The organism is Rugosimonospora africana, assembly GCF_016862975.1.
In the GTDB taxonomy this organism is placed as follows: Bacteria; Actinomycetota; Actinomycetes; order Mycobacteriales; family Micromonosporaceae; genus Rugosimonospora; species Rugosimonospora africana.
Map to the genome: position 1 here is coordinate 402,126 of NZ_BONZ01000013.1, position 96,339 is coordinate 498,464.

The window sequence follows — 96,339 nt, forward strand, 5'->3', positions numbered from 1 at the left end:
GGGCCGTCCAGCCGGGCGATGACCGCATCGATCTCCTGGTCGGAGCACGCGGTCGGCGTGGTCACCGTCGCGCCCTCGGCTGCCAGCGCGTCGGCGCACGCCTTGACCTGAGCGCGGGGCTGCGCACCGGTACCGCAGGCGCACTCGCCCCCGCCGCAGCCCGTGCCGTCGGAGAGTGACAGCACAATCACGTCGTACACCCGGATCGGCCTCCTGTCGTTGACTCTGTGCTGCCCGTCGTCGCCCGCTTGTTAGCCTGACACCCCGGGGGTTTCGAGATGCCGCGGCAACCTGCCCGGTCCATCCCCGTCAGGCGAGAGGCCAAGATGCCAGCGATCGTGCTGATCGGTGCCCAGTGGGGCGACGAGGGCAAGGGAAAGGTTACCGACCTGCTCGGCGGGCAGGTCGGGTACGTGGTGCGCTACCAGGGCGGCAACAACGCCGGACACACCGTGATCACGCCCGACGGCGAGAAGTACGCACTGCATCTGCTGCCTTCCGGGGTGCTGACTCCGGGCTGCACCCCCGTGATCGGCAACGGCGTGGTCATCGACCCGAAGGTCTTGATCGAGGAGATCGACGGGCTGGCCGAGCGCGGAGTCTCCTGTGACCTGCTGCTCATTTCCGCCGACGCGCACCTGATCATGCCCCACCACCGGGCGCTGGACCGGGTGGTCGAGCGGTACCTCGGCTCGTCTCGAATCGGTACGACCGGCCGGGGCATCGGGCCGACGTATGGCGACAAGGTGGCCCGGACCGGGATCCGGGTGCAGGATCTGCTCGACCCGGGCATCCTCCAGGAGAAGCTGGAACTGGTGCTGCGGGAGAAAAACCAGATCCTGGTCAAGGTCTACAACCGCAAGGCGATCGACGTGGCCGCGGTCGTCGAGGAGTACCTGGGGTATGCCGAGCGGCTGCGCCCGTACATCGCGGACACCCGCCTGGTGCTTGCCGAAGCCCTGGAGTCCGGGGAGACGGTCCTGCTGGAGGGCGCCCAGGCCACGCTGCTCGATGTGGATCACGGCACCTACCCGTTCGTGACCTCGTCGAACCCGACCTCGGGTGGCGCGTGCGTGGGATCGGGCATTCCGCCCACCCGGATCTCCCAAGTGATCGGCGTGATCAAGGCGTACACGACCCGGGTCGGCGCCGGCCCGTTCCCGACCGAGCTGTTCGACGAGAACGGCCAGCACCTGCTCAAGGTCGGCGGCGAGTACGGCACCACCACTGGCCGGGAGCGCCGGTGCGGCTGGTTCGACGCGGTGGTCGGCCGGTACGCGGTACGGGTCAACGGCATCACCGACCTGGTGGTCACGAAGCTGGACGTGCTGTCCGGCATGGAGAAGGTGCCGATCTGCGTCGGGTACGAGGTGGATGGCCACCGGGTGGACCAGATGCCCATGACGCAGACCGCGTTCCACCACGCCAAGCCGGTATATGAGGAGCTGCCCGGCTGGTGGGAGGACATCTCCAAGGCTCGTACGTTCGACGAGCTGCCGGTCAACGCCCAGCGGTACGTGGAGCGGATCGAGGAGCTGTGCGGCACCCGGGTCAGTGTGATCGGGGTCGGGCCCGGGCGTGAGGAGAACGTGATCCGCCACTCACTCTTCTGAGTGGGCATTGGCCAGTTCTTCCGAGCGGTCATTGGCGAGGACCGATCTGATCTGAAACCGGCCGCTGTGGCGAGCTCGCTCGGGATCGGTTCCGGCCTGGCGTTTCGGTAGCATCTGGACCCGTGCTCGTACTTCTGCTCGGCTCCGGTGGTCGTGAGCACGCGCTCGCCACCGCGCTGGCCGCCGATCCGGCCGTCACGGCGCTGCACTGCGCCCCCGGCAATCCCGGCATCGGCCGGCTGGCGCAACTGCACCCGGTCGATCTTGCCGACCCCGACGCGATCGCCGGTCTGGCTGTGGAGCTGGCTGCCGACCTGGTGGTGATCGGGCCGGAGGCACCGCTGGTGGCCGGCGCCGCCGACGCCATCCGGGCGAAGGGGATCGCCTGCTTCGGCCCGTCCCGGGCGGCGGCCCGGCTGGAGGGTTCCAAGGACTTCGCCAAGTCGGTCATGGTGGCGGCCGGGGTGCCGACCGCCCGCTCGCGCACCTGCGAGAAGCCGGACGAGGTGGTCGCCGCTCTGGACGAGTTCGGCGCGCCGTACGTGGTGAAGGACGACGGCCTGGCGGCCGGCAAGGGCGTCATCGTGACCGATGACCGGGAGGCCGCGCTCGCCCACGCCCAGGCGTGCGGCCGGGTGGTGATCGAGGAATATCTGGCCGGTCCCGAGGTCTCGCTGTTCGTGCTCACCGACGGGATCACCGCGCGAGCGCTCGTACCCGCGCAGGACTTCAAGCGCATCGGCGACGGCGACACCGGACCGAACACCGGCGGCATGGGGGCCTACGCACCGCTGTCATGGGCGCCACCGACCCTGGTGGACGACGTCCTGCGGACCGTGGTCGAGCCGACGCTGGTCCAGATGCGCGAGCGCGGCGTCCCGTTCGCCGGTCTGCTGTACGTCGGCCTCGCGCTGACCGCCGACGGGCCGAAGGTGATCGAGTTCAACTGCCGGTTCGGCGACCCGGAGACCCAGGTCGTGCTCGCGCTGCTGGCCAGCCCGCTCGCCGGGCTGTTGCACGCCGCCGCGGTGGGCAGGCTGGCCGGGCAGCCGCCGCTGCGTTGGCATCCCGGCTCGGCGGTCACCGTCGTGATGGCGGCGGCGAATTATCCGGGTACCCCGAAGGTCGGCGACGTGATCACCGGGGCGGAGGTACCGGGCGTGATCCACGCGGGTACCGCCCGGCGGTCGGATGGCGCACTGGTCAGCTCGGGCGGCCGGGTGCTGTCCTGCACCGGCGTCGGGCCGACTCTCGCGACCGCGCGTGACGCGGCGTACGCGCTGGTGACCGGCGTGTCACTGGACGGCTCACAGCACCGGACCGACATCGCCGCCGCGGCGATCGAGGGCCGCGTCACGATTCCGGGCGCCGCCCGCCCCTGACGGGCAACCTCCCGCCGCACTCGCTCCGTTGGAGAGGCGAGGAGGTGGGCTGTGACGGACGCCGATGCGTACCGGGATTTCGTGTCCGCCAGGCTGGACCGGCTGCGCCGTACCGGGTATCTGCTATGCGGGGACTGGCACACCGCGGACGACTTGGTCTCCGCGGCACTGATCAAGCTGTACCGGCACTGGCGACGAGTGTCCACGATGGACAATCTCGACGGTTACCTGCACCGGGTACTGGTCAGGGTCTGGCTGGACGAGCGACGGCGACCGTGGCGGCGGGAGCTGCCGTACGCGGTGCCGCCCGACGCGGCAGCCGCCGGGGTCGCCACGGATGAGCGGCTGGCCCTCCTCGCGCACCTCGCCGAGCTACCGCCGCGCCGGCGGGCGGTGCTGGTCCTGAGGTTCTTCCTGGACCTCTCCGTGGAGCAGACCGCCGAGGCCATGGGGTGCAGCACAGGAACCGTGAAGAGCCAGACCGCCCGGGCCCTGGACGCGATGCGCGCCCGGCTGATCCCGGCGGGGGAGCCCGAGGAGGCCCGATGGACCAGCTGAGTCACGCACTGCACGCGGCGGCCGCCGATCCGCCGCCCACCGCCATCGACCTGGACCAGCTCATCGCCGGCGAACGCCGGCGAACCCACAACCGGTACCGGTTCGGCGCGGCGACCGGGGCGGCGGTGCTGGTGGCCGGTGCGGTGGCGGTGCCATTCGCGCTCGGCGGCGGATCCGGCCACATCGCCGGTACGCCGCCCGGCTGTCGGACCGTGTACTACGAGCCCGGGACGGTGTTCCCGCCGACCCCCGAGTCGACGCCGTCCACGCCGCCGGTGAACCACGGCACGTCGGCGCCGCACTCGGCGCTGCCGATCGACCACAGCACCTCGGCGCCGCACTCGCCGTCGCCCGGCGTGTCGACCGCCGCCGTTCAGCCGCAGGAGCCCATCGGACCGAGCCCGACGTTCGGCACCCCGCCGACGGACTGCGACGTCCTGGAGGAGTTGCTGGACGCGGCGCTGACCGACGCGGTGCACCGGTGGCTGCCGGACGCCGACATGGTGAACGCCTCCGTGTATGACCGGCCCGGCCTGTTCCACCTGGACGTCGACCGGAGCTACCTGGCCTACGTGCAGCTCGGCGAGGCTGTGCTGCAGGTGCAGGTCGGGGCCAGCGACGCGTACACCCGCGGGCTCTGCGCGTACCCGTGGCAGTCCCCGTCCTGCGAGGAACGGCTCGTACCGGGCGCCAAGCTGGTGAAGGGCGGACTTCCCGGCAAGTACGGCACGACGATCGAGGCCGTGACGGCGGCGAAGCAGGACGGCACCGAGGTACGGCTGATGCTGTACCCCGACATTCAGAACTACTACCCCGGGCCGTACGCGCCGCTCCCGCTCACCGTCGACCAGCTCACCGCGATCGCCATGGACCCCGGGCTGACCCTGTTCCCGTGACCGCTCATCAAACCCGCGGCCTGCCTTACCAGGGCAGGTCGCGGGGAACCACCTTGCCGGTGGCGTTGCGCGGCAGGGCACGGACGAAGCGCACGTCCCGCGGTACCGCGAACCGGGCCAGATGCCGCCGGACGTACTCCCGTACCGCCGTCGGGTCGAGGATCTCGCCGGGTTGCAGCGCGATCCACGCGGCCAGGCGTTGCCCGAACTCCGAGTCGGGTACGCCGACCACCGCCACCTCGCGTACCTGCGGCAACGCGGCCAGTACGTTTTCGACCTCGGACGGGAACACGTTTTCGCCGCCCGAGACGATCATGTCGTCCTCGCGACCGTCGACGAACAGCAGCCCGTCGGAGTCCACGTGGCCCAGGTCGCCGGTCGCCAGCAGCCCGTCGAGCGTCTCCCGGCCGGCTCCGTTCGTGTATCCCTCGAACACCATGTCGTTGGCCACGAAGATGCGGCCGGTCTGCCCGGGTGCCATCTCCCGGCCGGCCTGGGACACGATCGCGATCCGGGTGCCGTGCGGCGGCCGGCCCGCTGTGTTCGAGTCCTTGCGCAGGTCCTGCGGGGTGGCGATGCTCGCCCAGGACGCCTCGGTCGAGCCGTACAGGTTGTAGAGCACGTCGCCGTGCACGTCCATGAACCGGGTGGCCAGGCCGCCGGGCAGCGCCGAACCGCTGACCGCCACGACCTTGAGCGGGGTCGGCCGGGGCGGTACCTCCAGGAGCCGCTGAAGCATCACCGGTACCGCGAACAGCGAGGTGCAGTCGTGCTCGATGGCGCCGGCCAGTGCCTCGGCCGGGTCGAACCGGCGCTGGAGCACGATCGTCGCGCGCAGGGCCAGGCCCATCTGCAACGCGGCCAGCCCCCAGGTGTGGAAGACCGGCGCGGCGATCAGCATCCGTGACCGCGCGTTGAGCGGGATCCGGGAGATGATGCTGGCCAGCGGCGCGAACCCGCCCGGGGTACGGCGCCGGGCGCCCTTGGGCGCACCCGTGGTACCCGAGGTGAGGACGATGAGGCGGCCCTCGCGCTGAGGTCGCCGTATCCCGCCCGGCGGGGCCGTGGCCATCACCTCCTCCACTCCGGTCTCGTCCAGCCGTTCCACCTTGCGCGGCAGCGCGACCGCGTGCTCGGTGAACTCCGAGTCGTGGATGAGGATCCGCAGCCGCTGCTCCTCGGCGACGACGGCCAACTGCGCCGGGGACAGTCCGGTGTTGACCAGGACCGCGTCGGCGCCGAGCAGGCTGGCCGCGACCATGCCCTCGATGAGGCCACCGTGGTTGCGGCAGAGCAGACCGATCTTGTCGGTTGGCTGTACCCCGCATGCGCCGTGCAGCGCCGTGGCCAGCCGCTCGGCACGGGACAGCAGCTCACCGTAGGTCAGCCGGCCGGGCTGCGGGCCGGTCGACTCCCCGGGCGCACCGGGCAGCTTGCGGTCGTCGATGATCGCGATGCCGTCAGGGTCGCGGGCAGCCGCCGAGCGCAGCTCGCCACCGAGCCCGAATCCCCACCGGCGCAGCTCCGCCAGTTGGCGCAGGACCTTTGCCGGCGAACCCGGCGCGAGCAGTCCACGACGTGCGAGGGTGGCGATGGTGAATGACATGTCCACCATGGATCTCGACCTCCGATGCTGCCGCTGAGGGGTCAGCGGATCTGCATGCCGGAGATCGCCCGGGATACGACAAGCCGTTGGATCTCCGACGTACCCTCGAAGATCGTATATATCTTCGCGTCTCGGTACCAGCGCTCAACTGGGTGTTCACGCAGATACCCTGCGCCACCGAGGATCTGTACCGCCTTCTCGGCCACCGCCACGGCGACCTCGCCGGCCTTCAACTTGCTCATCGAACCCTCGCCCGCCTCGAACCGGCGGTTGTTGCGGCCCATCCACGCAGCCCGCCAGACCAGCAGCCGGGCGGCGTCGATCTCCATCCGCATGTCGGCCAGCGCGAACGCGATGGCCTGGTTCTCTATGATCGGCCGGCCGAACTGCACCCGGCCCTTCGCATACTCCAGCGAGTACTCGTAGGCCGCCCGCGCGATGCCCAGCGCCTGGGCACCGACCGTGGGGCGGGACAGCTCGAACGTGCGCATCGCGGCTTGACCGGCGGCACGCGTGCCCTCGCGCGCCCGGGCCAGCCGTTCCTCCAAAGCGTCCCGCCCGCCGAGCAGGCAACGGCCGGGGACCCGGACCTCGTCCAGGAACACGTCGGCGGTGTGCGAGGCGCGCAGCCCGAGCTTCTTGAGCTTCTTCGTGCCGACCAGCCCGGCGGTGTCCGGTGGGACGACGAACGCGGCTTGCCCGCGGGACCCCAGCGCCGGGTCGATGCTGGCCGTCACGACGTGCACGTTCGCGATGCCGCCGTTGGTCGCGTACGCCTTCTGCCCGGACAGGATCCACTCGTCGCTGGCCTCGTCGTACCAGGCCCGGGTGCGCATCGCGCCCACATCCGAGCCGGCCTCGGGCTCCGTGGTGCAGAACGCGGCCACCTTGGGATCGTCCACGTCACCGAAGCACTGCGGCACCCATTCGAGCATCTGCTCGGGGGTGCCGGTGCCGTAGATGGCGGCGACCGCCAGGCCGGTGCCCATCAGGGCCATCCCGATCCCGGCGTCGCCCCAGAACAACTCCTCGCTGGCCAGGCACAGCGACAGACCGGTCGGGTCGGACCAGCAGTTGGCGAGGAACTCGAAGCCGTACAGCCCGATCTTCGCGGCCTGCTTGATGACCGGCCAGGGAGTCTCCTCCCGGGCGTCCCACTCGGCGGCCGCGGGACGCACGACCTCGTCGGCGAAGCCGTGCACCCAGTCCCGCAGGTCCCGCTGCTCTTCGTTTAGATCGAGCGAGAATTCCGGCATCGTCGGTCCCCTCCGCTCCGCTCCGGTGCGTTGGCCTGACAGGTATCGCGCGATCAGGCTTTCGGGATGTCGAACAGGTTGGCGATGTTGGCGGCGAGGCCGAGGTCGCCCTTCGCCTTGAGCTTGCCGGTCATGAACATCATCACCGGGTTGCCGGTGCCGGAGACGACCTTGAGGAAGTCGGCGGCGCCCATGGTCAGGGTCAGCTTCGGGTCGTTGGCCGGTTCGGGCGACAGCGTGCACTTGCCGTCGGCGATGACAAGCTCGTAGGTGTCGACGCCGCCGTCGGGCCGGTCGCCGACGTTCCAGTGGATGACGGCGTTGGTCGATCCGGCGCGGTCCGCGCGGAACAGCGTGGGCATCCGACCGAAGATGGCGTCGAGCACCTTGCCGCGCTGCTCGCTGCCCATGATTGCCTTGATCTGATCGGCCGACGTCGACTTGACGATCTGGGCGAACTGCTTCGGATCGACCGAGTCGAGGTTCGAAAGATCGAAGTCTGTCATGCTGTCCTCCATGCGGATAGCTAAGCTACTGGCGCGTAACATTACGCGCGGGTAGGTATCATCGCAACCGTGCAGGAGGTATCGAAGAAGCGCCTCCCCCGGGCGATACGTGAGCAGCAGATGCTCGACGCGGCGGTGGCCGTCTTCTCGAAGTCCGGGTTTCACGACGCGTCCATGGACGAGATCGCGGCCCGGGCCGGCATCTCCAAACCCATGGTCTACGCCTACCTGGGTAGCAAGGAGGAGCTGTTCATCGCGTGCCTGCACCGCGAGGGCACCCGGTTGATGGAGGCGATTGTCTCGGCGGTGGTGCCGCGGGCTCCGCTTGCGGCGGTGGGCTCCGCGGCCGCGATCGGGGATGGAGTGCTGCCGCCCGACGAGCAGCTGTGGCGTGGGCTGCGCGCGTTCTTCACGTTTGTCGGCGACCACCGGGACGGCTGGTCGGTCCTCTACCGTCAGGCGCGCGGCCAGGCGCCGTTCGCGACCGAGTTGGCGGCGATGCGATCGCGCATGGTCGACGTGGTCGCCGGGCTGCTGGCCCGGGTCATCGCGGCCGGCAGCCGGCAGCCCCGCCCGGCGGACGTGATGGCGATGGCGTACGCGCTGGTGGGCGCGGGTGAGTCGCTCGCCGACTGGGTGGTCGACCACGTCGAGGAGTCGCCCGAGGCGACGGCGACGCGGCTGATGAACTTCGTCTGGCTCGGCGCGGGCGAGTTGCTGCGTGGTGCGACCTGGCACCCGTCCTCGACGGAGAGGACGGGCGAGACCGTCGGCTGAGTCAGCCGGTGATGCGGCCGCGCAGGTGCGGCCGGCCCGACTTGGCGTCGTGCAGCCCGATCACCCAGTCGTCAACGTCCCGACTGGTGCTTTCCCCGAGGGCGGCGCTTTCCCCGAGGGCGGCGCTTTGCTCGAGGGCGGCGCTTTGCTCGAGGGCGGCGCTTTGCTCGCGCTCGGCGCTTTGCTCGCGCTCGGCGCTTTGCTCGCGGGCGGCGCTGAAGCCGACCGACGCCGGCAGCAGGATCGGCAGCTTGAACGCGACGTCCACGGTGTACGAGTCGGGCAGCCGGCCCTCCAGCGCGGCCAGGCAACGGGCCTTGCTCCACATCCCGTGCGCGATCGTCCGCGGGAAGCCGAACGCGCGGGCGCCCAGCCGGGACGTGTGGATCGGGTTGTGGTCGCCGGAGACCTCGGCGTAGCGCGGGCCGACCTCCCGGCCGACCCGCCAGACCGCGGTGGGCTGGGGTGCCGGGGCGCGATCGGTGGTTCCGCCGCGTTCCTCGCGGGGGCCGGACGGCTTCTCCTTGTGCAGGTACGTGGAGACTCCGCGCCACACCACCTCGTCGCCGACCGAGGCCGTCGCCCGTACGTCGAACTGCCGGCCGCGCTCGTGTGGGCGCAGGTCCGTCGCCCGTACCGTGAGCTCCAGCCGCTCACCGGCGTCGACCGGCCGCCGTACCTCGATCCGGTTGGCGAGGTGCACCACACCGACGACCCGTACCGGAAAGTCCACAGTGGACATCAGCTGCATGGCGAGCGGGAACGCCAGGACGTGCGGGTACGTCGGCGACAACTGGTCGGTCAGCCGGTACCCGCACACTCGGTTGTACGCCGCCAGGTGCGCCCGGTCCACGGCGAGGCCGCGCAGCACCAGGGTGGTGTCGGGCAGTTCGGTCGCGGACCGGCGGCGGAACTGGCCGAGGGCGGCCCGGCGGTAGATGGCGCCGGTGCCGGGTGCGACGGCCAGCTCGATGACCTCGGTCATCTCACGCTCCCAGCAGTGACTGGCCGCAGACCCGTACCACGTTGCCGGTCACCCCGGCCGACCCCGGGCTCGCCAGCCAGGCGATCGTCTCGGCCACGTCGATGGGCAGGCCACCCTGGTTCATGCTGTTCAGCCGGCGGCCCGCCTCGCGGACGAACATCGGCATCTTCGCGGTCATCGCGGTCTCGATGAAGCCGGGCGCGACCGCGTTGACGGTGATGCCCGCCCCCGACAGGGCCGGCGCGGTGGCCTGGACCAGACCGATGACGCCGGCCTTCGACGTGGCGTAGTTGGTCTGGCCGCGGTTGCCCGCGATGCCGGCGATCGAGGCCACTCCGATCAGCCGTCCGCCCGGCGGTATCAGATCGTCGGCCAGCAGCGCCTCGTTGACCCGCTGCTGGCAGGCCAGGTTGACGTCGAGCACCTGATCCCACTGGTCAGAGCTCATCCGGGCGATCGTCTTGTCCCGGGTGATGCCGGCGTTGTGCACGACGATGTCCACGCCGCCGTGCCTGGCCTGAAGGTGCTCGGCGAGCCGGGCGGGCGCGTCGGGTGCGGTGAGGTCGAGTTGGAACGCGGTGCCGGACAGCTCATTGGCCACTGTGGACAGTGCCTCACCGGCGGCCGGGACGTCGAGGCAGACGACGTGCGCGCCCTCCCGGGTCAGGATCTGGGCGATCGCCGTACCGATGCCGCGCGCCGCGCCGGTCACCAGCGCCACCTTGTCCGCCAGCGGCTTGTCCCAGTTGGCCGTCGTGGTGGCCGTGCCGGGGCCGACCCGGATCACCTGGCCGGACACGTACGCGGAGCGGGCGGAGAGCAGGAAGCGCAGCGTCGACTCCAGGTCGGCGTCGGGCGAGGCGTAGACCAGGTTCGCGGTCGTGCCCCGACCGAACTCCTTGCCCACCGAGCGCACGAAGCCCTCCAAGGCGCGCTGGGACATCGCCTCCACAGCCGTGCCGCACTGTTCCGGTGCGGTGCCTACCACCACGACCCGGCCGCACGGGTACAGCGCGCGGGCGTACGGGTGGAAGAAGTCGTACAGGGCGCGCAGCCCGGTGGACGTGGTGATGCCGGTCGCGTCGAACACCAGGGCGGCGTTCAACGGGATGCGCTCGTCGGCCGGAGTCCCGATCGTGGCCGGCGCCGGCTGTTCCTGCGACGCGGCCGGATCGCGCACCTCGACACCCATGGCGCCGAGGACCTTGACGATCGCGCCGGACAGTCGCCCGTCCCCGCCGACCAGGACGGGCCCGGGGACCACCGGGTCGCCGGCCCGCTGCCGGCGCAGGCGTGGTGGTTGGGGCAGCCCGAACCGCTTGACCAGCGCTCGTCCCGGCCCGGAGGCGGCGAAGCTGGCGTATCTGTCGTTCATCGACTCATCCCGCTGTAACCACTCATGTCGTCTCATCCCCAGGACTCTCGCGCGGTAAGCCTACCGATGAGTAAGTTGAGTGCAAGCATTCTCTACCGGGAGGCGTGATGACGTCCAGTGATGCTTCGGTAACCAGCGTGGCCGGTGTACGCCGGGTTGCCATCCTCGGCGGCAACCGCATCCCGTTCGCCCGGTCCAACGGCCCGTACGCCACCGCGTCCAATCAGGACATGCTCACCGCCGCGCTGGACGGGCTGGTCGCCCGGTTCGGCCTGGTCGGCACGCGGGTCGGCGAGGTCGCCGCGGGCGCGGTTCTGAAGCACAGCCGCGACTTCAACCTCACCCGGGAATGCGTGCTGGGCTCCCGCCTCGACCCGCACACGCCCGCCTACGACGTGCAGCAGGCGTGCGGCACCGGACTGGAGACCACGATCCTGGTGGCGAACAAGATTGCCCTGGGCCAGATCGAGGTCGGCATCGCCGGTGGCGTCGACACCACGAGCGACGCGCCGCTCGGCGTCAACGAGCAGATGCGCAGCGCGATGCTCGAACTCAACCGAGCGCGTTCGCTGGGCGGCCGGCTCCGCGCGGTGACGAAGCTGCGTCCGACACAGGCGTTCCGGCCGGAGATCCCGCGCAACGCGGAGCCGCGCACTGGCCTGTCCATGGGCGAGCACGCGGCGATCACCGCGAAGGAGTGGGGCATCGGCCGCGAGGAGCAGGACGAATTGGCACTGGCCAGCCACCAGCACCTCGCCGAGGCATACCGCACAGGTTTCTTCGACGACCTGGTCACCCCGTACCAGGGGCTCACCAGAGACCAGAACCTGCGGGCCGACACCACGCTGGAGAAGCTCGCCGGGTTGCGCCCGGTGTACGGCGACACGATGACCGCTGGAAACTCCTCGGCGCTGTCGGACGGCGCGTCCACTGTCCTGCTGGCGAGCGAGGAGTGGGCGACCGCGCGCCGGCTGCCCGTACAGGCGTGGCTGACCTGGTCGCAGACCGGAGCCGTCGACTTCGTGCACGGCGGCGAGGGGCTGCTGATGGCACCGGCGTACGCGGTACCGCAGATGCTCGCCCGGGCCGGACTCAGCCTGCGGGACTTCGACTTCTACGAGATCCACGAGGCGTTCGCGTCGCAGGTACTGGCGACCTTGAAAGCCTGGCAGGACCCGGATTTCTGCAAGCAGCGGCTGGGTCTGGACGCGCCGCTGGGCGCGATCGACCGGAGCCGGCTCAACGTGAACGGGTCGTCACTGGCCATCGGGCACCCCTTCGCCGCGACCGGCGGCCGGATCGTGGCCACGCTGGCGAAGCTGCTGACCCAGCGCGGCGGCGGGCGCGGGCTGATCTCGATCTGCGCGGCCGGCGGCCAGGGGGTCACCGCGATCGTGGAGCGCTGAGGGCTCCGGCGCCCCGGCCGGAGTCCGGGATCCCGATGCCGGAGAATGAGCAGGTGATCCCGAACGTTCTCGCCGCCCGCTACGCCTCCGCCGATCTCGTCGCCATCTGGTCTCCCGAGGAGAAGGTGCGGGCCGAGCGCCGGCTCTGGCTCGCCGTGCTCGAGGCCCAGCGGGATCTTGGGGTACCGGTACCCGACGGCGCCGTCGACGCGTACCGACGGGTCCTCGACCAGGTCGACCTGGGCAGCATCGCGGCGCGGGAGCGGGTCACCCGGCACGACGTGAAGGCGCGCATCGAGGAGTTCTCCGCGCTGGCCGGCTTTGAGGCGATCCACCAGGGCATGACCTCCCGCGACCTGACCGAGAATGTCGAGCAGCTCCAGATCCGCTCGTCCCTGCTGCTGATCCGCGACCGGATCGTGGCAGCCCTGGCGCGCCTGGTGGCCCGGGCGGTCGAGTACGACGCCACGGTGATGGTCGGCCGGTCGCACAACGTTCCGGCGCAGGCGACCACGCTCGGCAAGCGCTTCGCCAGCGCGGCCGAGGAACTGTTCATCGCCTACGAACGGCTGGACGAGCTGATCTCCCGGTACCCGCTGCGCGGCCTCAAGGGCCCGGTCGGTACCGCCGCCGACCAGTTGGACCTGCTCGGCGGCGATCCGGGCAGGGTCGCGGACCTGGAGCGGGCGGTCGCGCGGCACCTGGGTTTCGACCGGGTGCTGGCCAGCGTCGGCCAGGTGTACCCGCGCTCGCTGGACTTCGACGTGCTCTCCGCCCTGGCGCAGGCCGCGGCGGGCCCGTCGTCGCTGGCCACCACGATCCGGCTGATGGCCGGGCAGGAACTGGTCACCGAGGGCTTCAAGGCTGGCCAGGTGGGCTCCAGCGCCATGCCGCACAAGATGAACACCCGCTCCTGCGAGCGGATCAACGGGCTTGCCGTGATCGTGCGCGGGTACCTGTCGATGGTCAGCGAGCTGGCCGGCGACCAGTGGAACGAGGGCGACGTGTCCTGCTCGGTGGTACGTCGGGTGGCTCTGCCGGACGCGTTCTTCGCGCTGGACGGGCTGTTCCAGACGTTCCTGACGGTACTGGAGGAGTTCGGCGCGTACCCGGCGGTGATCGCCCGCGAGCTGGACCGGTACCTGCCGTTCCTGGCGACCACGAAAGTGCTGGTCGCGGCCCTGCGCCGGGGCGTGGGCCGGGAGGTCGCGCACGAGGCGATCAAGGAGCACGCCGTGGCGGTGGCGCTGGCCATGCGGGAGAAGGGCGCGACCGACAACGACCTGTTCGACCGGCTGGCGGCCGACTCCCGGCTGGGCCTGAGCCGGGCCGAGATCGATGACCTGGTCACCGACCGGGGCGCGTTCGTCGGCATGGCGTCCGCGCAGGTCGAGGCGGTAACGGAAGCGGTGTCCCGGGTGCTCGCCACCCACCCCGAAGCCGCCGCCTACCGTCCGGCCCCGATCCTCTGAGATCGATACCGCGGGGCGCTGCGGCCGGCTGGGTGCCCGGCGCCTACCAGGGCTTGCCGGTCAGACGCTCGTAGATCTCGACGTACCGGGCCCGGACCCGCTCGACCATCTCGTCCGGTACCTCCGGCCCCGGCGCCCGCTTGTCCCAGCCCGTACCGGCGGCCCAGTCCCGAAGGAACTGCTTGTCGAACGAGTACGCGGGCCGGCCCGGCTGCCACGAGTCGGCCGGCCAGAACCGGGACGAGTCCGGGGTCAGCACCTCATCGGCCAGCACCAGGTCGCCGTCCGGCGCCCAGCCCAGTTCGATCTTCGTGTCCGCGATGATGATGCCCCGCTCGGCGGCGAGGGAGGCACCCCGCGCGTACACGTCGAGGGTGACCTGGCGCAGCCGCTCGGCGGTGTCGGCGCCCACGGCCTCGACCACGGCGGAGAACGGGATCGGCTCGTCGTGCTGTCCGACCGGCGCCTTCGTGGACGGGGTGAAGATCGGCTCCGGCAGCCGGGACGCCTCTCCCAGCCCGGTCGGCAGCGATACGCCCGACACCGAGCCGACGGCCTGGTACTCGGTCAGCCCACCGCCGGTCAGGTACCCGCGCGCCACGCACTCGATCGGCACCATGCGCAGCCGCCGGCAGCGGATCGCCCGGCCGGCGAACTCGGCCGGCACCTCGGTCGCGGAGATGACATGGTTCGGCAGCAGGTCCGCCAACTGTTCGAACCACCAGAGGGACAGCTGGGTGAGGATCCGGCCCTTGTCGGGGATCGGGGTCGGGAGAATCACGTCATAGACCGACACCCGATCCGAGGCGACCAGGATCAGATCGTCACCGTCGGCGTAGATGTCACGTACCTTGCCGCTGTGCAGGAGGTCCACGGGGGCCAAGTACATCACGCGGCCGGTCGACCCGGCCGCGAAGGGCAGCCGCGGCAGCCACGACCAGGAGGCATACTTGCGCCAGCGCCGTCCGCCCACCGCGGCCGGCGCTTTCGAACGAACGAATGGGGAAGATACCCGACCCGTCGTCATCGTCCGGTTCGCCGGCGATGAGTCGCGCGGTCGAGTAGGGGAACTACCCGGTCGTCGGTGCCCGTCGGTCTGTCCGGTGCGGCCCGCGCGGGCCGGGGCGAGGAGACATGACCGGATACGTCATCGCGGCGTTCACCGCGTTCCTGTTGATTGTGCCGGTCGAGCTACCGGACAAGACCTTTGTGGCGACGCTCGTGCTCGCCACGAGGTACCGGCCGTGGCCCGTGTGGCTCGGCGTGATCGTCGCGTTCGGGGTGCAGACCGCCGTCGCGGTCGTCGCGGGCCGGCTGATCTCGCTGCTTCCGGCGGCACCCGTACGCCTGGTCGCGGCCGGCTTGTTCGTGGTCGGTTCGGTGCTGCTGGTGCGATCGGCCCGGCGGGCCTCGGTCGATGAGCAGGAGCAGGAGCAGAAGTTCGAGCGCAGGCTCAGCCGCGAGCGGGACGACCGGCGAGCGTTCTTCCGGGCTGCCGCGGCGAGCTTTCTGGTGCTCTTCGCCGCCGAGTGGGGGGACCTGTCCCAGCTGCTCACCGTCGGGCTGGTCGCTCGCGGTGGGCACCCGGCCGCGGTGTTCGTGGGCGCCTGGCTGGGGCTCGCGGTGGTGTCCGGGGCTGCCGTGGTGCTCGGGCGGATTCTCCTGAAGTACGTGAGCCTGGCGATGGTCCAATACGTTGGTGCGGGTATTTGCGCGGTACTTGCGGTATTGACCGCACTGAGCGCATTTGAGGGGTAATGCCGGCAATGCGACTCACTATAGCTGTCAATCCGTGACACGGATCGTGCGCTGGCGGCGGCGGGTTTCCCCTGGATACGGACTTTTCCGTATTAACATCGCGAATGTGGAACTGATTCGACCCGTTCGGGTGACAGTCGGTGATCTGCTCCCGGCACTGGCCCGGTAGGCTTGGGCCGCCCACACACAGGCGTTATTCGTTCCATCAGTCAGGAGTAACCCGTGGCCCGCGTCGTGGTCGATGTCATGCTCAAGCCCGAGATCCTCGACCCTCAGGGCCAGGCGGTGGCAAACGCGCTGCCCCGGCTCGGAGTGAGCGGGGTCGAGTCGGTACGCATCGGCAAGCGCATCGAAATCGATTTTGCCGGCGACGCTGACCTTGATCGCGCCCGCGAGATCGCGGACAAGCTGCTCGCCAATCCGGTGATCGAGGACTTCACCGTGCGCGTCTCGGACGGCGACGCGTGAGGATCGGCGTCGTCACGTTCCCGGGTTCGCTCGACGACGGCGACGCCCGGCGCGCCGTGCGGTTGTCCGGAGCCGATGACATCGCGCTCTGGCACAACGACCCCGACCTGCACCAGGTCGACGCGGTGATCCTGCCCGGCGGCTTCTCCTACGGTGACTACCTGCGCGCCGGCGCGATCGCCCGGTTCGCCCCGGTCATGGAGTCGATCGTGGACGCGGCGGGCGGCGGCATGCCGGTTCTGGGCATCTGCAACGGCTTCCAGGTGCTGTGTGAGGCGCACCTGTTGCCCGGTGCGCTGGTCCGCAACGCGCACCTGCATTTCCGCAACCGCGATCAGATGCTGCGGGTGCAGTCCACGACGACGGCGTGGACCATGAACTTCACCGAGGGCCAGGAGATCCTGATCCCGGTCAAGAACGGCGAGGGCCGGTACGTCGCGGACGAGGCCGTACTCGACGAGCTGGAGTCCTCCGACCGGGTGGTCGCGCGGTACGTCGGCGGGAACCCCAACGGCTCCTCGCGGGACATCGCGGCGATCCGCAACGAGGCAGGCAACGTCGTCGGGATCATGCCGCATCCCGAGCACGCGGTCGAGGCGCTCACCGGCCCGTCCACCGACGGCATGACCTTCTTCGCCTCGGTGCTGGCACATCTGGGGGGCAAAGTGGGAGCCGAAGCATGACCACGACCGAGAATCAGACGGTACCGGCGCAGCAGGCCCGGGGTGAATCCCCGGAGGCGGCGGACGGCAAGCCCGACGAGCAGGCGCCCGACGAGGTGGCCGACACCGAGGTCATCGACGACCCTGAGGACGAGTCGGACGAGGCCGAGCTGGAGTCCGCCGACGTCCACGCCGAAGAGGACTTCGGTGCCCAGGAGGATCTGGGCACGCGGGACGGCTTCTCGCCCGATGACGAGGTCGTCGACGAGCCGGACGGACCGGACACGGTACCGCTGGCCCGGCGCCGCCCGGACGACCGGCAGCCATACCGGGAGCTCGGCCTGCAGGACGACGAGTACGCGAAAATCCGCGACATCCTCGGACGCCGGCCGACCCAGTCCGAGCTGCTCATGTACTCGATCATGTGGAGCGAGCACTGCTCGTACAAGTCGAGCAAGGTCCACCTGCGGCAGTTCGCGGAGAAGGCCGTTCCCTCCGATCGGCTGCTCGCCGGCATCGGCGAGAACGCGGGTGTGGTCAAGCTGTCCGACGACCTCGCGGTCACCTTCAAGATCGAGTCGCACAACCACCCGAGCTTTGTCGAGCCGTACCAGGGTGCGGCGACCGGCGTCGGCGGCATCGTCCGGGACATCCTGGCCATGGGCGCCCGCCCGATCGCGGTGATGGACCCGTTGCGCTTCGGTGCCCCCGACCATCCGGACACCTCCCGGGTGTTGCCCGGCATCGTGGGCGGCGTGGGCGGCTACGGCAACTGCCTGGGCCTGCCCAACATCGGCGGCGAGCTGGTCTTCGACCCCTGCTACCAGGGCAATCCGCTGCTCAACGCGCTGTGCGTGGGCGTCCTGCCGGTGGGCGGCCTGCAGAACAAGGCGGCCACCGGCCCGGGCAACTCGGTGATCCTGCTCGGTGCCAAGACCGGCCGGGACGGCATCGGCGGGGCCTCGGTGCTGGCCAGCGCGACCTTCGGCTCCGGCAGCGAGGCGCGCCGGCCGAGCGTGCAGGTCGGCGACCCGTTCGCGGAGAAGCTGCTCATCGAGGTCTGCCTGGAGATCTACCGGGCCGACCTGGTGGTTGGCATCCAGGACCTCGGCGCGGCCGGGATCGCCTGCGCGGTGACCGAGACCTCGGCGGCGGCGGGCACCGGCATGGCGATCAACCTCGACACGGTGCCGCTGCGAGAGCCGTCGATGCTGCCGCACGAGATCCTGGCCAGCGAGTCGCAGGAGCGGATGCTGCTGATCGTGACGCCGGACAAGGAGCACACGGTGCTCGCGATCGCCGAGCGCTGGGGCGTACCGGCGACGAAGATCGGCGAGGTCACCGACACCGGTCGGGTGGTCATCGAGTGGCACGGCCAGACCGTGGTCGACGTACCGCCGGCATCGCTGGCCGACGACGGCCCGGTTTACGCGCGTCCGATGCGCGAGCCCAACGACCTGCCGCTCATGCGCGCCGACCGGGCCGAGACGCTGCCCCGGCCGACCACCGGCGACGAGCTGCGCGAGACCCTGCTCAAGCTGGTCGCCAGCCCGAACCTGTGTGACAAGTCGTGGGTGACCGAGCAGTACGACCGGTACGTGCTGGGCAACACGGTGCTGGCGCAGCCGGAGGACGCCGGGGTGCTGCGCATCGACGAGGAGTCCGGGCTGGGCGTCGCGCTCTCGGTCGACGGCAACGGCCGGTACAGCCGGCTCGACCCGTACGCGGGCGCGCAACTCGCGCTGGCCGAGGCGTACCGCAACGTGGCGGCGACGGGTGCGACCCCGGTGGCGGTGACCAACTGCCTCAACTTCGGCTCCCCGGAAGACCCGCAGGTCATGTGGCAGTTCGCCGAGGCCGTGCGCGGCCTGGCCGACGGCTGCGTCGAGCTGGGCATCCCGGTCACCGGTGGAAACGTGAGCTTCTACAACCAGACCGGCGCCGTCGCGATCAACCCGACTCCGGTGGTCGGCGTACTGGGCATCCTGGACGACGTCGCCGAGCGGCTGCCGATGGGCCTGCGCAACGAGGGCGACGTGCTGGTCCTGCTCGGCGACACGCGTAACGAGCTGTCCGGTAGCGAGTGGGCCTGGGTGATGCACGAGCACCTGGGCGGCCGGCCGCCGAAGGTCGACCTCGCCCGGGAGAAGCTGCTCGGCACGGTCATCTCCGCGGCCGCGGAACTGGGTCACCTGTCGGCGGTGCACGACCTGTCGGACGGCGGGCTCGCCCAGACGCTGGTCGAGGCGTGCCTGCGCCACGGAGTCGGTGCCACGATCGCGCTGCCGGAGAGCGTCGAGCCGGCCGTCGCGCTGTTCTCCGAGTCCGCCGGCCGGGCCCTGGCCGTGGTGACTCGCGGACACGACAAGGCGTTCACCGCGCTCGCCGAGGAGCACGGGCTGCCCTGGGCGGCGATCGGTGTGGTGGGTGGTTCGTCGCTGGCGGTACGGGAGCAGTTCTCCGTCCCGCTGGACGAGCTGCGTACCGCCTGGTCCGGCACTCTGCCGGCGCTGTTCGGCGGCCTGGAGCCGACGAGCAACTGAGAGCACTCGGGAACACCGGTTCCCGCTCCTGACAGAACGCTTCTGACACAACGCTCCTGACGGAAATGGCCGCCGCGATCCGATCGCGGCGGCCATTGACGTTCCGGCTGGCTGTCCTAGTCGTCGAGCCAATCCAGTGAGCGGCGTGTCTCCTGCGGCGGTGCGCCGTACCCGCCCCGCGGAGCGTGCCCGCCACGCTGCTGCTCGTACGGGTCCGCCGGCGGTTCGTACCCGCCCCGGGGCTCGTACCCGCCTCGCGGCTCACGCCCCGCCCGCGGTTGTTCGTCGCGCCCGCCGCCGTAGCCCGCGCCGGCGTCCGACCCGTACCCGGCGCGCGGGTCGTCGTAGCCGGGCTGGCCGCCGCCGTACGTGCCGCCGCCCCGACCCGCGGACGGCTGCTCGTAGCCGCCGGCCCCGGCGCCGTATCCGTCGCCGCTGTCGTACCGGCGGGTGCTGTCCTGGTATCCGCCGCCGGACTCGTACCCGCCGGAACCGGCATCGCGGCGACCCGACTCGTACCCGCCCGACTCGTAACCACCGGAGTCGTACCCGCTGCCGGGCTCGTACCGGGACGTGGCCTGCGCGTCGCCGTAGCCCCCGCCGGGTTCGTACCGGGAGGTCGCCTGGGCGTCGCCGTACCCGCCGCGTCGCGTGGGCTCACCGGCGCCGTATCCGCCGCCCGAGGAGGGAGCGGCGCCGTAGCCGCCACCGGAGGACGGGGGCTCGGCCCGGCCGTAGGTCGTCGGCTCGTTGTAGCCGTCGTAGTCGCGGTTCGGCGCGGCGTACGGGTCGGCGGCCGGCCGCTGTCCCGGGCCGCTGTGCGCCGGCTGGGTGGCGTCGTAGCCGCCCGGGCCGTCGTAGCCCCGGTCGTAGTCGCGCTGCGAGTCGCCGTAGCCGCCGCCGGCGTAGGGGTCGCTGCCGTACCCGTCGCCCGCGTAGGGCGCGGCGCCGTAGCCGGCCGGCTGGGTCGCCGGGTCGGGTGCGCCGTACGGGTCCGGATATTCGTCGACCACCGGCCGGTGCATCATCGTCGGCGCGTCGGACATCGGGTCGCGGCCGACCATCGTCGGGTCGCCGTACCCGCCGCCGCGCTGAATCTGGGTCGCGTCGTTGCCGGCCCCTCGGTATGCGCCACGGCTCGCCGGTACGGGCGTCGGCCCCCGGCGCGGCATGCCGTCCTCGTCCTCGTCGTCTCCGGACTCGCCGTTCCGGCGGCGCCAGAGAATGATTCCAATCGCGGCGACACCGCCGAGGACCAGGATCGCGCCGAGCACGATGAGGATCGTGGAGAAACCGCTGCCGCTACCGGGGCCGGCCGCGGCGGCGCCGGTGTTCAGCGGCGCGAGGGATCCGGTCGGACCGGCCTGGGTGGGCAGCGGATCGTCGCTGGCGCTGGACGCGCTCGCCGGCGTGGAGGAGGTCAGGACGATCGCCGGCAGGGTGTACGTCTGGCCGGCGTCGACGTTCTGGCTGAGGTCCTTCTCCTGGTAGCCGTCCTTGGTGATGACGAACGCGAGCACACCGGGCACGATCGGCTTGTTGTCGCTCGACTTGAACGAGAACCGCCCCGACGAGTCGGTGGTGTCCTTGTAGGTGTGATTGTCGTCATCCTGCATCGCGACCTGGGCGCCCGAGATCGGATCGCCGGTGGCGATGTCCTTCACCGTGCCGCTGACCTGGTTGACCGTGGTCGGCGCGGCCTGCGTCGTCTGCGGGGTCTGCGGCGGTACCTGAAGAACGATCTGCTGGTTGGCGGTCGCACCGCCATTGCCGTGGATGATGCCGCCCGGCGTCACCTGAACCTTGATGTTTCCGGATTCCTGCTGCCCGGGCGCCACATTCGGGTGCTGTGAGGCGGTCAGCGTCACGGTGTGCTGAACCGGGTTGTCCGGCTGGACCTGGTCGGTGAACGTGCAGTCGCCGTTGCACTTGATGTCAGGGCTCAGCGATGACGTGACGGTGGTGCTGTAATTCTGGGTGTCGGTGGCGCCGTCCGGCGCTGAGATTGTGAAACTCAGGGTCGCCTGGCCGCCCGGCTGCAGCGTGGTCGGGCTGAGCTTGGTGATGGTGACCGTGGGATTGTCCCCTGGTGCCGCCTCAGCGGGCAGGGCCACGCTACCCAGCGTTCCCGCTACCAACACCGCCATGAGTCCGGCACGCAGCGCCCAGGCTCGTCGGTGCGCAGTCAACATCCACCGCCCTTCCGTTTCGCCGCCCCCGTGCGATTACACCGTGGGCAACTATGCCTTGTCTGTTGGCGTGATGAAAGTCAGGGGGCATGCCGAACTAGCCCGGGTGCGAGCCGTATCGTCCCGACGTGTCCCCTGTGCACCCCGGCCAAGCAGCGGTGGCCGCCGCCGTCCAGGCTCTCGACCAGGATCGGGAGCCGACCCGTGAGCTGCTCCGCGACGCTGTGCGATGGCTGCTGTCCGAACTCTCGTCGCGGGCCCCTGGCCGATCGGTGGAGGTGCGGGTTCCACCCTACGGCGCGATTCAGTGCATTCCCGGACCGCGACACACCAGGGGTACGCCGCCGAATGTCATCGAGACCGACCCGGTGACCTGGTTACGGCTTGCCACCGGCCGGTTGGACTGGGCGCAGGCGCGGGCGCAGGGTCGCGTGTCGGCCAGCGGGATCCGCACCGACATCTCTGAGCTGCTGCCACTTTGGACCGGCTGATCTCCCACCGCCCAGCTCACGGGTGCCGGCCCATGCGTGGTCGATACGGAACGACCCCGAAAGGTGGCTCTCCGCTACTGCCTGGCGCTCGCGTACACTGACACGCGAACCGGAAAACCAGCGGCCCAAGGAGCGGCAAGTGCCCCGAGGCGACGGCCGATTGAGCCACGAGCTCGACCCTGGGCGCCCCGGCCCCCAGGATTCGTGTGGAGTCTTCGGCGTCTGGGCGCCGGGCGAAGAAGTCGCGAAGTTGACCTATTTCGGGCTGTACGCGCTGCAGCACCGTGGCCAGGAGGCCGCGGGCATCGCGGTGAGCGACGGCTCCGGCGTGGTCGTCTACAAGGATCTCGGCCTGGTCGCCCAGGTCTTCGACGAGCCGACCCTGGCAAGCCTCCGCGGCCACCTGGCGATCGGGCACGCGCGCTACTCCACGACCGGCGGGTCAACCTGGGAAAACGCGCAGCCGACGATCCAGGCGACGATCACCGGCACGACAATCGCGCTGGCTCACAACGGCAATCTGGTCAACACGGCGGAGCTCGCCGCGAAGGTCCAGACCGAGGACGGCTCGACCAGCGACACGTCCTTGGTGACCGCGATGCTGGCCGGATATCCCGACCTGTCCGTCGAGGCCGCGGCGATGCGGGTGCTGCCGGAACTCAAGGGCGCGTTCAGCTTCGTGTTCATGGACGAGGACACGCTGTACGCGGCACGTGACGCGAACGGCGTGCGGCCGCTGGTGCTCGGCCGGCTGGACCGCGGCTGGGTGGTGGCCAGCGAGACGGCCGCCCTCGACATCGTCGGCGCCAGCGTGGTGCGGGAGATCGAGCCGGGCGAGTTGATCGCGATCGACGAGCACGGCCTGCGGTCGCAGCGCTTCGCCGCGCCCGACCCCAAGGGCTGCCTGTTCGAGTACGTCTACCTGGCCCGGCCGGACACCACCATCGTCGGAAGCAACGTCTACGCGACCAGGGTCGCGATCGGCCGCCGGCTCGCCCGCGAGCACCCGGTCGAGGCGGACCTGGTCATCCCGGTACCCGAGTCGGGCACTCCGGCAGCCATCGGCTACGCCGAGGAGTCCGGCATCCCGTACGGTTCCGGGCTGGTCAAAAACTCGTACGTCGGGCGTACCTTCATCCAGCCGTCCCAGACCATCCGCCAGCTCGGTGTCCGGCTGAAGCTGAACCCGCTGCGGCACGCGATCCGGGGACGCCGGATCGTAGTGGTCGACGACTCGATCGTGCGGGGCAACACGCAACGGGCGATCGTCCGGATGCTGCGCGAGTCCGGGGCGCTCGAGGTGCACGTGCGCATCTCTTCGCCGCCGGTGAAGTGGCCGTGCTTCTACGGCATCGATTTCGCCACCCGGGCGGAGCTGATCGCCAACGGATTGGACACGGAGGGGATTCGGCGCTCCATCGGCGCCGACACCCTGGGCTATGTCTCACTGCCCGGTCTCATCGCCGCGACCGAGCAGCCCCCGACCCGGCTGTGCCGGGCATGTTTCGACGGGGAGTACCCGATCGGGCTCCCCGGCGACAACCTCATCGGCAAGCACGTGCTGGAGGGCGTCGGGCGTCGAGTGGCCGGAGATCCCGCCACCGACGGCAACGTCGACGCCCATGGTGCCGCCGATCCGGAGACCGCGGACGCACTGCTGCGTCAGTGACCACGGAGCAAAGACAAGTCGGCCCGGAGGCCGGCGAGGCGGAAACGCCGAACCAGGGGCGTAACCGTCGTACGGAGGAGAGAACAGTGACGCAGACTGAGCGCGCCGACATCCAACACCAGCCGTGGACCGGGGGAAACGGGCGCTCCGCCCGTAAACGGACAGTAACCTACGCCGATGCCGGTGTCTCGATACACGCCGGGGAGCAGGCCGTCGAGCTGCTCAAGAAGAAGGTCCACCGCACGCTGCGGCCCGAGGTGATGGGCGACGTCGGCGGCTTCGCGGGACTGTTCCGGCTCGACATGAAGAAGTACAAGCAGCCGGTATTGGCCTCCTCCGCGGACGGCGTGGGCACCAAGTTGACCGTGGCGCAGGCCATGGACATCCACGACACGGTCGGCATCGACTTGGTCGCGATGGTCGTCGACGACCTGGTCGCGTGCGGCGCCGAGCCGCTGTTCCTGCTCGACTACATCGCCTGCGGCGAGGTCGTACCGGAGCGGGTCGCGGAGATCGCCGCGGGGATCGCGGACGGCTGCCGGGCGGCCGGCTGCGCGCTGCTGGGCGGGGAGACCGCCGAGCACCCCGGCGTGATGCGTTCGCACGAGTACGACATCTCGGGCACCGGGGTCGGGGTCGTGGAAGCCGACGCGATCCTGGACCGGGAGAACGTGGAACTCGGCGACGTCGTCATCGCCATGGGCTCGTCCGGCCTGCACTCCAACGGATATTCGCTGGTACGGCACGTGCTGCTGTCCGGCGCCGGCCGAATGCGGCTGGAGACCATCGTCGACGAGCTGGGTAAGGAGCGCAGCCTGGGCGAGGAGCTGCTCACCCCGACCAGGATCTACGCGCGCGACTGCCTCGGCCTGGTCGAGGAGTGCGACGTGCGGGTGTTCGCGCACATCACCGGCGGCGGCATCCCGGGCAACCTGGTCCGGGTTCTGCCGGACGGCGTGGACGCCGTGGTCAACCGCGCCACCTGGCGCCCGCAGCCGATCTTCGACCTGGTGCAGACCAGGGGACGCATCGACGGCGCCGACATGGAGAGCACCTTCAACATGGGCGTGGGGATGATGGCGGTCGTCTCGCCCGAGGACGCGGACCGGGCACTGGCGTTCCTGGCTGCCCGCAAGGTGCCGGCGTGGGTCGCCGGGGAGATCGTCGAGGGCACCGGCACGGTGCAGATGGTGGGGTCGTACACCCGGGGCTGAGGGCGGCGACGACACGATTCAGGAACGGCCGGTTACGGGCCGTCGGCTAGCCGGTACGGCCGGGAGCCCCTAGTCTGAATCGACACTCCCCCGAACGGAGGAGGGGACTTTGTCGTCTCCTAGGTGGAGCGGGATGCGCGGGATAGCCGTGGTTCCGTCGTACGTGATCATGCAGCCCACGACCTTGTGCAACCTCGACTGCGTGTACTGCTACCTCCCCTTCCGGGCGACGGATCGGCGGATGCCGGTTCCGGTGGCCGAGGCGGTCGCCGCCTCGGTGAACACCTGGGCCGGGCAGGCGCCCCGGTTTTCCGTGGTGTGGCACGGCGGCGAGCCGACCAGTGTCGGGCGGCCCCACCTGGAACGGCTCATGGCTCCGTTCACCGGCGTCGAGCACCACATCCAGACCAACGCCACGCTCATCGACGACGCCTGGTGCGAGTACTTCATCGAGCACGGGGTGAGAGTCGGGGTCAGCGTCGACGGCCCCGAGCACCTGGCCGAGCGGCGGGTGCTGCGCGGCGCCGCGCCGGCGCACGACCGCATCCTGCGCGGCATCGCCGCGCTCCGTCGGCACGAGATCCCGTTCGCCGCCCTGTGCGTGGTGTCCGACCCCCGGCCGGGCCTGGCGGCCGAGCTGTACGGCTTCTTCCTCGACCTGGGCTGCTACGCGCTCGGCATCAACGTCGAGGAGCGGGAGGGCGTCAACGTACGCGGCACCGGGTTCGCCGGCAGCGCCGTGCAGACGTTCTGGGCCGAGCTGACGGCCGCGTGGCGGGCCGATCCGCGGATCGAGCTGCGGGAGATCGAGTGGGCCCTGCGGTACGCCGGAGCGGTCCTGTCCGGCACCGACGACCAGCTGCTGCCGCGGCAGTTCGATCCGATCCCGGCGATCGGCCAGGACGGCCGGGTCGTGTTGCTGTCCCCGGAGCTGGCCGGCTTCGTCGACGCCCGGTACGGCGACTTCTCCTCCGGCAACGTGCTGGACCGCCCGCTCCACGAGATCGTCGCGAGCGCGGCGGAGAAGTCCGAGGGCTGGATCGGCGAGTACCTGTCCGGTGTCGAGGCGTGCCGGGCGAGCTGCCCGTACTTCGGCTTCTGTGGCGGGGCGCACGCCTCCAACCGGTACTTCGAGCACGGCCGGTTCGACGGCACCCAGACAGACCACTGCCGTAACAGCAAGATCCGCCTGTTGGAGGGAGTGCTGGAGTATGCCCGAGGGCACTGAGTCGATCGCCGAGCGGGTACGGGCCGCCGAACCGGGCCTGGTCGCGATGCTGGCCGAGGCGGAGCGTACGTGGCATGCCCGCGTCCCGGACCGGGGTACCGGCGCTGGACGCTGGCGCCCGTTCGAGGACGCGTTCCCGACCTTCTACCAGTTCACCAACAGGCCCCGGTAGCGACGGCTCACCGACGGATCACGGTGACGAACTGCCCAGGCTTTGCCGAGGATCGACCCAGCCGGTAAACGCACGAGTTCCGGACGCGTCCGATGCCGCCGGTACCGAGCAGCCGGGATCGACTCTCGGTGGCGACCCGGAGCGGCTGTCCGCATGCGGGTGCCGACGGGCTGGGGCCGGTCCGGAGTGTGATGGATCACACTGGGTGTTCTGGCGGCACACTTAAGCACGCGGGAGATGCCGCGTGCTTTGTGTGTGCCGCTCAGTCCTTACCGGCGTCCGGGCGCCCAAGCGCCGTCGTCCGGCTCGTCCTCGTCGTCCTCGTCGTCCGAGTCTTCGTCGAGGAACTCGCCGTAGTTGTCGAAGTGCTCCTTCGACTTCTCGCTGCTGGCGAGCTCGCGCTGCAGTGCAGCGAGGTCGGTGTTGGGGGAGTGGTACTTCAACTCCCGGGCCACCTTTGTCTGCTTCGCCTTAGCTCGGCCGCGCCCCATGGCTCGACCCCCTCGCACAGAATTACGGGGCAGCCCAATCCAGACGCGCCCCGATGACTACAGGCATCTCTCGTGGCTCATACGGTACATGTCGAGAGCCAGGTTCGGCACCTCGGCCCTCCGCCACCCGGTCCTTACCCGCCGTCCGGCCCGCCGATCGGAGGCGGCGAGCCGGACGGCGGTCGCTACGTCAATCGGCCGCTGTCTGCCGATGGCGCGGGATCACAGCCTGATTGTCCGCAATCGCCCGACTTCGGCCATGCGTCGCTCGGCCAGTCGGTCCGCCGCGGCCGCCGGAGGCACACCTTCGGCGTCGGCCAGGGAGAGGATCTGCCGGGTGGTGTCGTAAATCTTGGTGGCCCGGAGCTTGGCCCGGTCGAAATTGAACCCCTCGATCTCGTCGGCCACCTGGATCACACCGCCGGCATTGATCACGTAATCCGGTACGTACAGGACGCCACGATCGGCGAGCACCTTGTCGATGCCCGGGTGGGCGAGCTGGTTGTTGGCCGCGCCCGCGACGATCTTCGCGCGCAGCGCCGGTACGGTCTCGTCGTCCAGGGCCGCACCGAGGGCACAGGGCGCGTAGACGTCGATGTCGGAGCGGACCAGTGCCTCGGCGGTGTCCAGGAGGTCCACCTGCGGGTACGTCGCCCGTGCCCAGCCCAGCGCCCGCTCTGAGACGTCTGTGGCGACGACCGAGGCGCCGTCCTCGATCAGGTGCGCGGTCAGGACCTTGCCGACCTTGCCCAGTCCGGCGACGCCGACCGTGCGGCCGGCCAGCGACGGCGTGCCCCACTGGTGCTCGGCGGCGGCGCGCATCCCCTGGAAGACGCCCCAGGCGGTAAGGATCGACGAGTCGCCCGCACCGCCGTGCTCCACGCTGCGCCCGGTCACGAACTTCGTCTCCCGGGCCACGATGTCCATGTCGTGCACGTACGTGCCGACGTCGCAGGCCGTGTAGTAACGACCGCCCAGGGACGCCACGAACCGGCCGTACGCGCGCAGCAGCGGTTCGGACTTGTCCCGCTCCGGGTCGCCCCAGATCACGGCCTTGCCGCCGCCGAGGTCGAGCCCGGCGAGCGCATTCTTGTAGGCCATGCCACGAGAGAGTTCGAGCACATCGTGCAACGCATCGGCTTCGGACTCGTACGGGTAGAACCGGGTGCCTCCCAGGGCCGGCCCGAGCGCCGTCGAGTAGATCGCGATGATCGCTCGCAAGCCGGACTGTTTGTCCTGGCAGAACACGACTTGTTCGTGATCGCTGTCACTGTTGAACACGCCCATGGCAACACTCCCTCGTGGGGTCCGCGTCTCGTATCCGGCGGGGTGTTGCCGGATATCACGAACTCTAATGCCGCCGGCCTGTTGCGTACGCGGCAGCGAAACCACCGTCCGGCGTGGCACGATCGCGTGCGTGCCCTCGAATTTCGCCGCCTACCTTCGGGTGTACGAGCCGTTGACCGCTTTCGACCGGGAGCGCCAACTTTACTGGCGTCGGTACGTGAAGGACGGTCGCGCCATCGGTCCGCTGGATGGCCCCGGCCGGCAGCGCACCGTCGTCCTGGAGGCGCTGGGCGCCGGCTGGACGAGGCTGCCCGACCTGCCGGACGAGGCTTACGTCCTGGAGACCGATGAGACGCTGCTGATCTGCCCATGGAACCTGCGGTTCCGGGTCGCCGAGGCCGCGCTGTCCGCCCGGGACGGGGTGCCGGCGGTACTCGCCGACGCGTTCGTCCCCCCGACCCTCGCCGGCCTGGCCAAGTCCGTGGTCGAGGACTGGCGCAGCGGGGCCAAGGTGCTCGAGCAGGGGATGCCCCGGGTGCACGAGCAGGTTTCCACCTGGGGCGTGCCGCTGCGCTGGTTCGTGTTCGTCGACCTGTCCGAGAAGCAGCTGTCCGTCCGGCCGGGCCGGCGGGTGCTGCGGTACCGGACGGAGATCTCCAAGGCCCGCCGGCGCGCTCACCGGGCCCACTCGGTGCTCCGCAAGGCGCTCGGTGACGCGCCGATCACCGAGGCGGTCGAGGAGAGCACCCGGTGGCTGGAGGAGTTCCACCCCCGGTCGCTGGTCGAGTTGGACTACAGCGGACTTGTCCCACTTCTTTCGGATGACGCACTCGCCGCCGATGACTCCCCGGGGTTGGTGGCGACCGGGCTGGCCGGTCTCTCACGTGGCGACGCGGACTCCGCGACGGAGGCATATGAGCAGCTAGTTGCCAGGTGGCGGGCGGTACAACTGCTCGAACGAAGCAACTAAGCTGAGAATGGCTCGTATTCGTGCGATAACGCAGCGTAGTAAATCATCCAAATAAGACATTATCTGTTGTACAAAATACGGAAAAATCGGGCATTCATCATCCGTCCATCCACGGACCTTCAGCCGTTCGGTCCATGTCGGACATGCGGGACTAGCCGGACCATGGAATCGCGTCGGCCGGCGGGACCCCGGCCGTCGTTCGTAGATGCTCGCCGACGTGCTCTTTCCGCGGAGGCGGCGAAATATCTGTGGAGGAGTGACCGATGGCATCGCGTACGCACGAGCCTGAGCCGCTGCTGACCCCGGCCGAGGTTGCGTCGATGTTCCGCGTCGACCCGAAGACCGTCACCCGGTGGGCCAAGGCGGGCAAGCTGAGCGCGATCCGCACGCTCGGCGGCCATCGCCGGTACCGGGAGTCGGAGGTACGGGCCCTGTTGCAGGGGCAGATCCCCCAGCAGCGCCAGGGGGACTGAGCGCGACCGGCAACGCGGTTCGATCGACGAACGAGCGAGTAGTCGGGGGCGGACGGTGTGCGTGAGGTGCACGCCGCCCGCCCCCGACTCATGAAGTCGCCGGGCCGGCGACCACCGGCTCGATCGCGATGCCGACTGTCGTTTCCGGGCGGCGTCGCGCGCGCAGTGTCACGAGCCAACCCTGGAACCGGTACTTCTTCCTGATCGCGGCGATGATCCGGACGGTGTCGGCGGCCTCCAGTACGTGAGCCCGCGCCGCGACCGGCTCGCCGAGCAGCCTGCCGCGGACCGTGCACGCCGCGACCGTCACCGACGGCTCGCGCCGGATCCGCTTCACTTTCCCGGCGGCCTGGTTCGTCCACACCGCCAGCCGGTCGCCGTCGCGTACCAGCCAGACCGGTGTCGCCACCGCGGTGCCATCCCTGCGGTACGTGGTCAGCGAGATGTACCGCTGGCCGCTCAGCCCTTCCAGCGCGTCCGTCACGGCTGGCACAGTACCGAGCCCCCGCTAGGCCGGTGGGTCGCCGATACCCGCGGTCAGCGACGTGTAGGCCGCCGCGCGTAGCTCGGTGAGCGACTGCCGGCCGCCGGCGGCCTCGAACACCGCCAGCGCCGCCTTGATCGCGGCGGTGGCCGCCGCGGCGAGCAGCTGCGGGTACAGGTCGACCGGGTGCAGGCGGGTGCGGTCCGCGACGTACTCGGCGATCACGTCGTGCAGGTGCTGGAAGATCATGTGGTACGTGCCGCCCAGCTCGGGCAGCCGTTCCATCAACCGCAGCCGGTCGAGTACCTGCTGCTGCTGGTCGGGGTCACCCAGCTCCATCGCGTCCAGCGCGGCGCCCACCGCCTCCACCGGTGACTCGGTATCCGGCCGGGCGAGCAGCGCGACCCGCATCCGTCCGGTGATGTTGAGCGCCACGTCGCCGTAGAGCACGTGCTGCTTGGACTGGAAGTACCGGAAGAACGTCCGTACCGCGACGTCGGCCGCCTCGGCGATCTCCTCGACCGTGGTCCGCTCGTACCCCTGCTTGGCGAACAGCCGCAGCGCGGCGGTCTCCAGGGCGGCCCGAGTCTCGATCTTCTTGCGTTCCCGGCGGGTCGGTGTGGTGGCCGCGCTGGCCGAAGCCGCCGCCCGCCGCTGGCCGGGCGCGGGTTCATGCCGGGTTGGCGCGGTATTCACGCTTACCACCCTCTCATGGCCGGACCTGGCACGGCTGGCATGTTGTGCCAAGTGGCAGGCGATGCCATGCTGCGCCTAGTGCCATCCTGCATGCCGTGTCACATTCAGGAGGTCCGATGTTCGCAGCCCTCGCCCGCGCGGTGACCCGCCGCCCGTGGCTCGTGATCGTGAGTTGGTTGGTGGTGGCAGCCGCGCTCGTGCTCGCTGCCCCCGGCATCGGCTCGGTGAGCAATCCGGACCAGGCGGCCTTCCTGCCGTCCGGGTCGGAATCCGCCCGAGCGGCGGCGCTGGCCGCCCGCGAGTTTCCCGGCTCCACCCAAGACACCGCCGTGATCGTGGTCAGCCGCCCGGGCGGCAACCTGTCCGAGGCGGACGTCGCCGCCGTCGGTCGGCTCGCCGATCTGCCCCGTGCCGAGGGAGTCACTGGTATCACCTTCGACCCGGCACGCGACGTCGCCGCGAACCGGCGGGTCGCGATCCTGGTGGTCGGCTTCGCCGGGCCGGCGGAGCGGGCGGACACCCAGTCCGCGGTCGCGGCCCTGCGCCGATCGGCTGCCGCGGCCGTCGCCGGTACCGGACTCTCGGTCGGGATGACCGGGCAGGCCGCGGTGGCCGCCGACACCAGAACGTCGTTCAACCGGGCGACGGTGATCGTGACCGTGGCCACCCTCGCGCTGATCGTCGCGCTGCTCCTGCTCATCTTCCGCAGCCCGGTGGCGGCGCTGTTACCGCTGCTCACCGTCGGACTCGTCTACGCGGTGACCACCGCCCTGATCGCCTGTGCCGGCCGGCTGCTGGGCTTCCAGGTCGGTCAGGAACTGCCGACGATGCTGACCGTGGTGCTGTTCGGCATCGGTACGGACTACGTGCTGTTTCTGCTGTTCCGGTACAGGGAACGGCTGCGGGCCGGCGACGGGCCGACCGAGGCGGTGGTCACCGCGCTGTCCCGGGTCGGTGAGGTCATCGCGTCGGCGGCGCTCGCGGTGATCGCCGCGTTCGCCGCGCTCATCCTGGCCAGGCTCGGGTTCTTCCGCACACTGGGGCCGGCGCTGGCGATCGGTGTCGGGGTGACGCTGCTCGCCGCGTTGACGCTGGTGCCGGCCGTGGTGACGGTCCTGGGCCGGTGGACGTTCTGGCCGAGCCGCCCGCGGGCGAGCGGTGCGGCCGCGCCGGTCGCCGAACCCCGGTTCGCGGTACTGGGCCGGGCGGTCGGGCGGCGTCCCGCCGCCGTACTCGCCGGTGGGCTGGTGCTCCTCGCCGCGCTGGGCGCCGGGCTCGGCTCGGTACGCCCGTCCTACGACCCGGTGGGGCAGTTGCCCGCGGGTACCGAGGCCAGTCGCGCGTTCCGTGAACTCCAGGTCGGCTTCCCGGCCGGAGCGCTCAACCCGACCACGGTGTACCTGCGCACCGCCGCCCCGCTCGCCGCGACCCAGCTGGACCAGTTCACCGCGCGGCTCGCCGCCGTACCCGGAGTGGCGTCGCCGCTGCCCCCGGTCGTGTCCGCCGACGGCCGGACCGCCGGGGTACCGCTCGTGCTGTCCGGCGCGCCGTACTCGACCGCTGCTCTGAACCTGGTGGACGGGCCGCTGCGCGACGCCGCCAGAGCCGCCGCCCCGGCCGGCTCCACGGTGCTGCTCGGCGGCCAGACGATGGCGTACGCGGAGATCCGCAACGCGACCCACCGCGACCTCGCCGTCATCTTCCCGGTCGCGGCCGCGCTGTTCGCGCTGATCCTCGCCGGGCTCTTGCGCGCGTTGCTGGCGCCGGTGCAGCTGGTCGTGCTCGTGATCGCCGGGTTCGCGGCCACACTCGGGGCGACCGCCTGGCTGTTCACCAGCTCGCTCGCGTTCAGCATCCCGATCGTGCTGTACCTGTTCGTCACCGCGATCGGCACCGACTACAACATCCTGATCACCGCCCGGCTGCGCGAGGAGATCCGGGACGGGCGCCGGCCACGGGAGGCAGCCGCCCTTGCCGTGGCGCACGCCGGGCCGTCGGTCGCCGCCGCGGCGGCGATCCTCGCCGGTACGTTCGCCGCACTGCTGATCTCCGGTGTCCCGTTCTTCGTGCAGATCGGGTTCGCCGTGACGCTGGGGATCGCGCTGGTCGCGTACGTGGTGTCGATCCTGCTGGTACCGGCGTGCGGGGCGCTGACCGGATCGGCGGCATGGTGGCCCGCCCGGCCGCGCCCAACGATGGCCGCCGACATGAATCCACCACGCGTCGTCGCCGGGCGGTAGCGTCAGGGAGTGCGTTCCCGGCTGCTGCGCAACCTGTTGTGGAGCCTGGCCGTGCTCGCTGTGCTGGCCGGGCTGAGCTTCGGGCTGCCCGCACTCGACAACGCCGTCGCCTCGGCACGACCGGTTCCGGCCGGCGTCCGGTACGACATCGGTGCCGGAGTCAGCCTGGTCCCACCGGTCGGGGCACAGCTGGACGTCGCGCACACGGTTCCGGGCGAGGACGAGGGCACCGCGTTGTTCCTGCTCGGCGGCGTGCGCTACTCGGTACGGGCGCTGCCGTTCACCGGTGGCCTCGATGAGGTCACCGCCCAGTTGCGGGAGAGCATCACGAGGACCCGCGGGTACCAGGTGACCGGGGCCGAGATGCCGGTGCGCACCGACGCCGGAGTGGCCGGGCGGCAGGGCGGGTACACGTCGCCGGGCCGGCAGGGCAGATACTGCGCCTTTCTCGCCGCCGGTACCGCCGTCGAGGTGACCTTCGCCGGCGGCGACCTGGAACTGCACGACTCCCTGCAGGCGCTGGAGACCAGCGTCCAGAGCATCACCTTCGGCCGGTCATGAACCTACCCACCGAGGACCGGGCACCCGGTCCGGACAGCGTTCCCGCGGTACCCGAGGCCGGGCTGGTCATCCCGACTCCGGCCTGGGCCCGGGCCCGCCGGTCGCTGCGGCTGCCGGCGTTCTGGCTGCTGATCGCGCTGCTCCTGGTCGGCGGCTGGCAGATCGGCGCCCTGCTGCGCCAGGTCGCGGCAGGGTACCCGGCGGCCACCGGCCTCGCGATCGGCCTGTTCGGCCTGTACGCCGTGCTGTTCGTGGTGTTCGTCCGCAGCCTCGACTACTTCGAGCGGGAGCCGCCGCTGCTGCTGCTCACCGCGCTCGGCTGGGGCGCGCTCACGGCCACCGCGACGGCGGTGCGTGGCGACGCCGCAGTGCACGACCTGCTGGCCAAGCTGGTGTCCCCGGCGTTCGCGGCCAGCTGGGGTCCGGCTGTGGCCGGGCCGACCGTCGAGGAACTGGCCAAGACGCTGGGCGTGGTGGTCATCGTGCTCATCGCCCGGGCGCAGGTCAACAGCGTGGTGGACGGGTTCGTCTACGGGGCGTTCGTCGGGCTGGGCTTCCAGGTGGTCGAGGACGTCGTGTACGCGCTCAACGCGGTCGCGCTGGCCGGCGACGGGGACAGCCTGAGGCCGGTCGTCGGCACCTTCCTGCTGCGCGGGTTCCTCGGCGGGCTGTGGAGCCACACGCTGTTCTCCGCGCTGGCCGGTTCCGGGATCGCGTACGCCGCGCTGCACCACGACCGTTCGGCCTGGCGGCGCTGGGGAGCCGCGCTCGGCGCACTGGCCGGCGCGTGGCTGTTCCACTTCGGCTGGAACTCCCCGCTGCTCGCCGACGGGTTCGGGTACGGCGGCCCGGGCGTGCTGGCCGCGCTGCTCATCAAGGGCATCCCGGCCCTGCTGCTGGTCACGCTGCTGATTCGGCAGGCCAGCCGGCGGGAGGCCGGGTATTACCTGGACAAGCTGGTCGGCGACGAGCGGATCGCCACCGTACGGGAGTTGGCGGCGCTGGGCTCCGGCCGCACCCGGACGGCGGCCCGCCGGTACGCGCAAACGCGGTGTGGCCGGCCCGGGCGGCGGGCGGTACGGCGGCTGCAGCGGGCCCAGGCGCTACTGGCGCTGGAGCTGTCCCGGGGCGGGCGGCGGGCCGGACGGTACCGGGCCGTGGCGCTGGCCCAGCGGGAGCTGCTGGAGGCCCGTGGCCACCCCGACGCGTACGCCCCGGACAGCTCGTCCACGGCCGACTGGTCCTGGCTGGTCGGGTGCCTGTGCGCCGCGGCGCTGGCGGTGGCTCTGGCGCTGGCTATCCGCGCGCTGGGCGGCAGCTGAGCCCAGTTCGGGGGCCGGCGGTGGCCGACTGGTCCGGGTCGCGGCGCGGCGCCGGACGCGCCGAGCCGGACTGGTCGTTGCCCGGACACGTTGCCGGCAGCGGGCACGCCCGGCGCGGCTGCCGGCAACGTGATGGTCGACGGGAACGTGATCAGACCTGCGGGGCGTGGCCGCCGTCGCCGTCCACGATCTTGTCGGGGGTACCGTCCTGGTTCAGGTCGACCATCGTGACGTCGACCTTGCCGTCGCCATCGGTGTCGAACTGGAACAGGTCGGCCTTGCCGTCGCCGTCCGTATCCGTCGCCCACAGGTCGGCCTTGCCGTCCTTGTTGGTGTCCGCGGCGATCAGGTCGTGCCGGTCGTCTCCACGAGTCTCTACGGTCTCGCCCTCAGCCATCGCATTCCCTCTCACGGTCGGCGACTGGTCTGGCCCGGCGCGTATCGGAGGCGCGAGCCAGAACAGTCGGCGACCAGTCCGGGTCGTCGCGCGGCGTCAGACGCGCGAACCAGACTGGTCGGTACATGTCGGCGTTCACCGTAAGCCCCTTGCCCAATGAGGGCGAGCGGGGCACACAATCCGAGCATGAGTGATCGTTTCGTTGTGATCGGGGCCGGCACCATGGGGATCGGCATCGCCTACGTGGCCGCCGGCGCCGGGTACCGGGTCGAAGTCGTTGAGACGTCGCCGACCTGCGTGGACGCCGCCCGGGAACGGCTGCGCGTGCTGTGGGCCGGGGCGGTGGCCCGGGGCCGGATGTCCGAGGCGGACGCTTCGGAGGCCGGTACCCGAATCGCGTGGTTCAACGCGTTGGCCGAGGTGGACGACGGACCGGACGTGATCGTGGAGGCCGTACCCGAGCGTCTCGACCTGAAGCGGGCGGTCCTCGCCGAGGCCGCCGGGAAGCACCCGGCCCTGCTCGGCTCGAACACCTCCAGCATCCCGATCGGCTCGCTCGGCGAGCGGGTGATCGGCCTGCACTTCTTCAACCCGGTGTGGGTCATGCCACTGCTGGAGATCGTCGTGGCGGACGGCACCGGGCCGGATCTCGTGGACGCCGCTCGGGCGCTGGCCACCCGGCTCGGGAAGGACCCGATCGTGGTGCGGGACATGCCCGGCTTCGCGACCTCGCGGCTGGGTATCGCCCTCGGGCTGGAGGCGATCCGGATGGTCGAGGACGGCGTTGCCAGCGCGGCCGACATCGACAAGGCGATGATGCTCGGGTACCGACACCCGATGGGGCCGCTGGAGCTGACCGACCTGGTCGGCCTCGACGTACGGCTGGACATCGCGCGGACGCTCCGCGACGCGTACGGTCCACGGTTCGAGCCGCCCGCCCTGCTTGAATCGCTGGTGGAGCAGGGGCGACTCGGTCGCAAGACCGGGCACGGCTTCTACGAGTGGAGAGACGGGGTACGCCAGTGAACTCGCTGCGGATCGAGGAGCGCGACGACCGGGTGATCGTGACCCTGAACCGCCCGGAGAAGCGCAACGCGATCGACGCCGGCATGGTGGCGGCCCTGCACGAGCTGTGCGCGTCACTCGAGGAGCGGCCAAGGTTGCTGCTGCTCACCGGCGGTGCGGCGGGCGTGTTCGCGGGTGGCGCGGACATCGGGCAGCTGCGCGACCGCGGCCGGATCGAGGCGCTGGCCGGGATCAACGTGGGCATCTTCGAGCGGCTGCGCCGGCTGCCCATGCCCTCGCTGGCGGCGGTCGACGGTCCGGCGCTGGGTGGCGGGGCGGAGCTGGCGTACGCCTGCGACCTGCGGATCTGCACGTCCCGGGCGTTCTTCGGGCAGCCGGAGGTGCGGCTGGGCATCATGGCGGGAGCGGGTGCCACGTACCGGCTGCCGGCGCTGGTCGGCGAGACGCTGGCCAAGGAGATGCTGTTCACCGGCCGACGGGTACCGGCTGCGGAGGCGCTCGCCATCCGGCTGGTCAACCGGGTCGTCGAGGAACCGGACGAGCTGCTGCCGGCGGCTCACGCGCTGTTGGACGAGATCGCGGCCGGCTCCGCCCTCGCGGTACGGCTGACGAAGCTCGCGGTCGACGCGCCGGCCGCCCACCCGGTCGCCGAGTTGCTGGGTCAGGCCGTGCTGTTCGAGGACGACGAGAAGCGCGAGCGGATGGAGGAATTCCTGTCCCGCCGCCGGCCGTCCTGAACCACGAAGGCCGCCCGGCGTGTCGGCGGGCGGCCTTCGAGATCGGTCCTGTGCGCGACCGCTGTCTACGACTGGGCGAACTTGATCCCATCGGCCTGCAGCGCCGAGATCACACTCGCCGACTCCTCGTAGCCGGCCACCATGACCGCGTCCGGCTTGAAGTCCTTCACCGCCTTGGTGATCGCACCGAAGTCCTTCTGGTCGTCGGAGTAGGTCTTGCTGGTCAGGTCGTCCTGCTTGATGCCGGCCGCCATGAGATCCTTGCTGACCCCGTCGCGCAGGCCGGCGCCGTACGCGTCGTCCCGGGCCACGATGAACACCCGGCGCGCGCCGCCGCGCATGATGACGTCGGCCAGCGCCTGCGACTGGTACGAGTCGGGCGGGCAGGACCGGAAGAACAGGCCGTGGTCGTCGATCGTGGACAGGCCGTCCGACGTGGCGGACGGGGAGAACAGGATCCGGCCGGCGGCCACCGCCTTCGGTACCAGCGCGGTCGCCTCGCCCGAGGACGGCGGCCCGATCATGATCGGGACGTTCTGGCTGACGAACGCGTTGAACTGCGCGGTCGCCTTGTTGACGTCGGTACCGTCGTCGCCGTCGATCGCGACGACCGGCTTGCCCAGGATGCCTCCGGCGGCGTTGAGCTCCCTGACCGCGAGGTGCGCGCCGGCGAACATCTGCGGACCCAGGTACGCCACGGCACCGGTCTTCGGCAGGAGCAGCCCGAGGGTCAGCTGGGTGCTCTTGGCGCCGTGCGCGCCGGACGACGGCGCCGTCTGCTTGCTGGCGTCCTCGGTGTTGCCAGCCGACACGAATTCGGTCTTGGCGTCGTCGATCTTGTTGTTCTGGCCGAAGTGCAGCGTGCCGTACGAGGCGGTCGCCGGCTCACCGGCAGGGGTCAGGCCATTGCGCACGGCAACGCCGCGGTACGCGATGTCCTTGCCCTCCGCGATCGCATCCAGGCAGTCCTTGACCTGGGTGCACTCGACTCCGCCGGGCTGCAGGTTGGTCACCCCGTCGACATACTTGGCGACGGTCGTCGGATTCGTGGTGCCCGCGACGGCCACGGCCAGCGCGCTGATCACCACGGCGTCGTATGACTCGCCGGCGTAGTTGTCGTCCGCGAGATTCGGGTCGACCTGGTCCAGCCGCTGCTTGAAGTCGTCCGTGAGCGCGGTCAGCGGCGTGGTGCCGACCATCCCGGTGATCGCACCGGGCTTCTTGAAGTCGGCGCCGAACGAGTTGCTCATGTTACCGTCCGTGCCGTACAGCCGGATGCCCGTATCGATCGATCCGGTGCCGGCCGGTCTGGTCGGATTCGAGGCGCAGCCGCCAGCGGCAACCAGCAGGGTCGCTGTGATCGCCACGAGGGCTCTGCGTGTTGGGCGCATGGCGCCGTCTCCCTCCCAATGGTCCCGGGCAGCACCCTAGCGCGCCGGTGACTTCGATCGCTTCCGGGTCTCTCGCCGAGGAGTACCGTCCGTGTTCATGGACGCGCTGGAGAAGATCCACCAGGACCAGGAAGCGACTGTTGGCGCCCTGCTCCCGGAACGGCTGGGCATCACGATCAGTGAGGCTTCGCCGCAGCGCGTGGTCGGCTCCATGCCGGTCGAGGGCAACACCCAGCCGTACGGGCTGCTGCACGGCGGGGCGTCCTGCGTACTGGCCGAGACGCTCGGGTCGGTCGGCGCCGCCCTGCACGCGGCGGCCACCCACGGCGGCATCGCGGTGGGCATCGACATCAATGCCACCCACCACCGGTCGGCGCGCAGCGGCCGGGTGACCGGAGTGGCCACTCCGCTCTCCCTGGGCGGCACGCTGGCAAGCTACGAGGTCGTCATCTCCGATGAGCAGGGCGAGCGCATCTGCACCGCCCGGATCAGCTGCCTTTTGCGCCGCCCGGCTTGACCCAGCGATTTAGGCTGACTCCTGTGAATTCGCTGGAGAGTGACCCGTACCGCGACGCCGAACTGGTTCTCCGCTCGGCCCTCGGCGAAGATCGGGAGGCCCTCGCCGGCACCTTCAACGACGTGGTGGACCGAGCCGGGGTCTCCGGCGCATATGACGTGGCCGTCTGCCTGGCCGCCACCATGGTCGGCGAGGGCACCCGGCCGGGTGGCTGGACCCTGGACTTCCCGGACATCGACGAGGTCGCGTACGACGCCCGCTGGGTCGCCCGGTTCGTCAGCGCGTACGTCAACTCCGACCCGTCCATGGGCCGGGCGCTGTTCGGCGCGGCGCTGGCCGACGGTCAGCTGCCGGAGTGCCTGGCCACCCTGGCCGGCTCCACGGTCGCCACGCTGCGCCGCCGGGCGACCTGACCCGTCCTGCCCGGGCGCTCACCAGCGCTGGTACATGACGTGCAGGTCGACGAGGCCGTGCCGGCTGTGCCGGAACGCCTGCGGCACCGTTCCGACGATCTCGAAACCGAGCGACCGCCAGAGCCGTACCGCGCGGTCGTTCGTGCTGACCACGGCGTTGAACTGCATCGCCCGGTACCCGATCTCCTTCGCCCGGTCGATGACGCGCAGGGCCAACGCCCGGCCGATTCCTCGGCCGCCCGAATCCGGATCGACCATGAACCCGGCGTTGGCCACGTGGTCGCCGAGTCCCGGTTGGTTGGGCTTGAGCAGCGCGGTACCCACGACGACGGCGCCCTCCACGGCGACCCACACCTCAGCCGGCGGCGGCATCATCCACAGTCCTCGCGCTGTCGTCTCGCCAGTGTCGGGATCCCAACAGTAGGTGTCTCCGGCAGCCACCACCCGGTGCCAGATCGGCCAGATCAGGGGCCATTCGTCGGCGTTCGCCGGTCGTATCCGCATGGATGGCATCCTGCCGGTCCGGTCAAACGACCGCGTTCTGTCGGTGGTTCCGAATATTGTGGCGGCATGCCGGGACCGGGGTTCGACTGGGAACGACGCGACGACAGCGCGGAGCTCGTGGTGGATGGTGACCTGGATGTCGAGGCCGCCGAAGATCTCGCGAGTCGGGCGCGCGCCCTGCTCGACGACGGGCCGACCGAGCTGGTGCTGGACATGTCGGGGGTGACGCGCTGCGGGCCCGAGGGCATCTCGGCGCTGTTCACGATGTATGGCCGGGCCGAGGAGCGCGGCACGCAGCTCAGCCTGCGCAATCTCAACGCGTCGCTGTATGTGTCACTCGACGCGAAGACCGGCGCCCCGGAGTAGCAGGCATCATGCGGGGATGACCTGGGTCGAACTCGTGTCCCGGTCGATTCCGTGGTCCCCGTCGATCCCGTGGTTCCCCGTGATCGCGGCCGAGGAGCGGGGACGGATCACGGTCTGGGTCAGCGCCCCCGCGTCTTCGATGACCTCGAGCCGGCGTGGCGGGCTCTGCTCCAGGGTCGCCGGGACGCCGGGAGCCTCGCCGCGGCGGTTCGCGGCGTTGAGCATTCCGCGAATGATCCAGACGAGTGCGGCCAGCAGCACGAATCCGCGCATGATCGTGATGTAGACCACCGGGCCGGACTCGTAGAGCATCACGCATTGCGCGAGTCCGACGGCGAGGATCAGACGGGTCGGGCTGGCCGCCTTGCTGATAACCGCTTCGGCGGCGGCGAACGCGACGGCGATCAGGATGGCCGCGATGGGCAGGCCCCAGGGCCCGTAGTAAGCGACGATCGTGCCGAGGACGCTGGTCAGGTAGTCGATGGCGGGATTCAGGCCCATGTGGACGTCGACGTACTGCTCCTCGTTGCGGGTCTCGACGGAGCTGTCCAGCTTGTCGGGCTGCAGAGCGCTGGGTACGCCCAGCAGCACGTCGTTGCGGACGGTGGCAAGGCCCACGGGCTGGTAGCCGTGCTTGAGCGACTGCAGGACCATCGCGCCGTAGCTGTTGTCGTCGAACCGGTAGGCCAGATCGGACAGGATCGCCTGGCCGTTGCCGGGGCTGGTCAGGTGGGTGACGCCGTCGGTCAGTGCGGTGAGCCGTCCGCCGGTTCCCTGGTCGGCGAGGAACGCGGTTCGCCCGTCGGTGGCACGGCTGGCGGAGATCGTGACGATGAAGAACCCGGCGACGGCGACGATCAGAGCCAGTTGACGGCGGCTGGGTCGTACTCCGGCGAGCCGGATGCCGAGGATGGTCAGCACCGCGGCAATGACGATCATGGATCGGATTCCGGCAAGCGCGAGCAGGACTGCCTGGGCGAGAAAGACCGGTAGGAGCCAGCGTCGCCCGCGGCGGGCCACCACGACGACGCCGGTCAACGCGGTCAGCAGCAGGAGGTACTGGGTGGCCAGGCCGGAGATCAGGTAGTTGCTGTTGTCGGGGATGGTGTCGGTGCCGACGGCGCGTGGAGCGAGGACGCCCTGGCCGCGCGCGGTGGCGATCAGCAGTGGTGCGGTGAGGAGAAGCAGCCAGGGCAGCCGCAGCCGGGCGATGTACCTCGCCGGTTGTGGAGTCGGCTGTTCACCGGTGGTACGGCGGCGGAGCAGGATGAGGGCGGCGTAGGTGACCGCGTAGAGCAGGATCGCCACGGAGACCAGGACGACCCAGTTGTCGATCGCCGCCTGGGAGACCAGGGCGCGGAAGGTGTTCCGGCCGGGCCAGATCCACTGGATGAGTTCGGTCAGCCCGTGCCCGAGGATGGCCATGGCGGCGAACAAGGCGCCGAGGTGGTCGAGCCACCTTCCCTTGATCGCGAAATGAATGATCGTCGCGGCGACGAGTTGAAGCAGTAGGCCGATCATGACGGGCACGGTCATGCTTTGGTCAACTCTGATCAGCTAGCGCAAGTAATGGGCGAAATCGGTCAAGACTGGGATTAATCACGATCAACGGCGCATCGAGCCAGCGCTCAGGGCTCCAACCTGGCCGGCATGCCGAACGCCATCACATGACGGGCGCCGACGAACGCGTTGCTCTCCACGATCTTCCCGTCCTCGATGCGTAGCACGTCGACGACCAGTGCCTCGTAGAGCGGACTGCCGAGCCGGCGGAGATAGCAGATCAGCGCCGGGCGCCCGTTGGCCGAGCTGGGGAAGGTACGCCAGTCGAGCGGCCGAGCCAGGAACTCCGTGGCCGCGTCGATTCCGACTACCGGGGGATCGGGTGGCATCGTGATCCGTACGTCCGCGGCGAGCAGTGTCCGGACCGCCTCGGGGTCCTTCGCGTCGGCGTAGCGCCGGAGGATCGCTTCGTCCTCGCTGGTGAGCCGCGGACGGCGCCAGTCGCTCGGGTCTGACGGCGCATGCCGCCGCAGCGTGCCGCGGGCCCGCTGGAGCAGGCTGTTGGCGGCCGGAACGGCGGTGCCGAGCGCGGTGGCGATCTCTTGCGGCGTCCAACCGTGGATGTCGCGCAGCACGAAGGCTGCCCGCTGCCGTGGGGGCAGGTACCTGAGCGCGGCGATCAGGGCCAACTCGACGGTCTCCCGGGCGGCGAGACCGGTCTGCGGGTCGTCCGCGAGCAGGGTGTCGGGATAGGGGCCGAGTTCCGTGGACCACTCCAGCGGGTCACCTGACGGCACGGTCCGGTGACTGGCTGCCTTGCGGCTGTCGAGAAAGATGTTCGTGGCGATCCGGTACAGCCAGGTTCGCGCGGACGCCCGCCCCTCGAAGCGGTCACGGCTCCGCCAGGCGCGCAGGAAGGTCTCCTGTACCAGGTCGTCCGCGTCGGCGACGTTCCCGGCGAGGCGGTAGCAGTGCCTGTGCAGCTCGCCCCGGTGCTGATCGAAGGAGCGTCGCAGCCAAACCGCCCGCTCGTCAGACGGTGGGAACATGCGATCTCCCCTGGGCTCAATCGTCGTCACAACCGTACCGACGACTGGATGCCCCACTCGTCATCGGTGACCGATGACGGATCGCCGGCTCGCTCGTCCATACCGCGAACGGCTCCATTCCTGAAAGGAGACAGCGATGACGGCAAAGCTCACGTCCAGTGCCGCCCTGCCCCCGGTCGTCGACCGGGAGACGTGGCTGCGCGAGCGCAACCAACTGCTGACCCGTGAGAAGGCTCATACCCGTGAGGGAGACGCGATCGCGGCCGCGCGGCGGCGGCTGCCGATGACCGAGGTCGGGCCGGTCTCGCTGGTCGGCGAGCACGGCCCCACTCCGCTGCTGGACATCTTCCGGGAGCGCGACCAACTCGTCGTCTACAAACACATGTGGCACCTCGGGAAGCCGTTCGAGGAGCAGTGCGAGGGTTGCACGCTCTCGATCTGGGACTTCCAGAACCCGGTGTACCTCGAGGCGCGCGGCATCACCTTCGCCGTCTTCGGTGAAGGGCCGTACGACGAGATGGCACCGTTCCGAGAGTTCATGGGCTACACCCACCCGTGGTACTCCAGCTACGGCATCGATGACCCCGCCATCGTCGGTGGTGGCAACATCGCCTGCTTCCTCCGCGACGGCGACCGGATCTACCTCACGTACGAGACGGGCGACCGCGGTACCGAGCCGATCGTGGCATCCCTCAAGCTGCTCGACATGACGGTCTATGGCCGGCAGGAGTCCTGGGAGGACTCGCCGGAGGGCTGGCCACAGGATCCGACCTACAGCTTCTGGCGCAGGGACGGCCGCCCGACCGCGCAGTGGACCCGACCCGGCGCCACGCCGGTGAAGGCGGCCGAGGGCTCACGCTGATCGCCGGGAAGCCCACCTCAAGTCAGCGCGTCGAGGAGGAGTTCGCGTGTGACCTGCGGTGGCGTCATGCAGCTCGCGCAGCATCCGGCTGCTCGTTGACTGGGGTGGTCGGTGGTGCGGCCCGGGATGAAGCTGAGGATGTCTCTGCCGTACTCGTCGATGCCCAGGTGGCGTGGTGCGTAGGGGAAGTCGACGGATTCAGGTAGGTCAGCACCCGAGCGGCATACGGCGCCCGGGCACCCCGCGTGCGCCGGACCGTATCCGCGATCCGTACCACCTCGTGAGTAATGTTCCCCCCGGTCAGAGGCCCGTCGGTCACCACTCCATGATGCTCGTACTGGGTACTGCCTTGATCGACGGTCGTCAGGCGACGCGGCGCGCGGGCCGCAGCAGTGCCAGTGCACGCAGCGCGTCGCTACGCGAGATCGGCTGATCTTCGTCGGCCTGCATCGTCCGGAAGCTGACTTCGGAACATCGCGTCCGCCTCGGGATCAGCCGGCGGCAGCCCGTCTGCTTAGGCGATCGCGGCGATGTCGCCGTCGTCGAAGTAGATCGCCTGGTGGAGTCGGCCGCCCAGGGCCGCCGCGGATCTCGCCAGCACGTCTTGGCCGGACACTTTCCCCTGCTCGATCTGGGAGACGCGGCCCTTGGTGACGCCCATCCGGTCGGCCACCTGCTGCTGTGTCAGGCCACGAGCGCGACGGACCTCGGCTAGGCGGTGACCGATGACCTCTGCCAGCAACTCCTGCTTGCCAGCCTCGACGGCCTCCTCGCCGCCCGCGCGCTCCACATGGTCGGCGCGGATGTCGGTCCAGCGGACGTAGCTGTTCATCGCGGACCCTCCAACAAGGTTGATTGATCTCGATTAGCGACACCGGCTCGGCATCAGGTCCCGCTGGTCGTGGCCCAGAATGCTCAAGGGAACTGGTGGGACAGGGCTCTTGTTCGGCGCCGTTGCTACAGCGGCGGGCCATGAGCGGCGGTTTCAAGAGCGCAGGCGCTGCGGATCTGCCCCGGAAAGACCGTTCAGCCGTCGAGATTGATCTCCAGCCCTACCGCCCGTCCACCGTGCTTTCGAAGGCTGCCGAACAGAGTGGTGATCACAAACACCCGAAACCTGTTGCCATACTTCACGGTCATCGCCTGCTTGGCAGTGCGCAACTCACGCCCGGACAGCACCCGCGCCCACCCGGACCGCCACGGTCCGGTCGGAGTTCCCTCGAACGTCGACGGTGCGACCTCGACCCGAGGATTGCGGCGAATCCGTCCGACCTTCCACGAACGAGCAGGCGTGTACCCGTACCAACGGCCACCACCAGATGCCAGCCACACCGGCGTCGAGCTCGCAGAACCGTCTCCGCGGAACGTGCGCAGCGCAAAGAACTGGTCACCGTTGGGATCATCACGAAACGCCACGGCGCCCAGTGTTCGTGAGGACTTGATACACCGCAACGTCGCGAAGCTCGTGCAGATCGGCGGGCCGTTCTACGAGGTCACCGGGTCGGCTATCGAGCCGGACAACCTACGGCGGAGTTGGTACCCGCTGCGAGCGGTGATCGACCTGCCAGAGATGCGGCTTCACAATCTTCGTCACAGTTGTGCCGCCCTGCTACTGGATACGGCTGGATGACCGGCTGACATGAGCGCGTGGCCACAAGATCGGAGACGAGATCGAGACTGCTGAAAAGCGAAGCGGCGACCAGGAGCTTTCACTGGTCACCGCTTCGTTCAGCCCGGCGAAGAGCTGGTGGCCAGGGGCGGGGTCGAACCGCCGACCTTCCGCTTTTCAGGGCCACGGTGGGATGTCCGCGGGGGTACTTAGTTGGCCGGTGAGCCTGGTCAAGTGGCTTCACAGGCCCCGGCGGTAACCGGCGAACGCCAACGAATGAGACCACAAGTGAGACCAACAGGGGCGGGTTAGCGGCTTTCAAGAGCGCGACCACTAGCGTCCGGACCTGCGCACGCCGACCAGGTCGTGCGGCGACATGTAGCCGACACGGCCACGTTCTAGCGGCGCCGAAGGCCCGTGAGCCGATCCGCGTGCGTTCCGCCTACATCAGGGCCGATGAACGGCTCAGGCCATACGAAGAAGCTCAGTCCGAGGTGGTCTCCCACGGGCTGCCATTGTCTGGTGCCGCTGCTACACCGTCTGGAGTTGTCGCAAGTTGGTCGTACTCTGCGGCTGTGCCCCTGGTAAACCGGGTTCCTCGACTTGACATCGGCTACAGAACAGCAAGCGTTCGAAACGTAAGGACGGCCCCAAGATCAGTGAAGGCCGGCCGTCTAGGCATCCATCCCGGACCGGCCGCTTTGGTGCCACCCCAGCCACATTGACTCAGGTGGCACCGTCGCGGCGTCGGATCGGTGTTACCTGCTTCGGGGGGAACCTCCGCCCGGCACGGCTCGCCTTTCCACGGCAGCGAGCAGAGCGGTGCCGATAAACGGACCTAGGTTGACAAGGTTCACGCCAAGCCTGCTAGCTGCAGTAGCAGCAAGGGTTACCGTCACCACGACTAGGATCACAACGACCCAACGCGCATGTGGCCTCTGGGACGCCCTGGCGTCGACCAAAGACCACAGAAGGTGATCTTCACCTTTTCCTCCGGTAGCTCAAATGATGGATGACAGACCGGGTTGCAGACCGAGTCGTCCGTCATCTGTTGGACATCTCTAACAACGACGCTCGTGCTCGGGGGACGCGGGAACTTTTCGCATGCAAGCGGCCCCCAGGCTGCAACCCCCGGGGACCGCCCCTTGCACCCAATCTGTCCGAGCTACCGGATACCTTGGGTTATCAGCGCGTATTCACGTGCCGACACTGAGTAAAGAAACCCTAGCCGAGTTGCGACTCGGCGGACAGCTTGTCCGACATGGATTCAGACTTTACGGCGGTATGCGGGCGTAGGGCCTAAAAGGATTCTTCGTCCGGCCCCGATCAGACGCTCCGTTGGAGCAGCGCGCCGGACAGGTGACCACGTCAAGGGTTCGGACGTCGAAATCCCGTGCGCAAGGTAGTACCGGTGTAGTGGCTCGTTGCGTCCAGACGTCGATACGCAACCATGCCTTGTTCAGCGATGGGGTCTTCACACCGAGTGGGCCGGCACAAGGAGGCTGCAACACGAAGGAGTGTTCCAGCCTCCTGCCTGCCCTATCGGTGTCGCTTGGTCAGCCGGTCGATTGCGACGAGCACCGCCACGGCAAGGGTTACCGGCCGGCTAATCGTGGGCCACCGCCAGGCGAGCACGCCAATAGTGGCTGCCAAGGTCACCAAAGCAAGCCCGCGAACGGTGAGATCAGCCGTCTTGCGCGTGACCTCGTGGCTCCCTCGTCGGTGCCGGTCTACAGTTACCAACGGGTTCTCCTACTGCTAGGTGGGTGGACACGAGAACGGCATCCGGGGTGCACTCCCGGGTGCCGTTTTGGCACTGCCGTTCTCACCCACCATGTTCTCAGCAACGACCTCACGGACGGTCAGCGTCGTACGCTGGTGCGTAGGTAACGCAGCGTAATTTTGAACTCGTATTCGTTCGTCTTCGTTCGGGTTAGCTTGACGGCCATTCCATTTGCACCAATTGGGCGTGGGGCACGTCACAGAACTTCTTGCGAGACGCTCCGTAAACCCGCGTCGTGCGCTGTGCGTCCAGACGGACGGCTACAGCCAGTAATGTGGCCTTCAGAACTGGGAGCCTACGACGGTCGCGATCTCGTTCGATGCGCATGCAGCTGGGCCGGCATTGCCGACGCGGGACCTGCTGGGCTATACGGCCTTGATCTTCCTGATCTCGTGATCGTTGAAGGTGGAGTCCTCCTTCGGGAGCACCTACGGCGTCTTCGTGCGACCAGAGACGAGCGGTGTGCGGTGGTGACACTTGATGTAGTCGATGCCACTCGATCCATGAGTACGCTACCGGCCGCCTCTATTCAGGCGCGGCGTTTCACCGACAGCCAGGCGGCGAGCTTGGGTACCAGCGACTCGACCAGCGCGGTGCCGAAGATGCACAGCGTCTGCCGCCAGGGATGGCCAAACGTGCCGACGGTCATGTCCTCGGTCAGGAAGATGTAGTAGTCCCCGTTGGGGAACACTTCCACCGGCCACTCCTGCTTGGGATGCAGCGCCTGTCGATGCGGCCAGAACCAGTGGCTGGGATGCTGCCAGTCGAGGACCAGCAGACGCTGATCGGCCGAGAAGACCTCAGTCATCGCAAGCAGAGCCAGGGCGTTGAGCGCATCCTCACCGGCTGCGAACTGCGAACGCTGCCCAGCGAAGATCGGGCTCAAATCGATGGTTACCGAGCCGGGCGGCTCGTCGATCCCTGTCCCGTTCTCCCGCATCTTGGGTCGGAACCGGTACCGCGCATCGAACAGCGCCCAGAAGTCATCGTCCCTCTCGCCTGGGATCGTTTCCCACGCCGCCTCTGTCACCGCTGCACCGTAGCCGCCTGAAGGCCACATCGCACAGGCCGCTTCACTGCGGCCTCTTCTCGTTGGCATCCCACCTCCCTCTCGGGGCGGCCCCGATCGTCGATCTGGGAGTCGCCGGCCCCGCGCGGGTGCGTCGGCGACCAGGCCACGAGGGCGGTGAAATACCGGTGAGACCGTAACCGGCGGCCGGGCCGATTAGCTGGACGACACGCGCGACGGAGGGTGAGACCCCGAGCCGGGGTGCAATTGAGACCAGAACCGAGACCACAAGATCACTTGGGTTTGTGATCTAGGTGAAAAAGCGAAACGGTGACCAGGAGTCTTCACTGGTCACCGTTTCGTTCAGCCCGGCGAGAGCTGGTGGCCAGGGGCGGGGTCGAACCGCCGACCTTCCGCTTTTCAGGCGGACGCTCGTACCAACTGAGCTACCTGGCCGTGCTCCGGCTCATGTTACCCGTCCCGGATCCGGGGGCAGGGCTCCATGTGCCCATAAGCCAGACGCCGCACGAAACTCCGCGCGGCGTCCAAGCTTGGCGGTCCTGACGGGACTTGAACCCGCGACCTCCGCCTTGACAGGGCGGCGAGCACTCCAACTGCTCCACAGGACCTTGCATCGGCCGGCTAAGCGTACGCCAACCTGACCGTGCCCCCAACGGGATTCGAACCCGTGCTACCGCCTTGAAAGGGCGGCGTCCTGGGCCGCTAGACGATGAGGGCGGCCCCGTCATCATCGCATACTGCGATGTGGACGGCTTGTGCTCCCATCCGGCCCCGCCGGAGGCCAGCAAAGCATACGTGATGGGAGTTGGAACGCCAAAACGACGGCCGCCGGCCGGGCACTAGCTGGCCGGTTCGACGACGGTCGGCAGCGGTACCAGCTGATACCGGCTCTTCAGGGCCGGCAGGATCGTCCTCAGGGCCGCCACCGTCTGGGCCTGGTTCCCGCCGCCGTCGTGCATCAGGACGATCGAACCGGAATGGGTGTGACTCATCACATTGCTGATGATGGCTCCGGTGCCGGGCTCCTTCCAGTCGTCCGGGTCGACGCTCCAGTACAGAGACCTCATGCCCATGCGGGCCGCGATCGACATGGTCAACGGGCTGAACTCACCGCCGGGGTTGCGGAAGTACTCGATGCGGGCGCCCGGCACGATCGCGCGGATCGCGTCGTTGGTCCGGCTCAGCTCGCTGGCGATCTGCAGCGGCGAGCGGGTGCGCAGTTTCTCGTCGTGGCTCCACGTGTGATTGCACAGCGTGTGCCCCTCTCGGACGATCCGCTTGATCACGGCCGCCTGGGCCTTGACCTGCTCGCCGATGATGCAGAACGTGGCGTGCACGCCGTACTGCTTCAACACGTCGAGGATCTGGTTGGTGTAGCGCCCGGGCCCGTCGTCGAAGGTCAGCGCCACGGCGTTGGAGCCGGTCCGGGACATCGAGCCGTGCGGACCGTGCAGACCGTTCGGGCCGAGCAGCGGCGGGAGCGGGATGGGCGACGGGCTGGCCAGTACGGCCGGTTTCTCGTTCGGTACCGGCTTGGCTGACGGTGAGGCGGTATGCCCGGCGGGTGAGCTCGTCGTGTCGGGGGCTGCCGCGACGGCTCGCCAGGTGGCCGGGTCGCTGGCGGTGCAGCCGGCGAGTACGAGCAGGACGGACAACGCGATGGCGACCGTGCGGCGCCGATCCATTGATGACTCCGGACTGAGGGGGTACCGGCATGTGCGGCATCACGGTATCCAGAATCCTGCTCGGATCGAAGCCCCCACCGCCCACCGATTCGCACACACAGTGAAGCGTGGCTGCTGGGCGTACCCGTCAAAGTCAGTACGAACCAGCGGTGAGAATCGCCACCGCCTCACTCAGCGTTCGAGGTCGGCTCACGCTCGGCGGTAGCCGCACTTCGTCCCAGCCGGGACCGACCGCGAGGAGCAGCGTCGGCGGGTCGGGCAACTCGGCGAGATCGAGCAACTGCGCCGGTACGGCGTACCGCGCGGCATGCGCCCACAGCCCGACGGCGGCCGGCCCGGTGCGGCGGGCGGCGTCGCGCAGCGCCCGGGGCGGCACCCGGGCACCGAGCTGCCGTACCGCCAGCCCGGCCTCGGCGAGGCCGGCGGCGAGCGCCTCGATGGGCAGGCTGTGCATCTCCTCGTCGGCGCAGCCGAGCAGCACCCGGGGCGGCCCGCTGGGTTCGGGGCGGGGGATCCCGGCCAGCGCGGCCGACACACACGCGCTGAGCAGGTGCTCCACCTCGACCATGGCGCCGGTGGACGCGTGCCGGGCGCCGATCCCGCGCAGTACCGGAACGACGACGTCCTCCCACGCGCGTACCACGCCGGTCGCGGTCAGCTGTTCGTTCAGCAGGCCGGCGACGGCGGCGGCGTCGAGCCGCAGCGCGGCCCTGGACAGTCCCCGCGCGGCGGGGTGGGACCGGCCCACTCCGATCGCCCGGCCGCCGCCGTCGCGCGCCGGGGTGTCCGGCTCACGGGCACCGAGCGCCTTCTGGGCGGCACGGGCTGGCGGCACGCCGCGCGTGATGAGTTCGCGCATCCGCGAAAGGAGCGTCAGGTCGTCGGCGGTGTACCGGCGGTGCTGTCCGGGCACGTGGCCGGTGGGGCCGAGCCCGTACCGCTGGTGCCAGGTGCGCAGGGTGGTGACGGCGATTCCGAGCTGGCGGGCGACCTCGCCTGCGGACAGGTCGTCAACGGTCACCGGCGTCGTCCGGCAGCAGCGCGACCACGCCGGCCAGCCAGGGAGCGTACCGGGTCGGATCGGTGACCAGCCCGGACCGGAGCGCGTCGGCCTCGACCCAGTCGACCTGGGCCACCTCGGCCGGGTCGGGCCGCATGGCCACATCCGGCCGGACCCGGCCGAGCAGCACGTGATCGTACTCGTGCTCCACCCGGCCGGTGGCCGGGTCGACGGCCCGGTAGAGGTGCACCCCGAGCTGCTCGAACGGTACGCCGGTGATGCCCAACTCCTCGTCCAGCCGGACCGCAGCCGCCTCGGGCACTGGTACACCGGGAGCGGGGTGGCCGCAGCAGGCGTTGGCCCAGCGCAGCGGGAACCGGGTCTTGACGGTCGCCCGTTGCTGGAGCAGCAGCCGGCCGTCCGGGTCCATCAGCAGGACGGAGAACGCCCGGTGCAGGCGGCCGTGCGGCGCCTGGTGCGCGTCCTCCACGGTGGACTGTCCGACGTGGACTCCGTCGTCCCCGACCAGTTCGACGAGGTGTGATTCGCGATTCATGAAACGGTACCTGTGATTCGTTGAGCGGCGAGCTTGCCGGAGATCAACACCATGGGCACTCCGACACCGGGTTGGGTACCCGACCCGACGAACACCACGTTGGGCAGTGTCGGATGCAGGTTGGCCGGGCGGAACGGTCCAGTCTGTCGCAGCGTGTGCGCGGCGGCGAACGGGGTGCCGGCGGCCATTCCCGCCGCCGCCCAGTCGACCGGGGTGACCACCCGAGACATCTCGATGCCGGCGCCGAAATCGTAGTAGCCGCGGGCTTCCAGCGTGGCGACGAGTTCGCCGGCGTACTCCCGCGCGACCCGCTCGGACCAGTCGAACGTCGCGGTGGCCAGGTTGGGGGCCGGGGCGAGTACGTAGTAGATCTCCCGCCCGGGTGGGGCCAGGGTCCGATCGCTCCGGGTCGGGTTGCTGACCAGCAGGGACGGGTCGCTCATCAGCTGACCCTTGCGGATGACCTCGTCGAACGTGCCCCGCCAGGACCGCCCGAAATGGATGTTGTGGTGGGCGATCTTCTCGTACCGGAGGTTCGACCCGATGTGCAGCACGACGGCGGACGGCGAGTGACGCAGCCGGTTCAGCCGTCGCGGCGTATCGGGCAGCAGATCGCGGTATGCGATCGGCAGGTCCGGGTTGAGGATCACGACGTCCGCCGGGATGCGCTCGCCGCCCTCCGTGATCACACCGACCGCCCGCCCACCCGCGACGTCCACGGACGCGACGGCTGTCGAATATCGCAGGCGCACGCCCGCCTTCTCAGCGGCGCCGGCCAGCGCCCGGGACACCGCGTGGATGCCGCCGCGCGGGAAGTAGACCCCGGCGACCGCGTCGAGGTACGAGATGACGGCGTACAAGGCGAGGGCGTCGTGCGGCGCCACCCCGGCGTACAGGGACTGGAACGAGAAGATCCGCCGGGTGCGCGGGTCACGGAAGAACTGGTTCACCTTGGTCTGCAGGCGCCGGAACCCGCCGGCCGCGATCAGCCGCAGCAGGTTCCCGGTCAGCAGGTCGCGGGGCGCGTCCAGGTTGCGGTCGATGAAGTCGTGCCGCTCCAACTGCCACAGGTGCCGGGCGTAGTCGACGAACCGCAGGTAGTTGTCGGCCTCGCGGGGTCCGCAGACCCGGGAGATCTCGCCCGCCATCCGGGTGGTGTCGCTGATCACGTCGAGCGTCGAACCGTCGTGGAAGTGCGCCCGGTATGCCGGGTCGACCGGCGTGAGGTCGAGCCAGTCGGACAGGTCTTCGCCGACCGCGTCGAGCGCCTCGGCGATGAGGTCCGGCATGGTCAGCACGGTCGGGCCGGTGTCGAACTCGTACCCGCCCAGGGTCAGCCGGCCGGCTCGCCCGCCCGGTACCGGCTCCCGCTCCAGTACCGTGACTTCGCGCCCGGACCCGGCGAGGTGCAGCGCGCACGACAGGCCGCCAAGGCCGGCGCCGACAATGACCACCCGGTCGGTGCGCCCCGAAACAGTCCGCACTCTTCGTCGCCCCCTCTTGGTCGCCGCCGACCATCATGCCCGCTTCCCGGCACCGGTGGTCTGCTATCTCGCGCCTACCGTTGTCGTGCTGCCGACCGCGGACGCGGCGAGGGGGACGCGGATCACGGAGGCAGCATAACGTATGGTACGAGTTGCATCGATTGATGAGTCGATCCGGGGGCCGGCACGGTGGGCGAGGGCAGGACAGTGGGAGCGAGCCTGTCGGCTTCCTACGAGCGGTGCCGCGCGCTGCATCGGCGCCACGGCCGGACGTATTACCTGGCAACGCTTCTGCTGCCGCGCTGGAAACGGCGACATGTGCACGCGCTGTACGGATTCACCCGATACGCGGACGAAATCGTGGACGCGTTCGACGACAGTACGCCGGAGCGGCGGGCCGCCCGGCTGCGCGAGTGGGGCGACCGGTTCTTCTCCGGCGACCTGGACGATCCGCTCCTGCCCGCGGTGCTGCACACGATCGAGATCTTCGGGCTGGATCGGGCCGACTTCGAGAGGTTCCTCCGCTCGATGGCGATGGACCTCACGGTCGCCGAGTACCAGACCTATGACGACCTGCTCGGATACATGGAGGGTTCGGCGGCGGCGATCGGCACCATGATGCTGCCGATCCTGATGGCCGGCGACCGGCCGGCCCGGACGCAAGCAGCCGGCGACCGGCTGGCCGGGACGCGAGCGCGCGACCGGGTGACTCCGATGCGAGCAGCCGGCGACCGGCCGGCCGGGACGCACGCGGCGGAACTCGCCCGGGAGCCCGCCCGTCAGCTCGGCCTCGCCTTCCAGCTCACCAACTTCATCCGCGACGTCGGCGAGGACCTGGAGCGCGACCGGCTGTACCTGCCGGTGGAGGATCTCGACCGGTTCGGCGTGACCGTTAGCGATCTGCGCGCGGCGCACCGGGCCGGCGCGGCCACCGGGCCGATCCGGGAACTGATCGAGTTCGAGGTCGCGCGGGCTCAGCGGCATTACGAGTTGGCCGTGCCGGGCGTGGCCATGCTGGCGCCGACGTCGCAGGCGTGCATCCGGACCGCGCTGCTGCTGTACCGCGGGATCCTGGACGAGATCGCCGCCGTCGGCCACGACGTGCTGGCGAAGCGGGCGAGGGTACCGCTGCCGAGGCGGCTGTCGGTGGCGGCCGGCAGCCTGCTCACCCCTCCGGGGCACCCGGTTCCGTCGGCGAGCGTCTGAGCCGGCCACCGTACGAGGCGTTCCTGCCGATTCAAGCCCCGATGCGGGGAGCCTCGCCTAGCGTTACGTGTGTCTCCTTCAGTTGCCCGTTGTGCCGCTTTGGGAGTTTCCGACGGGCGGCCGGCGTACAGGAGACCAACCTCCGCGCGTGAACCCTGCCGCCGCAAGTGGATTCGTACGGGGGGATTCCACATGGCATCGCTTGGCGAAAGCGTCTCCACGACATCGACCGGCCTGGGTGCGGCGACCGCGAGACGAGTGAGCGCGCTGGTTCTGTCGGCGGTGCTGTCGGCCGGAACCGTGGCGGCGTCGCCGTCCTCCGCGCTGGCCGCCGAACCGGCCGTGGTGAACGGGGGCGGGTGGGCACATGCCGGTAGCGGCCCCGGCGCACCGGGCCTCGTCGCGCCCGCCGCCCCGGTCGGGTACCCGGTCACCGGCGTCGACGTGTCCAGCAACGATCACACCGGCGGCCGGAGCATCGACTGGGCCGGGCAGGCCAGAGCCGGCGTGAAGTTCGCGTACGTCAAGGCGACCGAGGGCACCGGATACGTCAACCCGTACTTCGACTCCGACTACCACGCCGCCAAGAACCAGGGCATCTTCGTCGGCGCGTACCACTTCGCCCGGCCCGACCGCGGCAACCCCGTCGGCCAGGCGGACGCCCTGGTCAACAACGCGCAGTACGCCAACGACGGGCTCACCCTGGTGCCGTTCCTGGACATCGAGTGGCCCTACGCGGCCCTCGGGCTGCCGGCCTGCTGGGGGCTGAGCACGGCGCAGATGTCGGCGTGGATCGGCGCGTTCGTCAACGAGGTGCAGGCGCGCATCGGCAAGCCGCCGATGATCTATACCAACAGCAACTGGTGGAACCCGTGTACCGGTAACAACGCGACCTTCGGGTACCTGCCGCTGGACGTCGCCGCGTACACCACCTCGCCGCCGGTCCTGCCGGCCGGCTGGAACCGGTTCACCATCTGGCAGTACGCGGACGGCCCGTGGCCCGGCGACAAGGACGCCTTCAACGGGTCGCTGGCGGAGCTGGCCGCGTTCGCCGGCGTGAGCACCGTGCCGCTGACGCCGCGGTACGACTCGACGCTGGCCCGGACGCCGCAGGGCGACCTGCTGGTGTACCCGAACATCCACGGGCGCGGGGTGAACACCTTCGGCGCGCCGGCCCGCGTCGGCATCGGCTGGAACGGCATGGAGCCGATCGACGCGGCCGACATCAACGGCGACGGCTTCGACGACATCCTGGCCCGGGATGGCCTGGGCCGGCTGTGGGTGTACTTCGACCGGCACGGCACCGGTACCAGCTTGTTCGCGCCGCCGGTCCTGGTCGGTATCGGCTGGGGAGGCATGAACAACATCCAGCTCGGCGACGTGACCGGCGATCATCGGGCCGACATCGTGGCGCGCGACGGTTCCGGGCGCCTCTGGCTGTACCCGAGCGCGGGCGGCACCGGCACCACGACGTTCGGTGGGCCGGCGCTGGTCGGGGTCGGCTGGCAGGTGATGAACATCATCCGGGTGGGCGACCTGAACTCCGACGGCAAGGCCGACCTGGTCGCCCGAGACTCGTCCGGCAAGCTCTGGCTGTACCCGCGCAGCAGTGGCGTGAACGCCGGGACGTTCAGCGGCCCGATCCTGCTGGGCGTCGGCTGGAACCTGATGAACTCCATCTCGCTCGGCGACGTGAACGGCGACGGGCGCACCGACCTGGTGGCGCGCGACAACCGGGGCGTGCTCTGGCTGTACCCGAACTCCGGCGGTGCCGGCGTCTATACCCTGGCCGGCCCGAGCCAGCTGGGCTTCGGCTGGGGCTCGATGACCGCACTGGACCTCGGTACGTTCTGATACCGACGTCCGTAAGCTGGGCGGATGCCGTACCGCCCGCAGGTTGACCTGGATCGCCCGATCAAGGATCAGCTGATCCTGCGGACCGTGCCCGGTGCCGTGGACTACCTGGCCGAGGACGTGCGGGCGCTGGGGGCGCGGGTGCTGCGCCGGTACCCGGACGGGCTGCTCGTCGAGTACGCCGGGCCGCTGCGCCCGCTGGCCGCCAGCCGGTACTTCGACGTGCTGGCGGTCGACCCGGCCGGGCTGGACGACTCCCGCGCGGACGGAGTGCTGGCCGCGCTGAACCCCGGCGGCGACACCGCGCCGGTCCGGTTCCGGGTCGGCGACCTGGGCGAGGACCGCTGGGCGATGCGCGACCGGTTGGAGTCGGGGTACGGCTGGGTGAACAGCCCGAACGCCTGGGACGTCAACGTCGAGCCGGGCGGCCTGGAGATCGGCGCCCTGTACCTGACCCAGCGCTTCGGCGAACTTCAGCGCACCCCCGCGTCGACCAATCCGGTCGTCGCCGCCGTGCTGACCCGGCTGGCGAAGATCGAGCCCGGGCAGACCGTGCTCGACCCGTTCTGCGGCGCGGGAACCCTGCTCGTGCACGCCGCCGAGATGGCCCGGCCCGGGCGGCTGCTCGGGTTCGACGTGCAGACCCGCTGGCTGCGCATGTCGGCCGAGAACCTGCGTACCCGCCGGGTCGCCGCGCTGCTGGGCCGGGCGGACGCCGCCGCCCTGCCGGTCGCCACCGGTGCGGTGGACCGGGTACTGGCGAACCTCCCGTTCGGCAAGCGGGTCGGCTCGCACCGGGTCAACGCGCAGCTGTATCCGGCCGCGCTCGGTGAGATCGCCCGGGTGCTTCGGGGCAACGGCCGGGCCGTGCTGCTGACCGACGACAAGCGGCTGTTCCGGGAGACCGTGCAACGCACCCGCCTGATTCGTGTGATCAAGGAGATAGTGCTGGCCAGGGGCGGTTTGCACCCATCCGCGTATGTGGTGGCGAAGCGCGGGCGATAGCGGACTGTGAGCGACATCATCGCTCCCTGTACTGTGTTTGTAACAAGCACTTAACGTTCCATCGGTAAGAACAGCGAGAACAGGTCATACCTCGCAGAAGGAATGACCTTCGCAGCTCCCTCCCCCAGGAGGTTCACCGGTCATGCCGCACAGTGCTCTCGTCGTGGTCGCCAACCGTCTGCCCATCGATGAGGCCGTGTTGGAATCCGGCGCACGGGAGTGGCGGCGCAGCCCGGGAGGGCTGGTCAGCGCGCTGCGGCCGATCCTGCAGGGCGACGGGACCAGCTGGATCGGTTGGGCCGGCAGCACCGGGCCCGCGCCCGACCTGCCGGACATCGACGGGGTGGCGCTGCGCGCCGTACCGCAGTCGCAGGAGGAGTTCGAGAACTACTACGAGGGGTTCGCCAACTCCACCATCTGGCCGCTGTACCACGACGCGGTCGAGCAGCCGACCTTCCACCGCCGCTGGTGGGAGGCGTACCAGCGGATCAACCGCCGGTTCGCGGCGGCCGCCGCCGAGGCCGCGCCGCCGGGCGCGCTGGTCTGGGTGCAGGACTACCACCTGCAACTGGTCCCGGCGATGCTCCGTGAGCTGCGTCCCGACCTGCGCATCGGCTTCTTCATGCACATCCCGTTCCCGCCGCCGGAGCTGTTCAAGCAGATCCCGCGCCGGGCCGACCTACTGCGCGGGCTGCTCGGCGCCGACCTGGTCGGCTTCCAGGTGCCGGGTGGTGCCCGCAACTTCGTCCGGCTGATCGAGCGGGTGCTGGGGCTGCGTACCCGGCACAACGAGATCGAGGTCGACGGGCGGGTGGTACACGTCGGCGCGTTCCCGATCTCGGTCGACGTCGGGGAGTTGGAGGAGCTGGCCCGCTCCGAGGAGGTACGCGCCCAGGCCGCGCAGATCCGGGCGGACCTCGGCAACCCGGACCGCATCCTGCTCGGCGTGGACCGGCTGGACTACACCAAGGGCATCGAGCACCGGCTCAAGGCATACCGGGAACTGCTCGCCGACGGCCGGGTGAAGGTGCCGAACACGGTGCTCGTCCAGGTCGCGGTACCGAGCCGGGAGCGTGTCGAGCACTACAAGGCGCTGCGCGAGAAGGTGGAGCGTGAGGTCGGCGGGATCAACGGCGAGTACGGCCGGCTCGGCGTGCCAGCCGTGCACTACCTCAACTGCTCGTACAACCGGGCCGAGTTGGCCGCGCTGTACCTGGCGGCCGACGTCATGGTGGTGACGCCACTGCGCGACGGGATGAACCTGGTCGCCAAGGAGTACGTCGCCTGCCGGCACGACAACGGCGGCGCGCTGGTGCTCTCCGAGTTCGCCGGCGCGGCCCACGAACTGAAGCAGGCGTACCTGGTCAACCCGCACGACCTCGACGACTTGAAGGATTCTCTGGTGGGTGCGCTGGAGGCGGACCCGTCGGACACCGCCCGCCGGATGCGCGCGATGCGCCGGTACCTGCGCACCCACGACGTGACCGCCTGGGCCCGCGCGTACCTCTCCGCGCTGGAGTTCCCGGTCGGCCTCTGAACGCGACGCGGCCGGGCACACACCGTGTGCCCGGCCGCCGACTGTGCTCCGGTGTCAGCAGGCGCCGTTGTCGGTCCAGACGCCTTGGCTGTTGTTGCCGGGGATGTCGCCCTGGGTCCACCACTTGGCGGTCCATTTGTGGCCGTTGTAGGAGACGACGGCTCCGCCGGTGTAGGCGGTGGAGGAGTTCCAGGCGGTCAGGCCGGTGCAGGAGCCGCCGGCTGGTGGGGTGGTGGGTCCTCCGCCGGTGCAGGCGCCGTTGTCGGTCCAGACGCCTTGGCTGTTGTTGCCGGGGATGTCGCCCTGGGTCCACCACTTCGCGGTCCAGGTGTGGCCGTTGTAGGACACGACCGCTCCGCCGTTGTACGCGGTGCCCGCACTCCACGCCGCCGCCGTGCAGCCGCCGGTACCGCCGGTCGGGGTCGGCGACGAACTCGGTGACGGGCTCGGCGATCCCGGCCTGGTCGCGGACGGTGACGCGCTCGGCTGTGCGGTGGAGCAGCCGGCCGTCGCGCCGTTGGTGTCGTTGACGATGTCGTTGAACAGGGTGGCCGCCGGATCCATCGCCTCCAGCGAGTACATCATCGCCCCGGCCAGGCCGTTGCAGTGCTGGTAGTCGGCCTTCGCCTGGATCGACTGGGCCGAGTCACCGGACCACAGCGTGGTGCCGTCGTAGAACCAGGCGCCCTTGGTGGTCGGGTCGAAGAACGTGCGCGACGGGTTGTCGACGAAGCCGGTCAGCTCTTTGTAGAAGGAGACACCGGCGACGCTGCCGGAGTACACGTGGCCGGGCGCCGGGGCGCTGGCCGGCTGGTACAGGCCGTGGTTGCTGCCGGCGGCCACTCCGGTCCAGCCGCGGTAGTACAGCGGGTACCCGAGGGTGAGCTTGCTCGCCGGGAAGCCGCCCGGAATGCCGTAGCTCGCGTCGCCGGTGAGGTACGCCTTGACCGCCGCGTCGGTCGAGTACTTCCCGTTGCCCGGCGGCACCGGGGCGGACGGGTCGTTGGGCGAGCCGTACAAGGGATCCTGGAGATTGGTCGGGCCGGTGGGCTCGAAGCCGCCGTGCATGTCGTAGGTCATCGCGTTGGCGTAGTCCAGGTACTGACCGATCTTGTTGGTCTCCACGTTCGCGATCTTGTCCTGGCCGGCCGGCACCGCCGCGGTCAGGTATTTCCTCGTCCCGCCGAGCGCGTTCAGCTCGGTACGGAACTCGGCCAGCAGGGCGGTGTAGTTCTGCTTGTCGGCCGCGCTGAGGTGGTTGCCGAGGTGCCCGGCGGTGCCCGGGTACTCCCAGTCGATGTCGAAGCCGTCGAAGATGCCGGCGCCGGTGCCCGGGCCGCCGTACCCGGCGTCGGTCGGCAGGTTGCCCTTGATGAACATGTCGACGCAGGAGCCGACGAACTTCTTCCGGGAGGCGTCGGTCGCCGCGACGTCGGAGAAGTATTTCGAGTACGTCCAACCGCCGATCGACAGCAGGATCTTCAGGTTCGGATACTTGGCCTTCAGCTGCTTGAGCTGGTTGAAGTTGCCGGCGATCGGCTGGCCCCAGGCGTCGGCGACGCCGCTGACGCTGGTCGACGCGTCGTAGGTCTTCTCGTAGTCGGCGAACTGATCGCCCGCGCCGTCGCCGGCATTCGGGTTGTTCTCGTCCTGCGAGGCGGCGTGGTTGGCCTCGAAACAGGTCAGGTTCGTCGGGTCGATGTTCTCGAAGGCGTAGATCAGGTAGTCCAGCTTGCCCGCGATGCCCTCGGTGTCGAGGTTCTTCGGATAGAACGCGTTCTGATAGATGCCCCACTGGGTGAAGTAGGCGAACTTCACGCCACCGCTCGTCGTCGCCGCCGAGGCGGTACCGCTGGCGAGCGTGGCGAACGCCGCGCCGCCCGCCGCCACCAACGCCGCCGCGGCGACCGCGGCCAGGCGCATGGATCTGCGCATCGGACTCCCTTCCCGAACCGACCCCCGCAATCAGTTAATAAACCTAAATGTTTAGAGGTTTATATCAGCAACGGAGATCGATCGACAAGAGTCAGTGTGCGACTCGGCCGCGGAATCGGGTCGACGGCGGGACGCGGCGCGGGCCAGCGCTCGGCCCACGTGGGTGGCTGGGCCGAGCGACGGCCCAGTTGGGGTCAGCCCCGATCGCGGCCGTCGTCCCCGGCAAGGCGCCGAAGCCACTGGCGCAGCAGCGCGGTCTCGGCCGGGGTCAGCCGGTCCGGGGTCTCGGGCAGCGCCGCGTCCAGGGCCAGCGCGCGGGCGGCGAGCGGGCTGGCGGTCTCGTCCCGTACCGGGTGCGTCCCGGTCGCGATCGCGTCCAGTACGGCCTCCCGTACCCGCGCCGACAGTTCCCCGTCGCGCTGCTGTTCCGGCTGGGCGATCAGGGTCAGGGCCACCCCGAGCCCGGCGGCGTGCAGCATCGTGGCCGCCGCCTCGACCGGTACCCGGAGCCGTCCGGCGTGCGCGACCCGGCGGAGTATGCCGAGCAGGATCTCGTGCGCCTCGGTGGCCGCGGCCGGCGTGTGCCCGGGTCGGACATTCTGGTACATGAGGGCGTAAAAGGTCGGATGGGTGAGCGCGAACTCGACGTGTACGTCCCAGCCGTGGCGCAGGTCCTCGATCGGGTCCTCGCTCGCACCGGCCGCCTGCTTGCCCTCCAGGTATCGCTCGAACCCGTATGCGGTCACCGCCTCGATCAGGCCCCGCTTGTCGCCGAAGATCCGGTACAGCGTGGGTGCCTGCACGTTCGCCGCTGCCGCCACGGCGCGCGTGGACAGGGCGTCGCTCCCGGACTCGACCAGCAGTCGAGCGGTGGCGTCGAGGATGCGTTCACGGACGTCTGGGCTCACGCTTGCAACGCTATCAGATCGGTGTTAGCGTCGCTAACGACTGATGTTAACGACGCTAGCTAACAGCGATAGCACGAGGAGACTCGCAATGAAGATCCACAACCTGGGAGCGACCGGCCCACGTGTCTCCGCGCTCGGCCTCGGCCTCATGGGCATGTCTGACATGTACGGGCCGGCCGACGAGGCCGAGTCGATCGCCACGATCCACGCCGCGCTCGACGCCGGCATCACGCTGCTCGACACCGGCGACTTCTACGGCATGGGCCGCAACGAGCTGCTCCTGCGGGAGGCGCTGCGCGGGCGCGACCGGGACAGCGTGGTGATCAGTGTCAAGTTCGGCGCGCAGCGCGACCCGGGCGGCAACTGGATCGGGTACGACGCCCGGCCCAGCGCGGTGAAGACCGCCCTGTCGTACAGCCTGAACCGGCTCGGCACCGACTACATCGACGTCTACCGGCCGGCCCGGCTGGACCCGTCGGTACCCGTCGAGGACACCATCGGCGCCATCGCCGAGATGGTGGACGCCGGTTACGTACGGCACATCGGCCTGTCCGAGGTCGGTGCGGCGACCCTGCGCCGGGCCGCGGCCGTCCACCCGATCGCGGACCTGCAGATCGAGTACTCGCTGCTCTACCGCGGCATCGAGAAGGAGATCCTGCCGACCGCCCGGGAACTCGGGATCGGCATCACCGCCTACGGCGTGCTGACCCGTGGCCTGCTCTCCGGCCACTGGACGGCGGACCGGGAGCTGTCCGCCCGCGACTTCCGCGGCCACAGCCCGCGGTTCCAGGGCGACAACCTGCGCCAGAACCTGGTCCTGGTGGAGGCGCTGCGGAAGGTCGCCGAGCAGCGCAACGTCACGGTGGCCCAGGTGGCCATCGCCTGGGTCGCGTCCCGGGGCGAGGACATCGTGCCGCTGGTCGGCGCGCGCCGCCGCGACCGGCTGGCCGAGGCGCTCGGTGCCAGCGAGCTCACCCTGTCGCCGGAGGACCTGGTCGCCATCGAAGCGGCGGTACCCGCCGGCGCGGCGGTCGGCGACCGCTACCCGACCGCGCAGCTGGGCTCGCTGGACAGCGAGCGCTGACGCGCTCCGCCCGGTGACGGTGAGCGGTGCCGCTCACCGTCACCGGGCGGCCGGGCGATCGCTCACCGGGTCCGGTCGGCTGCCGGCCGGTGGCCGCCCGTACCGTCGCACCAGCGCGGTCACGACCGCCGCGCCGAAGACCAGCCCAGGTCCACAGTGGACCGCGAGTACGCCGATCAGGCTCGGCCCACCCCAGTCGTGCCGGTACGTCGACGGGTCGCTCAGGTTGATGACGAACGGTTCCACGACCGCCCGGCCGAACAGGTAGAGACCGACGATGAAACCAAATGCCAAGAGGACTTTCCGCACGTTGGGCTCCTTACCTCTGCTAACGCGTCAACGGTAGGAACGCGCGACCCCGAAACACCTCAGGGACGTTCCCCTCAGATCCCGGATCTCGACCGGCGGTACCGGCGGATTCCACGCGGCCACGGTTAGCCACGCGCCGAGCGGGAAAACCGCGGCAATGAGCAAGCAGATGGAGGGCGACAACCCGCACCGGCGCAAGCTGGCTCAGAAGGCTCGCAGCGAGGGGCGCCAGCCCAGCGAGTCGGGGGCCACGCTGGGCTCCACGAAACAGCCGAACCAGGCGTCACACGGGCAACGCCAGGGTCCGCCGCCGGTCGGGGCGCACAAGCCGGCCGCAGGATCCCAGTCGCGCCAGACCCGGCCGTCGCCCAGCCCTTCGTGGCCCCGTCCCGATCCCGAACTGACCGGTACGGCACCGCCGCCGGAGCCGCTGGTCATGCGGTACCGGGAGGTCGTCGGTGAGGTCGGCCGGCGCATCGGGGTCGGATTCGAGGAGGCGAAATCGGCCGCCGAGGCCACGGTGACCGTACTGGCCCGGGCGTTGAACGCGACCGACCGGGAACGGTTCCTCGGCAAGGTACCGGCCGAGCTGCACGAGGACTACGCGGTCAACGTGCCGTACCCGCCCCGGGGCCTGCAAGGCTTCGTCGAGGAGGTCGGTCGCATTTCGCACCGGACGCCGGATGTCGCCCGGTATCAGGCGCAGACCGTGATCAGTGTGCTGAGCGAGCAGGACGACGGGCTGGTCGAGTCGCTGTACCTGCCGCCCGACCTGCGTGATCTGGTCGAGCCGCCGCCGCAGCCCGGGGGCGGGCTGGTCGACTCCAGCGGGGGACCCTCGCCACTGGACGACGGCGAACTGCGTGCCGCGCTGGGCCGGCTGCCGTACTGGTCGGGCAACCGCCGCGCGCTGACCCGCACGATCACCCTGCCGGCCGCCAACCTGGACCGGGTGCTGGCCCAGATCGAGTCGGTGCGGCGCGACCTGGGGCGGGGGCCGCGGGTGACCCGGGCCGACCGGGACAATGCCACGCTGGTGGTGCGTACCACGAGCGTGGACGCCGTCACCGCGGCGGACGTCGAACTCGCGCACCGGCTGGATGACGCGATCGACGCCGCCGGCGCCGGGATCGCCTGAGCGCAGCCGGAGCTGATTTGTGGCGGAGGCGAGCACAGGCCCGTGCAGCTCAGCCTGAGCGCAGCCGGAGCTGATTTGTGGCGGAGGCGAGTACAGGCCCGCGTTGCGCTGCTGAATCCGCCTGCGGGTCAGTCGCCGGAACCGAGCAGCCGGGCGACGATCCGGTCCAGCGCGGCGATGTCGGCCGAGTCCAGCTGGAGTACCGGCTCCGGGGGCTCGTTGAGGATGTCCTCGGCCCGTCGTGCGGCCGCCACCCCGTCGGGCGTCGCGGTGACGATCTTCGACCGCCGGTCGGTGGGGTGCGCGCTGCGCGCCACGAGCCCGCGCCGCTCCAGGTCGCCGACGACCAGCGTGGTGTACGGCGCGTCGGTGGACAGCCGGGCGGCCAGCTCCCGCATGGTCAGCGGTTCCTCGGCGAGATACCGCAGCGCCTTGACCCGGATGAAGCTCATGTCGAGCGAGTCGCAGACCTCTTTGCGCCGGTCGTACCGGTCCAGGACCAGCGCGCGGATCCCGCGCCAGGCCCGGGCCTCCAGCGCGGCGCGCTGATCCGGCGTCTGCCGCCGTGCGGCCGGCGCCCCGCCGTTCATCCGTGTCCTCCGTTCATCGCACGCCCGCCGGCACCTTCGGTGACTCGGTGGAGAACTCGGCCGCGACGTTGGCCGCGGTCTGCCGGGCCCACCGCCCGGTGGTGATGAAGCCCAGCGCGAGGATCACCAGGCCGCACCCCACGATAATGAGCCAACCCGCGTGGCTGGCGGAGGCGAAGCCGACCCGCAGCGGCCCGTGGACCGCCGAGGTGACCACCGACCCCACCACCGCGATGCCGAGCGACTGGCCGACCTGCCGGCTCGTGGACGCGACCGCCGCCGCGACGCCGGCCTGTGACACCGGCATGCCGGACACGGCGGTGTTGGTGATCGGCGGGTTCAGCAGGCCGAAGCCGATGCCGAAGATGACGTACGACGCGATCAGCAGCGCGATCGGTGTCCGCTCGGTGAGGTTGACCAGCAGTCCGGCCCCGAGCGCCATCGCGATCCCGCCGGCCGCCAGTGGCAGCCGGGCGCCGCGTGCGCTGACAAGCCGGCCGGCCAGCGGCGCGCACAGCGACATGACCAGCGCCAGCGGCAGGGTGAGCAGCCCGGAGTCCAGTGCCGAGTAGCCGCGCGCGTCCTGCAGGTACAGCGTGTTGAGGAAGAGGAACGAGCCGATCCCGCCGAACCCGCAGATGGCGATGATGGTCGCCCCGCTGAACGGCGCGCTGCGGAAGAACCGTAGGTCGAGCAGGGGTTCCGGGCGCCGCGGCTCGTACCGCAGCAGGCCGATCACGGCGGCGATCGCGACCAGGAAGCAGCCGAGGATCTCAGGCGAGGACCAGCCCCGGCCCGGTCCCTCGATGATTCCGTAGGTCAGCGTCGCCAGCGTGAGGAACACCAGGACCTGGCCGACCGGGTCCACGCGGCGGCTCCGGGCCGCCCGGGACTCGGGAACGAACACAGCAGTCAGCACGATCGCGGCCACCACGACCGGAATGTTGATCCAGAAGATGGACTGCCAACCGATCGACTGGACGAGCAGGCCGCCGACTGTCGGGCCGAGCGCGAAGCTGATGCCGACCACGCCGCCCCACACGCCGATCGCCTTGGCACGCTGCCGCCGGTCGGTGAACACGTTGGTGATGATGGACATCGCGACCGGGTTGAGCATCGAGCCACCGATCGCCTGCAGGGCACGGAACCCGACGAGCGTGCCGATGTTCGGAGCGAGGCTGCACAGCAGCGAGCCGACCCCGAAGATGACCAGCCCGATCTGGAAGACCCTGCGCCGGCCGACCCGGTCCGCGGTCGAGCCGGACAGCATCAACAGGCTCGCCAGGACCAGGGTGTACGCGTCGATGGTCCACTGCAGCCCGGAGACCGAGGCGTGCAGGTCGCGCTGGATGGCCGGGAGCGCGACGTTCACGATCGTGTTGTCCAGCGAGACGATGAACAGGCTCAGGCAGCAGATCGCCAAGATCAAGTATCGGCGACGGTCGCTGAGTTCGGGCACCAGGCAACCCCATTAGTTGTACGAGTGAAACATTTTCAAAGTACAACTAATTTTTGGGCGCGGACCAGTGATCTGGGTCCCTCGTGATTCCGCTCTCGGTTCGTCAGACCCGGGCGGTGTCCCGCCGGAACAGCCGCATGGCCCCGAAGCCGAACAGTGCCGTCCAGATCACGACGTTCGCCACCGCAGTTGCGGTGAACCCGCCGACCAGTGGGGAGCGGGCGATCACGCCGACGCCGTATACCGGGGTGAACTTGGCGATGTCCTGGAGCGTGTGCGAGAACACATCGAGCGGTACGAACACTCCGCCGAACACGGCGAGTATCGCCAGCAGCGGACCGACGTACTGCATCACGTTTTCCGAGGGCAGCAGGAAGCCCACGAACAGGCCGAACGCGGCGAACACCAGCGAGCACAGCCAGGCGGCCAGCGCGGACAGGAGCCACACGTGCAGCGGCATCCGCACGCCGGTCAGCGCGCCGACCACGAACACCACCACCACCGCGATCAGGCCGAGGACCATCGCGGTGACGAGCTTCATCAGCACGTACGCGACCGGCCGCAGCGGGGTGAGCCGCAGCTGGCGGCTCCAGCCGAGGCTGCGCTCGACAGCCACCGCCGCGCCGCCGGACGTCGTGCCCACCATCGCGCCGTACACCGCCATGCTGATCATGATGTATGCGAGCGCGGAGTGGCCGGCCAGCACCTCGTGCTTGGCCGGTAGCCCGAAGAGTACGAAGAAGACGGTCGGGAAGATCAGGATGAAGACGAGCGTCCGGCGGTTGCGCAGTACCCGGCGGATCTCCAACCGCAGCGCGGTGAGGTTGAGCCCGCCGAGCGGCGGCACCTGCCGCGTCTGTGGTTGCGCGGTGCTCGACGTCATCGTTCGCTCCCCGTGGCCGCGGCAATGGTCTCCGGCGCGTCATCGCTGGTCAGCGCGATGAACGCTTCTTCCAGGTTTCTGGAAGTGATCTCCAGGTCGCGCGCTTCCGTCTGCGTCAGCAGGTGACGGGCCACGCCGTCGGAGTCCGCCGCGCGTACCACGACGGTGTCGCCGTGCAGCTCCACCGACTCCACGCCGGGCAGCGCCGCCAGCGCCGCCTGATCGGCGCCGGGCAAGGTGGCCCGGACGACCCGGCCCGACGCGAGAGCCTTGATCTCGCCAGTGGTGCCGTCCGCGACGATGCTGCCCTGCCGGATCAGCACGATGCGGTCGGCGTACGCGTCGGCCTCGTCCAGGTAGTGCGTGGCGAACATGACGGTCCGGCCGTGCTCGGCGTCCTTCCGGATGGCGGACCAGAACTCGCGCCGCCCCTCGACGTCCATGCCGGCCGTGGGCTCGTCGAGCAGCAGCAGCCGGGGATCGGACAGCAGCGCGAGCGCGAACCGCAGCCGCTGCTGCTGGCCGCCCGAGCACTTGCCGACCCGCCGGTCCGCGATGTCGGTGATGCCGGCCCGCTCCAGTACCTCGGCGACCGACCGGGCGTGCGCGTACAGCGACGCCGTGTACTGCAGGGTCTCCCCGACCGTGAAGTCCTTGAGCAGGCCGCCGGTCTGCATCACGGCGGACACCTCACCTCGGGCGATCGCTTCGGCCGGTGTCTTGCCGTAGACCCGGACCGTGCCGGCGTCCGGCCGGCTCAGGCCGAGCAGCATGTCGATCGTCGTGGTCTTGCCGGCACCGTTCGGTCCGAGGAAGGCGACAATTTCGCCGGACTCCACGGCGAGCGTGAGGTCGTTGACCGCCGTCACCGGCCCGAACCGCTTGGTCAGCCCGCGCAGGTCCACCGCGAGTTCCTGGTCTGTGGCCACGGGCTCTCCCCCCGACTGGTCTGGGTCGTAGCGCGGCCTCGGACGCGCCGAGCCAGACTGGTCGCCGTCCCCATCTGGTCGTGGGAAGCATAGGCCACGGCGGCCGGGCACAGGGGGCGGCGAACCTGCCGAGGCGGAAACCGGCCGGCGGACCAGCGGAGATGGCGTCGTTACCATGGCGCCATGGATCTGATCTCCCTGGACGACGTCAACCGGGCCGCCGACGTGATCGAGGGCGTCGCGGTACGCACGCCGCTGCTGCCCGCCCGGTGGGCGCAGGAGCGCGGCGGCGACGCGACCGGTGACGGCGGCCTGTGGCTCAAGCCGGAGAGCCTCCAGCCGATCGGGGCGTTCAAGATCCGAGGGGCCTACCACGCCATCGCGTCGCTGCCGGCCGGGCGGCGGGCGGCCGGCGTCATCGCGCACTCGTCCGGCAACCACGCGCAAGCGGTCGCGTACGCCGCGCGGGCGTTCTCCGTGCCGTGCGTGGTGGTCATGCCGAACGTCTCGGCGCCCACGAAGATCGCCGCGACCGAGGCGCTGGGCGCCCGGGTGGTGCTGGTCGAACCGGACCAGCGGGAGATTGTCACGAGCGAGCTGGCCGAGGCGGAGGGGTACGCGATCATTCCGCCGTACGACCACCCCGACGTCATCGCCGGCCAGGGCACCGTGGGTCTGGAGATCGTCGCTGACCTGCCGATCGTCGACGTGGTACTGGTACCGGTCGGGGGCGGTGGCCTCGCGTCCGGGGTGGCGACCGCGGTCAAGGCGCTGCGGCCGTCCACCGCGGTCATCGGGGTGGAGCCGGAGCTTGCCGCCGACGCGCAGGAGAGCCTGCGTGAGGGGCGACTGATCAGCTGGTCGGCCGAGCGGACCTACCGCACGGCGGCCGACGGCCTGCGTACCCCCACGTCCGAACTGACCCTGGCGCACCTGGCGGCCCGGCTGGACGGCATCATCACGGTCTCGGAGGACGAGATCCTGGACACCGTGGGACAGCTCGCCCGCTCCGCCCGGCTCGTGGTGGAGCCGAGCGGAGCGGTGTCGGTCGCCGGGTATCTGCACCACCGTTCGGAGTTGCCGCCGGGCCTGACCGTCGCGGTCATCTCCGGCGGCAACATCGATCCCGCGCTGCTCGCCCGGCTGGTGACACCAGCCGCCTGACGGTCAGCCTCCGGCCGGGGCGAACCGGTCGAGCACCCAGGCGATGACGAACGCCTCGTCCTTCCAGGCGTTGTACCGGCCAGACGGTCCGCCGTGCCCGGCCTCCATCTCGGTCTTCAGCAGCACGTCGGAGCGGGGCGAACGGTCGCGCAGCCGGGCCACCCACTTCGCCGGCTCGTGGTAGAGCACCCGGGTGTCGTTGAGGCTGGTCATGGCGAGGATCGCCGGGTAGTCCACTGTGGACACGTTCTCGTACGGCGTGTACGACTTCATGTACTCGTACACCTCGGGGTTCTCCAGCGGGTTGCCCCACTCCTCCCACTCGGTGACGGTCAGCGGCAACGACGGGTCGAGGATCGAGTTGAGCGCGTCCACGAACGGCACCTGCGCGACGATGCCGGCGAACGCGTCCGGTGCCAGGTTGGCCACCGCACCCATCAGCAGCCCGCCCGCCGAGCCGCCGCGCGCGACCAGCCGGTCCGGGGCCGTCCAGCGCTCGTAGACCAGGTGCCGGGCGCACGCGACGAAATCGCTGAACGTGTTCTTCTTCGCCAGCATCTTGCCGTTGTCGTACCAGGCCCGGCCCAGTTCGCCGCCGCCGCGCACGTGCGCCACGGCGAACACCACGCCACGGTCCAGCAGGGACAGCCGGGAGATGGAGAACCCCGGGTCGATGCTGTGCTCGTACGAGCCGTAGCCGTAGAGCAGCATCGGGGCGGAGCGGTCCCGGGGTACCCCCTTGCGGCAGACCAGAGACACCGGCACCCGGGTGCCGTCGTCGGCCAGCGCCCACTCCCGGTGCTGCTCGTAGTCCTCCGGCCGGTACGGCTCACCGGACGGGGAGGGGAGCACCGGGTAGCGCTTGCGCAGCACCAACTCGCCGGTACCGAGGTTGCAGTCGAAGATCGAGCCAGGCGTCACCATCGACGTGTAGCTCAGCCGGAACACGTCGGTGTCGTACTCCAGGTTGTCGTCCGGCCCCACCGAGTACAGCGGCTCGGGGAACTGCATGTCGTACTGGCCGCCCCCGTCCAGCGGCAGCACGCGCAGGCCGGTCAGGCCGTCCTTGCGCAGCGACACCACCAGGTACCGGCTGAACGCGTCGACCGACAGCAGTCGGGTGCCGCGCTCGTGCTCGATGAGCGTGGTCCATCCGCCGGGCCCGTCGACCGGCGTGTACGCCAGCGCGAAGTCCTCGGCACCGTCGTTGTGCAGGATCAGGAAGCGGTGACCGTGGTGCTCGACGGAGTACTCCACACCCTGCCGGCGTGGTGCGATGACGGTCGGGGCGGCCAGCGGTTCGGCGGCCGGAATGAAGCTGACCTCGGACGTCAGCTTGCTGGACACGTCGATCAGGATGAACCGCTCCGAGCGGGTCAGCTCGACGCCGACCCAGAAGCGCTCGTCCGGCTCCTCGTAGACGACCTGGTCGGTGTCCGCCGCGGTGCCCAGGACGTGCCGCCACACCCGGTACGGCCGCCAGCTCTCGTCGACCGTCAGATAGAACAGTGTCGACGCGTCGGACGACCAGGCCGAGCCGTAGAACGTGTCCGGGATCTGGTCGGGCAGCACCTCGCCGGTGGACAGGTCCTTGACCTGGAGCGTGAACCGCTCGTCGCCGGCGAAGTCGGTGGAGTAGGCGAGCCAGCGGCCGTCCGGAGACACGTCGAACGCGCCGAGCGAGAAGAAGTCGTGTCCCTGCGCCAACTCGTTGCCGTCGAGCAGGATCTCCTCACCCGGCAGCGCGGCGCCGTCGCCGGTGTCCGGCGGGTCGACCTCGCCCGGCTCGACCGCGCGCCGGCAGTAGATGCCGTACTGCTGCCCCTCGACCGTACGGGTGTAGTACCAGTACTGGCCCTTGCGCGCCGGTACGGACAGGTCGGTCTCCTGGGTACGAGCCTTGATCTCGCCGAACACGGTCTCCCGCAGGCCGGCCAGGTGCGCCGTCCGGCTCTCCGTGTACGTGTTCTCCGCGGTCAGGTACCCGATGGTGTCCGGATTTTCCTTGTCGGCGAGCCAGAAATACTCGTCGCCGACCGAATCGCCGTGCTGAACCCGTTCGTGGGGAACCTTTTTCGCCACCGGTGGCTGAGAACTCGTCACGAGCGCTGAGACTACCCGTTCGGCCCAATGTCAAGCCCTGACACTGAGGTCGCACACTCGTACGATGGTCCGGTGGGGCTCCCCATGGTGGCTCATCGACTCCGTCGTGACCTCGGCGATGCTGCGGTCATCACGGATCCGGTCGCCCGGCGCACCTATGAGTGCGTTGGCCTCACCCCCTACCGATGCACGCCCGGTCTGGTCGTGTGGCCCGAGGACGCCGAGGGGGTCCAGGCCGCCGTGCTGGCCTGCCGGGAGGCTGGCGTCCCGTTCGTCGCCCGCGGCTCCGGCACCGGCCCGTCCGGCGGTGCCCTGGCGGAGGCGAAGGGTGCCCTGCCGGGGACCGACGTTGGCCTGCCGCAGGCCGACAGAGCTCTGCCGGAGGCCGACGGCGTAGTGATCGTGACCGGGCGGATGCGCCGGATCATCGAGGTCGACCTGCCCAATCGGCGCGCCGTGGTCGAGCCCGGCGTGCTCAACCTGGCCGTCAGCGACACCGTCGGCCCGACCGGCTACTTCTACGCGCCCGACCAGTCCAGCCAGCGGATGCGCTCCATCGGTGGCAACGTCGCGGAAAATTCGGGCGGCCCGCACTGCGTGAAATACGGGTTCACTACGCAGCATGTGAGCGGCCTTGAGGTGTGCACCCCAGACGGCGACCTGGTCCGGCTCGGCGTGGGCAAGGCGGTGCGGAGCCCGGGATACGACCTGACCGGGGTGTTCATCGGTTCGGAGGGCACGCTGGGCATCGCCACGAAGATCGTGGTGAAGCTCCTGCGGGCCCCGGAGTCGGTGCGCACGATCCTGGCCGCCTTCGACAGCATCGACCGGGCGGGCGCCGCGGCGAGCGCGATCACGACGGCCGGCGTTCAGCCGGCCGCCGCCGAGATCATGGACACGCTCGCCATTCGGGCCGCCGAGGCCGTGGTGGACCGCGGCTATCCGGCCGGCACGCGGGCCGTGCTGATCGTTGAGCTGGACGGTCCCGCGGTGGAGGTCGAGGCCGAGACGGCCGCGCTCACCGCGCTGTTCGCGGGGGCCCTCGCACTGCGCACGGCCGACGATCCGGCCGGTCGCGCGGCCATCTGGAAGGGGCACGAAACGGCGGTCGGCCGGATCCGCCGGGACCACCCCGTTGGCTCGATCAGCGGCGAGTCCGGCGTCGGCGACCACACGTCGGCGAAGCTCCCGAGCATGTTCTCCGTCGACGATCTGGCCACGACGCAAGACGATCTGGCCACGATGCAACTGGTCCGCCGCGCGTTCGACCCGGGCAACCGGGCGAACCCCGGTAAGGTCTTCCCGACCCCGCGGCTGTGCGGCGAGCGCTCACCCGCAGCCCTCGCGCCCTGCCGGACGGGCGAGCGGATCCGCGGTGCCGGATGAGCGGACGTACTGAGGCGTTGCGATGAATAGGCGGTACGGGCACGGCGGGGCGGCCGAATGAGCCTCGACGCTCTGGCCGAGGCCGCCGGGATGGCTCGGGCGGCCGGACCGGCCGATGCCGTGGGCGGGTGCCCGGCCCGGTTCGTCGCCACTCCCGGCCGGGCCGACCAGCTCTCGGCGCTGCTGCGGCAGTGTGCCACCGAGGGGTTGACGGCGGTACCGAGGGGCGACGGCACCAAGATCGATTGGGGGCAGCAGCCCACCACGGTCGACGTCATCGTGGACACCGCGCGCTTGACCGGGGTCCGCGAGCACTCGTCCGCGGACCTCGTCGTCACGGTCGGCGCGGGCACCCCGCTGCGCGCGCTCCAGGCGACGCTGGGCCAGTCCGGCCAGCGGATCGCGCTCGATCCCGGATCGACCGAGGCCACCGTCGGCGGGATCCTCGCCACCAATGAGGCCGGCCCGCTCTCGCACACCTACGGCGCGCCGCGGGACCTGCTGGTCGGCGTGCAGTTCGTCCGCGCGGACGGCACCGTGTCGCGCTCCGGCGGCAAGGTCGTGAAGGACGTCGCCGGGTACGACCTCGGCAAGCTGCTCTGCGGCTCGTACGGCACGCTGGGCGTGATCACCGAGGCCACGTTCCGGCTGCACCCGCTGCCGATCAGCCGGGTCTTCCTGATCCGGTCGGTCTCCACCCCGGCCGAAGTCGACGAGTTGGTCGGCGAGATGCTCGACTCCCGTCTGGCCCCGACCGCGATCGAGGTCGACCTGCCGCCGCCGGTCGAGCGCCCGGTGCCCCGGCAGCTCGACGGGACCGGGCCTAGCGGCTCCGGCACCCTGGCCGTGCTGTTCGAGGGGTCGGCGTTGGGTGCCCAGGCCCGGGCTGACGCCGCCGCCGAGCTGATCGGTGGCCGGGTCTGCCCGGAGGAGCAGGCGCCGACCTGGTGGGGCCGGTACCCGTTCGGTCCGGACGACGTCGGCCTGCGGCTGTCGGTGCCGGTGGCAGACCTGCCGGCCGTCATCTACGCACTGGGAGACGCGGCCGGTGCCCCGGTACCGGTGCGCGGAGCCGCCGGCATCGGCGTGGTGTACGCGGCGCTGCCGGGTGACCTGCCGGTCGTCCGGGTGGCCGGGGTTCTCGACGCCGTGCGTCGGGTCCTGCTCGCGCGCAGCGGATCGTGCGAGGTGCTGACCGCGCCCGAGCAGCTGCGCGCCGAGCTGGACCTGTGGGGACCGGTACCGGGGCTGGAGCTGATGCACCGGATCAAGGAGCAGTTCGACCCCCAGCGGCTGTTGTCGCCCGGCCGGTTCGTGGGTGGCATCTGACGGCTGTCGCCGAGCCGCTTTCACGCTTCGCCGCGCCCTATCGCTCATTCCTGACAAGTCCGGCTACGCCCGATCAGCCGTGCGTATCCATATCTGGCGTGACATACCCCACGATTAACGCCGCGCCGCTTTCGCTGAAGTACCTGGTCACGGCAGTGTGACGGTGGGTGCGGTGCCGTGCCCTCGTCACTGGCGAAACACCTGCCGCCGGGAACCACCGAAGGAACGAGCTATGCCCGCCCACCGCCGCCAGGCTCCCGCCCATCGACGGACTGGCCGCCGACAGGTCAATCCGTGGCGCCGTCCGAGCCTCGACGCCACCACCGATCCGATGGCCGACGCCATCACCGATCCGACGCTCCAGCCGGTACCCGAGCCGCTCGGCGGCCGGCGCGGTCTCCGCTCGACGCTGGTCGTGAGCCTCGTCGCCGCCGGGATCGTCGGCGTGGGCGGGGTCGGTGGGCTCGCCATCGCGTACCTGGGGGACGGCAGCCCGGGTCCGGCCAGCGCCGCGCTGAGCGTCGCCGGGCGAGGTACCCCGCCGGCCAGCCGGGACCTGAACCGGACCGCCTCCACGGCGGCGGCGACTGCCGGTTCCGCCGCCTCGGATTCGGCCCCACCGGTGCTGCCGTCGCCGACCCCGGCATCGGTAGCGCCGGCCGTGCCGGTACCCCCGGCGGTCCTGAACGCTCCGGCCGCGCCCACCGGCACGACGTCCCGGCCGACGCCGTCGCCGAGCGCGACGAGCCCGAGGCCGTCGGCGTCCCCGAGTTCCTCGCACTCGCCGAGGCCGCCCGCGTCGCAGAGCCCGTCGCACTCGCCCGAGCCGCCCGCGTCGCAGAGCCCGTCGGCGTCGCCGAGCCCCACTGCGTCGCAGAGCCCGTCCGACACGCCCAGCACGCCGGCCACCGCGGACCCGTCGCGGACGCCGGACTCGTCCGGCTCGGCCGACCCGTCGGGGTCGACCGGGGGCTGATCCCGGCGCGGATTCCTGCCCCGCAGCGGACCCTGCCCGCGCGGGCGAAGCGTTCTCGCCCAGTTACCGTTAGTAATCTCCGCCACTCCGGCGGTCGGTGGCCATATTTCGTGGTGGCCACGCCGTGCCCCGGCACCCCCTCGATCGCCGGCTCATCAGAGCCCGGGCAGCGCCTCTAGCTGCGAAAACCGTCCGAGCCGGCGGCCGCTGCGCTCGCGCTCCCGGCATTCGATGAGCCCGTTGACTCTCATGCCCGAGCCGGCGATCTATCGTTCATGTCCGGCAAATCGGGCTCACGAGGTCCGATGGCGAATGATCGATATCGATGGTGACACTATTCACTATCACTCTCGGTCGACTTGAATCTCGCGACGAGGTCACGGCAGGGTAACGGGTCGGTGCGTCTCCCCGCGTGCCGCGACCTATCCCCCGGAGGGAGCGAGCTTTGCCCGCCGACAACACGGCCGACAGCACGCCGGCCCGGCATCGCCGGATCGGACCCATTCGCCGCAGGCTAGGCAGCCGCCCAATCATGATCAGTGGCGCGGTGGCCGGCGTCCTCGTCGTCGCCGGTACCGTCCTGGTGCTCCACGAGGGCAGCGGAAAGCCCGGTCCCGCTCCGGCAGCGGTGAGCCTGGCCGACCGTACCGACGCCGACCGGGTCTCCCGTGACCTCGTCCGTACCGACCCCTCGTCGGCGTCCCCGTCGCCGGTACCGTCGTCGGCCTCTCCGTCGCCGTCGTCCCCGTCGCCGTCCCCGACGCACGCCTCTCCCCGGCCGACCCACAAGGTGACACCCACCCACGCGGCGACGACGAAGGCGCCCACCCCGACCGGCTGCACGCACTACTCCGGCAACCAGCTGACCGCCTGCAAGCTGCTGCCCTCGTTCGGGTTCTCGACCAGCGAGATGTCGGCCCTCGTGCCGATGTGGAACAAGGAGAGCAGCTGGAACGTCTCGGCGGAGAACCCCGGCTCCGGCGCGTACGGCATCCCGCAGGCGCTGCCCGGCGACAAGATGGCCAGCGTCGCGTCCGACTGGCGGACCAACGCGGCCACCCAGATCAAGTGGGGCCTGGGCTACATCAAGGACCGGTACGGCACGCCGTCCGACGCCTGGGCGTTCTGGCAGGCCAACGGCTGGTACTGAGCGGTCCGCGCGACCCCGGGGCCTCGCGGAGACCTTGGGGTCCCGCGACCTGAGCTAGGGCAGTTGGTCGTTTCGCAGCGCCAGGATCGCGATGTCGTCCCGCGGCGGCTCCGCGGAGAAGCCCAGAGCCGCCGCGCGCAGCCGGGCCGCCACCACGTCGGCCTCGTACCCGGCCAGCTCGGCGGCGGCGGCGCGCAGCCGGTCGATGCCGAACAGTTCGCTGCCCCGGCGCCGCTCGGTGACCCCGTCGGTGAAGAAGATCATCGTGTCCCCGGGTGCCAGCTCGACCGCCGTGCTCGGCGTGCGTACCCGGTCCAGCAGGCCGAGGGCCGTGCCCGGGGAGCCGACGAACGTGGCGTTGCCCTCGCTGCGCAGCAGTATCGGCCGGTCGTGGCCGGCCAGGTGGAGAGTCACCCGCAGCTGGTTGTCCGCCCCGGTGGCCAGGGCCGCCATGGCGAGCGTGCAGTACCGGCCGCCGCCGCGCTCGACCAGGGTGTCGTTGATCCGGTCGAGCATCTCCGGCAGCGGCCGGCCGTCCCGGATCAGTACCCGGATCACGTCCCGGACCAGGCCGGTCACGGTCGCCGCCTGGACGCCCTTGCCGGACACGTCCCCGATCACCACCAGCCACCGGCCGTCCGGCATCGGTACGACGTCGTAGAAGTCCCCGCCAACGTCGGCGTCGCGCTGGGTCGGCACGTACTCGGCGCCGAGGCCGATCCCGTTCACGATGGGCAGCGCGGGCGGCAGCAGCGACTGCTGGAGGGTCTGCGCGACGCGCCGCCGTTCAGCGTGGATCCGGGCGTTGTCCAGGGCCAGGGCGGCGCGCCGGGCGAGGTCCTCGACGATCGCCACCTCCTCCGGCTCCTGCCGCCGGTCGAGGTGCCGGCCGACGGCCAGCGCACCGATCCGGCCGCCCCGGGCGATCAGCGGGACAGCGAGCCCTTCCACCGGCGCCGTGAGCGGCACCTGGAACCCGCCGTGGATGGCCTCGCGCAGCCGTGCCGGAACGCTGTCCGGTCCGGCCTGGCTCAGCTCCGCCAGCAGGCTGGGCAGGGCGGCCTCGTCGGCGTGGGCAGCCGCCGCGTATACCGGCTCGCCCCACTCGTCGACGCCGTACACCGCGCTCCACTGGCCGAGCCGCGGAACCACGAGCCGGGGGATGAGCGCCATGGTCAGCTCGACGTCCAGCGACTGGGCGAGCAGCTCGCTGGCCTCCGCCAGGAACGTGAGCCAGGCTTGCCGGCGCAGGTCGGTACGGCGCAGCCGGTCGTTCTCGAGCGCCAGACCCAGGCGCTCGGCGGTCAGCTGGGCCAGCGGGGCCGCGTACGGTCCGGGAGTCGCGGGCGTGACCAGCACCAACTCGCCCCGCCACGGCCACGAGACGGCCAGCTTGGCCCGGACGTCGGCGGCGTCGGGCGAAAAGGCCAGCCCGTACTCCGCGAACGGCAGCGTGCCCCGCCCGTCGGCCTGGTCCAACCGGATCGCCCCGCCCGTCGCTCCGGTCGCGCCGCAGAGCCGGCTGAGCAGGTGGGTGGCGACCTGGGTCAGGGTGCCCGGCTCAGCGTCGGGCAGGTCGACGCCGGCGAGCGCGGACAGCGCGGCCGCGCTCGGCACGTCTCCGGCTGCGGGCGCGCGGCCGTCGAGCGCTCGGCCGTCGATGGCGGTCAAGACGCCGGGCTGCAGGTCCAGCGCGATGGTGGCGGGCGGCTCGCCGTCGACCGGCTCGGGTGCGGCGCCGTCGGCGCCGGGTCGAGCCAGCCGGAACCAGACGCCCTTGCCCTTGCCGTGGTGGGTGGTGCCCCAGCTGGCCGAGAAGTGGTCGACAAGCAGCAGGCCCCGGCCGCGCTCGCTGAGTTCGGCGGTGAGCGGCGTCAGGGCCGCGTTGCCGCCGCCGTAGTCGGTGACCGTGACGGTCAGCCCCTGAGGGTCGGCGATCACCTCAAGATCGATGTCCGTACCGGCGTGCTGGACCCCGTTGGTGGACAGCTCGGTGGTCAGCAGCAGCGCCTCGTCGAGCAGTACGGGCAGGTCAGCCTCGTCGAGGACGGCCCGTACGACGGCACGGGCGGCGGCCGGCGTACGGCTGTCGGCGGGAAGACGTATCCGGCGAGTAACGCTGGCTGCCACGCATAGCAGTGTCCACCGAAAGGTGGATTGAGGCCAACTGCGTGTCGGGGTGGTCTGCCGCCGCGCCGGCCATTCGCTCCCGCCGCAGCTCAGTTCCGGCTGTGCTCGCCGTAGGTGGGTCGCAATTCGGACCTGAGCGGGCCATGATGGGTGCGGTCACGCCGCCCGCGACTGTGAGGAGTGACATGACTACGGTGGACAAGGAGCTGGTGGGCCTGCAGGGCGAGGCCCCCGTGCTGGCCGCGCTCGCCGATGCGCTGCGCCGGGTCCGCGACGGAGACTTCAAGGTCCGGATGTCCCGCCGGACCGGCGCCGCAGGCGAAGTCGTCGACCGGTTCAACGAGGTCATGGCGTTGCTGGAGCGGCGAAATCGGGAGCTTCTTCGCATCGGCCGGGTAGTCGGACGAGACGGCCGGATGACCGAACGTGTCGACGAGGAGCACTTCGACGGCGCCTGGGCCGACGGCGTACGCGCGGTGAACAGTCTGATCGACGACCTGGGGCGGCCCACCACCGAGATCGCCCGGGTGATCGTGGCGGTGGCCGAGGGCGACCTGTCCCAACACATGGCCAACGAGATCGACGGCCGGCCGCTGCGCGGCGAGTTCCTGCGCATCGGGCGGGCCGTGAACACGATGGTCGATCAGCTGTCGTCGTTCGCCGACGAGGTGACCCGGGTGGCCCGCGAGGTGGGCACCGAGGGGAAGCTGGGCGGCCAGGCCGACGTCCGGGGCGTCTCCGGCACCTGGCGCGACCTGACCGACAACGTGAACGTCATGGCCGCCAACCTGACCGGTCAGGTGCGCTCGATCGCGCAGGTCACGACCGCCATCGCGCACGGCGACCTGTCCCAGAAGATCACCGTTTCGGCCAAGGGCGAGGTCGCCGAGCTGGCCGACACGATCAACTCACTCACTGACACCCTCCGGCTGTTCGCCGAGGAGGTGACCCGGGTGGCCCGCGAGGTGGGCACCGAGGGGAAGCTGGGCGGCCAGGCGGAGGTGCCGGGGGTCGCGGGCACCTGGAAGGACCTCACCGACAACGTCAACTCGATGGCGTCGAACCTGACCAGCCAGGTGCGGAACATCTCTCAGGTCTCCACCGCGGTGGCCCGGGGCGACCTCAGCCAGAAGATCACGGTGGCTGCCCAGGGCGAGATCCTGGAACTCAAGGACATCGTGAACACGATGGTCGACCAGCTGTCGTCGTTTGCCGATGAGGTGACCCGGGTGGCCCGTGAGGTGGGTACCGAGGGGAAGCTGGGCGGGCAGGCGCAGGTACGCGGCGTGTCGGGCACCTGGCGGGACCTCACCGAGAGCGTGAACCAGCTGGCCTCGAACCTGACCAGCCAGGTGCGGAACATCGCGCAGGTGACCACGGCGGTGGCCCGGGGCGACCTGAGTCAGAAGATCACGGTCGACGCCCGGGGCGAGATCCTGGAGTTGAAGTCGACGGTGAACACGATGGTGGATCAGCTGTCGTCGTTCGCCGACGAGGTGACCCGGGTGGCCCGTGAGGTGGGTACCGAGGGGAAGCTGGGCGGGCAGGCGCAGGTACGCGGCGTGGCCGGCACCTGGCGGGACCTCACGGACAACGTGAACCAGCTGGCCGCCAACCTCACCGGCCAGGTGCGGAACATCGCGCAGGTGACCACTGCGGTGGCCCGGGGCGACCTGAGCCAGAAGATCACGGTCGACGCTCAGGGCGAGATCCTGCAGTTGAAGTCGACGGTGAACACGATGGTCGGCCAGCTGTCGTCGTTCGCCGACGAGGTGACCCGGGTGGCCCGTGAGGTGGGTACCGAGGGGAAGCTGGGCGGCCAGGCGCAGGTCAAGGGCGTCGAAGGCACGTGGCGGGACCTCACCGACAACGTCAACTCGATGGCGTCGAACCTGACCAGCCAGGTGCGGAACATCGCGCAGGTGACCACGGCGGTGGCCCGGGGCGACCTGAGCCAGAAGATCACCGTTGACGCTCAGGGCGAGATCCTGGAGTTGAAGTCGACCGTGAACACCATGGTGGATCAGCTCTCGTCGTTCGCCGACGAGCTGACCCGGGTCGGTCGCGAGGTGGGCATCGAGGGGAAGCTGGGCGGCCAGGCACAGGTCAAGGGCGTCGCCGGCACCTGGCGCGACCTCACCGAGAATGTCAACCAGCTGGCCTCCACGCTCACCAACCAGTTGCGCGCGATCTCTCAGGTGTCCACCGCGGTGACCCGGGGCGACCTGACCCAGCGGATCACCGTCGAGGCCCAGGGCGAAGTCCTGGAGCTGAAGGACAACATCAACCAGATGATCGTGACGCTCCGCGAGACCACGAAGAAGAACGCGGAGCAGGGCTGGCTGGACTCCAACCTGGCGCGCATCGGCGGGCTGCTCCAGGGCCAGCGCGACCTGGTCGAGGTCGGCCGCATGATCATGAACGAGGTGACCCCGCTGGTCGAAGGCCAGCTCGGCGCCTTCTTCCTGGCCCGGCTGGACGACGGCGCGATCCGGCTCGCGCTGACCGCGTCCTACGGGTACGTCGCGCCGGACACCGAGGTCGTCTTCGCGCCCGGTGAGGGGCTGGTCGGGCAGGCGGCAGTGTCCCGCCGGCTGATCCGGGTCGACGCGCCGTCCGGGCGCCGGCTGACCATCCGTTCCGGGTTCACCGAGATCGCGCCGGTCGACCTGGTCGTCCTGCCGGTGCTGTTCGAGGGCGAACTGCTCGGCGTGATCGAGTTCGCGTCGGTACGCGCGTTCTCCGAACTGCACCTGTCCTTCCTGGAGCGGCTGGTCGCCGCGATCGGGGTGGCGCTCAACACCATTCAGGCCAACCGGCGCACCGAGGAACTACTGGCGCAGTCCCAGCGCCTGGCGCACGAGATGCAGGAACAGTCCGCGGAACTCCAGCGCACGAACGCCGAGCTGGAGGACAAGACCATGGTGCTGTCCGAGCAGAACGTGAACATCGAGACCAAGAACCGGGAGATCGAGCTGGCCCGGCTGGGTCTGGAGGAGAAGGCGCAGCAGCTCGCGCAGGCGTCTCAGTACAAGTCCGAGTTCCTCGCGAACATGAGCCACGAGCTGCGCACCCCGCTCAACTCGCTGCTGCTGCTGGCCCGGTTGCTCGCCGACAACTCCGACCTCAACCTCACCGCCAAGCAGATCGAGTTCGCCCGGACCATCCACAGCGCCGGGTCCGACCTGCTCGCGCTGATCGACGACATCCTCGACCTGGCCAAGATCGAGGCGGGCCGGATGGACGTCGAGCCGGCCGAGGTACGCCTCGCCGACGTGCGCGGGTACGTCGAGCAGGCGTACGCGCCGCAGGCCGAGGAGAAGGGCCTGCGGATGGAGGTGGAGCTGGCGCCGGACGTACCGCCGGTGATCGTCACCGATCCTCAGAAGCTCCAGCAGGTACTGCGCAACCTGCTGTCCAACGCGCTGAAGTTCACCGACTCCGGCTCGGTGACGATGCGGATCTCCAAGGCGGAGCCGGGTGCCAGCGTCGACGAGCCCGCGTTGCGGACCGCCCGCAACGTCATCGGGTTCACCGTGACGGACACCGGCATCGGGATCCCGGACGACAAGCTGGCGCTCATCTTCGAGGCGTTCCAGCAGGCGGACGGCACGACCAGCCGCAAGTACGGCGGCACCGGCCTGGGCCTGTCCATCAGCCGCGACCTGGCCCGGCTGATCGGCGGCGGGATCGCAGTGTCCTCCACGCCGGGCGCGGGCTCCAGCTTCACCCTGTACCTGCCGGATGTCCTGCTGCCGGACACCGTGGTGAACATCGCCCCGCCGATCACCGCGAACCACCAGGCCCGGTCCGGTCCGGCGATCCTGCGCCCGGCGCCGGCCAGCTCTCCGGCCCGGATCGCGTCGCAGGCGGCGCACCAGCTCGACGGCGCCACCGTGCTGATCGTGGACGACGACGTACGCAACGTGTTCGCCCTGACCAGTGCCCTGGAGCTGCACGGCATGACGGTGCTGTACGCGGACAACGGCGCGGACGGCATCCGCCTGCTCACCGAGCATCCCCGGGTACACATCGTGCTGATGGACGCGATGATGCCGGACCAGGACGGGTACGAGACCACCCGCGCAATCCGGCGCAACCGCAACTTCGCAGACCTGCCGGTCGTGTTTCTCACGGCGAAGGCGATGCCCGGCGACCGGGAGTCGGCGCTGTCGGCCGGTGCGAGCGACTACATCACCAAGCCTGTCGATCTCGACGAACTGCTTGAGCTGATGGCCTCATGGGTATCAGGAAAGAACGCGTGGCCGGGTGGCACCGGCGGCGACAAGGAGGGCTGGGCGCCATGACGATGAGCGGTCGGATTGACGGTGTGCCGGCGAAGGCACTTCTGGTTGACGACCGGCGGGACAACCTCATCGCGCTGGAGGCGATCCTCCAGGGGCTGCCGGTAGTACCGGTGGCCGTGGAGAGCGGCGAGGCGGCGCTCAAGCAACTGTTGATCGACGATTTCGCGGTGATCCTGCTCGACGCCCAGATGCCGGAGATGGACGGCTTCGAGACGGCTGCCCACATCAAGCAGCGCGAACGCACCCGGCACGTGCCGATCATCTTCTTGACCGCGGCGGATCGCGACGCCCAACTGGCCCTGCGCGGGTACGCGGCCGGTGCGGTGGACTACCTCACGAAGCCGTTCGACCCGTGGGTGCTGCGAGCCAAGGTGTCGGTGTTCGTCGAGCTGTGGACGAAGACCCGGCTGCTGGAGGCCCAGGCCGACGCCGCCCGGCAGTTCAAGTCGCTGACCACGGCGGTCGACGACGCGGTGACGATCCTGCGTGCCGGAGAGGACCCGGACCGGGCGCTGGAGATCCTGGAGAGTGCCCGCGGCTAGGCCCGGGTCCGCCGCCTGAGTCCGCCGTGGGTCGGGCTGCCCCGACCGGCTCAGTGAATCATCAGGGCCGGGCGCAGCCCGGTGATGTCCAGTACCCGCAGGAGGAAGTCGCCGACCTGGGTGAGCACAAGGCAACTCTGTGCCATCGTCGCCTTGCGGGACAACACCACGAGCGTGCCCAGACCCTGTGAGTCACAGAATGTGACACCGGCCATATCGAGCACCACCCGCGGCGGGGCATCGCTGAACAATTCGGTGATCGTGCTTGACAGTTTGGGTGCTGTGGACATGTCGATCTCGCCAACGAGAGTCACGACCGCTTCGGACGGCTCGTTACGCACCGAGATGGACAACTCCGGACGCTCCACCCGCTAAGCCTATCGTGGGTATCCGCATCTGGCAGCGCCGCGAATCTTGCCGGCCCCCCTGCGGTCAATATGTAGCGTGCTGACATAATGGCCGAGCCGTGACCGAGACTGACCGTGCCCTGCAGGACGCCGACGCGTCGGCGCCGTCCACCGGCGCCCCGAAGACCTCGGCGCCTTCCGCGTACCCCTCAGACGCCCCCGCCTCCCAGGCGCTGTTCGACCGCGCCCGGGCGATCGTGCCGGGCGGAGTCAATTCGCCGGTACGGGCCTTCCGTGCGGTGGGCGGCACACCCAGATTCATGGTCAGCGGCTCGGGCTGCTGGCTGACCGATGCCGACGGGCGCCGCTACGTCGACCTGGTCTGCTCGTGGGGCCCGCTGATCCTGGGCCACGCGCACCCGGCCGTGATCGACGCGGTGACCGCCGCCGCCTCCAGGGGGACCAGCTTTGGCACCCCGACACCGGGCGAGGTCGACCTGGCCGAGGAGATGGTCCGGCGCACCGCTGTCGACGAGGTACGGCTGGTCAACTCCGGCACCGAGGCCACCATGTCGGCGATCCGGCTGGCCCGCGGGTACACGGGGCGGACCCGGATCGTGAAGTTCGCCGGGTGCTACCACGGCCACGTGGACGCGTTGCTGGTCTCGGCCGGCTCCGGAGTCGCCACGCTCGGCCTGCCGGACACGCCGGGGGTGACCGGGGCGTCGGCCGGCGAGACGATCGTGCTGCGCTACAACGACATCGACGCCGTCGAGGCCCTGTTCGCCGAGCAGGGCGACCGGATTGCCGCGGTGATCACCGAAGCCGCGGCCGGAAACATGGGCGTGATCGCGCCCCGGCCGGGGTTCAACGCCGCGCTCGCCCGGATCGCTCACGAGCACGGTGCGCTGCTGATCGTCGACGAGGTGATGACCGGGTTCCGGGTGTCGGCCGGCGGCTGGAACGGCCTGGAGCCGGTGGACGCCGACCTGTGGACGTTCGGCAAGGTGATGGGTGGCGGCCTGCCCGCCGCGGCGTTCGGTGGCCGGCGAGACATCATGTCCCGGCTCGCCCCGGCCGGCCCGGTCTACCAGGCCGGCACGCTGTCTGGAAACCCGCTGGCCTGCGCCGCCGGGCTGACCACGCTCCGGCTGGCCACCCCCGAGGTGTACGCGCGGCTGGATGCCACCTCGGTCACGATCCGGGACTTGGTGACCAGTGCTCTGGCCCGGCACGGCGTGCCGCATCGCCTGTCGGTCGCCGGCAACATGTTCTCGATCTTCTTCACCGATGTCGAAGTGTCCAACTACCTCGACGCGCAGACTCAGGACGTGGCCGCCTTCCGCGCGTTCTTCCACGCCATGCTCGCGCACGGCGTCTACCTGCCGCCCAGCGCGTACGAGGCGTGGTTCGTCTCGACCGCGATCGACGACGAGGCACTGGACCGGATCGAGGCGGCGGTGGACGTCGCGGCTGCAGCGGCCGCCGAGGTGGGAGGCACGGCGTGAAGACCGTCGTCCACGTACTGCGTCACGGCGAGGTGTTCAACCCGGCGAAGGTGCTGTATGGGCGACTGCCCGGGTACCAGCTCTCCGAGCTGGGCGTACAGATGGCCAAGGCGGCGGCCGAGTCGCTGGCCGGGCACGACGTGACGCACCTGGTCGCCAGCCCGCTGGAGCGGGCCCAGCAGACCGCCGAGCCGTTCGCCGACCAGTTCGGGCTGAAGACCGCCGTGGAGGAGCGGCTCATCGAGGCCGCGAACGTGTTCGAGGGCAAGCGGGTGTCGGTCGGCGACGGTGCGCTGCGCGATCCGCGCAACTGGTGGGCCCTGCGCGATCCGTTCATGCCCTCGTGGGGCGAGCCGTACAAGGTGATCGCCGAGCGGATGACCGCGGCGCTGCACGCGGCCCGGGACGCCGCCGCCGGACACGAGGCGGTCTGCGTCTCCCACCAGCTGCCGATCTGGACGCTGCGGATGGCCATGGAGGGCAAGCGGCTGTGGCACGACCCGCGCCGCCGCCAGTGTGCGCTGGCGAGCCTGACCAGCTTCCACTTCGAGGACGCCCGGATGACCGGGGTCTCGTACAGCGAGCCGGCCGCCCACCTGATCGTGAAGTCACCCACCGCCCGTACCGCCAAGGGGGCCTGATGCGTCGCATCCTGCTCGCAGCCGCCGCGGTCGCCGCGCTCGCCGTGGCCGCCGCCGGGTGTTCGACCGGCGCGAACGCGGTCAGCCAGACCGCCGGGGACAGCAACGGGTACGTCGCCGGTGACGGCAAGACGCTGGTGTTCCCGGTCGCCGAGCGCAAGGCGGCGCCCACGATCAGCGGCGCCACCGTGGACGGCGGCAACTACAGCCTCGCGGCGAGCAAGGGCGACGTTGTCGTGCTGAACTTCTGGGCGTCGTGGTGCGCGCCGTGCCGGCTGGAGGCATCCGCGCTGGAGTCGACGTACCAGGCGACGAAGACCAGCGGGGTCACCTTCGTCGGTGTGAACAGCCGGGACGAGAAGGACCGGGCCCAGTCGTTCGAGTCCGACCACACCACGTACCCGAGCCTGTTCGACCCGAAGGGCAAGGTCGCGCTGCGCTTCGCGGAGGTGTCGACCGCGCTGCCGTGCACCGTGATCATCGACCGGTCGGGCAAGGTCGCCGTGGTCATCCGCAATACCGTGACCCAGGACAAGCTGACCCCGCTCATCGACCAGGTCTCGGCAGAGAAGTCCTAGATGGGCCATTCGTTCGCGACCATCGCCAGCAGCGGTCCCTTGCTGCTGGCCATCGGCGTCGCGGCGCTGGCCGGACTGGTGAGCTTCCTGTCTCCCTGCGTACTTCCGCTGGTACCGGGCTACGTGTCATACGTGACCGGGATGGCCGGCGCCGACCTGGACGCCGCCCTCGGTACCGACCCGCTGGGCAGGCCGGTCGTCCGAAACGGCCGGGCCGCCTGGGTCCGCGGCCGGATCGTGCTCGGCAGCCTGCTGTTCATCGCCGGCTTCACCGTGGTCTTCACACTCGCCATCGTGCTGGTCGCGCGGGCCGGACGGTCGCTGCAGGCGCACGAGCGGGTCGAGGAGATCGTGGTCGGCGCCGTGATCATCGTGCTCGGTCTCGCGTTCATGGGGTTCATCCCGGGGCTGCAGCGGGAACTGCGGCTGCACCGGCTTCCCGGTGCCGGGCTGGCCAGCGCGCCGCTGCTGGGCGCCGTCTTCGCGCTGGGGTGGAGCCCGTGCACCGGGCCGACCCTGGCGGCGGTGTTCGGCCTGGCCCTGAACGGCGGGCAGTCCGGGCGGGCGGTCACCCTCAGCATCGCGTACTGCCTGGGCCTGGGCATCCCGTTCCTCGCGTTCGGGCTGGGGCTGCGCCGCCTGCTCGGCGTGTTCGTCGTGGTGCGCCGGCACAGCCGGTGGGTGACCCGGATCGGCGGGGGCCTCCTGGTGCTGGTCGGGCTCGCGCTGCTCACCGGTGCCTGGGGCGAGTTCATCACCTGGTTCACAGCCACTGTCGGCTCGGGCACGGCGGGTATCTGATGGCCGCGCTGGACGAACTGACCACCGAGGCGCCGGCCGAGCCGCCGTCGCGGGGGCTCGGGCCGGGCCGGGCGCTGATCGGCGTCGGCCGGCGGCTGTGGCGCTGGCTGACCAGCATGCGTACCGCGCTGATCCTGCTCTTCCTGCTCGCGCTCGCCGCGATCCCGGGCTCGCTGCTGCCCCAGCGGAACCTGAACATCGACAAGGTCAACCAGTACCTGGCCCAGCACCCCACCCTGGGACCGCTGCTGGATCACCTGTGGGCGTACAACGTGTTCGCCTCGCCCTGGTTCTCCGCGATCTACCTGCTGCTGTTCGTCTCGCTGGTCGGGTGCCTGATCCCCCGGCTGCGCGCGCACATCGCCGCGGTGATGCGGGTACCGCCGGAGGCGCCGAGTCGGCTGGACCGGCTGCCGGCGCACGCCGAGAGTCTCGACCTGCCGGGGGATCCGGCGGAGATCGCCGGCCGGCTGAACGACCTGCTGCGCAAGCGCCGGTTCCGGGTGAAGGTGCGCGAGCAGGCCGGCGGCGGGCTCACGGTCAGCGCCGAGAAGGGTCACCTCAAGGAGACCGGGAACATCCTGTTCCACTTCTCCCTGCTTGCCATCCTGATCGCGGTGGCGCTCGGGTCCTGGTACGGGTACCACGCCGACCGGCTCGTGGTGCAGGGCGCCGACCAGGGGTTCTGCAACACCCTCCAGCAGTACGACGAGTACGGGCTGGGTGCCCGGGTCAGCCCCGGCAGCCTGGAGCCGTTCTGCCTCGACCTGACCAGCTTCGAGGCCAAGTACCTCTCCAACGGTGAGCCCAGCGTCTACAAGGCGTTCGTCGACTACACCCTCGGCGACGGGCCGGCGAAGTCGACCACCATCCAGGTCAACCACCCGCTGCGGCTGTCCCACGCGCGGATCTACCTGCTCGGCACCGGGTACGCGCCGGTGGTCAAGTACACCGACAAGTACGGTCACTCGCAGACCGAGGTCGCTCCGTTCCTGTCGAGCGACGCGATGCAGACCAGCAGCGGCGTGATCGAGTTCCCGGACGCCAACGTCGATCCGGCCAAGGGTGTCGATCCGAACCACAAGCAGCAGGTCGCGTTCAGCGGGATCTACCTGCCGACGGTGCCCTCCGACCCGTCCGTCGGCCAGTCCGCGTTCCCGGCCGAGCGCAATCCGGCGCTGATGCTGACGGAGTACCAGGGCGACCTGGGCCTGGACGCCGGCATCCCGAGTTCGGTCTACAGCCTCGACCAGCACCAGATCGACACCGGCCGGCTGAACAAGGTCGGCGACCCGATCCAGCTCAAGCCCGGGCAGACCAAGACGCTGAGCGACGGTACGACGATCCAGTTCCTGGGTACCCGGCCGTGGGCGACCATGCAGGTGCGGTACGACCCCGGTGAGACGCTGGTCCTGGTCGGCGCCGTGTGCCTGCTGCTCGGCCTGATCGTGATGCTGCTCGGCAGGCGGCTGCGGGTCTGGTTCCGGATACCGCCGCAGGGTCCGGTGACCGCCGGTGCGCTGGCCCGCAGCGTGTATCCCGGATTCACCGCGGAATTCGAGTCGATAGTGCAAGACACCCGGGCCGATCAATCGCGGCCCACCTCGAGAGGAACACAGTGATGGCCGCCCTCTCCGATCACCTTCTGTTGCTGGCGATCCTGGCGTACGCCCTGGCGATGCTGACGTACGCGGCCGAGTACGCGTTCGGCAACCGCAGCGTCGTGGCCCGGGTCGCGGTGCGCGAGCACCGGCGTGAGCTGGTCGGCGCCGGGGCACCGGTCGTCGACACGCTCGACGAGCCGGGGCCGGTCGACCTGCTGGACGAGCCGCAGCCCACCGAGCCTCAGCCCACTGGGCCGGGCGCCGACCCCCGGATCGCGGTCTGGGCGGGCCGGGCGGCGGCCACGCTGACCCTGGTGGGCTGGCTGGCGCACCTCGGATGCGTGGTGACCCGCGGCTTCGCCGCCCACCGGGTGCCGTGGGGCAACATGTACGAGTTCGTGCTCGCGGTCACCCTGGTCGGCGCGACGGCCTGGTTCGTGCTGCTGCTGCGCCGGCCGAGCATCCGGCCGCTGGGGCTGTTCGTCACGCTGGCCCTGGTGATCCTGCTCGGCATCGACGGGGTGAAGCTCTACACCCCGGTGGCTCCGCTGGTACCGGCGCTGAACTCGTACTGGCTGAAGATCCACGTCACGGCGGCGGTCACCGCGTCCGGCATCCTCATGGTGGGCTTCGTCGCGGCGGCGCTGACCCTGATCCGCACCGGTCACGAGGCCGGCAAGACCCGGTTCCCGTACTCGCTCGGCGCCCGCCTGCCCGCCGCCGACGGGCTGGAGCGGCTGGCGTTCCGGCTGCACGCGTTCGCGTTCCCGATCTGGACCTTCGCCATCATCTGCGGCGCGATCTGGGCGGAGGCGGCCTGGGGCCGGTACTGGGGCTGGGACCCGAAGGAGACCTGGGCGTTCATCGCGTGGGTGATCTACGCGGGGTACCTGCACGCCCGGGCCACGCCCAGCGTGAAGCGCACGATCGCGACCTGGATCGCGGTGGTCGGCTGGGGCGCCATGATGGTGAATCTTTTCGTGGTCAACCTGGTCGTTTCCGGCCTGCACTCGTACGCCGGGGTCAACTGAGCCGAGGGGCGCCCGCCTCCTCCGCGACCCGGCTCCGGCCGCGCTGTGCGCGCAAGTGGCGGGGGTCATGTGGGAGCGCGCGGCGACGCTTGTCAGACTGGCGGCATGGCGCCGCGCGGATTCCCGTACCCCGATCTCAAGGACTTCCTCTCCGCGCTGGAACGGGCGGGTGAGCTGCACCGGGTACGGGTACCGGTCGATCCGACCCTGGAGATCAGCGAGATCGTCACCCGTACCGTGCGCGCCGGCGGCCCGGCCCTGCTGTTCGAGAACCCGACCCGGGGCCGGATGCCGGTGGCCGTCAACCTGTTCGGTACGCACCGCCGGATGGCCATGGCGCTGGGCGTCGAGGATGTCAACGAGATCGGCGCCCGGATCGGTGAGCTGGTCCGGCCGGAGCTGCCGGTCGGCTGGTCCGGGATCCGCGAGGGCCTGGGCAAGCTCATGCAGCTCAAGTCGGTACCGCCGAAGCACGTCAAGTCCGCGCCCTGCCAGGAGGTCGTCTACAAGGGCGACGACGTCGACCTGAACCGGCTGCCCGGCCTGCAGACCTGGCCCGACGACGGCGGCACCTTCCACAACTTCGGCCTGACCCACACCCGCCACCCGCAGACTGGTAAGCGCAACCTCGGCCTGTACCGGCTCCAGCAGCACGACGAGCGGACGCTGGGCATGCACTGGCAGATCCACAAGGACTCGACCGCGCACCACGCCGTCGCGGAGCGGCTGGGCGAGCGACTGCCGGTGGCGATCGCGATCGGCTGCGACCCGGTCGTGTCGTACGCGGCGACCGCCCCGCTGCCGGCCGACATCGACGAGTACCTGTTCGCCGGCTTCCTGCGCGGCGAGCGGGTCGAGATGGTGGACTGCCTGACGGTACCGCTGCAGGTACCGGCGCACGCGCAGATCGTGCTGGAGGGATACGTGGAGCCGGGCGAGCGCCGGCCCGAGGGGCCGTTCGGCGACCACACCGGCTTCTACACGCCGGTCGAGCCGTTCCCGGTGCTGCACGTCGAGTGCATGACGACCCAGCGGGACCCGGTGTACCACTCGATCGTCACGTCGAAGCCTCCGCAGGAGGACGGCGGCATCGGGTACGCCACCGAGCGGATCTTCCTACCGCTGATCAAGATGCTGGTCCCGGACATCGTCGACTACGCCATGCCCGAGCCCGGTGTCTTCCACAACTGCCTGATCGTGTCGATCGACAAGCGGTACCCGAAGCACGCGCAGAAGGTGATGAACGCGATCTGGGGCGCCCACCTGCTGTCGCTGACCAAGCTCATCGTGGTGGTCGACGACGACTGCGATCCGCACGACTACCACGAGGTCGCGTTCCGGGCCTTCGGCAACGTGGACTACGCCCATGACCTGCTGCTCACCGAGGGGCCGGTGGATCACCTGGACCACTCCTCGTACCAGCAGTTCTGGGGCGGCAAGGCGGGCGTCGACGCGACCCGCAAGTTGCCGACCGAGGGCTACTCGCGTGGCTGGCCGCCGGCAGCGGTGATGTCGCCCGAGGTGGTGTCGCTGGTGGACCGGCGATGGCAGGAGTACGGCCTGTGAGCGGGGAAGGCAGCGGCATGAGCGAGGATGTGGCATGACCGAGCGTATGCGAGGGAATCGGAGTTGCAGCGTGCGTGTGCCTCATGCCAGACCGCAGCGCAGCGAGGATCTGGCATGAGTGCTGTAGCGGCCGGGCCGCGGCCGAATCCGGTACGGGCGTTCCTGCGCCTGGTCATGATCGAGCACTCGATCTTCGCGCTGCCCTTCGCATACCTGGCCGCGCTGACCGCGATGGTGACCGCGCCCGGTGGTCCCAACGTGCAGTGGGGCACCCTCGGGCTGATCACGGTGGCGATGGTGGCCGGGCGCACAGTCGCCATGGCCGCCAACCGGATCATCGACCGGAAGATCGACGCGCAGAATCCGCGTACCGCCCACCGTGAGCTGATCACCGGCGCGGTGTCGTCCCGTACCGCCTGGCTCGGCCTCATCCTGTCGCTGGCCGTCTTCCTGGTCAGCGCGGCGGCGCTGAACTGGCTGAGCCTGGCGCTCGCCCCGCTGGCCGTGTTCGTGCTGGTCATCTACTCGTACGCCAAGCGGTTCACCAACTACCCCCAGGCGTTCCTGGGACTGGCTCAGGCGGTGGCGCCGCTGGGTGCCTGGATCGGGGTGACCGGGCGCTGGTCGTGGCCGGCATTCGTCCTCGGTCTGGCCGTGGGCAGCTGGATCGGCGGCTTCGACTGCATCTACGCCTGCCAGGACTACGAGGCCGACAAGCGGATCGGCATCGGGTCGGTGCCGGTGCGCTGGGGGATCGCCGGCGCGCTGCGGATCTCCTCGGCGGTACACGTCGTGACGGTGCTGCTGCTCGTCTGGTTCGGCGCGCTGACCGGCTACGGCTGGCTCTGGTGGCTGGGGCTGCTGCTGATCGCGGTGGTGTTCGTCTACGAGCACTCGATCGTGAAGGCCGACGACCTGTCCCGGGTCAACCGGGCCTTCTTCACCGCCAACGGAGTGATCGGGATCGCGCTGTTCGCGTTCGCCCTGGCGGATCTGGTGATCCGGCAGGGGCTGCGACCGTGAGCGCCGGCAACGCCGGGTCTGAGTCGGTGACGCCGGCCGAGGGCGCCGGTTCCGAGCCCGTGGCACCCGCCGCAGGCGGTGGGTCCGAGTCCGTGGCGCCCGCCGCGGACGGTGGGTCCGAGCCGGCCGCCGTCCGGGAGGACGGCCCTGTGCCCGTGGCGAACGCTCAGCGGGCGCCGCGCGTCCCGTGGGTGGTCGGCGTGTCCGGGGCGTCCGGAACGCCGTACGCGGCCTCGGTGATCACCGGTCTGCTCGACGCCGGGCTGCCGGTGGACCTCATCGTGTCCCGGGCGGCCCGGCTGACGTTGCTCGACGAGACCGGTGCCGGATTCCGGGACGCCCACTGGAAGGACGACCTGGCGGCCTGGCTCGACCGCGATCTCGCGACCGACGACCTGGCGTACTGGCCGGCCGGTGACCTGGCCGCCGGTCCGAGCAGTGGCTCGTACCCGACCCGGGGCATGGTTGTCGTGCCGGCCAGTACGGCAGCGTGCGCCGGCATCGCCGTCGGGCTGTCCAAGGACCTGCTCCAGCGTGCAGCCGAGGTGAACCTCAAGGAGCGCCGGCCGATGGTGGTGGTGCCCCGCGAGACTCCGGTCTCCCGCAGCCACCTGGAACACCTGATAGTGCTGCTCGACGCGGGTGCCGTGGTGCTCCCGGCCAGTCCGGGCTTTTACGCCTCGGGAGCGCGGGCGACAGGGCGTCAGCTAGTCGACTTCGTCGCCGGCAAGGTGCTGGACGCCCTGGGCGTACCGCATTCGTTGTTCGCTCGCTGGCGCGGAGAGCTTGGCTCGGGCCGCGCCAGCGCCTAACTGGCCCCTAGTCCGCCGTTAATAAGCGGCTCTGTTCCCATTGGGGTACTGTTGGGGCTGCTGTGCGTTATCTTCCGGTTCAGCGAGACCCTCGCCCTCAAGGAGGGCGCGTACCTCGGATTCCCGAAACCGGCGGTGCCCGCCGGGCGTACGGATACTGCCTATCCGTCCCGCCGCGGCCCACCGAGTGACGGTCTTCGGGTCCACCCGGAAAAGCGCTGCCACTTCTCCCGGCGTCAACAGGCGATCTCCCGTGTCCACGACCCCCTCCTCGCGTTCAGCGAAGCTCTGACCTGGCGCGATTTCGGTGCCCGACCAAGGTCTCCGATGGACGTACGCCCATTAAACACCGATGCGCGTGGCCCATCCCGGTAACAAGGAATACGCCCATCTTGTACAGATAGTCGGTATGATTGCGAGCACTTCTCACACTTGCGGCCGATTCGATCATTCGAGAAGTGCCGAGGTGCGCTGATGAGTATCGATGCGGCGAAGTGATTTCGGGTACCGGTGGCAGCCATCACGTCGAGGTGCGCCGGGGTCAGCTGTCCATTATGGACGGTGTGTACGACCCGGCCGGGCGACACGGGTCAGCAGCAACCGGCCCGGGTCGTCGGTGCGTCGCGGCGTGCCGCGAGGGTGGAGAAATGTAGTTCCTTGACCATGTGGCAGGCCCCCCGGTCCGCGACGTCGGCTTATCGAGGATTCTGCCAAAATCAATATCTACGCGGGTAACTGCGAGGCCAAACCCGGATAATGCGTGACGTATCCGTTGGCGTCGACGGACAGGTCCGCGGTGAAGTCGCCGCTGGCGAACCGGACGGTACCCGGATTCACCAGCGTGTACGTCTGCCGGGTCGGCATGACGACCAGCTCCGGCACCAGCACCCAGGCGGCGGTGATGGTGTGCGCCGTGCCGGGAGGCGCGGAGAGCAGACCGAGCCGCCGGATCGGCAGCGTGTTGACCAGCGGGCAGTACGCCAGGTCCACGTCCAGCGCGCCGGCCAGCCGGTCGGGATCCTCGGTGCCGGGCAACCCGGAGCGGGGATGCCCGGCGGCCACCAGGGCGGCGTCGAGGTTGCCCTGCTCGCCGGACGTGACGTGCCACCGACCGTCGGGCCGCTCCAGCTTCACGCTGCGCAGCCAGCCGGCGCCCTCGACCGACACCGTCAGCCGGTGACAGGACCAGCTGGCGTCGGCGAGCAGCTCATAGGTGCAGGTGTAGGGAACCGGGGTGGCAGCGACCATGGTCCCCCGCGCGTACAGGCCGGACCGGTCCTCGAACAGCACGTGCTCCATGCCGCTGGTGTCGAGTCGTTGCCACATCAGCGATCGGGGGGAGACAGCCATGTCCCGACCTTAGTGGCCTTCGATGGGCTCTGGGCGCGACGCGCGGCGCGGCTTCGCCCGTGCCGGGCCCGGGTCGGGTCAGGCCGGGCGCCGGTCGGGACGCCAGCGCGAGCGGCCGTCGCCGTGCCGGCGGTCGTCAGTGTGCCGGCGGTCGTCCGTGTGACGCCGGTCGTCGCCGTGCCGGCGGTCGCCCCCGCGCCGGTCGTCTTCGCGCCGGTCGTCGTACCGCCGGTTGTCGCGGTACCCGCCGCGGTCGCTACGACGCCCGCCCGGGTGCCCGCCTCCGGTACGGTGGCCGTCCCGCCGCGGCGGCCGCGGCTCGTCCGGCGGCACCGGTACGCCGCTCGGCTCCTGGGCACCGGTCAGCTCCACCAGCTCGGGTGTCTCCGGTCGTACCGGAGTCCTGGTCGCGCTGACCCCGGCCTTCTCCATCAGCGCGAAGGTGCCGGCCCGCTGGCGGGGCAGCACCAGGGTGACCACGGTGCCCGCCTCACCGGCCCGCGCGGTGCGCCCGGCCCGGTGCAGGTAGTCCTTCGGGTCCTTCGGCGGGTCGACGTGTACCACCAGGGAGACGCCGTCCACGTGAATGCCCCGAGCCGCCACGTCGGTGGCGACGAGCACCTTCGTGCGCCCCTCCCGGAACTCGGCGAGCGTGCGGGTCCGTACCGCCTGGGTCTTGCCGCCGTGCAGCGCACCGGCCCGGACGCCGACCTGCGCCAGCTGGCCGGCCAGCCGGTCGACGGCGAGTTGGGTCCGGACGAACATGATGGTCCGCCCCTGCCGCGCGGCGATTCGCGAAACGATCTTCAGCTTCTCGGTCGGCGGGATCAGCAGCAGGTGGTGCTCCATCGTGGACACCGCCGCCTTCGGCGGATCCACTTCGTGGGTCACCGGATCGGTCATGAACTTGCTGACCAGCGTGTCGACGTCGCCGTCGAGGGTGGCGGAGAACAGCAGCCGCTGCGCGTCGGCCGGGGTCTGCTCCAGCAGGGCCGTGACGTCCGGCAGGAAGCCCATGTCGGCCATCTGGTCGGCCTCGTCGAGCACGCTGATCTCGATCTCCGAGAGCGAGCACTCCCGGCGCTCGATGAGATCGGCCAGCCGACCCGGCGTGGCCACCAGTACGTCCACCCCGCGGCGCAGGTCGCGGATCTGCTTGTCGTACGAGGTGCCGCCGAACGCGGTGCGGTTGAACACGCCCAGCGACCGGGCCAACGGCGACAGCGCGTCGTTGACCTGCATGGCCAGTTCCCGGGTCGGTACCAGGATCAGCGCACGCGGCCGGCCGGGGGCGGCCTTCCCGCTCGCGGCGACCCGGGCCACGACGGGCAGTCCGAACGCGAGGGTCTTGCCGGACCCGGTCTGGCCGCGTCCGAGCACGTCGCGCCCGGCCAGTGCGTCCGGGATGGTCGCCACCTGGATGGGGAACGGTGCGGTGATGCCATCCCTGGTCAGCGTGCGGACCAGGGCCTCGGGCAGCCCCAGGGCGGCGAATCCGGCGCTCGCCGGGGCGGAGTCCGCCCGGCCGGGTGCCGGCTGGGCGTCGCCCGACTGGGCGTGGCTTGGCTGGGCGTGGCTCGGCTGGGCGTCGCTCGGTTGCTCGGAGGCGTGGTCCGGAGCGTCGCTCCGTCCGTTCGAAGCGTCGTTCAGCTGATCGAACACGGACGGGAAGGAACTCGGGTCGGTGAACGGTGGGCGGGCTGCGGGCAGCGTCATGTGGGTGTGGAAACCTTCCGGAATGCTGGCGTACCTCCGCGCGGCCGTGACACAGCCGCCGCCATGTGGTCCCGGAAGAACGCCCGAACGCGCCCCTCCTGGGCGCGCCATCTCGACAAGTGTACGAGCAGCGCGCAGCTACTTCCCGGGGCGGGTGTCGAGCGTCACCGACCCGCCCCGGGTCCGGTACCACCTGCCGGGGGTCAGCCGCCCAGCGTAACGACCGCGCCGACCACCCCGAGGAGGATGAGTGCCACCACCAGGACGCCCATGCCGATCATGAACTTGGAGTGTCCGCCGGAGGATTCTTCGTCCGGTTGGCCCTGAGCCAGGATCTGGCCGGTCAGCGAACCGGAGTTCTCCATGGCCGGGCTGCCCGGACCGCTGAAACCGGCGCCCGGGCCACCGGGGCCGCCGAACGCGCCACCGGGGCCATTCGGGGCCTGGCCGCCGGCCGGCGGCTGGGCGCCGTACACCGTGCCCGGCCCGCGCTGCCCGTACCCGCCCGACCCGCGTTGCGGCGAGCCGCGCCACTCCAGGCGCTCGACGTACTCGGGTGCCCCGATGGCCTGGGTCTTCTCGGGTTGGCCCGCCGGACGCTCAGTGGGCTGGTCGGCCGGTGGCGCCCCGAACGGCGGCGGGGGCACCGGCGGCCCGGAGAACGGCGGAGCCGACTGCCCGACGGATGCCTGTCCGATCAGCGGCGGGCCGGAGAACGGTCGGCCGGTGGGCGGCGGCTCAGGCGGTTGTCCGCCGAAGTGTGGATCCGACGGTGGCGG

Annotated in this window: 85 protein-coding genes, 3 tRNA genes and 2 pseudogenes (1 of these 90 cut by a window edge); 48 read left to right on the forward strand and 42 right to left on the reverse strand. The window is 70.3% G+C overall.

Annotation, left to right across the window (positions count from 1 at the left end):
• A protein-coding gene (locus Raf01_RS07595; protein WP_203916988.1) for a hypothetical protein crosses the window boundary here: on the reverse strand, positions 1–200 show its beginning. The gene continues 694 nt to the left of window position 1, outside the view; only the first 200 of its 894 coding nucleotides appear in the window; it begins with the start codon at positions 198–200; its stop codon lies beyond the left edge, outside the window.
• A gap of 126 nt (positions 201–326) precedes the next feature.
• On the opposite strand from Raf01_RS07595, the gene Raf01_RS07600 reads away from it, so the two are divergent.
• From Raf01_RS07600 to Raf01_RS07615, 4 genes are all read left to right on the forward strand, one after another.
• Positions 327–1,613: an adenylosuccinate synthase gene (locus tag Raf01_RS07600; protein ID WP_203916989.1), complete on the forward strand. Its 1,287-nt coding sequence runs from the start codon at positions 327–329 to the stop codon at positions 1,611–1,613.
• 122 nt (positions 1,614–1,735) lie between these two features.
• Complete coding sequence (gene purD / locus Raf01_RS07605) at positions 1,736–2,995, forward strand: phosphoribosylamine--glycine ligase (RefSeq protein ID WP_203916990.1); 1,260 nt, start codon at positions 1,736–1,738, stop codon at positions 2,993–2,995.
• Positions 2,996–3,046: 51 nt separating this feature from the next.
• Positions 3,047–3,553 carry a SigE family RNA polymerase sigma factor gene (locus Raf01_RS07610; protein WP_203916991.1) on the forward strand — a complete coding sequence of 169 codons (507 nt, stop codon included), beginning with the start codon at positions 3,047–3,049 and terminating at the stop codon, positions 3,551–3,553.
• Entirely contained in the window at positions 3,541–4,449 is a 909-nt protein-coding gene (locus Raf01_RS07615; protein WP_203916992.1) for a hypothetical protein, read from the forward strand. The genes Raf01_RS07610 and Raf01_RS07615 overlap by 13 nt, the downstream gene beginning before the upstream one ends.
• Before the next feature lie 25 nt (positions 4,450–4,474).
• On the opposite strand, the gene Raf01_RS07620 is transcribed toward Raf01_RS07615, so the two are convergent.
• From Raf01_RS07620 to Raf01_RS07630, 3 genes are read right to left on the reverse strand one after another with little or no spacing between them, the layout of a single operon-like run.
• Positions 4,475–6,061 carry an AMP-binding protein gene (locus Raf01_RS07620; RefSeq protein WP_203917103.1) on the reverse strand — a complete coding sequence of 529 codons (1,587 nt, stop codon included), beginning with the start codon at positions 6,059–6,061 and terminating at the stop codon, positions 4,475–4,477.
• Positions 6,062–6,096: 35 nt separating this feature from the next.
• A complete protein-coding gene (locus tag Raf01_RS07625) occupies positions 6,097–7,311 on the reverse strand; it encodes an acyl-CoA dehydrogenase family protein (RefSeq protein WP_203916993.1) in 1,215 nt (404 codons plus the stop codon).
• Between the two features lie 53 nt (positions 7,312–7,364).
• Positions 7,365–7,817 (reverse strand): SCP2 sterol-binding domain-containing protein, encoded by a 453-nt coding sequence (locus Raf01_RS07630; protein ID WP_203917104.1) that lies wholly within the window; start codon positions 7,815–7,817, stop codon positions 7,365–7,367.
• A gap of 120 nt (positions 7,818–7,937) precedes the next feature.
• On the opposite strand from Raf01_RS07630, the pseudogene Raf01_RS07635 reads away from it, so the two are divergent.
• Positions 7,938–8,604: pseudogene (locus tag Raf01_RS07635) on the forward strand (TetR/AcrR family transcriptional regulator); the annotation flags it as partial.
• Here Raf01_RS07635 and Raf01_RS07640 read toward each other — a convergent pair.
• Together Raf01_RS07640 and Raf01_RS07645 are read right to left on the reverse strand one after the other, a co-directional pair.
• On the reverse strand, positions 8,596–9,579 hold the full coding sequence (locus Raf01_RS07640; RefSeq protein ID WP_203916994.1) for a MaoC/PaaZ C-terminal domain-containing protein: 984 nt from the start codon (positions 9,577–9,579) through the stop codon (positions 8,596–8,598). The pseudogene Raf01_RS07635 and the gene Raf01_RS07640 overlap by 9 nt on opposite strands.
• 1 nt (position 9,580) lies before the next feature.
• The gene (locus Raf01_RS07645) at positions 9,581–10,954 is read right to left on the reverse strand and encodes a 3-oxoacyl-ACP reductase (protein ID WP_203916995.1); all 1,374 of its coding nucleotides are present in this window, start codon (positions 10,952–10,954) and stop codon (positions 9,581–9,583) included.
• A 137-nt stretch (positions 10,955–11,091) separates the two neighbouring features.
• On the opposite strand from Raf01_RS07645, the gene Raf01_RS07650 reads away from it, so the two are divergent.
• Positions 11,092–12,360, forward strand: a complete 1,269-nt coding sequence (locus Raf01_RS07650; RefSeq protein WP_203917106.1) for an acetyl-CoA C-acetyltransferase — start codon at positions 11,092–11,094, stop codon at positions 12,358–12,360.
• 35 nt (positions 12,361–12,395) lie between these two features.
• Complete coding sequence (purB, locus tag Raf01_RS07655; protein WP_203916996.1) at positions 12,396–13,832, forward strand: adenylosuccinate lyase; 1,437 nt, start codon at positions 12,396–12,398, stop codon at positions 13,830–13,832.
• A gap of 43 nt (positions 13,833–13,875) precedes the next feature.
• On the opposite strand, the gene Raf01_RS07660 is transcribed toward purB, so the two are convergent.
• A complete protein-coding gene (locus tag Raf01_RS07660; RefSeq protein ID WP_203916997.1) occupies positions 13,876–14,706 on the reverse strand; it encodes a phosphoribosylaminoimidazolesuccinocarboxamide synthase in 831 nt (276 codons plus the stop codon).
• A gap of 260 nt (positions 14,707–14,966) precedes the next feature.
• On the opposite strand from Raf01_RS07660, the gene Raf01_RS07665 reads away from it, so the two are divergent.
• The 4 genes from Raf01_RS07665 (at position 14,967) to purL (ending at position 19,263) form a co-directional block, all read left to right on the forward strand.
• Positions 14,967–15,590 carry a TMEM165/GDT1 family protein gene (locus tag Raf01_RS07665; RefSeq protein WP_203916998.1) on the forward strand — a complete coding sequence of 208 codons (624 nt, stop codon included), beginning with the start codon at positions 14,967–14,969 and terminating at the stop codon, positions 15,588–15,590.
• 222 nt (positions 15,591–15,812) lie between these two features.
• Positions 15,813–16,058: a phosphoribosylformylglycinamidine synthase subunit PurS gene (gene purS / locus Raf01_RS07670; RefSeq protein ID WP_203916999.1), complete on the forward strand. Its 246-nt coding sequence runs from the start codon at positions 15,813–15,815 to the stop codon at positions 16,056–16,058.
• On the forward strand, positions 16,055–16,741 hold the full coding sequence (gene purQ / locus Raf01_RS07675; RefSeq protein WP_203917000.1) for a phosphoribosylformylglycinamidine synthase subunit PurQ: 687 nt from the start codon (positions 16,055–16,057) through the stop codon (positions 16,739–16,741). The genes purS and purQ overlap by 4 nt, the downstream gene beginning before the upstream one ends.
• Positions 16,738–19,263 (forward strand): phosphoribosylformylglycinamidine synthase subunit PurL, encoded by a 2,526-nt coding sequence (gene purL / locus Raf01_RS07680; RefSeq protein ID WP_203917001.1) that lies wholly within the window; start codon positions 16,738–16,740, stop codon positions 19,261–19,263. Before purQ ends, purL begins: the two co-directional genes overlap by 4 nt.
• A 116-nt stretch (positions 19,264–19,379) precedes the next feature.
• Here the strand turns inward: purL and Raf01_RS07685 are convergent, their stop codons facing one another.
• Entirely contained in the window at positions 19,380–21,455 is a 2,076-nt protein-coding gene (locus Raf01_RS07685; RefSeq protein WP_203917002.1) for a carboxypeptidase-like regulatory domain-containing protein, read from the reverse strand.
• A 125-nt stretch (positions 21,456–21,580) separates the two neighbouring features.
• Here Raf01_RS07685 and Raf01_RS07690 point away from each other — a divergent pair, with 125 nt between their 5' ends.
• The 5 genes from Raf01_RS07690 (at position 21,581) to amcA (ending at position 26,226) form a co-directional block, all read left to right on the forward strand.
• Positions 21,581–21,943 (forward strand): sterol carrier family protein, encoded by a 363-nt coding sequence (locus tag Raf01_RS07690; protein ID WP_239133439.1) that lies wholly within the window; start codon positions 21,581–21,583, stop codon positions 21,941–21,943.
• Positions 21,944–22,082: 139 nt separating this feature from the next.
• A complete protein-coding gene (gene purF / locus Raf01_RS07695) occupies positions 22,083–23,612 on the forward strand; it encodes an amidophosphoribosyltransferase (RefSeq protein WP_203917003.1) in 1,530 nt (509 codons plus the stop codon).
• An 86-nt stretch (positions 23,613–23,698) separates the two neighbouring features.
• Positions 23,699–24,826: a phosphoribosylformylglycinamidine cyclo-ligase gene (purM, locus tag Raf01_RS07700; RefSeq protein ID WP_203917004.1), complete on the forward strand. Its 1,128-nt coding sequence runs from the start codon at positions 23,699–23,701 to the stop codon at positions 24,824–24,826.
• A gap of 133 nt (positions 24,827–24,959) precedes the next feature.
• Complete coding sequence (gene amcB, locus Raf01_RS07705; protein ID WP_203917005.1) at positions 24,960–26,054, forward strand: cyclophane-forming radical SAM peptide maturase AmcB; 1,095 nt, start codon at positions 24,960–24,962, stop codon at positions 26,052–26,054.
• Positions 26,038–26,226, forward strand: coding sequence for a multiple cyclophane-containing RiPP AmcA (gene amcA / locus Raf01_RS07710; protein ID WP_203917006.1), 189 nt, complete (start codon positions 26,038–26,040; stop codon positions 26,224–26,226). Before amcB ends, amcA begins: the two co-directional genes overlap by 17 nt.
• Before the next feature lie 269 nt (positions 26,227–26,495).
• On the opposite strand, the gene Raf01_RS07715 is transcribed toward amcA, so the two are convergent.
• Together Raf01_RS07715 and Raf01_RS07720 are read right to left on the reverse strand one after the other, a co-directional pair.
• On the reverse strand, positions 26,496–26,717 hold the full coding sequence (locus Raf01_RS07715) for a DUF3073 domain-containing protein (protein WP_203917007.1): 222 nt from the start codon (positions 26,715–26,717) through the stop codon (positions 26,496–26,498).
• Between the two features lie 222 nt (positions 26,718–26,939).
• A complete protein-coding gene (locus Raf01_RS07720; RefSeq protein ID WP_203917008.1) occupies positions 26,940–28,004 on the reverse strand; it encodes a Glu/Leu/Phe/Val family dehydrogenase in 1,065 nt (354 codons plus the stop codon).
• Between the two features lie 130 nt (positions 28,005–28,134).
• On the opposite strand from Raf01_RS07720, the gene Raf01_RS07725 reads away from it, so the two are divergent.
• Together Raf01_RS07725 and Raf01_RS07730 are read left to right on the forward strand one after the other, a co-directional pair.
• On the forward strand, positions 28,135–28,974 hold the full coding sequence (locus tag Raf01_RS07725; protein WP_203917009.1) for a DUF8083 family protein: 840 nt from the start codon (positions 28,135–28,137) through the stop codon (positions 28,972–28,974).
• Positions 28,975–29,237: 263 nt separating this feature from the next.
• Complete coding sequence (locus Raf01_RS07730; protein ID WP_007073996.1) at positions 29,238–29,447, forward strand: BldC family transcriptional regulator; 210 nt, start codon at positions 29,238–29,240, stop codon at positions 29,445–29,447.
• 88 nt (positions 29,448–29,535) lie between these two features.
• On the opposite strand, the gene Raf01_RS07735 is transcribed toward Raf01_RS07730, so the two are convergent.
• Together Raf01_RS07735 and Raf01_RS07740 are read right to left on the reverse strand one after the other, a co-directional pair.
• The gene (locus Raf01_RS07735; RefSeq protein WP_239133440.1) at positions 29,536–29,931 is read right to left on the reverse strand and encodes a PPOX class F420-dependent oxidoreductase; all 396 of its coding nucleotides are present in this window, start codon (positions 29,929–29,931) and stop codon (positions 29,536–29,538) included.
• A 24-nt stretch (positions 29,932–29,955) separates the two neighbouring features.
• Positions 29,956–30,627, reverse strand: a complete 672-nt coding sequence (locus tag Raf01_RS07740) for an acyl-CoA-like ligand-binding transcription factor (protein ID WP_203917010.1) — start codon at positions 30,625–30,627, stop codon at positions 29,956–29,958.
• A gap of 116 nt (positions 30,628–30,743) precedes the next feature.
• Between Raf01_RS07740 and Raf01_RS07745 the strand changes: the two genes are divergently transcribed.
• From Raf01_RS07745 to Raf01_RS07755, 3 genes are read left to right on the forward strand one after another with little or no spacing between them, the layout of a single operon-like run.
• Positions 30,744–32,867, forward strand: a complete 2,124-nt coding sequence (locus tag Raf01_RS07745; RefSeq protein WP_203917011.1) for an MMPL family transporter — start codon at positions 30,744–30,746, stop codon at positions 32,865–32,867.
• A 9-nt stretch (positions 32,868–32,876) separates the two neighbouring features.
• Positions 32,877–33,428 (forward strand): hypothetical protein, encoded by a 552-nt coding sequence (locus Raf01_RS07750; RefSeq protein WP_203917012.1) that lies wholly within the window; start codon positions 32,877–32,879, stop codon positions 33,426–33,428.
• Complete coding sequence (locus Raf01_RS07755; protein WP_203917013.1) at positions 33,425–34,750, forward strand: PrsW family intramembrane metalloprotease; 1,326 nt, start codon at positions 33,425–33,427, stop codon at positions 34,748–34,750. The genes Raf01_RS07750 and Raf01_RS07755 overlap by 4 nt, the downstream gene beginning before the upstream one ends.
• Before the next feature lie 151 nt (positions 34,751–34,901).
• Here the strand turns inward: Raf01_RS07755 and Raf01_RS07760 are convergent, their stop codons facing one another.
• Positions 34,902–35,147 (reverse strand): hypothetical protein, encoded by a 246-nt coding sequence (locus Raf01_RS07760; protein ID WP_203917014.1) that lies wholly within the window; start codon positions 35,145–35,147, stop codon positions 34,902–34,904.
• A gap of 186 nt (positions 35,148–35,333) precedes the next feature.
• On the opposite strand from Raf01_RS07760, the gene Raf01_RS07765 reads away from it, so the two are divergent.
• Together Raf01_RS07765 and Raf01_RS07770 are read left to right on the forward strand one after the other, a co-directional pair.
• Positions 35,334–36,173 (forward strand): 3-hydroxyacyl-CoA dehydrogenase family protein, encoded by an 840-nt coding sequence (locus Raf01_RS07765; protein WP_203917015.1) that lies wholly within the window; start codon positions 35,334–35,336, stop codon positions 36,171–36,173.
• On the forward strand, positions 36,170–36,910 hold the full coding sequence (locus tag Raf01_RS07770; RefSeq protein ID WP_203917016.1) for an enoyl-CoA hydratase/isomerase family protein: 741 nt from the start codon (positions 36,170–36,172) through the stop codon (positions 36,908–36,910). Before Raf01_RS07765 ends, Raf01_RS07770 begins: the two co-directional genes overlap by 4 nt.
• A gap of 65 nt (positions 36,911–36,975) precedes the next feature.
• Here Raf01_RS07770 and Raf01_RS07775 read toward each other — a convergent pair whose 3' ends face one another.
• Positions 36,976–38,277, reverse strand: a complete 1,302-nt coding sequence (locus Raf01_RS07775) for an ABC transporter substrate-binding protein (protein ID WP_239133441.1) — start codon at positions 38,275–38,277, stop codon at positions 36,976–36,978.
• Positions 38,278–38,398: 121 nt separating this feature from the next.
• Here Raf01_RS07775 and Raf01_RS07780 point away from each other — a divergent pair, with 121 nt between their 5' ends.
• Together Raf01_RS07780 and Raf01_RS07785 are read left to right on the forward strand one after the other, a co-directional pair.
• Positions 38,399–38,818: a PaaI family thioesterase gene (locus Raf01_RS07780; RefSeq protein WP_203917018.1), complete on the forward strand. Its 420-nt coding sequence runs from the start codon at positions 38,399–38,401 to the stop codon at positions 38,816–38,818.
• Between the two features lie 23 nt (positions 38,819–38,841).
• On the forward strand, positions 38,842–39,231 hold the full coding sequence (locus tag Raf01_RS07785; RefSeq protein ID WP_203917019.1) for a hypothetical protein: 390 nt from the start codon (positions 38,842–38,844) through the stop codon (positions 39,229–39,231).
• A gap of 18 nt (positions 39,232–39,249) precedes the next feature.
• On the opposite strand, the gene Raf01_RS07790 is transcribed toward Raf01_RS07785, so the two are convergent.
• The gene (locus Raf01_RS07790; RefSeq protein WP_203917020.1) at positions 39,250–39,735 is read right to left on the reverse strand and encodes a GNAT family N-acetyltransferase; all 486 of its coding nucleotides are present in this window, start codon (positions 39,733–39,735) and stop codon (positions 39,250–39,252) included.
• 66 nt (positions 39,736–39,801) lie between these two features.
• On the opposite strand from Raf01_RS07790, the gene Raf01_RS07795 reads away from it, so the two are divergent.
• A complete protein-coding gene (locus tag Raf01_RS07795; RefSeq protein WP_203917021.1) occupies positions 39,802–40,101 on the forward strand; it encodes an STAS domain-containing protein in 300 nt (99 codons plus the stop codon).
• Between the two features lie 6 nt (positions 40,102–40,107).
• Here the strand turns inward: Raf01_RS07795 and Raf01_RS07800 are convergent, their stop codons facing one another.
• Positions 40,108–41,637 carry a hypothetical protein gene (locus tag Raf01_RS07800; protein ID WP_203917022.1) on the reverse strand — a complete coding sequence of 510 codons (1,530 nt, stop codon included), beginning with the start codon at positions 41,635–41,637 and terminating at the stop codon, positions 40,108–40,110.
• Between the two features lie 92 nt (positions 41,638–41,729).
• Complete coding sequence (locus tag Raf01_RS07805; RefSeq protein WP_203917023.1) at positions 41,730–42,650, reverse strand: RNA polymerase subunit sigma-70; 921 nt, start codon at positions 42,648–42,650, stop codon at positions 41,730–41,732.
• A 136-nt stretch (positions 42,651–42,786) separates the two neighbouring features.
• On the opposite strand from Raf01_RS07805, the gene Raf01_RS07810 reads away from it, so the two are divergent.
• A complete protein-coding gene (locus Raf01_RS07810; RefSeq protein WP_203917024.1) occupies positions 42,787–43,512 on the forward strand; it encodes a DUF899 family protein in 726 nt (241 codons plus the stop codon).
• 514 nt (positions 43,513–44,026) lie between these two features.
• On the opposite strand, the gene Raf01_RS07815 is transcribed toward Raf01_RS07810, so the two are convergent.
• The 10 genes from Raf01_RS07815 to crtI form a co-directional block, all read right to left on the reverse strand.
• Positions 44,027–44,344 carry a helix-turn-helix domain-containing protein gene (locus Raf01_RS07815; protein WP_203917025.1) on the reverse strand — a complete coding sequence of 106 codons (318 nt, stop codon included), beginning with the start codon at positions 44,342–44,344 and terminating at the stop codon, positions 44,027–44,029.
• Between the two features lie 194 nt (positions 44,345–44,538).
• Complete coding sequence (locus tag Raf01_RS07820) at positions 44,539–44,928, reverse strand: PPOX class F420-dependent oxidoreductase (RefSeq protein WP_203917026.1); 390 nt, start codon at positions 44,926–44,928, stop codon at positions 44,539–44,541.
• A gap of 2,505 nt (positions 44,929–47,433) precedes the next feature.
• Positions 47,434–47,934, reverse strand: a complete 501-nt coding sequence (locus Raf01_RS07825) for a DUF2716 domain-containing protein (RefSeq protein WP_203917027.1) — start codon at positions 47,932–47,934, stop codon at positions 47,434–47,436.
• Positions 47,935–48,292: 358 nt separating this feature from the next.
• Positions 48,293–48,369 (reverse strand) — tRNA-Phe (locus Raf01_RS07830).
• Between the two features lie 96 nt (positions 48,370–48,465).
• Positions 48,466–48,542, reverse strand: a tRNA-Asp gene (locus tag Raf01_RS07835).
• 36 nt (positions 48,543–48,578) lie between these two features.
• A tRNA-Glu gene (locus Raf01_RS07840) sits at positions 48,579–48,651 on the reverse strand.
• A 122-nt stretch (positions 48,652–48,773) separates the two neighbouring features.
• Positions 48,774–49,619, reverse strand: a complete 846-nt coding sequence (locus Raf01_RS07845) for a polysaccharide deacetylase family protein (protein ID WP_203917028.1) — start codon at positions 49,617–49,619, stop codon at positions 48,774–48,776.
• A 133-nt stretch (positions 49,620–49,752) separates the two neighbouring features.
• Entirely contained in the window at positions 49,753–50,640 is an 888-nt protein-coding gene (locus tag Raf01_RS07850; protein ID WP_203917029.1) for a MerR family transcriptional regulator, read from the reverse strand.
• On the reverse strand, positions 50,630–51,175 hold the full coding sequence (gene idi / locus Raf01_RS07855; protein ID WP_203917030.1) for an isopentenyl-diphosphate Delta-isomerase: 546 nt from the start codon (positions 51,173–51,175) through the stop codon (positions 50,630–50,632). Before idi ends, Raf01_RS07850 begins: the two co-directional genes overlap by 11 nt.
• A complete protein-coding gene (gene crtI / locus Raf01_RS07860) occupies positions 51,172–52,659 on the reverse strand; it encodes a phytoene desaturase family protein (protein ID WP_203917031.1) in 1,488 nt (495 codons plus the stop codon). Before crtI ends, idi begins: the two co-directional genes overlap by 4 nt.
• Positions 52,660–52,866: 207 nt before the next feature.
• Between crtI and Raf01_RS07865 the strand changes: the two genes are divergently transcribed.
• From Raf01_RS07865 to Raf01_RS07880, 4 genes are all read left to right on the forward strand, one after another.
• Positions 52,867–53,865, forward strand: coding sequence for a phytoene/squalene synthase family protein (locus Raf01_RS07865; protein WP_203917032.1), 999 nt, complete (start codon positions 52,867–52,869; stop codon positions 53,863–53,865).
• A gap of 192 nt (positions 53,866–54,057) precedes the next feature.
• The gene (locus tag Raf01_RS07870) at positions 54,058–55,719 is read left to right on the forward strand and encodes a GH25 family lysozyme (protein WP_203917033.1); all 1,662 of its coding nucleotides are present in this window, start codon (positions 54,058–54,060) and stop codon (positions 55,717–55,719) included.
• 24 nt (positions 55,720–55,743) lie between these two features.
• A complete protein-coding gene (locus Raf01_RS07875; protein WP_203917034.1) occupies positions 55,744–56,724 on the forward strand; it encodes a TRM11 family SAM-dependent methyltransferase in 981 nt (326 codons plus the stop codon).
• 142 nt (positions 56,725–56,866) lie between these two features.
• Complete coding sequence (locus Raf01_RS07880; protein WP_203917035.1) at positions 56,867–58,261, forward strand: alpha,alpha-trehalose-phosphate synthase (UDP-forming); 1,395 nt, start codon at positions 56,867–56,869, stop codon at positions 58,259–58,261.
• 54 nt (positions 58,262–58,315) lie between these two features.
• Here the strand turns inward: Raf01_RS07880 and Raf01_RS07885 are convergent, their stop codons facing one another.
• Positions 58,316–60,196, reverse strand: a complete 1,881-nt coding sequence (locus Raf01_RS07885; protein ID WP_203917036.1) for a glycosyl hydrolase family 18 protein — start codon at positions 60,194–60,196, stop codon at positions 58,316–58,318.
• Positions 60,197–60,390: 194 nt separating this feature from the next.
• A complete protein-coding gene (locus Raf01_RS07890; RefSeq protein ID WP_203917037.1) occupies positions 60,391–61,104 on the reverse strand; it encodes a TetR/AcrR family transcriptional regulator in 714 nt (237 codons plus the stop codon).
• 88 nt (positions 61,105–61,192) lie between these two features.
• Between Raf01_RS07890 and Raf01_RS07895 the strand changes: the two genes are divergently transcribed.
• The gene (locus Raf01_RS07895; protein WP_203917038.1) at positions 61,193–62,188 is read left to right on the forward strand and encodes an aldo/keto reductase; all 996 of its coding nucleotides are present in this window, start codon (positions 61,193–61,195) and stop codon (positions 62,186–62,188) included.
• A 39-nt stretch (positions 62,189–62,227) separates the two neighbouring features.
• On the opposite strand, the gene Raf01_RS07900 is transcribed toward Raf01_RS07895, so the two are convergent.
• Positions 62,228–62,497 carry a hypothetical protein gene (locus Raf01_RS07900; RefSeq protein ID WP_203917039.1) on the reverse strand — a complete coding sequence of 90 codons (270 nt, stop codon included), beginning with the start codon at positions 62,495–62,497 and terminating at the stop codon, positions 62,228–62,230.
• A gap of 157 nt (positions 62,498–62,654) precedes the next feature.
• On the opposite strand from Raf01_RS07900, the gene Raf01_RS07905 reads away from it, so the two are divergent.
• Positions 62,655–63,635 carry a DUF2267 domain-containing protein gene (locus Raf01_RS07905; RefSeq protein ID WP_203917040.1) on the forward strand — a complete coding sequence of 327 codons (981 nt, stop codon included), beginning with the start codon at positions 62,655–62,657 and terminating at the stop codon, positions 63,633–63,635.
• A gap of 128 nt (positions 63,636–63,763) precedes the next feature.
• Here the strand turns inward: Raf01_RS07905 and Raf01_RS07910 are convergent, their stop codons facing one another.
• From Raf01_RS07910 to Raf01_RS07925, 4 genes are all read right to left on the reverse strand, one after another.
• The gene (locus tag Raf01_RS07910; protein ID WP_203917041.1) at positions 63,764–64,225 is read right to left on the reverse strand and encodes a MarR family winged helix-turn-helix transcriptional regulator; all 462 of its coding nucleotides are present in this window, start codon (positions 64,223–64,225) and stop codon (positions 63,764–63,766) included.
• Between the two features lie 13 nt (positions 64,226–64,238).
• Positions 64,239–65,684 (reverse strand): MFS transporter, encoded by a 1,446-nt coding sequence (locus tag Raf01_RS07915; RefSeq protein WP_203917042.1) that lies wholly within the window; start codon positions 65,682–65,684, stop codon positions 64,239–64,241.
• A 103-nt stretch (positions 65,685–65,787) separates the two neighbouring features.
• Positions 65,788–66,567, reverse strand: a complete 780-nt coding sequence (locus tag Raf01_RS07920) for an ABC transporter permease (protein ID WP_203917043.1) — start codon at positions 66,565–66,567, stop codon at positions 65,788–65,790.
• A complete protein-coding gene (locus Raf01_RS07925; protein ID WP_239133442.1) occupies positions 66,564–67,496 on the reverse strand; it encodes an ABC transporter ATP-binding protein in 933 nt (310 codons plus the stop codon). Before Raf01_RS07925 ends, Raf01_RS07920 begins: the two co-directional genes overlap by 4 nt.
• A 183-nt stretch (positions 67,497–67,679) precedes the next feature.
• Here Raf01_RS07925 and Raf01_RS07930 point away from each other — a divergent pair, with 183 nt between their 5' ends.
• A complete protein-coding gene (locus Raf01_RS07930; protein WP_203917045.1) occupies positions 67,680–68,660 on the forward strand; it encodes a threonine ammonia-lyase in 981 nt (326 codons plus the stop codon).
• 3 nt (positions 68,661–68,663) lie between these two features.
• Here Raf01_RS07930 and Raf01_RS07935 read toward each other — a convergent pair whose 3' ends face one another.
• On the reverse strand, positions 68,664–70,763 hold the full coding sequence (locus Raf01_RS07935) for a S9 family peptidase (RefSeq protein WP_203917046.1): 2,100 nt from the start codon (positions 70,761–70,763) through the stop codon (positions 68,664–68,666).
• A 72-nt stretch (positions 70,764–70,835) separates the two neighbouring features.
• Here Raf01_RS07935 and Raf01_RS07940 point away from each other — a divergent pair, with 72 nt between their 5' ends.
• Complete coding sequence (locus Raf01_RS07940) at positions 70,836–72,149, forward strand: FAD-binding oxidoreductase (protein WP_239133443.1); 1,314 nt, start codon at positions 70,836–70,838, stop codon at positions 72,147–72,149.
• Positions 72,150–72,206: 57 nt separating this feature from the next.
• On the forward strand, positions 72,207–73,478 hold the full coding sequence (locus Raf01_RS07945) for an FAD-binding oxidoreductase (RefSeq protein ID WP_239133444.1): 1,272 nt from the start codon (positions 72,207–72,209) through the stop codon (positions 73,476–73,478).
• Between the two features lie 186 nt (positions 73,479–73,664).
• Here Raf01_RS07945 and Raf01_RS07950 read toward each other — a convergent pair whose 3' ends face one another.
• The gene (locus Raf01_RS07950) at positions 73,665–74,540 is read right to left on the reverse strand and encodes a hypothetical protein (RefSeq protein ID WP_203917047.1); all 876 of its coding nucleotides are present in this window, start codon (positions 74,538–74,540) and stop codon (positions 73,665–73,667) included.
• Between the two features lie 446 nt (positions 74,541–74,986).
• Between Raf01_RS07950 and Raf01_RS49420 the strand changes: the two genes are divergently transcribed.
• Positions 74,987–75,604, forward strand: coding sequence for an aggregation-promoting factor C-terminal-like domain-containing protein (locus tag Raf01_RS49420; RefSeq protein WP_239133445.1), 618 nt, complete (start codon positions 74,987–74,989; stop codon positions 75,602–75,604).
• 54 nt (positions 75,605–75,658) lie between these two features.
• Here Raf01_RS49420 and Raf01_RS07960 read toward each other — a convergent pair whose 3' ends face one another.
• The gene (locus Raf01_RS07960; protein ID WP_239133446.1) at positions 75,659–77,734 is read right to left on the reverse strand and encodes a SpoIIE family protein phosphatase; all 2,076 of its coding nucleotides are present in this window, start codon (positions 77,732–77,734) and stop codon (positions 75,659–75,661) included.
• Between the two features lie 185 nt (positions 77,735–77,919).
• Here Raf01_RS07960 and Raf01_RS07965 point away from each other — a divergent pair, with 185 nt between their 5' ends.
• Positions 77,920–82,041 (forward strand): HAMP domain-containing protein, encoded by a 4,122-nt coding sequence (locus Raf01_RS07965; RefSeq protein WP_203917048.1) that lies wholly within the window; start codon positions 77,920–77,922, stop codon positions 82,039–82,041.
• Positions 82,042–82,043: 2 nt separating this feature from the next.
• Positions 82,044–82,583, forward strand: coding sequence for a response regulator (locus Raf01_RS07970; protein WP_203917112.1), 540 nt, complete (start codon positions 82,044–82,046; stop codon positions 82,581–82,583).
• A 50-nt stretch (positions 82,584–82,633) separates the two neighbouring features.
• Here Raf01_RS07970 and Raf01_RS07975 read toward each other — a convergent pair whose 3' ends face one another.
• Positions 82,634–82,951 carry an STAS domain-containing protein gene (locus Raf01_RS07975; RefSeq protein ID WP_203917049.1) on the reverse strand — a complete coding sequence of 106 codons (318 nt, stop codon included), beginning with the start codon at positions 82,949–82,951 and terminating at the stop codon, positions 82,634–82,636.
• A 119-nt stretch (positions 82,952–83,070) separates the two neighbouring features.
• Here Raf01_RS07975 and hemL point away from each other — a divergent pair, with 119 nt between their 5' ends.
• From hemL to Raf01_RS08020, 9 genes are all read left to right on the forward strand, one after another.
• A complete protein-coding gene (gene hemL / locus Raf01_RS07980; protein ID WP_203917113.1) occupies positions 83,071–84,438 on the forward strand; it encodes a glutamate-1-semialdehyde 2,1-aminomutase in 1,368 nt (455 codons plus the stop codon).
• Complete coding sequence (locus Raf01_RS07985) at positions 84,435–85,079, forward strand: histidine phosphatase family protein (protein WP_203917050.1); 645 nt, start codon at positions 84,435–84,437, stop codon at positions 85,077–85,079. The genes hemL and Raf01_RS07985 overlap by 4 nt, the downstream gene beginning before the upstream one ends.
• The gene (locus Raf01_RS07990) at positions 85,079–85,657 is read left to right on the forward strand and encodes a TlpA family protein disulfide reductase (RefSeq protein WP_203917051.1); all 579 of its coding nucleotides are present in this window, start codon (positions 85,079–85,081) and stop codon (positions 85,655–85,657) included. Before Raf01_RS07985 ends, Raf01_RS07990 begins: the two co-directional genes overlap by 1 nt.
• A complete protein-coding gene (locus Raf01_RS07995) occupies positions 85,658–86,458 on the forward strand; it encodes a cytochrome c biogenesis CcdA family protein (protein ID WP_203917052.1) in 801 nt (266 codons plus the stop codon).
• Complete coding sequence (resB, locus tag Raf01_RS08000; protein WP_203917053.1) at positions 86,458–88,080, forward strand: cytochrome c biogenesis protein ResB; 1,623 nt, start codon at positions 86,458–86,460, stop codon at positions 88,078–88,080. Before Raf01_RS07995 ends, resB begins: the two co-directional genes overlap by 1 nt.
• The gene (gene ccsB, locus Raf01_RS08005) at positions 88,080–89,093 is read left to right on the forward strand and encodes a c-type cytochrome biogenesis protein CcsB (RefSeq protein WP_203917054.1); all 1,014 of its coding nucleotides are present in this window, start codon (positions 88,080–88,082) and stop codon (positions 89,091–89,093) included. The genes resB and ccsB overlap by 1 nt, the downstream gene beginning before the upstream one ends.
• A gap of 105 nt (positions 89,094–89,198) precedes the next feature.
• Positions 89,199–90,659, forward strand: a complete 1,461-nt coding sequence (locus Raf01_RS08010; RefSeq protein ID WP_203917055.1) for a menaquinone biosynthesis decarboxylase — start codon at positions 89,199–89,201, stop codon at positions 90,657–90,659.
• 114 nt (positions 90,660–90,773) lie between these two features.
• On the forward strand, positions 90,774–91,682 hold the full coding sequence (gene mqnP / locus Raf01_RS08015) for a menaquinone biosynthesis prenyltransferase MqnP (protein WP_203917056.1): 909 nt from the start codon (positions 90,774–90,776) through the stop codon (positions 91,680–91,682).
• A gap of 155 nt (positions 91,683–91,837) precedes the next feature.
• Positions 91,838–92,494 carry a UbiX family flavin prenyltransferase gene (locus Raf01_RS08020; protein WP_203917114.1) on the forward strand — a complete coding sequence of 219 codons (657 nt, stop codon included), beginning with the start codon at positions 91,838–91,840 and terminating at the stop codon, positions 92,492–92,494.
• An 18-nt stretch (positions 92,495–92,512) separates the two neighbouring features.
• Here Raf01_RS08020 and Raf01_RS08025 read toward each other — a convergent pair whose 3' ends face one another.
• From Raf01_RS08025 to Raf01_RS08040, 4 genes and pseudogenes are all read right to left on the reverse strand, one after another.
• On the reverse strand, positions 92,513–92,755 hold the full coding sequence (locus Raf01_RS08025) for a BldC family transcriptional regulator (RefSeq protein ID WP_239133447.1): 243 nt from the start codon (positions 92,753–92,755) through the stop codon (positions 92,513–92,515).
• Between the two features lie 462 nt (positions 92,756–93,217).
• On the reverse strand, positions 93,218–93,844 hold the full coding sequence (locus Raf01_RS08030) for a putative glycolipid-binding domain-containing protein (RefSeq protein ID WP_203917057.1): 627 nt from the start codon (positions 93,842–93,844) through the stop codon (positions 93,218–93,220).
• Between the two features lie 78 nt (positions 93,845–93,922).
• The gene (locus tag Raf01_RS08035) at positions 93,923–95,560 is read right to left on the reverse strand and encodes a DEAD/DEAH box helicase (RefSeq protein ID WP_203917058.1); all 1,638 of its coding nucleotides are present in this window, start codon (positions 95,558–95,560) and stop codon (positions 93,923–93,925) included.
• Positions 95,561–95,763: 203 nt separating this feature from the next.
• Positions 95,764–96,339: pseudogene (locus Raf01_RS08040) on the reverse strand (hypothetical protein); the annotation flags it as partial.

What these genes read in the sequence shown, in the direction of transcription:
- Raf01_RS07790 (WP_203917020.1), bottom strand. Translation starts at nt 39,735, where the DNA reads ATGCGGATACGACCGGCGAACGCCGACGAATGGCCCCTGATCTGGCCG.
- Raf01_RS08030 (WP_203917057.1), bottom strand. Translation starts at nt 93,844, where the DNA reads ATGGCTGTCTCCCCCCGATCGCTGATGTGGCAACGACTCGACACCAGC.
- Raf01_RS07685 (WP_203917002.1), bottom strand. Translation starts at nt 21,455, where the DNA reads ATGTTGACTGCGCACCGACGAGCCTGGGCGCTGCGTGCCGGACTCATG.
- Raf01_RS49420 (WP_239133445.1), top strand. Translation starts at nt 74,987, where the DNA reads ATGATCAGTGGCGCGGTGGCCGGCGTCCTCGTCGTCGCCGGTACCGTC.
- Raf01_RS07640 (WP_203916994.1), bottom strand. Translation starts at nt 9,579, where the DNA reads ATGACCGAGGTCATCGAGCTGGCCGTCGCACCCGGCACCGGCGCCATC.
- Raf01_RS07665 (WP_203916998.1), top strand. Translation starts at nt 14,967, where the DNA reads ATGACCGGATACGTCATCGCGGCGTTCACCGCGTTCCTGTTGATTGTG.
- Raf01_RS07945 (WP_239133444.1), top strand. Translation starts at nt 72,207, where the DNA reads ATGAGCCTCGACGCTCTGGCCGAGGCCGCCGGGATGGCTCGGGCGGCC.
- Raf01_RS08010 (WP_203917055.1), top strand. Translation starts at nt 89,199, where the DNA reads ATGGCGCCGCGCGGATTCCCGTACCCCGATCTCAAGGACTTCCTCTCC.
- Raf01_RS07755 (WP_203917013.1), top strand. Translation starts at nt 33,425, where the DNA reads ATGAACCTACCCACCGAGGACCGGGCACCCGGTCCGGACAGCGTTCCC.
- Raf01_RS07745 (WP_203917011.1), top strand. Translation starts at nt 30,744, where the DNA reads ATGTTCGCAGCCCTCGCCCGCGCGGTGACCCGCCGCCCGTGGCTCGTG.
- Raf01_RS07760 (WP_203917014.1), bottom strand. Translation starts at nt 35,147, where the DNA reads ATGGCTGAGGGCGAGACCGTAGAGACTCGTGGAGACGACCGGCACGAC.
- Raf01_RS07965 (WP_203917048.1), top strand. Translation starts at nt 77,920, where the DNA reads ATGACTACGGTGGACAAGGAGCTGGTGGGCCTGCAGGGCGAGGCCCCC.
- idi (WP_203917030.1), bottom strand. Translation starts at nt 51,175, where the DNA reads ATGAATCGCGAATCACACCTCGTCGAACTGGTCGGGGACGACGGAGTC.
- Raf01_RS07815 (WP_203917025.1), bottom strand. Translation starts at nt 44,344, where the DNA reads ATGAACAGCTACGTCCGCTGGACCGACATCCGCGCCGACCATGTGGAG.
- Raf01_RS07990 (WP_203917051.1), top strand. Translation starts at nt 85,079, where the DNA reads ATGCGTCGCATCCTGCTCGCAGCCGCCGCGGTCGCCGCGCTCGCCGTG.
- Raf01_RS07800 (WP_203917022.1), bottom strand. Translation starts at nt 41,637, where the DNA reads ATGACCGTGCCCGTCATGATCGGCCTACTGCTTCAACTCGTCGCCGCG.
- resB (WP_203917053.1), top strand. Translation starts at nt 86,458, where the DNA reads ATGGCCGCGCTGGACGAACTGACCACCGAGGCGCCGGCCGAGCCGCCG.
- Raf01_RS07845 (WP_203917028.1), bottom strand. Translation starts at nt 49,619, where the DNA reads ATGGATCGGCGCCGCACGGTCGCCATCGCGTTGTCCGTCCTGCTCGTA.
- Raf01_RS07810 (WP_203917024.1), top strand. Translation starts at nt 42,787, where the DNA reads ATGACGGCAAAGCTCACGTCCAGTGCCGCCCTGCCCCCGGTCGTCGAC.
- Raf01_RS08035 (WP_203917058.1), bottom strand. Translation starts at nt 95,560, where the DNA reads ATGACGCTGCCCGCAGCCCGCCCACCGTTCACCGACCCGAGTTCCTTC.
- Raf01_RS07970 (WP_203917112.1), top strand. Translation starts at nt 82,044, where the DNA reads ATGAGCGGTCGGATTGACGGTGTGCCGGCGAAGGCACTTCTGGTTGAC.
- Raf01_RS07930 (WP_203917045.1), top strand. Translation starts at nt 67,680, where the DNA reads ATGGATCTGATCTCCCTGGACGACGTCAACCGGGCCGCCGACGTGATC.
- purL (WP_203917001.1), top strand. Translation starts at nt 16,738, where the DNA reads ATGACCACGACCGAGAATCAGACGGTACCGGCGCAGCAGGCCCGGGGT.
- Raf01_RS07895 (WP_203917038.1), top strand. Translation starts at nt 61,193, where the DNA reads ATGAAGATCCACAACCTGGGAGCGACCGGCCCACGTGTCTCCGCGCTC.
- Raf01_RS07625 (WP_203916993.1), bottom strand. Translation starts at nt 7,311, where the DNA reads ATGCCGGAATTCTCGCTCGATCTAAACGAAGAGCAGCGGGACCTGCGG.
- amcA (WP_203917006.1), top strand. Translation starts at nt 26,038, where the DNA reads ATGCCCGAGGGCACTGAGTCGATCGCCGAGCGGGTACGGGCCGCCGAA.
- Raf01_RS07995 (WP_203917052.1), top strand. Translation starts at nt 85,658, where the DNA reads ATGGGCCATTCGTTCGCGACCATCGCCAGCAGCGGTCCCTTGCTGCTG.
- Raf01_RS07905 (WP_203917040.1), top strand. Translation starts at nt 62,655, where the DNA reads ATGAGCAAGCAGATGGAGGGCGACAACCCGCACCGGCGCAAGCTGGCT.
- Raf01_RS07885 (WP_203917036.1), bottom strand. Translation starts at nt 60,196, where the DNA reads ATGCGCAGATCCATGCGCCTGGCCGCGGTCGCCGCGGCGGCGTTGGTG.
- amcB (WP_203917005.1), top strand. Translation starts at nt 24,960, where the DNA reads ATGCGCGGGATAGCCGTGGTTCCGTCGTACGTGATCATGCAGCCCACG.
- purB (WP_203916996.1), top strand. Translation starts at nt 12,396, where the DNA reads ATGCCGGAGAATGAGCAGGTGATCCCGAACGTTCTCGCCGCCCGCTAC.
- Raf01_RS07795 (WP_203917021.1), top strand. Translation starts at nt 39,802, where the DNA reads ATGCCGGGACCGGGGTTCGACTGGGAACGACGCGACGACAGCGCGGAG.
- Raf01_RS07615 (WP_203916992.1), top strand. Translation starts at nt 3,541, where the DNA reads ATGGACCAGCTGAGTCACGCACTGCACGCGGCGGCCGCCGATCCGCCG.
- Raf01_RS07730 (WP_007073996.1), top strand. Translation starts at nt 29,238, where the DNA reads ATGGCATCGCGTACGCACGAGCCTGAGCCGCTGCTGACCCCGGCCGAG.
- Raf01_RS07780 (WP_203917018.1), top strand. Translation starts at nt 38,399, where the DNA reads ATGGACGCGCTGGAGAAGATCCACCAGGACCAGGAAGCGACTGTTGGC.
- Raf01_RS07630 (WP_203917104.1), bottom strand. Translation starts at nt 7,817, where the DNA reads ATGACAGACTTCGATCTTTCGAACCTCGACTCGGTCGATCCGAAGCAG.
- Raf01_RS07875 (WP_203917034.1), top strand. Translation starts at nt 55,744, where the DNA reads ATGCCGTACCGCCCGCAGGTTGACCTGGATCGCCCGATCAAGGATCAG.
- Raf01_RS07765 (WP_203917015.1), top strand. Translation starts at nt 35,334, where the DNA reads ATGAGTGATCGTTTCGTTGTGATCGGGGCCGGCACCATGGGGATCGGC.
- mqnP (WP_203917056.1), top strand. Translation starts at nt 90,774, where the DNA reads ATGAGTGCTGTAGCGGCCGGGCCGCGGCCGAATCCGGTACGGGCGTTC.
- ccsB (WP_203917054.1), top strand. Translation starts at nt 88,080, where the DNA reads ATGGCCGCCCTCTCCGATCACCTTCTGTTGCTGGCGATCCTGGCGTAC.
- Raf01_RS07715 (WP_203917007.1), bottom strand. Translation starts at nt 26,717, where the DNA reads ATGGGGCGCGGCCGAGCTAAGGCGAAGCAGACAAAGGTGGCCCGGGAG.
- Raf01_RS07720 (WP_203917008.1), bottom strand. Translation starts at nt 28,004, where the DNA reads ATGGGCGTGTTCAACAGTGACAGCGATCACGAACAAGTCGTGTTCTGC.
- Raf01_RS07880 (WP_203917035.1), top strand. Translation starts at nt 56,867, where the DNA reads ATGCCGCACAGTGCTCTCGTCGTGGTCGCCAACCGTCTGCCCATCGAT.
- Raf01_RS07645 (WP_203916995.1), bottom strand. Translation starts at nt 10,954, where the DNA reads ATGAACGACAGATACGCCAGCTTCGCCGCCTCCGGGCCGGGACGAGCG.
- Raf01_RS07910 (WP_203917041.1), bottom strand. Translation starts at nt 64,225, where the DNA reads ATGAACGGCGGGGCGCCGGCCGCACGGCGGCAGACGCCGGATCAGCGC.
- Raf01_RS07600 (WP_203916989.1), top strand. Translation starts at nt 327, where the DNA reads ATGCCAGCGATCGTGCTGATCGGTGCCCAGTGGGGCGACGAGGGCAAG.
- Raf01_RS07920 (WP_203917043.1), bottom strand. Translation starts at nt 66,567, where the DNA reads ATGACGTCGAGCACCGCGCAACCACAGACGCGGCAGGTGCCGCCGCTC.
- Raf01_RS07870 (WP_203917033.1), top strand. Translation starts at nt 54,058, where the DNA reads ATGGCATCGCTTGGCGAAAGCGTCTCCACGACATCGACCGGCCTGGGT.
- Raf01_RS07805 (WP_203917023.1), bottom strand. Translation starts at nt 42,650, where the DNA reads ATGTTCCCACCGTCTGACGAGCGGGCGGTTTGGCTGCGACGCTCCTTC.